The sequence below is a fragment of the Mesorhizobium sp. RCAM 06353 genome (assembly GCF_059683585.1).
This window is the reverse complement of the sequence record NZ_CM185031.1, coordinates 4561858-4674837: the sequence shown is the minus strand read 5'-3', so window position 1 is coordinate 4674837 and position 112980 is coordinate 4561858. Positions and strand designations below refer to the sequence as shown.

General features: G+C 61.4%; 105 protein-coding genes and 4 pseudogenes (2 of these 109 cut by a window edge). 45 read left to right on the top strand and 64 right to left on the bottom strand.

The genetic code is table 11. The features are described from left to right. The 5 genes from AC56QX_RS22480 to AC56QX_RS22460 form a co-directional block, all read right to left on the bottom strand. Positions 1–223, bottom strand: the 5' portion of a protein-coding gene (locus tag AC56QX_RS22480; RefSeq protein WP_497110696.1) for a transglutaminase family protein. The gene continues 572 nt to the left of window position 1, outside the view; the window shows 223 of its 795 coding nt (coding positions 1–223); its start codon is at positions 221–223; the stop codon falls past the left edge of the window. A 1-nt stretch (position 224) separates the two neighbouring features. Continuing rightward, positions 225–1166, bottom strand: coding sequence for an alpha-E domain-containing protein (locus tag AC56QX_RS22475; RefSeq protein ID WP_497110694.1), 942 nt, complete (start codon positions 1164–1166; stop codon positions 225–227). Positions 1167–1187: 21 nt separating this feature from the next. Next, entirely contained in the window at positions 1188–2600 is a 1413-nt protein-coding gene (locus tag AC56QX_RS22470) for a circularly permuted type 2 ATP-grasp protein (RefSeq protein WP_497110693.1), read from the bottom strand. 171 nt (positions 2601–2771) lie between these two features. After that, positions 2772–3008 carry an Lrp/AsnC family transcriptional regulator gene (locus AC56QX_RS22465; RefSeq protein ID WP_010909609.1) on the bottom strand — a complete coding sequence of 79 codons (237 nt, stop codon included), beginning with the start codon at positions 3006–3008 and terminating at the stop codon, positions 2772–2774. Between the two features lie 81 nt (positions 3009–3089). Then, complete coding sequence (locus tag AC56QX_RS22460) at positions 3090–3713, bottom strand: DsbA family protein (RefSeq protein WP_497110691.1); 624 nt, start codon at positions 3711–3713, stop codon at positions 3090–3092. Positions 3714–3904: 191 nt separating this feature from the next. On the opposite strand from AC56QX_RS22460, the gene AC56QX_RS22455 reads away from it, so the two are divergent. Then, complete coding sequence (locus AC56QX_RS22455) at positions 3905–4318, top strand: DUF4864 domain-containing protein (RefSeq protein ID WP_497110689.1); 414 nt, start codon at positions 3905–3907, stop codon at positions 4316–4318. Between the two features lie 4 nt (positions 4319–4322). Here AC56QX_RS22455 and tgt read toward each other — a convergent pair whose 3' ends face one another. From tgt to coaD, 7 genes are read right to left on the bottom strand one after another with little or no spacing between them, the layout of a single operon-like run. Next, positions 4323–5453 carry a tRNA guanosine(34) transglycosylase Tgt gene (tgt, locus tag AC56QX_RS22450; RefSeq protein ID WP_497110688.1) on the bottom strand — a complete coding sequence of 377 codons (1131 nt, stop codon included), beginning with the start codon at positions 5451–5453 and terminating at the stop codon, positions 4323–4325. Further along, positions 5446–5715, bottom strand: a complete 270-nt coding sequence (locus AC56QX_RS22445; RefSeq protein ID WP_497110687.1) for a hypothetical protein — start codon at positions 5713–5715, stop codon at positions 5446–5448. Before AC56QX_RS22445 ends, tgt begins: the two co-directional genes overlap by 8 nt. Continuing rightward, positions 5705–6793 (bottom strand): tRNA preQ1(34) S-adenosylmethionine ribosyltransferase-isomerase QueA, encoded by a 1089-nt coding sequence (queA, locus tag AC56QX_RS22440; RefSeq protein ID WP_497110686.1) that lies wholly within the window; start codon positions 6791–6793, stop codon positions 5705–5707. Before queA ends, AC56QX_RS22445 begins: the two co-directional genes overlap by 11 nt. After that, on the bottom strand, positions 6793–7242 hold the full coding sequence (locus tag AC56QX_RS22435) for a DMT family transporter (protein WP_497110685.1): 450 nt from the start codon (positions 7240–7242) through the stop codon (positions 6793–6795). The genes queA and AC56QX_RS22435 overlap by 1 nt, the downstream gene beginning before the upstream one ends. A 12-nt stretch (positions 7243–7254) precedes the next feature. Then, positions 7255–7767, bottom strand: coding sequence for a peptidylprolyl isomerase (locus tag AC56QX_RS22430; RefSeq protein WP_023696509.1), 513 nt, complete (start codon positions 7765–7767; stop codon positions 7255–7257). A 41-nt stretch (positions 7768–7808) separates the two neighbouring features. Continuing rightward, the gene (locus AC56QX_RS22425) at positions 7809–8396 is read right to left on the bottom strand and encodes a peptidylprolyl isomerase (RefSeq protein WP_497110684.1); all 588 of its coding nucleotides are present in this window, start codon (positions 8394–8396) and stop codon (positions 7809–7811) included. 17 nt (positions 8397–8413) lie between these two features. Continuing rightward, on the bottom strand, positions 8414–8914 hold the full coding sequence (gene coaD / locus AC56QX_RS22420) for a pantetheine-phosphate adenylyltransferase (RefSeq protein ID WP_497110683.1): 501 nt from the start codon (positions 8912–8914) through the stop codon (positions 8414–8416). A 194-nt stretch (positions 8915–9108) separates the two neighbouring features. On the opposite strand from coaD, the gene AC56QX_RS22415 reads away from it, so the two are divergent. Next, the gene (locus AC56QX_RS22415; protein ID WP_497110682.1) at positions 9109–9261 is read left to right on the top strand and encodes a hypothetical protein; all 153 of its coding nucleotides are present in this window, start codon (positions 9109–9111) and stop codon (positions 9259–9261) included. A gap of 72 nt (positions 9262–9333) precedes the next feature. On the opposite strand, the gene gyrA is transcribed toward AC56QX_RS22415, so the two are convergent. Together gyrA and AC56QX_RS22405 are read right to left on the bottom strand one after the other, a co-directional pair. Next, positions 9334–12135, bottom strand: a complete 2802-nt coding sequence (gyrA, locus tag AC56QX_RS22410; RefSeq protein ID WP_497110681.1) for a DNA gyrase subunit A — start codon at positions 12133–12135, stop codon at positions 9334–9336. A gap of 24 nt (positions 12136–12159) precedes the next feature. After that, on the bottom strand, positions 12160–12348 hold the full coding sequence (locus AC56QX_RS22405; protein ID WP_497110680.1) for a hypothetical protein: 189 nt from the start codon (positions 12346–12348) through the stop codon (positions 12160–12162). Here AC56QX_RS22405 and AC56QX_RS22400 point away from each other — a divergent pair. Beyond that, positions 12347–14047, top strand: a complete 1701-nt coding sequence (locus AC56QX_RS22400; protein ID WP_497110678.1) for a SulP family inorganic anion transporter — start codon at positions 12347–12349, stop codon at positions 14045–14047. The genes AC56QX_RS22405 and AC56QX_RS22400 overlap by 2 nt on opposite strands. Continuing rightward, positions 14044–14664 carry a ParB-like protein gene (locus tag AC56QX_RS22395; RefSeq protein ID WP_497110677.1) on the top strand — a complete coding sequence of 207 codons (621 nt, stop codon included), beginning with the start codon at positions 14044–14046 and terminating at the stop codon, positions 14662–14664. The genes AC56QX_RS22400 and AC56QX_RS22395 overlap by 4 nt, the downstream gene beginning before the upstream one ends. Here the strand turns inward: AC56QX_RS22395 and AC56QX_RS22390 are convergent. Further along, a complete protein-coding gene (locus AC56QX_RS22390) occupies positions 14628–15521 on the bottom strand; it encodes a helix-turn-helix transcriptional regulator (protein WP_497110675.1) in 894 nt (297 codons plus the stop codon). The genes AC56QX_RS22395 and AC56QX_RS22390 overlap by 37 nt on opposite strands. Positions 15522–15606: 85 nt before the next feature. Here AC56QX_RS22390 and AC56QX_RS22385 point away from each other — a divergent pair, with 85 nt between their 5' ends. The 3 genes from AC56QX_RS22385 to AC56QX_RS22375 all read left to right on the top strand — a co-directional run bounded on the left by AC56QX_RS22385 (position 15607) and on the right by AC56QX_RS22375 (position 17280). Continuing rightward, complete coding sequence (locus AC56QX_RS22385) at positions 15607–16137, top strand: hypothetical protein (RefSeq protein WP_497110673.1); 531 nt, start codon at positions 15607–15609, stop codon at positions 16135–16137. Between the two features lie 32 nt (positions 16138–16169). Continuing rightward, positions 16170–16547 (top strand): VOC family protein, encoded by a 378-nt coding sequence (locus AC56QX_RS22380; protein WP_497110671.1) that lies wholly within the window; start codon positions 16170–16172, stop codon positions 16545–16547. Between the two features lie 103 nt (positions 16548–16650). After that, positions 16651–17280 carry a MarC family protein gene (locus tag AC56QX_RS22375; RefSeq protein ID WP_023670949.1) on the top strand — a complete coding sequence of 210 codons (630 nt, stop codon included), beginning with the start codon at positions 16651–16653 and terminating at the stop codon, positions 17278–17280. An 18-nt stretch (positions 17281–17298) separates the two neighbouring features. Here the strand turns inward: AC56QX_RS22375 and AC56QX_RS22370 are convergent, their stop codons facing one another. Together AC56QX_RS22370 and AC56QX_RS22365 are read right to left on the bottom strand one after the other, a co-directional pair. Next, on the bottom strand, positions 17299–17724 hold the full coding sequence (locus AC56QX_RS22370; protein ID WP_497110669.1) for an OsmC family protein: 426 nt from the start codon (positions 17722–17724) through the stop codon (positions 17299–17301). 133 nt (positions 17725–17857) lie between these two features. Continuing rightward, the gene (locus tag AC56QX_RS22365; RefSeq protein WP_497110668.1) at positions 17858–18382 is read right to left on the bottom strand and encodes a single-stranded DNA-binding protein; all 525 of its coding nucleotides are present in this window, start codon (positions 18380–18382) and stop codon (positions 17858–17860) included. A 227-nt stretch (positions 18383–18609) separates the two neighbouring features. Here AC56QX_RS22365 and AC56QX_RS22360 point away from each other — a divergent pair, with 227 nt between their 5' ends. The 9 genes from AC56QX_RS22360 to AC56QX_RS22320 all read left to right on the top strand — a co-directional run bounded on the left by AC56QX_RS22360 (position 18610) and on the right by AC56QX_RS22320 (position 27368). Beyond that, a complete protein-coding gene (locus tag AC56QX_RS22360; protein WP_497110667.1) occupies positions 18610–18924 on the top strand; it encodes an ArsR/SmtB family transcription factor in 315 nt (104 codons plus the stop codon). Between the two features lie 14 nt (positions 18925–18938). Next, on the top strand, positions 18939–19415 hold the full coding sequence (locus AC56QX_RS22355) for an SRPBCC family protein (protein WP_497110665.1): 477 nt from the start codon (positions 18939–18941) through the stop codon (positions 19413–19415). Between the two features lie 22 nt (positions 19416–19437). Beyond that, positions 19438–20043, top strand: a complete 606-nt coding sequence (locus AC56QX_RS22350; protein WP_497110664.1) for an ATP-dependent Clp protease proteolytic subunit — start codon at positions 19438–19440, stop codon at positions 20041–20043. After that, positions 20040–20432: a hypothetical protein gene (locus AC56QX_RS22345; protein ID WP_497110662.1), complete on the top strand. Its 393-nt coding sequence runs from the start codon at positions 20040–20042 to the stop codon at positions 20430–20432. Before AC56QX_RS22350 ends, AC56QX_RS22345 begins: the two co-directional genes overlap by 4 nt. A gap of 700 nt (positions 20433–21132) precedes the next feature. Next, complete coding sequence (uvrA, locus tag AC56QX_RS22340; RefSeq protein ID WP_497110661.1) at positions 21133–24054, top strand: excinuclease ABC subunit UvrA; 2922 nt, start codon at positions 21133–21135, stop codon at positions 24052–24054. 34 nt (positions 24055–24088) lie between these two features. Continuing rightward, positions 24089–24541: a GNAT family N-acetyltransferase gene (locus AC56QX_RS22335; RefSeq protein ID WP_497110659.1), complete on the top strand. Its 453-nt coding sequence runs from the start codon at positions 24089–24091 to the stop codon at positions 24539–24541. A gap of 18 nt (positions 24542–24559) precedes the next feature. Then, positions 24560–25156, top strand: coding sequence for a hypothetical protein (locus tag AC56QX_RS22330; protein ID WP_497110658.1), 597 nt, complete (start codon positions 24560–24562; stop codon positions 25154–25156). Between the two features lie 73 nt (positions 25157–25229). Then, positions 25230–26036 (top strand): DUF72 domain-containing protein, encoded by an 807-nt coding sequence (locus AC56QX_RS22325; RefSeq protein WP_497110656.1) that lies wholly within the window; start codon positions 25230–25232, stop codon positions 26034–26036. 183 nt (positions 26037–26219) lie between these two features. Further along, complete coding sequence (locus tag AC56QX_RS22320) at positions 26220–27368, top strand: GGDEF domain-containing protein (RefSeq protein WP_497110654.1); 1149 nt, start codon at positions 26220–26222, stop codon at positions 27366–27368. Between the two features lie 155 nt (positions 27369–27523). Here the strand turns inward: AC56QX_RS22320 and AC56QX_RS22315 are convergent, their stop codons facing one another. From AC56QX_RS22315 to urtA, 6 genes are all read right to left on the bottom strand, one after another. Further along, positions 27524–27700 carry a hypothetical protein gene (locus AC56QX_RS22315; RefSeq protein WP_010909636.1) on the bottom strand — a complete coding sequence of 59 codons (177 nt, stop codon included), beginning with the start codon at positions 27698–27700 and terminating at the stop codon, positions 27524–27526. Positions 27701–27967: 267 nt separating this feature from the next. Next, entirely contained in the window at positions 27968–28663 is a 696-nt protein-coding gene (gene urtE, locus AC56QX_RS22310; RefSeq protein WP_497110653.1) for an urea ABC transporter ATP-binding subunit UrtE, read from the bottom strand. 71 nt (positions 28664–28734) lie between these two features. Next, positions 28735–29481 (bottom strand): urea ABC transporter ATP-binding protein UrtD, encoded by a 747-nt coding sequence (gene urtD, locus AC56QX_RS22305; RefSeq protein ID WP_095200084.1) that lies wholly within the window; start codon positions 29479–29481, stop codon positions 28735–28737. Positions 29482–29487: 6 nt separating this feature from the next. Continuing rightward, a complete protein-coding gene (gene urtC, locus AC56QX_RS22300; protein WP_497110651.1) occupies positions 29488–30723 on the bottom strand; it encodes an urea ABC transporter permease subunit UrtC in 1236 nt (411 codons plus the stop codon). Then, positions 30720–32336, bottom strand: coding sequence for an urea ABC transporter permease subunit UrtB (gene urtB / locus AC56QX_RS22295; protein ID WP_497110650.1), 1617 nt, complete (start codon positions 32334–32336; stop codon positions 30720–30722). Before urtB ends, urtC begins: the two co-directional genes overlap by 4 nt. Before the next feature lie 106 nt (positions 32337–32442). Then, entirely contained in the window at positions 32443–33723 is a 1281-nt protein-coding gene (gene urtA / locus AC56QX_RS22290) for an urea ABC transporter substrate-binding protein (protein WP_497110649.1), read from the bottom strand. A 343-nt stretch (positions 33724–34066) separates the two neighbouring features. Here urtA and AC56QX_RS22285 point away from each other — a divergent pair, with 343 nt between their 5' ends. Next, positions 34067–34474, top strand: a complete 408-nt coding sequence (locus AC56QX_RS22285) for a hypothetical protein (RefSeq protein WP_497110648.1) — start codon at positions 34067–34069, stop codon at positions 34472–34474. A 133-nt stretch (positions 34475–34607) separates the two neighbouring features. After that, positions 34608–36521 carry a PhoX family protein gene (locus AC56QX_RS22280; RefSeq protein ID WP_497110647.1) on the top strand — a complete coding sequence of 638 codons (1914 nt, stop codon included), beginning with the start codon at positions 34608–34610 and terminating at the stop codon, positions 36519–36521. Positions 36522–36585: 64 nt separating this feature from the next. On the opposite strand, the gene AC56QX_RS22275 is transcribed toward AC56QX_RS22280, so the two are convergent. From AC56QX_RS22275 to AC56QX_RS22265, 3 genes are all read right to left on the bottom strand, one after another. Further along, positions 36586–38157, bottom strand: coding sequence for a GMC family oxidoreductase (locus AC56QX_RS22275; RefSeq protein WP_497110646.1), 1572 nt, complete (start codon positions 38155–38157; stop codon positions 36586–36588). Between the two features lie 54 nt (positions 38158–38211). Beyond that, positions 38212–38736 carry a gluconate 2-dehydrogenase subunit 3 family protein gene (locus AC56QX_RS22270; RefSeq protein WP_497110645.1) on the bottom strand — a complete coding sequence of 175 codons (525 nt, stop codon included), beginning with the start codon at positions 38734–38736 and terminating at the stop codon, positions 38212–38214. A gap of 79 nt (positions 38737–38815) precedes the next feature. Continuing rightward, positions 38816–39211, bottom strand: a complete 396-nt coding sequence (locus AC56QX_RS22265) for a VOC family protein (RefSeq protein WP_497110643.1) — start codon at positions 39209–39211, stop codon at positions 38816–38818. Positions 39212–39439: 228 nt separating this feature from the next. On the opposite strand from AC56QX_RS22265, the gene AC56QX_RS22260 reads away from it, so the two are divergent. Continuing rightward, positions 39440–39745, top strand: a complete 306-nt coding sequence (locus AC56QX_RS22260; RefSeq protein WP_497110642.1) for a ribbon-helix-helix domain-containing protein — start codon at positions 39440–39442, stop codon at positions 39743–39745. Positions 39746–39829: 84 nt separating this feature from the next. On the opposite strand, the gene AC56QX_RS22255 is transcribed toward AC56QX_RS22260, so the two are convergent. Further along, entirely contained in the window at positions 39830–40543 is a 714-nt protein-coding gene (locus AC56QX_RS22255) for a purine-nucleoside phosphorylase (protein ID WP_497110641.1), read from the bottom strand. 192 nt (positions 40544–40735) lie between these two features. Next, positions 40736–43312 (bottom strand): cell cycle histidine kinase CckA, encoded by a 2577-nt coding sequence (cckA, locus tag AC56QX_RS22250; protein ID WP_497110640.1) that lies wholly within the window; start codon positions 43310–43312, stop codon positions 40736–40738. A 318-nt stretch (positions 43313–43630) separates the two neighbouring features. Between cckA and AC56QX_RS22245 the strand changes: the two genes are divergently transcribed. Next, complete coding sequence (locus AC56QX_RS22245) at positions 43631–44389, top strand: hypothetical protein (protein WP_497110639.1); 759 nt, start codon at positions 43631–43633, stop codon at positions 44387–44389. 161 nt (positions 44390–44550) lie between these two features. Here the strand turns inward: AC56QX_RS22245 and dksA are convergent, their stop codons facing one another. Beyond that, the gene (gene dksA / locus AC56QX_RS22240) at positions 44551–44967 is read right to left on the bottom strand and encodes an RNA polymerase-binding protein DksA (protein WP_006202025.1); all 417 of its coding nucleotides are present in this window, start codon (positions 44965–44967) and stop codon (positions 44551–44553) included. A gap of 276 nt (positions 44968–45243) precedes the next feature. Between dksA and AC56QX_RS22235 the strand changes: the two genes are divergently transcribed. The 4 genes and pseudogenes from AC56QX_RS22235 to AC56QX_RS22220 all read left to right on the top strand — a co-directional run bounded on the left by AC56QX_RS22235 (position 45244) and on the right by AC56QX_RS22220 (position 49069). Further along, a complete protein-coding gene (locus AC56QX_RS22235) occupies positions 45244–45747 on the top strand; it encodes a SixA phosphatase family protein (RefSeq protein ID WP_497110638.1) in 504 nt (167 codons plus the stop codon). A gap of 220 nt (positions 45748–45967) precedes the next feature. Then, positions 45968–47312 (top strand): annotated as a pseudogene (locus AC56QX_RS22230) (YcjX family GTP-binding protein). After that, the gene (locus AC56QX_RS22225; RefSeq protein WP_497110637.1) at positions 47309–48394 is read left to right on the top strand and encodes a YcjF family protein; all 1086 of its coding nucleotides are present in this window, start codon (positions 47309–47311) and stop codon (positions 48392–48394) included. Before AC56QX_RS22230 ends, AC56QX_RS22225 begins: the two are co-directional and overlap by 4 nt. Before the next feature lie 123 nt (positions 48395–48517). Further along, on the top strand, positions 48518–49069 hold the full coding sequence (locus tag AC56QX_RS22220; protein ID WP_497110636.1) for a hypothetical protein: 552 nt from the start codon (positions 48518–48520) through the stop codon (positions 49067–49069). A 94-nt stretch (positions 49070–49163) separates the two neighbouring features. On the opposite strand, the gene AC56QX_RS22215 is transcribed toward AC56QX_RS22220, so the two are convergent. Next, positions 49164–49430 (bottom strand): hypothetical protein, encoded by a 267-nt coding sequence (locus AC56QX_RS22215; RefSeq protein WP_095200069.1) that lies wholly within the window; start codon positions 49428–49430, stop codon positions 49164–49166. Between the two features lie 342 nt (positions 49431–49772). On the opposite strand from AC56QX_RS22215, the gene AC56QX_RS22210 reads away from it, so the two are divergent. Together AC56QX_RS22210 and AC56QX_RS22205 are read left to right on the top strand one after the other, a co-directional pair. Further along, positions 49773–51608 carry a monovalent cation:proton antiporter-2 (CPA2) family protein gene (locus AC56QX_RS22210; RefSeq protein WP_497110635.1) on the top strand — a complete coding sequence of 612 codons (1836 nt, stop codon included), beginning with the start codon at positions 49773–49775 and terminating at the stop codon, positions 51606–51608. 15 nt (positions 51609–51623) lie between these two features. Further along, positions 51624–52169: a DUF924 family protein gene (locus AC56QX_RS22205; protein ID WP_497110634.1), complete on the top strand. Its 546-nt coding sequence runs from the start codon at positions 51624–51626 to the stop codon at positions 52167–52169. Between the two features lie 26 nt (positions 52170–52195). Here AC56QX_RS22205 and folK read toward each other — a convergent pair whose 3' ends face one another. The 3 genes from folK to folP form a co-directional block, all read right to left on the bottom strand. Next, a complete protein-coding gene (gene folK, locus AC56QX_RS22200) occupies positions 52196–52708 on the bottom strand; it encodes a 2-amino-4-hydroxy-6-hydroxymethyldihydropteridine diphosphokinase (RefSeq protein ID WP_497110633.1) in 513 nt (170 codons plus the stop codon). Next, positions 52692–53051, bottom strand: a complete 360-nt coding sequence (gene folB, locus AC56QX_RS22195; RefSeq protein ID WP_172228641.1) for a dihydroneopterin aldolase — start codon at positions 53049–53051, stop codon at positions 52692–52694. Before folB ends, folK begins: the two co-directional genes overlap by 17 nt. Before the next feature lie 70 nt (positions 53052–53121). Further along, positions 53122–54006 carry a dihydropteroate synthase gene (gene folP / locus AC56QX_RS22190; protein WP_497110632.1) on the bottom strand — a complete coding sequence of 295 codons (885 nt, stop codon included), beginning with the start codon at positions 54004–54006 and terminating at the stop codon, positions 53122–53124. 102 nt (positions 54007–54108) lie between these two features. On the opposite strand from folP, the gene AC56QX_RS22185 reads away from it, so the two are divergent. Both AC56QX_RS22185 and AC56QX_RS22180 read left to right on the top strand, forming a co-directional pair. Then, positions 54109–54729 carry a DUF922 domain-containing Zn-dependent protease gene (locus AC56QX_RS22185; RefSeq protein WP_497110631.1) on the top strand — a complete coding sequence of 207 codons (621 nt, stop codon included), beginning with the start codon at positions 54109–54111 and terminating at the stop codon, positions 54727–54729. Positions 54730–54960: 231 nt separating this feature from the next. Further along, entirely contained in the window at positions 54961–56442 is a 1482-nt protein-coding gene (locus AC56QX_RS22180) for an MDR family MFS transporter (protein WP_497110630.1), read from the top strand. 83 nt (positions 56443–56525) lie between these two features. On the opposite strand, the gene AC56QX_RS22175 is transcribed toward AC56QX_RS22180, so the two are convergent. From AC56QX_RS22175 to AC56QX_RS22160, 4 genes are all read right to left on the bottom strand, one after another. Continuing rightward, positions 56526–57557, bottom strand: a complete 1032-nt coding sequence (locus AC56QX_RS22175) for an NAD(P)/FAD-dependent oxidoreductase (RefSeq protein ID WP_497110629.1) — start codon at positions 57555–57557, stop codon at positions 56526–56528. A gap of 99 nt (positions 57558–57656) precedes the next feature. Beyond that, a complete protein-coding gene (locus AC56QX_RS22170; protein WP_027044661.1) occupies positions 57657–57977 on the bottom strand; it encodes a 2Fe-2S iron-sulfur cluster-binding protein in 321 nt (106 codons plus the stop codon). A 100-nt stretch (positions 57978–58077) separates the two neighbouring features. After that, the gene (locus tag AC56QX_RS22165; RefSeq protein ID WP_172228633.1) at positions 58078–58446 is read right to left on the bottom strand and encodes an Hpt domain-containing protein; all 369 of its coding nucleotides are present in this window, start codon (positions 58444–58446) and stop codon (positions 58078–58080) included. 250 nt (positions 58447–58696) lie between these two features. Further along, complete coding sequence (locus AC56QX_RS22160) at positions 58697–59431, bottom strand: hypothetical protein (RefSeq protein ID WP_497110628.1); 735 nt, start codon at positions 59429–59431, stop codon at positions 58697–58699. On the opposite strand from AC56QX_RS22160, the gene AC56QX_RS22155 reads away from it, so the two are divergent. Continuing rightward, positions 59430–65315, top strand: coding sequence for a kinesin (locus AC56QX_RS22155; RefSeq protein WP_497110626.1), 5886 nt, complete (start codon positions 59430–59432; stop codon positions 65313–65315). The two genes, AC56QX_RS22160 and AC56QX_RS22155, sit on opposite strands and share 2 nt — an antisense overlap. Before the next feature lie 139 nt (positions 65316–65454). Here AC56QX_RS22155 and AC56QX_RS22150 read toward each other — a convergent pair whose 3' ends face one another. From AC56QX_RS22150 to AC56QX_RS22135, 4 genes are read right to left on the bottom strand one after another with little or no spacing between them, the layout of a single operon-like run. After that, positions 65455–66105: an ABC-type transport auxiliary lipoprotein family protein gene (locus AC56QX_RS22150; RefSeq protein ID WP_497110624.1), complete on the bottom strand. Its 651-nt coding sequence runs from the start codon at positions 66103–66105 to the stop codon at positions 65455–65457. Between the two features lie 37 nt (positions 66106–66142). Then, positions 66143–67516 carry an MlaD family protein gene (locus AC56QX_RS22145; protein WP_497110622.1) on the bottom strand — a complete coding sequence of 458 codons (1374 nt, stop codon included), beginning with the start codon at positions 67514–67516 and terminating at the stop codon, positions 66143–66145. Positions 67517–67530: 14 nt separating this feature from the next. After that, positions 67531–68340, bottom strand: coding sequence for an ABC transporter ATP-binding protein (locus AC56QX_RS22140; protein ID WP_497110621.1), 810 nt, complete (start codon positions 68338–68340; stop codon positions 67531–67533). Between the two features lie 3 nt (positions 68341–68343). Then, positions 68344–69531, bottom strand: a complete 1188-nt coding sequence (locus tag AC56QX_RS22135) for an ABC transporter permease (protein ID WP_497110620.1) — start codon at positions 69529–69531, stop codon at positions 68344–68346. 76 nt (positions 69532–69607) lie between these two features. On the opposite strand from AC56QX_RS22135, the gene dgcA reads away from it, so the two are divergent. Beyond that, positions 69608–70591, top strand: coding sequence for an N-acetyl-D-Glu racemase DgcA (gene dgcA, locus AC56QX_RS22130; RefSeq protein WP_497110619.1), 984 nt, complete (start codon positions 69608–69610; stop codon positions 70589–70591). On the opposite strand, the gene AC56QX_RS22125 is transcribed toward dgcA, so the two are convergent. Beyond that, a complete protein-coding gene (locus tag AC56QX_RS22125; RefSeq protein ID WP_497110618.1) occupies positions 70511–71776 on the bottom strand; it encodes an MFS transporter in 1266 nt (421 codons plus the stop codon). The two genes, dgcA and AC56QX_RS22125, sit on opposite strands and share 81 nt — an antisense overlap. A 125-nt stretch (positions 71777–71901) precedes the next feature. Next, positions 71902–72717 carry a UDP-2,3-diacylglucosamine diphosphatase gene (locus AC56QX_RS22120; protein ID WP_497110616.1) on the bottom strand — a complete coding sequence of 272 codons (816 nt, stop codon included), beginning with the start codon at positions 72715–72717 and terminating at the stop codon, positions 71902–71904. Positions 72718–72836: 119 nt separating this feature from the next. Between AC56QX_RS22120 and AC56QX_RS22115 the strand changes: the two genes are divergently transcribed. The 4 genes from AC56QX_RS22115 to AC56QX_RS22100 all read left to right on the top strand — a co-directional run bounded on the left by AC56QX_RS22115 (position 72837) and on the right by AC56QX_RS22100 (position 78269). After that, on the top strand, positions 72837–73616 hold the full coding sequence (locus AC56QX_RS22115) for an SDR family oxidoreductase (protein ID WP_497110615.1): 780 nt from the start codon (positions 72837–72839) through the stop codon (positions 73614–73616). 176 nt (positions 73617–73792) lie between these two features. Then, entirely contained in the window at positions 73793–76117 is a 2325-nt protein-coding gene (locus tag AC56QX_RS22110; protein ID WP_497110613.1) for an NADP-dependent malic enzyme, read from the top strand. A 192-nt stretch (positions 76118–76309) separates the two neighbouring features. Beyond that, on the top strand, positions 76310–76990 hold the full coding sequence (locus tag AC56QX_RS22105; protein WP_497110612.1) for an outer membrane protein: 681 nt from the start codon (positions 76310–76312) through the stop codon (positions 76988–76990). 73 nt (positions 76991–77063) lie between these two features. Further along, positions 77064–78269 (top strand): DUF2865 domain-containing protein, encoded by a 1206-nt coding sequence (locus AC56QX_RS22100; protein ID WP_497110611.1) that lies wholly within the window; start codon positions 77064–77066, stop codon positions 78267–78269. Here AC56QX_RS22100 and AC56QX_RS22095 read toward each other — a convergent pair. After that, on the bottom strand, positions 78187–79560 hold the full coding sequence (locus AC56QX_RS22095; RefSeq protein ID WP_497110610.1) for a glutamate--tRNA ligase: 1374 nt from the start codon (positions 79558–79560) through the stop codon (positions 78187–78189). The genes AC56QX_RS22100 and AC56QX_RS22095 overlap by 83 nt on opposite strands. A gap of 172 nt (positions 79561–79732) precedes the next feature. Between AC56QX_RS22095 and AC56QX_RS22090 the strand changes: the two genes are divergently transcribed. Continuing rightward, positions 79733–80492, top strand: a protein-coding gene (locus AC56QX_RS22090) for an IS5 family transposase (protein WP_497109867.1) whose coding sequence is annotated in 2 segments (ribosomal slippage) — positions 79733–80061 and positions 80060–80492 — 762 coding nt in all. Because the reading frame shifts where the segments join, the coding sequence is not laid out codon by codon here. 203 nt (positions 80493–80695) lie between these two features. Here the strand turns inward: AC56QX_RS22090 and AC56QX_RS22085 are convergent. The 4 genes and pseudogenes from AC56QX_RS22085 to AC56QX_RS22070 all read right to left on the bottom strand — a co-directional run. Further along, positions 80696–81877, bottom strand: a complete 1182-nt coding sequence (locus AC56QX_RS22085; RefSeq protein ID WP_497110609.1) for a hypothetical protein — start codon at positions 81875–81877, stop codon at positions 80696–80698. Positions 81878–82256: 379 nt separating this feature from the next. Then, entirely contained in the window at positions 82257–84062 is a 1806-nt protein-coding gene (locus AC56QX_RS22080; RefSeq protein ID WP_497110608.1) for an ABC transporter ATP-binding protein, read from the bottom strand. Positions 84063–84441: 379 nt separating this feature from the next. Beyond that, positions 84442–86118: an NAD+ synthase gene (locus tag AC56QX_RS22075; RefSeq protein WP_497110607.1), complete on the bottom strand. Its 1677-nt coding sequence runs from the start codon at positions 86116–86118 to the stop codon at positions 84442–84444. Positions 86119–86207: 89 nt separating this feature from the next. Continuing rightward, positions 86208–86753: pseudogene (locus AC56QX_RS22070) on the bottom strand (DNA-3-methyladenine glycosylase I); the annotation flags it as partial. A gap of 98 nt (positions 86754–86851) precedes the next feature. Between AC56QX_RS22070 and AC56QX_RS22065 the strand changes: the two are divergent. Then, on the top strand, positions 86852–87637 hold the full coding sequence (locus AC56QX_RS22065) for a hypothetical protein (protein WP_497110606.1): 786 nt from the start codon (positions 86852–86854) through the stop codon (positions 87635–87637). A 338-nt stretch (positions 87638–87975) separates the two neighbouring features. Here the strand turns inward: AC56QX_RS22065 and AC56QX_RS22060 are convergent, their stop codons facing one another. Together AC56QX_RS22060 and AC56QX_RS22055 are read right to left on the bottom strand one after the other, a co-directional pair. Then, positions 87976–89019 carry a hypothetical protein gene (locus AC56QX_RS22060; RefSeq protein ID WP_497110605.1) on the bottom strand — a complete coding sequence of 348 codons (1044 nt, stop codon included), beginning with the start codon at positions 89017–89019 and terminating at the stop codon, positions 87976–87978. Between the two features lie 290 nt (positions 89020–89309). Further along, complete coding sequence (locus tag AC56QX_RS22055) at positions 89310–90377, bottom strand: GTP pyrophosphokinase (protein ID WP_497110604.1); 1068 nt, start codon at positions 90375–90377, stop codon at positions 89310–89312. A gap of 209 nt (positions 90378–90586) precedes the next feature. Here AC56QX_RS22055 and AC56QX_RS22050 point away from each other — a divergent pair, with 209 nt between their 5' ends. Continuing rightward, positions 90587–91144 carry a recombinase family protein gene (locus AC56QX_RS22050; protein ID WP_497110602.1) on the top strand — a complete coding sequence of 186 codons (558 nt, stop codon included), beginning with the start codon at positions 90587–90589 and terminating at the stop codon, positions 91142–91144. Positions 91145–91779: 635 nt separating this feature from the next. On the opposite strand, the gene AC56QX_RS22045 is transcribed toward AC56QX_RS22050, so the two are convergent. Next, positions 91780–92241 carry a hypothetical protein gene (locus AC56QX_RS22045; protein WP_497110600.1) on the bottom strand — a complete coding sequence of 154 codons (462 nt, stop codon included), beginning with the start codon at positions 92239–92241 and terminating at the stop codon, positions 91780–91782. Here AC56QX_RS22045 and AC56QX_RS22040 point away from each other — a divergent pair. Then, positions 92219–93181 (top strand): MT-A70 family methyltransferase, encoded by a 963-nt coding sequence (locus tag AC56QX_RS22040; protein ID WP_497110598.1) that lies wholly within the window; start codon positions 92219–92221, stop codon positions 93179–93181. The two genes, AC56QX_RS22045 and AC56QX_RS22040, sit on opposite strands and share 23 nt — an antisense overlap. 230 nt (positions 93182–93411) lie before the next feature. On the opposite strand, the gene AC56QX_RS22035 is transcribed toward AC56QX_RS22040, so the two are convergent. Further along, entirely contained in the window at positions 93412–93597 is a 186-nt protein-coding gene (locus AC56QX_RS22035) for a hypothetical protein (RefSeq protein WP_497110596.1), read from the bottom strand. 202 nt (positions 93598–93799) lie between these two features. Between AC56QX_RS22035 and AC56QX_RS22030 the strand changes: the two genes are divergently transcribed. Together AC56QX_RS22030 and AC56QX_RS22025 are read left to right on the top strand one after the other, a co-directional pair. Then, on the top strand, positions 93800–94363 hold the full coding sequence (locus tag AC56QX_RS22030) for a hypothetical protein (protein ID WP_497110595.1): 564 nt from the start codon (positions 93800–93802) through the stop codon (positions 94361–94363). Between the two features lie 127 nt (positions 94364–94490). After that, entirely contained in the window at positions 94491–95225 is a 735-nt protein-coding gene (locus tag AC56QX_RS22025) for a topoisomerase DNA-binding C4 zinc finger domain-containing protein (protein ID WP_497110593.1), read from the top strand. Positions 95226–95250: 25 nt separating this feature from the next. Here the strand turns inward: AC56QX_RS22025 and AC56QX_RS22020 are convergent, their stop codons facing one another. Further along, the gene (locus AC56QX_RS22020) at positions 95251–97170 is read right to left on the bottom strand and encodes a recombinase family protein (RefSeq protein WP_497110592.1); all 1920 of its coding nucleotides are present in this window, start codon (positions 97168–97170) and stop codon (positions 95251–95253) included. An 82-nt stretch (positions 97171–97252) separates the two neighbouring features. Then, positions 97253–97429, bottom strand: a pseudogene (locus AC56QX_RS22015) (DNA-3-methyladenine glycosylase I); the annotation flags it as partial. Positions 97430–97524: 95 nt separating this feature from the next. On the opposite strand from AC56QX_RS22015, the gene AC56QX_RS22010 reads away from it, so the two are divergent. Both AC56QX_RS22010 and AC56QX_RS22005 read left to right on the top strand, forming a co-directional pair. Beyond that, the gene (locus AC56QX_RS22010) at positions 97525–98088 is read left to right on the top strand and encodes a DUF1003 domain-containing protein (RefSeq protein WP_497110591.1); all 564 of its coding nucleotides are present in this window, start codon (positions 97525–97527) and stop codon (positions 98086–98088) included. Further along, entirely contained in the window at positions 98085–98672 is a 588-nt protein-coding gene (locus AC56QX_RS22005; protein WP_497110590.1) for a DedA family protein, read from the top strand. Before AC56QX_RS22010 ends, AC56QX_RS22005 begins: the two co-directional genes overlap by 4 nt. A 4-nt stretch (positions 98673–98676) precedes the next feature. On the opposite strand, the gene AC56QX_RS22000 is transcribed toward AC56QX_RS22005, so the two are convergent. The 3 genes from AC56QX_RS22000 to AC56QX_RS21990 all read right to left on the bottom strand — a co-directional run bounded on the left by AC56QX_RS22000 (position 98677) and on the right by AC56QX_RS21990 (position 100159). Continuing rightward, entirely contained in the window at positions 98677–99264 is a 588-nt protein-coding gene (locus AC56QX_RS22000) for a hemerythrin domain-containing protein (protein ID WP_497110589.1), read from the bottom strand. Positions 99265–99304: 40 nt separating this feature from the next. Further along, positions 99305–99664 carry a diacylglycerol kinase gene (locus tag AC56QX_RS21995; protein ID WP_477220333.1) on the bottom strand — a complete coding sequence of 120 codons (360 nt, stop codon included), beginning with the start codon at positions 99662–99664 and terminating at the stop codon, positions 99305–99307. Between the two features lie 78 nt (positions 99665–99742). Beyond that, the gene (locus AC56QX_RS21990) at positions 99743–100159 is read right to left on the bottom strand and encodes a GFA family protein (RefSeq protein ID WP_497110588.1); all 417 of its coding nucleotides are present in this window, start codon (positions 100157–100159) and stop codon (positions 99743–99745) included. Positions 100160–100573: 414 nt separating this feature from the next. Here AC56QX_RS21990 and AC56QX_RS21985 point away from each other — a divergent pair, with 414 nt between their 5' ends. Then, positions 100574–101644 (top strand): diguanylate cyclase domain-containing protein, encoded by a 1071-nt coding sequence (locus tag AC56QX_RS21985; protein ID WP_497110587.1) that lies wholly within the window; start codon positions 100574–100576, stop codon positions 101642–101644. A 111-nt stretch (positions 101645–101755) separates the two neighbouring features. Here the strand turns inward: AC56QX_RS21985 and AC56QX_RS21980 are convergent, their stop codons facing one another. The 3 genes from AC56QX_RS21980 to AC56QX_RS21970 form a co-directional block, all read right to left on the bottom strand. Next, a complete protein-coding gene (locus AC56QX_RS21980; protein ID WP_497110586.1) occupies positions 101756–103129 on the bottom strand; it encodes a class II 3-deoxy-7-phosphoheptulonate synthase in 1374 nt (457 codons plus the stop codon). 135 nt (positions 103130–103264) lie between these two features. Continuing rightward, positions 103265–106762: a transcription-repair coupling factor gene (gene mfd, locus AC56QX_RS21975; protein WP_497110584.1), complete on the bottom strand. Its 3498-nt coding sequence runs from the start codon at positions 106760–106762 to the stop codon at positions 103265–103267. Between the two features lie 72 nt (positions 106763–106834). Continuing rightward, positions 106835–107122 (bottom strand): succinate dehydrogenase assembly factor 2, encoded by a 288-nt coding sequence (locus AC56QX_RS21970; protein ID WP_477220328.1) that lies wholly within the window; start codon positions 107120–107122, stop codon positions 106835–106837. A 92-nt stretch (positions 107123–107214) separates the two neighbouring features. Between AC56QX_RS21970 and recG the strand changes: the two genes are divergently transcribed. Then, entirely contained in the window at positions 107215–109323 is a 2109-nt protein-coding gene (gene recG / locus AC56QX_RS21965; RefSeq protein WP_497110583.1) for an ATP-dependent DNA helicase RecG, read from the top strand. Here the strand turns inward: recG and AC56QX_RS21960 are convergent. From AC56QX_RS21960 to glmS, 4 genes are all read right to left on the bottom strand, one after another. Further along, positions 109275–110027: a DUF502 domain-containing protein gene (locus AC56QX_RS21960; protein ID WP_497110582.1), complete on the bottom strand. Its 753-nt coding sequence runs from the start codon at positions 110025–110027 to the stop codon at positions 109275–109277. The genes recG and AC56QX_RS21960 overlap by 49 nt on opposite strands. An 80-nt stretch (positions 110028–110107) precedes the next feature. Continuing rightward, on the bottom strand, positions 110108–110407 hold the full coding sequence (locus tag AC56QX_RS21955; RefSeq protein WP_497110581.1) for a HigA family addiction module antitoxin: 300 nt from the start codon (positions 110405–110407) through the stop codon (positions 110108–110110). A 37-nt stretch (positions 110408–110444) separates the two neighbouring features. After that, on the bottom strand, positions 110445–110726 hold the full coding sequence (locus AC56QX_RS21950) for a type II toxin-antitoxin system RelE/ParE family toxin (RefSeq protein ID WP_497110580.1): 282 nt from the start codon (positions 110724–110726) through the stop codon (positions 110445–110447). 118 nt (positions 110727–110844) lie between these two features. Next, complete coding sequence (glmS, locus tag AC56QX_RS21945; protein WP_497110578.1) at positions 110845–112668, bottom strand: glutamine--fructose-6-phosphate transaminase (isomerizing); 1824 nt, start codon at positions 112666–112668, stop codon at positions 110845–110847. Positions 112669–112876: 208 nt separating this feature from the next. Here glmS and AC56QX_RS21940 point away from each other — a divergent pair. Continuing rightward, positions 112877–112980: pseudogene (locus tag AC56QX_RS21940) on the top strand (ADP-ribosylation/crystallin J1) (it continues 270 nt past the right edge of the window).

Here is a 112980-nt window from a genome sequence, read left to right as displayed (position 1 = left end):
CGACCGTGATGAAGTCACGCTCGCCCTCGACGCTCAAAAGCCGTGTATCATTGCCGAAATGGTCGACAAAGCGGACCTCTTCGCGCGCGCCTTCGATCGTCAGCGCCCAGGACAAGACGGTTTGCGTCGATCCACTGACCGGAAGCAGCCGCAGCCGCTGCAGCAGATACTGCACCGGCGCATCGTATCGATATTCGGTCCTATGGGTGATCTTCAGCCGCATATCAATTGAACCGATAATCTTGCGCGATCTCGTCGCCGAGCTTGGTGTTGTCGCGAATGAAGTTGGCCAGGAATTCGTGCAGCCCGGCGTCGAATATGTCCTTGATCGACCCTGCCCTCAGCATCGCCTGCGTTTTTTCCGCCGTTGCGTGGCAGGCATGACGTTCGCCGTAATCGTCGCTGAGGAATTTCAGGTGTTCGGACAGGAAGCGGTAGCAGAAGGTCAGTGAACGCGGCATGCGGACATTGAGGATCAGGTAGTCTGCAATGTTGGTCGGCTTGTAGTCGGCGTCATAGACCCAGCGGTAGGAGCGATGCGCCGACACCGAGCGCAGGATCGATTCCCACTGATAGTTGTCGAGTGTCGAGCCGACCCAGGAGATCGACGGCAACAGCACGTAATATTTCACATCCAGGATGCGCGCCGTGTTGTCGGCGCGCTCGACATAGGTGCCGAGCTGCGAAAAGTCGAAGATCTCGTTGCGTAGCATGGTGCCGTAGAACGAGCCGCGGATAAGCGCCGTCTCGCGCTTGATCGCGTCAAGCACGCTTGGCAGGTCGCGCTCGTCGATCGGCCTCGCCAGCATCCGCTTCAGTGACATCCAGGCTTCGTTGATGCTTTCCCAGGTCTCGCGCGTCAGCGCGGTGCGCACCATGCGTGCATTGTTGCGGGCCGTCTCGATCGACGACATCGTGCTCGACGGGTTCGAGGTGTCACGCAGCAGGAAATCGGCGACATCGGCCGCCGTATAGTCCGAATACTTCTGCTGGAAGGCGACGTCCGAGCCGGCGCTGAGCAGCACCGAGTTCCACTCTTCCGACGCACTCTGGGTGCGGGTCAGCGCCATGCGCAGTCCCGCATCGACCAAACGCGCCATGTTTTCAGCCCGCTCAATGTAGCGGTTCATCCAGTACAGTCCGTTGGCGGTCCGGCCTAAAAGCATCCAAAAACCTTCACATGAAAATCAATCATCCAGCACCCATGTGTCCTTGGTGCCGCCACCTTGCGAGGAGTTGACCACCAGCGAGCCTTCCTTCAGCGCAACGCGCGTCAGTCCGCCAGGCACGATCTGGATACGGTCAGACACCAGCACATAGGGTCGGAGGTCGACGTGGCGCGGCGCCAGTCCCTTTTCCGTCAAGATCGGACAGGTCGACAGCGCCAGCGTTGGTTGCGCGATATAGTTCGACGGTTTCGCCGCGAGCTTCTTGGCGAATGCCTCGCATTCCTTCTTGGTCGCCGCCGGCCCGACCAGCATGCCGTAGCCGCCCGAGCCATGCACTTCCTTGATTACCAGCTCATGGATGTGCTCGAGCACATATTTCAAACTGTCCGGCTCCGAGCAACGCCAGGTCGGGATGTTGCCGAGGATCGCCTTGCGGCCGGTGTAGAATTCGATGATCTCCGGCATGTAGGAATAGATCGCCTTGTCGTCAGCAATGCCGGTGCCTGGTGCGTTGGCGATGGTGATGTTGCCTGCACGGTAGACATCCATGATGCCGGGTATGCCAAGGGCCGAATCCGGCCTGAAGGTCAGTGGGTCGAGGAAGGAATCATCCACGCGGCGGTAAAGCACGTCGATCTGCTTGTAGCCTTCGGTCGTGCGCATCGCGACATGACCGTCGACGACCCGCAGATCCTGCCCCTCGACCAGTTGCACGCCCATCTGGTCGGCAAGGAAGGCGTGCTCGAAATAGGCGGAATTGAAACTGCCGGGCGTCAGCACCGCGATCGTCGGCGCGCCCTTGGTGCTCTGCGGCCGCACCGCCGCCAGCGACTGGCGCAGCAGCTGCGGGTAGTTCTCGACCGGCCGCACCTTGATCTTCTGGAACAGCTCGGGGAACAGTTGCATCATCGTCTCGCGGTTCTCCAGCATGTAGGAGACACCGGACGGCGTGCGCGCATTGTCCTCCAGGACATAGAACTCGTCTTCGCTGATGCGCACGATATCGACGCCGATTATGTGGGTATAGACGCCGGCCGGCGGACGCACGCCGATCATTTCCGGCAAAAAGGCCTCGTTCTTGGCGATCAACTCCTTGGGAACGCGGCCGGCGCGCAGGATTTCCTGACGATGGTAGATATCGTCGAGAAAAGCGTTCAGCGCTTGAACGCGCTGCTCGATGCCTTGCGTCAGGCGCCGCCACTCATTGCCTGAAATGATGCGTGGAACGATGTCGAACGGGATCAGCCGTTCGGACGCCTCCTGCTCGCCATAGACGGCGAAGGTGATGCCGGTCTTGCGGAAGACGCGTTCGGCGTCCTGCATCTTCTCGGTAAGCCTGGCTGGATCCTGCTCCTTCAGCCAGCGATCATAAGCCGAATACGGTCTTCTCAATCCGGAGACTTCCGGAAGCATTTCATCAAACGCTGCCAATCGCATACTCCCCTGTGACGCCATTTCACTGGCGTCGCCGGAGAAAATCAAGCGCAATCGGTGATTTGGGAGATCCGGACGATCAGTATGTTGCGTCTGCCTAAAATTGAGGCAGCCGGAATATGACCTTGATCAGGCTTTGCCTTGTGCCCGGGCAAGTGGGTTCAGCGGCTAAAAGGCGCGGAAGGTGACGACCGTGAAGGTGTCCTTGATTCCGGGGAGAATCTGTACCTTCTCGTTGACGAAATGGCCGACATCTTCCTCGTCATCGACATAGAATTTGGCGAGCAGGTCGTAATTGCCGGCGGTGGAGTAGATTTCCGAGGCAATCTCGGCGTCGGCAAGCGCGCTGGCAACCTCATAGGATTTGCCGAGCTCGCATTTGATCTGCACGAAAAACGCCTTCATGGCTTCGTCCCGCTAAACGTCCAAGTCCAAGCGGCCCTTCTGGCAGACTGGAGGCGGCCTTTCAAGCGCTGGAATCCGCACTTAGCCGGCGCGGGCCCTGGCCACGGCCTCGCGCAGCTCCGCAACCGGCATGCCGCGCTTGAACAGCCTGCCGCCGATCACCAGCGCCGGCGTGCCCTGCAGCCTGAAGGCCGTTGCCTGGGCATCGTTGCGCGACAGCAGCGCATCGATCTCCGGCTGACGGGCAGCAAGACCGGCGCGCGCACCGGCGACATCGACACCGATCGCGCCGAGAATATCGTTGGTGCGATGCTCGGAAAGCCCACGTTCGTTGGCCATCAGCGCATCGACGGCGGCTCCATAGTGCTCACCGGCCGACAATGCCATCCGCGCCGCGTCGCGCGAGACGTCACCGAAGATCGGCCAGTCCTTCATCACCAGCCGGATGCCATGGTCCTCGGCCAAAAGCTTCTTCAATTCGACAAAGACGAGCTTGCACACTGGACACTGGTAATCGACGAATTCGGCAATGGTCACGTCGCCCTTGGGATTGCCAAGTGCCGGTATCGCCCGATCGAAGGCCACTTCCGTGACCGTCGGTGCGATCCTTGCCCAGGCCGGCAACGGTGCCAGAGCGGCAAGGCCGGCGGCACCTCCGAGCAAAAGGCGCCGGCTGACAGGCTGCGCGAACATCATTCGTCCCATGGGTTGCTCGCTCTCTCCCCCGGGTTCACGATGAGCGCCCCGCCTTAAAGGAAGCTTAAGCGTAGGCAGCCGCCTCGGCGAGACGAATATTCTCGGCCGCTGAAACCGTGGAGCGCCGTCATGCGTATGTTAGAATGTGTCCTGGAACAGTCTTTCCGGAGACATCTTTCGCGGGACAGTGGAGACAGGTCATGCGCCGCGCCTTTTTCGCATTCGCGTTCGTCATGCTGGCGTCCTCGGCGTTTGCCGGCGATGCCGAGGTAAAGGCTGGCCAGGCTGTGATCGATGGTCAGTTGAAGGCCCTCCTCGCCGATGACGGCGCCAAGGCCTACAGCTTCGCCGCCCCGAACGTGAAGCAGATCTTCCCGACCGTCGACGCCTTCATGAACATGGTGACCAATGGTTACCCACCGGTGCGCAAGCCACAGTCCTATTCTTTCGGCAAGGTCGAGCAGACAGGCCCGGGTTCGATTGTCCAGCAAGTGCTGATCGTCGGCCCCGACGGCAAGGACTATGAGGCCGTCTACACGCTGCAGCAGCAGCCCGACGGCACGTTCCAGATCACCGGCTGCAGCCTGCGGGCGTCGAACTCGCTCAGCACCTGAGGTTTTACAGCACCGGGATGTCGCCCCTCGCCCAGCCTTCGGTGATCTCAGCCCCATGCGCCTCGAAGGTTTGGGTCTCGATCGCAGCGCGAATATCCTGCATAAGCTTTTGATAATACGAAAGATTGTTCCAGGTCAGCAGCATTGCGCCGAGCGCCTCTTGCGAGCGCACGAGGTGATGCAGATAGGCACGCGAATAATCCCGCGCCGCCGGGCAGTCGCTTTCCTCGTCGAGCGGGCGCGGATCGTCGGCGTGGCGGGCGTTGCGCAGATTGACCTTGCCGCGCCTTGTGTAGGCAAGGCCGTGGCGGCCGGCCCGCGTCGGCATCACGCAATCGAACATGTCGATGCCCCGCGCCACCGATTTCAGGATATCGTCGGGCGTGCCGACGCCCATGAGATAGCGCGGCTTGTCAGCAGGCAGTTCCGGACAGGTGATCTCGAGCATTTCCAGCATCACCGCTTGCGGTTCGCCGACAGCCAGGCCGCCAACAGCATAGCCCTTCAGCTCCATCGCGCTCAGCGCCTGCGCCGACAGCACCCTGAGCGCTGCATTGTCGCCGCCCTGTACGATGCCGAACATCGCCTTGCCCGGCTGGTCGCCGAACGCCGTCTTGCAGCGCTCGGCCCAGCGCAGCGACAGTTCCATGGCGCGCTCGATCTCATTCAGCTCGGCCGGCAAAGCCGTGCATTCGTCGAGCTGCATCTGGATGTCGGAATCAAGCAGGCCCTGGATCTCGATCGAGCGCTCCGGCGACATTTCGTAGGCGGCGCCGTCGATATGCGAGCGGAAGGTGACGCCCTTCTCGGTCAATTTCCTCAGCTTCGACAACGACATCACCTGAAAACCGCCACTGTCGGTCAGGATCGGATGCGGCCAGCGGGCGAATTCATGCAAACCGCCAAGTCGCGCCACGCGCTCGGCACCTGGCCGCAGCATCAGATGGTAGGTGTTGCCCAGGATGATGTCGGCACCGACGCCGCGCACCTGATCCATATACATCGTCTTGACGGTGCCGCCGGTGCCGACCGGCATGAAAGCGGGCGTGCGGATTTCGCCGCGCGGCATGTCGATCACACCGCGCCGCGCCTTGCCGTCAGTCGCCAGAACCTTAAAGCTGAACGGCTTAGTCATTGAATTCCTTGTCGTGGATCGGCGCGTCAGGCGCCTGTCTGTCGAGCGATTGGCGGTATTGCACGCAGCCGCGCATGAATTTGGGCCAGGGCGGCACGGCGATCGATGGTTTTGTCTTCTCCGGCAGCAGGTCCCACAGATCGGGATGATGCCAGCACAGATCATGGCCTGATGTGTCGCGATGCGCGCGAATACCGGCGCGCAGTTTTTTCACCTCGGCAATCAGGCTGTCGCGATCAAGGGTCTGCAGATCATCGTCCATCGCTCATCTCCGCTCGAAACAGCAGGCTTGCGTCTCCATAGGAGTAAAACCTGTAGCTGCTATCGATGGCATGCGCATAGGCCGCACGCATCGTGTCGAGCCCGCTGAAGGCGGAGACCAGCATGAACAGGGTCGAGCGCGGCAGGTGGAAATTGGTCATCAGCATGTCGGCGGTGCGGAAGCGGTAGCCGGGCGTGATGAAGATGTCGGTCGGACCCGACCAGGCAGGCACTGTACCGTCCTCGCGCGCGGCACTCTCGAGCAGCCGCAATGACGTCGTGCCGACGGCGATGATGCGCCCGCCCCTAGCCTTGGCCGCGTTGAGCGCGTCGGCTGTTTCCCGGCTGACCGAGCCGATTTCGGCATGCATCTTGTGGTCGGCGGTGTCGTCGGCCTTGACCGGCAGGAACGTGCCGGCGCCGACATGCAAGGTGACGAAGTGGCGTTCGACACCCTTGGCGTCGAGAGCCGCAAAAAGCTCCGGCGTGAAATGCAGGCCGGCAGTGGGTGCGGCAACGGCGCCCTCCTCCCGTGCATAGATGGTCTGGTAGTCAGCCCGGTCGCGCTCATCGTCATCCCGCTTCGACGCGATATAGGGCGGCAGCGGAATGTGACCGACAGCGTGCAGCGCCTCGTCGAGGAACGGCCCCGACAGGTCGAATCCAAGCAGCGCTTCGCCGCCCTCGCCCTTCTCGATCACGGTGGCGTCAAGCTGGCCGAGGAAGCAGGAATTGCCGTCATGGCCAAAGTGGATGCGGTCGCCGGCGGCGATGCGCTTGCCTGGCCGCATGAAGGCCAACCAGCGGTCCGGCGCCACACGCATGTGCAACGTCGCTTCGACCTGCGCCTGTGCTTCGCCGCGCCGCCTTACGCCTTTCAGCTGCGCCGGAATGACCTTGGTGTCGTTGAAGACCAGCACGTCGCCGGCTTTGAGCAGGGATGGCAGGTCGCCAACCCGGCGGTCGTCGAGCGCCTCGCCTGGTTTGACCACCAGCATCTTGGCGCTGTCGCGCGGCTCCGCCGGGCGAAGCGCGATGCGCTCCTCTGGCAGGTCGAAGTCGAAGAGATCGACGCGCATCAGTAGAGCCGGACGAGCAGCGCTCCGGCCAAGAGCAGCACCGCACCGGCAACGCGGCCGAGCGAGATTTCACGCACCGCGACGCCAAGGAAGCCGATGCGGTCGATGAGCATGCCGGCCAGCAACTGACCGGCCACCAGGAACGCCATCAGCGCGGCGGCACCGATACGCGGGGTCAGGATTGTGGAGAGCGTGACATAGAAGCCGCCGAGCATGCCGCCGGCGACGAACAGCCAGGGCGCCGGCGCCTTCCAATCGAGCGAAATGCCTTGCAGCTTCACCACCACAACGGAGATGATGCCGAGCACGACAGCACCAGACAGGAACGAAAACGCCGCCGCCGCGACCGGGAGTCCCAGGCCGCGCGCGAGCTGCGAATTGATCGGCGCCTGAATAGCAATGAAGGCGCCGGACAGGATGCCGAGAAGCGACCAGACGACGCCCATCATTGTCGTATTACCTTACTTGACGTCGGCCGCGACCTTCAGCGACACGATCTTGTCGGGATCGACCACCGGCTCGCCGCGCTTGATCTTGTCGACATTGTCCATGCCTTCGATGACCTGGCCCCAGACCGTGTACTGGCGGTTGAGGAAGGCGGCATCGTCGAAGCAAATGAAGAACTGCGAATTGGCCGAGTTCGGGTTCTGCGAACGGGCCATCGAGCAGGTGCCGCGGCCGTGGTTGGCATTGGAGAATTCAGCCTTCAGGTCAGGCTTTTCCGAGCCGCCCATGCCCGCGCGGGAAGGAGCAAAGGTCGGCTTGCTCGAATTGCCGAACTTCACGTCGCCGGTCTGCGCCATGAAGCCTTCGATGACGCGGTGGAAGACGACGCCGTCATAGGCGCCTTCCCTGGCCAGTTCCTTGATGCGGGCGACGTGGCCGGGGGCCAAATCAGGGAAAAGTTCGATGACCACCTTGCCCTTGGTCGTTTCCAGGATGAGCGCGTTCTCGCGGTCCTTGATCTCAGCCATGTCAGATATCCTTTTCTCTAAAACAGAATTGTTTGACAACTTTACTTGTCTGCGGCGATGCGCACTTTGATCATCCGGTCGGGGTCGGAGACCGTACCGTTGTCCGCCTCGTCGCCCTTCTTGATCTTGTCGACCAACTCCATGCCGCTGACGACATTGCCGACGATGGTGTACTGGCCATCGAGCGGCGGCGCCGGCGCGAACATGATGAAGAACTGCGAATTGGCGGAGTTCGGATCCTGCGAGCGGGCCATGCCGACCACGCCGCGCTTGTAATGCTCGGTCTGCGAGAATTCAGCAGGCAGGTCGGGCAGGTCGGAACCGCCGGTGCCAACTGCCTGGGCGTTGAAACCCTTCTTCATGTTGCCGAACTTGACGTCGCCGGTCTGCGCCATGAAGCCGTCGATGACGCGGTGGAACGCGACATTGTCATAGGCATGGTCACGCACCAGTTTCTTGATCTGCGCGACATGCTTGGGCGCCAGATCGGGCCGCAGAGCGATGATGACGTCACCGTCCTTCAACGTGATGATCATGGTGTTTTCCGGGTCGGCCGCATAGGCAGAAACGGACGCGGTCAAAAGACCGGCGAGCACAACAAAGAACGAGGCGAGCCTTTTGAGCTGCATGAAGATTTTCTCCGGACTTATTTCGCGAATTTGGCGGTGAGCGCGCCGGCAACAGCGGCCGGCACGAAGGGGCGGATGTCGCCTCCCATCGAAGCTATCTGGCGCACAAGTGTGGCGGTAATGGTGCGTACCGAAGGGCTGGCGGGCAGAAAAACCGTCTGCAACTCAGGCGCCATGGTCTCGTTCATGCCGGCCATCTGCATTTCGTAATCGAGATCGGTGCCGTCACGCAGGCCGCGGATCATGATCGAGGCGCCCTGTTTCCTGGCGGCATCGATCACCAGCCCGTCGAAGGCCACGACCCTGATACGGGCGCCATCGCGGCCGAATTCGGCTTTCGTGGCAGCTTCGATGAGTTGCACCCGCTCCTCGAAGGAGAACAGCGGCTTTTTGCCGGGATGCATGCCGATCGCGGCATAAACAATGTCGGCAACTGCCAGCGACGCCTTCAGCACATCGAGATGGCCGTTGGTCAGCGGGTCGAAGGAGCCGGCATAAAGGGCGGTGCGTTCAGTCATGGCAGGTGCTTCTAGCGAGCCTCTCTCGCAAAGGCAAATCCGATCGGCGCGAAGGCCGTGAACCTTTTCCCGCACATGAACGACAGATGAACACGCTGATCACGAAGCCTTCACGCAGCGTTCACTAGGTTGCCCCTTAATAAGATGAAACCAAAATCCCATCTATCCGTTGTTAGGCGCAGGAGAACACGCACATGCTGATCTACATGCTCGCCACCGCAATGACCGTCGCCATGCTGATCGCCACCGTATTTGGGCTGCATCAGGAGGCGCAACGCGTCCGTGTCAGGGCAACCACCAAGCGCTTCGAAGGCTTCGGCCCCCGCAAGCCGTATCGTCACAACTAAGACTAAGTTCGTCTGTACTTGCTGCCACGCCGGCCATGGGCCGGCGTTGCTATGTCAAATCCCGTCCACGGCTTATTCCGCGTTTCCCGGACCAGCATCGGTTTCGGGAGCGGACCCAGCGCCACCCTCGACGATCTCTTCGCTTTCCTCGTCAGCTTGCGGCTCCGAGATCCGCTCGACCGACACCACCTTCTCACCTTCAGCCGTATTGAAGATGGTCACGCCCTTGGTGGCGCGGCTGGCGAAACGGATGCCGTTGACCGGCACGCGAATGACGGTGCCGCCGTCCGAAACCAGCATGATCTGGTCGTCATTGCCAACCGGGAAGGTCGCGACCAGTTGGCCGATCTCCGCCACTTTCGACACGTCGGTGGCACGAATGCCCTTGCCACCGCGACCAGTCAGGCGGAAATCGTAGGACGACGAGCGCTTGCCGTAGCCATACTCCGTTACGGTCAGCACATACTGCTCATGCGCCTTGAGCTCTTCGTAACGGATGTCGGAAAGCTCCGTCTCCTCGCCGATCTCCTCATTGGTGAGCGCGATCTCTTCCTCTTCGCCGGCCGTCTCGGCGGCAAGCCGCCGCTCCGCCGCCGCGCGCTTCAGGTAAGCGGCGCGTTCCGCCGGTGAAGCATCGACATGTTCGATCACCGACATGGAGATGATGCGGTCGGTCTCAGCCATGGTTATGCCGCGCACGCCGACGGAGTTGCGGCTCTGGAAGACGCGCACGTCGCCGACGGAGAAGCGAATGCACTGACCCGAATTCGCCGTCAGCAGCACGTCGTCATTGTCTGTGCAGGTCTCGACGCCGAGGATCTCGTCGCCTTCCTCCTCCAGCTTCATGGCGATCTTGCCATTGCGGTTGACCTGGACGAAGTCGGACAGCTTGTTGCGGCGCACGGTGCCGCGCGTGGTGGCGAACATCACGTCGAGTTCGCCCCAGCTCGTCTCGTCCTCGGGCAGTGGCATGATGGTGGTGATGCGCTCGCCCTGCTCCAGCGGCAGCATGTTGATCAGCGCCTTGCCGCGCGACTGCGGATTGCCGATCGGCAGCCGCCAGACCTTTTCCTTGTAGACGATGCCGCGCGAGGAGAAGAACAGCACCGGCGTGTGCGTGTTGGCCACGAACAGCCGGGTCACGAAATCCTCTTCCTTGGTCGACATGCCGGAGCGGCCCTTGCCGCCGCGGCGTTGCGCCCGGTAGAGCGACAGCGGCACGCGCTTGATGTAGCCGGAATGGCTCACCGTCACGACCATGTCCTCGCGCTGGATCAGGTCCTCGTCTTCCATGTCCGCGCCACCGTCGGTGAGTTCGGTGCGGCGGGGCGTGCCGAACTCGTCGCGCACGGCGGCGAGCTCGTCCTTGACGATCTGCTGGACGCGCGCGCGCGAAGACAGGATGTCGAGGTAGTCCTTGATCTCGTCGCCGATCGTGTTCAGCTCGTCGGCGATTTCGTCGCGACCGAGCGCGGTCAGGCGCTGCAGGCGAAGTTCGAGGATGGCGCGCGCCTGTTCCTCGGACAGATTGTAGGTGCCGTCCTCGTTGATGCGGTGGCGCGGGTCGTCGATCAGAAGGATCAGCGATTCGACATCGCCGGACGGCCAGCGCCGCTCCATCAACTGCTCGCGCGCCGTCTGCGGATCCGGCGCGGTGCGGATCAGCTTGATGACCTCGTCGATATTGGCGACGGCGATGGCGAGGCCCACCAGCACATGGGCGCGGTCGCGCGCCTTGCGCAGCAGGAATTTCGTCCGCCTTGTAATGACCTCTTCGCGGAAGGAGACGAACGCCTTCAGCATGTCGGTCAGGTTCATCACTTCCGGCTTGCCGCCGTTCAGCGCCACCATATTGGCGCCAAACGAGGTCTGCAGCGGCGTGAAGCGGTAAAGCTGGTTGAGGATGACGTCGGCGACGGCGTCGCGCTTCAGCTCGATGACGACGCGGTAGCCCTGGCGATCGCTTTCGTCACGGATGTCGGAAATGCCCTCGATGCGCTTGTCGCGCACCAGTTCGGCCATCTTTTCGATCATCGACGACTTGTTCACCTGGTAGGGAACCTCGGTGATGATGATCGATTCACGGTCATTGCCGCGCTGTTCGATGTTGACCTTGCCGCGCATGACGATGGAGCCACGGCCGGTCGAATAGGCGCTGTAGATGCCGGAGCGGCCAAGCACGATGCCGCCGGTCGGGAAATCGGGACCCGGAATGATCTCCATCAGCGCCGGCAGGTCGATCGCCGGATTGTCGATGATGGCAATGGCGCCGTTGCAGACTTCGCCCAGATTGTGCGGCGGGATGTTGGTGGCCATGCCGACGGCGATGCCGCCGGAGCCATTGACCAGCAGATTGGGAAAGCGTGCCGGCAGAACCTTCGGTTCGGTGTCCGAGGCGTCATAAGTGTCCTGGAAATCGACCGTGTCCTTATCGATATCCTCCAGAAGCTCATGCGCGACTTTGGTCAGCCGCGATTCGGTGTAGCGCATCGCCGCCGGCGGATCGCCGTCGATCGAGCCGAAATTGCCCTGCCCGTCGATCAGCGGCACGCGCAGCGACCAGTCCTGCGCCATGCGCACCAAGGCGTCATAAATGGAGGCATCGCCATGCGGATGGTATTTACCCATCACGTCGGCGACCGGGCGAGCCGACTTCACATATTTGCGGTTCCAGTGGTAGCCGCTCTCATGCGCCGCATAGAGAATGCGGCGATGCACCGGCTTCAGGCCGTCGCGCACATCGGGCAGCGCACGGCTGACGATCACGCTCATGGCGTAAGAGAGATAGGAGCTCTGCATCTCCTCGATGATGGAGATCGGCTCGATGCCGGAGGGGCCGCCGTCGGCGCCGCGCGGTGTCTTTTGGTCGGTCAAATTGGATCACAATCTAATCAGGAATCACTGACCGCTTATATAGGAAGCGAGGGCGAAACTCCAACATTCGCGGCACTTTTCCAGTGTCATTTTTGATGGTAATTTCAAAAGGATACCGCTGATTGCGACGATATGGCCATCACGCTTTTCGCCGCCACCAAGGCAAAAGCCGGCAATGGACCAAATTCCCCAAGCAAAAGCCGCGAGCGCCATGAATTGGAGCCGTTGGCTGCCATTGCAGGCGCTGAGCGGCTGGCAGCCCCGGGATCTCAATGGCGATCTGATCGCGGGCCTGACACTGGCGGCGATCGCCATTCCCGAGCAGATGGCAACCGCCCGGCTCGGCGGCTTTGCTCCCGAGGTCGGCTTCTTCGCTTTTGTTGCCGGTTCGGTGGCGTTTGCGCTGTTCGGCGCCAATCGTCACCTCTCGGCCGGCGCGGATTCGACCATCACGCCGCTTTTCGCCGGCAGCCTGGCGTTGCTCGCCGTATCCGGCTCGCCGCATTATCTGGCGCTGGCGGCCATGCTGGCGCTGATGGTCGGGCTGATCGTGACGCTCAGCGGTGTCTTTCGCCTCGGCTGGATCGCCGATCTCCTATCGGTGCCGGTGACTACAGGATTTTTGGCCGGCATTGCTGTCCACATCATCGTTTCGCAAATGCCCGGACTGCTCGGCCTGCCTTCCGAGAGCGGTGAAACCTTGCGGCGTATCGGTGAGATCGCCGGCAGTCTCCACCTGACCAATCCTTGGAGCCTCGGGCTCGGCCTTGGCGTGTTCGCGATCGTGTTCTGCTCGGAACGGATCAGCGCCCGCATTCCCGGCGCCTTGATCGGCATGGTGCTTGCCACGCTTGCGGTCGTCGTCTTCGGCCTCAGGGATCGCGGCGTCGAAGTGCTCGGCGCGTTGCCCAATGGCCTGCCGCAGCCGGGCCTGCCGCTCGTCAGCCTCGACGACGTGCAGGCGCTGGTTCCGCTGGCGTTGCTGATTTCGATCGTCGTCATGGTGCAGACGGCGGCGACCTCGCGCTCCTTCGTGCCGCAACAGGGCGACCCCGACGTCAATCGCGATTTCGTCGGCGTCGGCGCCGGCAGCATCGCGTCCGGCCTGTTCGGCGCCTTTGCCGTCAATGCCAGCCCGCCTCGCACCGCAATCGTCTCCCAGTCGGGCGGCCGCTCGCAGCTGTCAGGTCTCATTGCCGCGGCCATCGTGCTGGCGCTCGGTGCCTTTGGCGGCGGTCTGCTCGCCAATGTTCCGCAGGCCGCCCTTGCCGGCGTTCTGATGTTTGTTGCCCAGCATATCCTGCGCTGGAAAGTGTTCGCCGATGTCTACCGGCAGGCGCCGGTCGAATTCGTGCTGATCCTGATCACCATGGCGGCCATCGTCGTGTTGCCCATTCAGAGCGGCGTGGCGGTCGGCATCGGCCTGTCGCTGCTGCACGGGATATGGAGCGCGACCCGCACGCTGCCGATCGAGCTTGAACAGGTGCCCGGAACCTCGGTGTGGTGGCCACCTGGCAAACCAAGCGCCGGGGAGCAGCTCTCGGGCGTGCTGGTCGCGGCCTTCCAGGCGCCGCTGTCCTTCGTCAATGCCGACCGCTTCAAGCGCGGCCTTTGCGATCTCATCGACGCCCGCAACGAAACCGTGAAACTGGTTGTTCTGGAGGCCAGCAACATCGTCGAAATCGACTACACCGCCGCGCAGGCGCTGATCGACACCATCAAGCACTGCCGCAAGGCCGGCGCGGTCTTTGCCGTCGCGCGGCTGGAATCCGTGCGTGCTCAGGCGGCACTGGCGCGGTTCGGCATCGCTGACATGGTCGGCACGCAGCGCATATTCCACAGCGTCGACGCGGCGATCAAATCACTTGGTCCGAGGAAACAGCAGCAGCAAGAACAGGATGGAGTGCCATGATCGACCCCCGAGAACCCATTGTCACGCCGGTTCCCGTCGAGGACCTTCGGCCGACGCAGATAACGGTCGGCATGAGAGAAGTTGCGTTGAAGCGACAGATGATCCGGGCGCAGGATGCCAAGAAGACCGGGGCTTTTCTCGGCAAACACATGGTGCCGGTCGTATTGGGTCCCAAAAATCGCAACTACGTCACCGATCACCATCACCTCGCTCGCGCCCTGCTCGAGGAAGGCGTCAAGGACGTGCTTGTGACCGTGATCAGCGACCTGTCCTCACTCGACAAGGACGCGTTTCTGTTCGTGCTCGATAACAGAGGCTGGATGCACCCGTTCGATGAGAACGGCCGGCGCCGCGATTACTCGGCAATTCCGAAGACAATCGGCGAGCTGATCGATGATCCCTACCGGAGCATGGCGGGCGAACTGCGCCGGCAAGGTGGCTTTGCCAAGGACACGACGCCGTTCAGCGAATTCATCTGGGCAGATTTTCTGCGCCGGCGCATCGACCGCGATGCGGTGGCGAAGAACTTCGACAAGGCGATGAAAGAGGCGTTGACGCTCGCCAAGGGCAAGGACGCGGACTATCTGCCTGGCTGGTGCGGACCGACCTCCGATTGAACCTGCCTCGGCCGAGGCGCGCGCATGCCGGGACCACTTGATCGGCGAGCGCGATAGTCACCCGGCGTCTCGCCCATGACGCGTCGAAACCGGCGGTTGAAGGTCGACAGATCGTTGAAGCCGGCGTCGAAGGCGATCGTCGAGATCGCATCGTCCGACAAACGCAGCCGCACCGCTGCTCGGTGCAAGCGGGTCTTGAGCAGGAACTGGTAGGGCGTCATGCCGGCGACCTGCCGGAAAATGCGCAGGAAATGATAGGGACTGGTCGCCGTCTCATCCGCCAGTGCCGATAGCGAAACCGGCCCCTCAGCATCCAGTTCGATCCGCCGCACGGCTTCCGACACCCTTCTCTGATCGCGGCGGCTTGGCGCGTGCCTTACAGGGGTGGCGCCGCAAACCGTAGCCACGGCGGCGGCAGCAATGCGCAGGGAAAGTTCTTCGAAGGAACCCTTGTCGGCCATCTCGCGCGCGGCTTCCGCCTCGGCCAGCAACGGCGCCAGGGCTGGTAACGGCGGCAGGCGCGGCGCCTCGAAGGTGAGCGTCCTGGCGCCCGGCACGCCGGCGACGATCAGCTCCATGTAAGCCGGTCCGAAATGGAACGAGAGGCAGCGGTCGCCGCTGCCATGCTCGTGCCCGCATTCATAGCAGGTGCCGGAATTGCCAAGCAGGAGCGCGCCCGGCGCCAGCATCGCCGTGCCTTGCTGCGTGCGATAACGGAACGTGCCGCTTGTCACTGCGGCGACGCAGAAATCCTGATGGGATTCCTCGAACGGCCGGTCGCCGACGCCGGCTGTGCAGATCACATCCGCCACGTGCCAGCCGGGTCCGGATGCGAGAGTGCGGGTCGTCGCTGTCATGGCCGAAATATAGCAATTTTTCCCAAGCCCAGAACCCCGTCAGTGCCTACTCCTCCCGATCTCCTGACAGAAAGAGACCGCAGCCATGTTCGATCCCTTTGCCGAAGCCCTGCACAGTCCCGGACCAATCGGCGGGCTTGCCGAAAAACTGAACCTTTACGGCCGCTTCGTCGGCGCCTGGACGTTTGACGCCTCCCGCCATCTCGAGGATGGCACCGTGCTGACCGGGCGTGGCGAGGTGCATTTCGGCTGGGTGCTGGAAGGCCGCGCCATCCAGGACGTGTGGATCCTGCCCGGGCGGAACACCGGTTCCCAGCGTTCCCTCGGCAAATGGACCTTCTACGGCACGACGCTGCGGGTCTATGATCCCGGCGCGGACGCCTGGCACATTTTCTGGAGCGATCCACGCAACCAGTACTTTAGCCGCCAACTCGGCCGCGCCGAGGGCGACACGATCGTGCAGGTCGGTGCAGACGGCACCGGCTCCTCGGTGCGTTGGAGTTTTTCGCGGATCACCGAAAATTCCTTCCGCTGGCTCGGCGAGCGCTCGCACGACAATGGCGGGACATGGCGGCTCGAAGTCGAATTCCTGGCGCAGCGCGTGACGGCAGCCTGACGCAGCAACTCATTGTAACAATGGAGAAAATCATGTTCGATCATATATCGGTCGGCGTCCGCGACGCCAACGCCTCGAAGCGTTTCTATGACGCCGCGTTGCAGCCGCTCGGCTATACTTGTCTCAGCCAGTCACCAGGCTCACTGGGTTACGGCGCGCAGAGCGTCGCGCTGTGGGTCAACGAGGCAGCGCGGCCGGTGCCGGCGGACGAGAAATCCGGCCTGCATTTCTGCTTTGCCGCGCCGACACGAGACAGCGTCGACGCCTTCCATGCCGATGCCCTGCGCGAAGGCGGCAGCGACAATGGCGCGCCGGGCCTGCGCGCCGACTACGGCGAGACCTATTACGCCGCCTTCGTCGTTGACCCGGACGGCTATCGTCTCGAGGCTTATTGCAGCACTACCGGCTGACCCTGTCGAGAGCTGTAGTTTCGCAGTCCCGACAGTTCCCACCGACCGGGCTTTGCTCTACCAATATCGGGGCGCGGGCTCGGCCCGGCGGGAGGGGTCAGCGATGCCGAGTTTCGACAGCCTGTTCAATGCCTTCGTCACCATACTCGTGACCATCGATCCGCCCGGCCTGGCGCCGTTGTTCCTCGCCGTGACACGCGGCATGAACCGCGAAGAGCGCCAGCAGGTTTCGGTGCGCGCTTCGATCATCGGCTTCCTGGTGATGGCGCTGTTCGCGGTGGCCGGTGCCTCGATCCTGTCGGTGTTCGGCATCACGCTGCCGGCCTTCCGCGTCGCCGGCGGGTTTCTGCTGTTCTTCATCGCCTTCGAGATGGTCTTCGAGCGCCGGCAGGACCGCAAGGAGAAGATCGGCGACGTCGCCATCACCAAGGACATGATCCACAACATCGCCGCTTTCCCGCTGGCGATCCCGCTGATCGCCGGCCCCGGCGCGATTTCGGCGACGGTGCTGCTTTCCGGCTCGTTTCAGGGTTTTGCCGCGCAGGCCGCACTCGTCGGCATCATCTTCGTCTGCCTCGCCATCACCTATCTGGTGTTCGTGCTGTCGGAACGCATCGACCGCATCCTCGGCCAGACCGGCCGCTCGATCCTGACCCGCCTGCTCGGCGTCATCCTGGCCGCACTGGCGGTGCAGTTCGTGGCGGATGGCATCAAGGCATTGATGGCCGGGTGAACGGCAGTTCCTGCTGCCCTACTTCGTCGTCGTATCGATGACCTCGAAATCGTGTGTGATCGTGGCCGTCTTGGCCATCATGGCGGAAGCAGAGCAGTATTTTTCGATCGACAGGTCGATCGCCCGCTTCACCTTGTCGGACGAGAGCGCCCTACCCCTGACGATGAAATGCATGTGGATGCGCGTGAAGACCTTTGGCTCGGTCTCGGCCCGGTCGGCATCGAGTTCGACCACGCAGTCCTCGACCGCCTCGCGGCCTTTTTCCAGGATATGCACGACATCATAGGCCGAGCAACCGCCAGTGCCAATCAGCACCAGTTCCATCGGACTTGGCCCCGGTGTCTTGCCTTCAGGCCCCACTGCGGTTCCCAGCACGACCTTATGACCACTTCCGGACTCGCCAACGAAGGTGCGTTCCTCGACCCATTTTACCCGTGCTTTCACCGTAGCAGTCCTTCCCGTATTCCTTGATCGCTAATCAGCCTTCAATTCGACAATGCAAAACCCCGAAAGTCCATGCGGGACTCTCGGGGCGTGTATCGATCGCGCGACATCAGCCGCCTGGTATTGCTTTCGATCAAAACGGGATTTCGTCGTCCAGTTCGCGCGACGAACCGCCGCCACCGCCGCCGCCCCTGGGAGCGCCGCCGCCACGGTTGAAGCTTTCGGTCGGGCTGGACTGACCGAAATCGGAACCGCGGCTGCTGCCGCCGCCGGAATAGCTGCCGACCTGGCCGCCCTCACCCTGGCCGCGCGCGTCGAGCATCTGCAGCTCGCCGCGGAATTTCTGTAGCACGACTTCCGTCGTGTACTTGTCGGCACCGGTCTGGTCCTGCCATTTGCGCGTCTGCAGCTGGCCCTCGACATAGACCTTCATGCCCTTCTTCAGATACTGCTCGGCCACCTTGGCGATGCCCTCATTGAAGATGACGACATTGTGCCACTCGGTCTTTTCCTTGCGCTCGCCCGAATTCTTGTCGCGCCAGCTTTCCGACGTGGCGATGCGGATGTTGACGACCGGCTCGCCCGAGTTCAGGCGACGGATCTCAGGGTCCGCGCCGAGATTGCCGACCAGAATGACCTTGTTGACGCTACCCGCCATGATTTTTCTCCGCGCTCATCCGAAAACAAAATTTTGTCGCAGCACCTTACAGGCTACCGGCGTCAGCCGCTTGCCAAGGCTGGCTTTTCCCACAACGTTTTTGTTCCCTTTTCGTTCCTATATGCACTGCCGCTGATTGTCAAGGAATGGCAGCAATACCCGAGCGAGATATATGGGTTTCAAAACAGCGCTTGCCAAATCGATAAGTATCGACTTATGCTTTTGCCATGATCGAAGCCGAGATTTTCCGCGCCCTGGCCGACCCGACGCGTCGCGCCGTCTTCGAGCGTCTCGCCACAGCTGAGATGAGCGTGTCGGAACTGCGCAATGGCCTGACGGTATCGCAGCCGGCCGTGTCGCAGCATCTGGCGGTGTTGCGCGGCGCCGGCCTCGTGGTCGAGCGGCGGGCCGGCCGCAACGCCTATTACCGCGCCGATCCGCAAGGGCTTGCCCCCTTGCTCTCCTGGATCGAGCGCTACCGGACCTTCTGGCCGGAGCGCATTGAAAGGCTGAAGACGGTTTTGAAGGACATGGATCAATGAAAGATTTGGGATCAATGAACGCCATGACCCAGGGCGAAGCCACCCCTGACGCGCTCGAGTTCGAATACGACCTTGCCGAACCGCCGGAAAAAGTGTGGCGGGCGCTGACCGTACCGGAACTGCTCGCCGCCTGGATGATGCCGAACGACATCAAACCGCAGACCGGCAGCCGTTTTGCCTTCGCGGGACCGGAGGCTCCGATCGAGTGCGAAATCCTCGACGCCGAGCCGGAGCGCCTGCTGCGCTATTCCTGGCGGGAGCAGCCGGCCGGTGTGGCGCGGCAGGATCCGCTCGACAGTATCGTCACCTTCACACTCGCCCGCACCGTTTCCGGCGGCACGCATCTGCGCATCGTCCATGCCGGTTTTGCTGGGAAAGCGATGCCCGCAGTCGCCATGGCGGGCACCGGCTGCCGGCTTTCGCTGGGATTGCGTGGGGCCGGAAAGCCCACCGCCGCCAACACACCGCGCCTTCTGCTGCGCGCGGCATAAATACGGAAATCGGAGACGAAAAATGAGCGGTATTGCCAGTCTGGTGCCGATGGTGATCGAGCAATCGAGCCGCGGCGAACGCGCCTTCGACATATTTTCGCGGCTGCTGCGCGAGCGCATCGTCTTCATCAACGGCGAGATCAACGACGACGTCTCGGCGCTGGTCTGCGCGCAACTCTTGTCGCTGGAGTCGGACAATCCCGACAAGGAGATCTCGCTCTACATCAACTCGCCCGGCGGCGTGGTGACCAGCGGTTTCGCCATCTACGACACGATGCAGTATATCAGCTGCCCGGTATCGACCGTGTGCATGGGCTTTGCCGCCTCGATGGGATCGTTCCTGCTGATGGCCGGCACAGCGGGGCGCCGCATCGCGCTGCCGAACGCCACCATCCTGCTGCATCAGCCGCTTGGCGGCTTCCAGGGCCAGGCCTCCGATATCCAGCGCCATGCCGAGCGGATCGGCAAGACCAAACGCCATATGGCCGAACTCTACGCGCAGCATTGCGGCCGAACCTATGAAGAGGTCGAGCGCACGCTCGACCGCGATCATTTCATGACCGCCCGCGAGGCGCAGGCATGGGGCATTGTCGACCACGTCTTCGACACGCGCAAAAAGGCGGCATGAAGCCAGCGTCGGATCGGAATCCTGCCTGCTGTCGAAGATTTGACGATGCCGGTCTGGCCGCGCTGGCGGCACGTCACTATAATCCCGGGATCACCGACACTCATTCGCCCAGGACATCGCGTCGCATCATCGCCGCTGCGGTGCTCGCCATCGCCAGCCTTTTGAGCAACATGGCACTCGCCGACGACAGTTCGGTGCAGGCACAGAAAGGCGCCCTGCCCGGCGTGAGCGGCGATTATCGCATTGCCAAGCCCGCCCCCGTGCCGGAGCCCGACGACGCATTCCCCAGCAACGGCAACGGCACGTTCAAGATTGGCGATACCGATGTCAGGATTTCCGGCAGCATCGCGGTCGATATCGCCACGGGCGGATTCAAGCCACGGAAGTAAGCTGCCGCCGCCGCGGACAGCTCAGCCATTTTCCAAAAAACAGCCCCGCCGTGCCCTTGGGCAAACGGACGGGGCTTTTCTGGATCTTAAATCCATATTTTGCCGGGAGTGTACTGCCGGCGTTTGATTTCGGATGCTACGCGGCGTCAGCCGACGATCCGACTAGCAGTCTCTAATTGTTGAGGGATACGGCAAGTCACGGTTTGTCGGGTGGCGCAAACGCTAAACCCTGGCACTTATGCCTGCCGCGGCTCCAACGAGATGTGGAGCCCTTGGGGACTATCCGGTGGCGTCATGCTCCGCTCCTGTGTCCGTTGCGACATTGTCGTCGTGAAGCACAGATCGCTAGTGCCTGCGGCGTCTCGCAGGCCGCCTTGGGGCGGCGAGGCCATCGAAGGACGGCCGGCTTCACTTGACTTTTGGAGACTGCTCCTGTGAGCCGGCCACGTCAACCATCAATAGCCGGTTACCGAAAATTGTGATCGCCGGGAGGTTACGTCCAGGTCAGTTTTTGCACAGCTTTGTCAGGAGCGTGTTCGGCCTTTGTTCTTTCCGCTTGCCCCTTCGCGCGAAAGACGGTTAAACGACTTTCGTCGAGAATTGTGGCGTCTCTCGACGTGGCGGCAATAATACCTACATAGGGGATGGTCGGGAAAACCCGCCAATCCCACGAATTCCAGATCTGAGGCGGCGACCGGCGATGGCCGACCATAAATTCCTTTCCATTCGCGGGGCGCGCGAACACAATCTGAAGAACGTCGATCTCGACCTGCCGCGTGACAGCCTGATCGTCATGACCGGCCTGTCGGGCTCCGGCAAATCGTCGCTCGCCTTCGACACTATCTACGCCGAAGGCCAGCGCCGCTATGTCGAGAGCTTGTCGGCTTACGCCCGGCAATTCCTCGAAATGATGCAGAAGCCGGATGTCGACCAGATCGACGGCCTGTCGCCTGCCATCTCCATCGAGCAGAAGACCACCTCGAAGAACCCGCGCTCGACGGTCGGCACCGTCACCGAGATTTACGACTACATGCGCCTGCTGTTCGCGCGTGTCGGCATCCCCTATTCGCCGGCCACCGGCCTGCCGATCGAGAGCCAGACGGTCAGCCAGATGGTCGACCGTGTGCTGGCGGTGGAGGAAGGCACCCGCCTGTTCCTGCTGGCGCCGATCGTGCGCGGCCGCAAGGGCGAGTACCGCAAGGAACTGCTGGAGCTGCAGAAGAAGGGGTTCCAGCGCGTCAAGGTCGACGGCGTCTTCTATGAAATCGCCGACGTTCCGGCGCTCGATAAAAAGTACAAGCATGACATCGACGTCGTCGTCGACCGCATCGTCGTGCGCGGCGATCTTGCCACCCGTCTTGCCGACTCCATCGAGACGGCGCTGAAGCTCGCCGAGGGCCTGGCGGTGGCCGAGTTCGCCGACAAGCCGCTCGATTCCAGCCAGACCGGCGAGGATTCAGTCAACAAGTCGAAGAACGAGACGCATGAGCGCATCCTGTTCTCGGAAAAATTCGCCTGTCCGGTGTCCGGCTTCACCATTCCGGAGATCGAGCCGCGGCTGTTTTCGTTCAACAATCCGTTCGGCGCCTGCCCGACCTGCGACGGTCTCGGCAGCCAGCGCGCCATCGACCCCAACCTCGTCGTGCCCGACGAAAACGCGTCGCTGCGCGACGGCGCCGTCAGCCCGTGGGCGAAGTCGACCTCGCCCTACTACGTGCAGACGCTCGAGGCATTGGGCAAGGCATACAACTTCAAGCTCGGCGACAAATTCAAGGATCTGAGCACCGAGGCTCAGGACGCGATCCTGCGTGGCACCGGCGAGCGCGAAGTCACCTTCCAGTACGACGACGGGCTGCGCTCCTACAAGACGACCAAGACCTTCGAAGGCGTCATCCCCAATCTCGAGCGGCGCTGGAAGGAAACCGAGTCCGCCTGGATGCGCGAGGAGATCGAGCGCTTCATGTCGGCGACACCTTGCCCGGTCTGCAAAGGCTATCGGCTGAAGCCTGAGGCGCTGGCAGTGAAAATCGCCGGCAAGCATATCGGCGAAGTCACCGAGCTTTCGATCCGCAAGGCCGACCAGTGGTTCACTGACCTGCCGCCGCATCTCAACGACCAGCAGAACGAGATTGCGGTGCGCGTGCTCAAGGAAATCCGCGAGCGCCTGCGCTTCCTCAACGATGTCGGTCTCGACTACCTGACCCTGTCGCGCAATTCCGGCACGCTGTCGGGCGGTGAAAGCCAGCGCATCCGGCTGGCCTCGCAGATCGGTTCGGGCCTCACCGGCGTGCTTTATGTCCTGGACGAGCCGTCGATCGGCCTGCACCAGCGCGACAATGCCCGCCTGCTCGACACGTTGAAGCACCTGCGCGACATCGGCAACACGGTGATCGTCGTCGAGCATGACGAGGATGCCATCCTGCATGCCGACTATGTCGTCGACATGGGTCCGGCCGCCGGCATCCATGGCGGCGAGATCATCGCCCAGGGCACACCGCAGCAGGTGATGGCCAACCCCAATTCGATCACCGGCAAATATTTGTCGGGCGCGCTCGAAGTGGCGACGCCCGGCGTGCGGCGTGAGGCGAAAAAGAATCGGCGCCTGAAAATCGTCGGCGCGCGCGGCAACAATCTGAAGAACGTCACCGCCGAAATCCCGCTCGGCACCTTCACCGCCGTCACCGGCGTGTCGGGCGGCGGCAAGTCGACCTTCCTGATCGAGACGCTGTTCAAGGCGGCCTCGCGCCGCATCATGGGTTCGCGCGAGCATCCGGCCGAGCATGACCGCATCGAGGGTCTCGAATTCCTCGACAAGGTCATCGACATCGACCAATCGCCGATTGGACGGACCCCCCGCAGCAACCCCGCCACCTATACCGGCGCCTTCACGCCGATCCGCGACTGGTTCGCGGGCCTGCCCGAAGCCAAGGCGCGCGGCTATCAGCCGGGCCGCTTCTCCTTCAACGTCAAGGGCGGCCGCTGCGAAGCCTGCCAGGGAGACGGCGTCATCAAGATCGAGATGCACTTCCTGCCCGACGTCTACGTCACCTGCGACGTCTGCCACGGCAAGCGCTACAACAGAGAGACGCTCGACGTGCAGTTCAAGGGCAAGTCGATCGCCGACGTGCTCGACATGACGGTCGAGGAAGGCGTCGACTTCTTCGCCGCCGTGCCCGGCGTGCGCGACAAGCTCGAGACGCTGAAGCAGGTCGGCCTCGGCTACATCCATATCGGCCAGCAGGCGACGACACTGTCCGGCGGCGAAGCGCAGCGCATCAAGCTGGCCAAGGAACTGTCGCGCAAGGCGACCGGCAAGACGCTCTACATCCTCGACGAGCCGACCACCGGGCTGCATTTCCACGATGTCGCCAAATTGTTGGAAGTGCTGCACGAACTGGTCGACCAGGGCAACACGGTGGTTGTGATCGAGCACAATCTCGAAGTCATCAAGACCGCCGACTGGGTGCTCGACCTCGGCCCCGAAGGTGGTGACGGTGGTGGAGAACTGGTCGCCCAGGGCACGCCGGAAGCCATCGTGCGCGAAAAGCGCAGCTACACAGGACAGTTCCTCAAGGAGCTGCTCGAGCGCCGCCCCGGAGGCAAGCGCGAAGCGGCGGAGTGATGGCCGAACCGGTTGGCGCCTGGGGAGACTTTGAATGACCATCCAAAGAGCGGTTGCCGGCGATCTGCAAACCGTTGTCTCGCTGACTGCGGCAGCCTATGCGCCTTACACTGCTTTGTTGGGCGCGCTGCCGATCCCGGTGACCGAGGACTATGCACCGCGCATCGCGCGCGGCGAGGTCTGGCTGCTGGAGAGCGGCGGAGAACTTGCCGGAGCGCTGACACTGGAGCGGCATGAGGATCACGCGATGATCTTCTCCGTCGCGGTGTCGCCCGCCTTCCAGGGCAAGGGTTTTGGCATAAAGCTGCTCAATCACGCGGATCAACAGACGCGCCAATGGGGCCTGCCGGAGACACGGCTCTACACCAATGCAAAAATGGAACGGAACATCGCGCTCTATCTCGCTTACGGCTATCGCGAAACGGGTCGCCGGCCCAATCCCTACCGGCCAGGATGGGTGCTCGTCGACATGGCGAAGGCGATGTGAATGCAGGCCGGAAGCGCCGTGGAAAACCAACTAACCTTGGGTGGCGTGGTCCGCTCGTCGCACGCTTACGGCACCGACTATTTGTCCGAATTCCAGCGCATCCTTGTGCAGTATGTGAAGCCTGGCACGCGCGCCTATCTGGAATGGGGCATGGGCCACACGACGCTGGCGATCCTTGAATTGAGGGACAGACTGGGCATCGACAATCTCTTTTCGATCGACGACAGCCAGCCGTTCCTCGATCAACTTCTGCCGCAGCTGCCGCAGTGGAGCGGTTTCCATCCGATCTGCCTGGACCTGAGGGGTCCGATGTTTGGCGACCGCGATCCGGAGCTCAACTATTCCACCTGGCCGCTGAGCCTGAAGCGCAAATTCGATTTCATCTTCATCGACGGCCGGCGCCGCATGGAATGCGCATTCATGGCGACGCTGCTTTGTCATGCCGAGACGATCGTGATGCTGCACGACTATCGCCGCGCACGCTATCAGCCGATCAAGGCTCTCTACGACATCGTAGAGGACGGAAATCAGTTTCGCGTCATGCGGCCGCGCAAGGACCTTTACCCCTCTGGGACACCGACAATCTTTTCCCCGGATTGGTCACCGCCCACCTGACCGAAATTGTCAGTTGCGGATCGATTTTACCAACGCAAGTCTCTCGTGACAAAACACATTGGAGGAAATGTCCATGAGCAAATCGGGAACAATCCGCTCCGGCATGGGCGGCTGGACCTTCGAGCCCTGGGACACGTCCTTCTATCCGGACAAACTGTCGAAGGCCAAGCAACTGCAATATGCCAGCCGGCAGGTGCCGAGCATCGAGGTCAACGGCACCTACTATTCCAGCTTCAAGGAGCCGACCTTCGTCAAATGGGCTGGTGAGGCGCCGAACGGTTTCGTCTATTCGCTGAAAGGCAACCGTTTCGTCACCAACCGGCGCGTGTTGGGCGAGGCCGGGGAATCGATTATGCGCTTCCTCGGCTCCGGCGTTGCGGCACTTGGCGAGAAGCTCGGGCCGATCCTGTGGCAGTTCGCGCCGACGAAAAAGTTCGACCCTGACGATTTCGAAGCCTTTTTGAAACTGCTGCCGGAGAAACAGGATGGGGTCGCGCTGCGCCATGCACTCGAAGTCCGCAACGACAGTTTCATCGTGCCGGAATTCGCAGCACTTGCCCGCAAATACAAGGCGGCGATCGTCTATGCCGACCATGCCAAATATCCTGATATCGCCGATGTCACCAGTGACTTCGTCTATGCACGGCTGCAGACGGGTTCGGACGACAATCCCGATTGCTACACGCCAAAGGGCCTCGACGAATGGGCGGCGCGTGTAAAAGCCTGGGCTGAGGGCAAGCAGCCGAGCGATTTGCGGCGCGCCGATCCCGCCACAGACGCACCGGTGCAACCACGCGACGTGTTCGTCTACTTCATCACCGAGGGCAAGGTGCGCGCGCCATTCGGGGCGATGGCACTGATGAAGCGGGTAACCGGCTGAGGAGAATCCGTCGCTATCCGGCTACATACTGTAAGCGCGTCATCTATGCTTTTTGCGCGTAGCAAAGCGCCTATTCGCGGCATCTTCGCCTTCATCGTAACCTTATCGACACTTCCTTGCTGCATGAATGCGACGACGCCAAGCCGCAGAGCTGGAGCCGCCGCCGGCAGGGAAAAGAGGGGCATGTCGCTCGACTACACTTCACTTCTGCTGGCTGTCGGTTTCTCCGCAGCTTGCCTGGGTCTGACATTGTTCGGCATGTGGCTGACAGCGCGCTCGGAAAAATTCCTGCTGACATGGGCGATCAGCCTGGTGTTCGTGGTCGGCGATATCTTTGTCTATGACGCCTATATCGACGTGCCCGGGCGCCTGCTCGGCATCGCCACCCTGGCCCTCCTGCTGCTCGGTTTCTCGACCATGCTGGGTGCTGCCTACCAGTTCAGAACCGGCGGCTCGCCGCTGCCGCGGGCACTGTTGGGCAGCGTTTCGCTGGCGACAGCGCTGCCTGCAATGGCTCTGGGCTATGACGGCCTCGGCTTCATGTTCGAGAACCTGTTCGCCGCCCTGCTCCTGTTCGCGACGGCCTTCGAATACTGGAGAGGCCGCGACGAGGCCCCTGCCCTGACGGTCGGCATCACCACGCTCTACTCGGCCACCGCCGTTTCCTTCATGCTGTGCGCGGCGGTTCTGGCATGGGACGGCAAGCTGGTTCTCGGCCATGCGCCCAGCAACTGGGCCGAGGAATTGAGCCTCATCGTCGTTATCGCCAGCATGACGGGTATTGGCGCCCTGTCGCTTGCGCTCAACCAGGGGCGTCTGGCCGGGCACCACCGCCGCAATGCCCTCACCGATCCCCTGACCGGCCTGCTCAACCGGCGCGCGCTGTTCGACCTGCATGGCAATGTCCCGGTTGGCGCCTTTACCGCCGTAGTCGTCTTCGACCTCGACAATTTCAAAGCCATCAACGACGAATTCGGCCACGCGGCGGGTGACGAGGTGCTGAAGGTGTTTGCTGGGGAACTCGCCGGCAATCTTCGCCAGACCGATGTCGCCGCGCGCATGGGCGGCGAAGAATTCGCACTGGTGTTGAAGCGCACCCTGCCGGAGACGGTCGAGGAAGCAGCGGAGCGCATCCGGACCGCCTTCGCGACGCGCCTGATAGAGACCGAGACGGGATCCCTAACCTGCACGGTCAGTGCCGGGTTCGCGTTCGGCAGCAAGGACGGCATCAGCTTCGACAAGGTGCTCAGCGCCGCCGACAGGGCGCTCTACGACGCCAAGCGCGGCGGCCGCAACCGCGTCACCGCTTCTCCATTCCGGCGCGCGAGCTGATCGCACGCGTCAAATGCCGAGCCTGTGATTGCTGGACAATGCATGTCGCCCAACAGTGACCTCGGTTTTGGGAGTACGACATGCATTAAATCAAAGACCTAAAGCGCGGCACCTGAATCCGTTTTCAGCGCGACGCGCTTTAGGCGAAAGCGGCTCTATGCCGCCATGACGATTTCATTGAAGGTGTCGAGGTCGACGTAGAACACCTTGGTGATCTCCTCGATCAGATCATCGTATTCGCAGCCCTGTGACCTCAGGATGTTGATGGCAGCGATGATGTCGACGCGTTCGGTAAGCCGCCGCTTCTGGTAGTCCTCGACGTAACGTTCCATGGCTGTCCCTTAGCCTGTGTGCCCAAACGCGTTGAACGACAGAGATCGCAGGAGGGAAGCTAGAAAGCCTTGCTTGCGTGGAACTTGCCCGGCCTTCGCCGCGCCCTCGATCTGCGATAACCAGACTGATACGGAAGCGGCCGACTCACAAAGCCAACAAAAGACTAGCATGCAGCCTCTGGCGCGCCAGAGATGCAGATCGCTGAATGGAAGAAATATTGGACTTGCCAGGGAATTTGGATCGTCAGTCGAAATCCAGAACCGATTCTAGACGGTAAGGAACTTCCGCACATCAGCGCGATCTAAATCTTCCGCCGGGCCGGTATGGACGATCTGGCCCCGGTCCATGATGTTGACCTCGTCAGCGAGTTCGCGGCAGAAGTCGAGGTACTGTTCGACCAGCAGCACTGCAATGCCGGCCTGATCGCGCAGGTAACGGATGGCGCGGCCGATGTCCTTGATGATCGATGGCTGAATGCCTTCCGTCGGCTCATCCAGCACCAGCAGCTTCGGCCGCATCACCAACGCCCTGCCGATCGCCAGTTGCTGCTGCTGACCGCCGGAAAGATCGCCGCCACGGCGGCCGAGCATCTGCTTCAGCACCGGAAACAGTTCGAAGACATGCGCCGGCACGTTGCGGTCGGCACGCTTTAACGGGGCAAAACCCGATTCCAGGTTTTCGCGCACCGTGAGCAGGGGAAATATCTCCCGGCCCTGCGGTACGAATGCGATGCCCGACCGGGCGCGGTCATACGCCGCGCTCCGGTCGAGCGCCTTCCCCTCGAAGGCAACGCTTCCGCTCGTCAGCCGGTGGTGGCCGACGATCGATCTCATCAAACTGGTCTTGCCGACGCCGTTGCGGCCGAGCACGCAAGTGATCTTGCCGGCGCTCGCCTTCAGCGAAACGCCGCGCAGCGCCTGGGCGGCGCCGTAGTGGAGCGTGGCGTTTGAAACTTCGAGCATGTCTCAGTGCCTTTTCCAGAATCGGAGAAACGACAGATCGAAGCGATGGAATTGAACTCGCCAAACCATGCTCATCTCCCCAGATAGACTTCGACGACGCGCTCGTCGGCCGAGACAAAATCGAGTGTGCCTTCCGACAGCACCGAGCCCTCGTGCAGGCAGGTCACCTTGACGCCAAGTTCGCGCACGAAATGCATGTCGTGCTCGACGACGATGACCGAATGGTCGCGCGCAATATCCTTGAGCAGCCGCGCGGTCTCCTCGGTCTCGGCATCGGTCATGCCGGCCACCGGCTCGTCCACCAAAAGCAGCTTTGGATCCTGTGCCAACAGCATGCCGATCTCCAGCCACTGTTTCTGGCCGTGGCTGAGATTGGCCGCCAGCTCATGGCGCTTGTCACCCAGCCGGATGATGCCGAGAATGTCGTCGATCTGCCGCGCCTCGGCCGCCGAGCGGCGATGAAAAAGCGCCGGGAAGATCGAACGCGGTCCCTTCAGCGCCAACATCAGGTTTTCTTCGATCGTGTGGCTTTCGAAGACCGTCGGCTTCTGGAATTTGCGGCCGATTCCCATCATGGCGATCTCGGCCTCGTCATGCCTGGTGAGATCGACCTGGCCGTCGAAGAACACTTCGCCCTCGTCGGGCCGCGTCTTGCCGGTGACGATGTCCATCATCGTCGTCTTGCCGGCGCCGTTGGGGCCGATGATGGCGCGCATCTCCCCCTTGTCGAGCACCAGCGACAGATTGTTGATGGCGCGAAAACCGTCGAAGGAGACCGAGACGCCGTCGAGATAGAGGATGGTGTTCGATTTGCTCATGGTCGCCTACTCCGCCGCCTGCGGTTCAGGGTCGGACAAGGACCATTCGCCTGGATTTCTCGCCGGCGAGCGAGCGGGCTTCGATGTCGCGGTCGCCACTGCAACCTCGGTGCCGGCTTCTTCAGCAACGGCGGCTGCGCGCAACGCCTTGGCATTGCCGCGCCAGCTATCCCACATGCCTATGATGCCCTTCGGCAAAAGCAGCGTGACGGCGACGAACAGGCCGCCGAGCGCGAACAGCCAGAGCTCCGGCAGCAGGCCGGTGAACCAGGATTTGCCGGCATTGACCAGCAGCGCGCCGATGATCGGCCCGACGATGGTGCCGCGCCCGCCGACCGCCGCCCAGATCACCACCTCGATCGAGTTGGATGGCTCGAACTCGCCGGGATTGATGATGCCGACCTGCGGCACATAAAGCGCACCGGCAATGCCGGCCATGACGGCCGACACGGTGAAGGCAAACAGTTTTACATTCTCCGCCCGCCAGCCGAGGAAGCGCGTGCGGCTCTCGGCGTCGCGCACGGCCATCAAGAGCTTGCCGTATTTGGAGCCGACGATCGCCCAGGTGACGAACACGGCGAGCGCCAGCATCACCGCGCTGGCGGCAAACAGCGCCGAACGGGTTGCGTCGGCCTGCACGTTGAAGCCCAGAATATCCTTGAAATCGGTCAGGCCGTTATTGCCGCCGAAACCCATGTCGTTGCGGAAGAAGGCGAGCAGCAGTGCATAGGTCATCGCCTGGGTGATGATCGAGAGATAGACGCCGGTGACGCGGCTGCGGAAGGCGAACCAGCCGAAGACGAAAGCGAGCAGGCCGGGCACGGCGAGCACCATGAGGCCGGCGAACCAGAAATGGTCGAAGCCGTACCAGAACCAGGGCAGTTCCTTGTAGTTCAGGAAGACCATGAAATCAGGCAGGATCGGATTACCATAGACGCCGCGCGAGCCGATCTGGCGCATCAGATACATGCCCATCGCATAGCCGCCGAGCGCGAAGAAGGCGCCGTGGCCAAGCGAAAGGATGCCGCAATAGCCCCAGACCAGGTCAAGCGCGAGCGCCAGCAGCGCATAGCAGAGATATTTGCCGGTCAGCGCCACGATATAGGACGGGATGTAGAACGCGCTGGTCGGCGACACAGCCAGATTGAGCAGCGGCACGATGATAGCCACCGCCAGCAGGATGAAGATGGTGATGGCGATGCGGCGGTCCGCGCCGGCGGCGAAGAAGCGTCCCGTGATCATGCTTCCACCGCCCTGCCCTTGAGCGCGAACAGGCCGCGCGGGCGTTTCTGGATGAACAGGATGATCAGCACCAGCACGACGATCTTGCCGAGCACGGCCCCGGCGTAGGGCTCGAGGAACTTGTTGACGATGCCGAGCGAGAAGGCGCCGACCAGCGTGCCCCAGAGATTGCCGACACCACCGAAGACCACGACCATGAAGCTGTCGATGATGTAGCCGCGGCCGAGATTGGGCGAGACATTGTCGATCTGGCTGAGCGCCACACCGGCAATACCGGCAATGCCGGATCCGAGCGCGAAGGTCAGCGCGTCGACCCACGGTGTCCTGATGCCCATGGACGCGGCCATGCGCCTGTTGGCGGTGACGGCACGCATCTGCAAGCCCCAGGGCGTGCGCTTCATGACGTAGAGCAGCAGGCCGAAGACGGTGAGCGCGAAGACCAGGATCCACAAACGGTTCCAGGTGATGGCGAGCTGACCAACGTTGAAAGACCCTGACATCCAGGAGGGGTTGCCGACCTCCTGGTTGGTCGGCCCGAAGATCGAGCGTACCGCCTGCTGCAGGATCAGCGACACGCCCCAGGTCGCCAGCAGTGTCTCCAGCGGCCGGCCGTAGAGGAAGCGGATGACGCCGCGCTCGATGATCAGGCCAACCAGAGCTGAGACAAGGAAGGCAAGCGGCAGCGCGATCACCAGTGACCAGTCGAACAGGCCGGGAAAGGACGTGCGGATCACCTGCTGGACAACGAAGGTGGTGTAGGCGCCGAGCATGACCATCTCGCCATGCGCCATGTTGATGACGCCCATGACGCCGAAGGTGATGGCGAGCCCGATCGCGGCGAGCAGCAGCACCGAGCCCAGCGAAATGCCGTACCAGATGTTCTGGCCGGCATCCCAGAAAGCCAGCGTCGAATTGATGTTGGCGATCGCGGCCGTCGCCGCTTCTTTGACTTCTCCCGAGGCATTGGCCTCGACGGAGGTGAGAAGCGAAACCGCGTCACGGTCGCCTCGCGCGCCAATCAGCGCAATGGCCGCCAGCTTGTCCGCATCGGGCTTGTCTGAAACCAGTATGGATGCGGCACGCGCCTGCTCCAGCAAAGCCTTGACGCTCGCCACGCTTTCACTGGCGATCGCCGCGTCGAGCGGCTCGATGTTGGCAGCATCGGGTGTCTTGAACATGGTGTCGGCTGCGGCGATGCGCACAGCCGGATCCTTGGAACCAAGCGTCAACGTGCCCAATGCATCACGGATGGCGCGGCGCAACGTGTTGTTGACGCTGATCTTGGTGATGTCGTCCGCGGAGGCCTCTCCTGCTGCCTCGCCGCTCAGCGGATCGAAAAGCTTGACGTTTTCGTCGCCTTCCTCGCCGACAAACACCATCGAGTCGGCCGTGCGAAAGTAAAGATTGCCGTCCGCCAATGCAGCAAGCGGGCGTTCGACAGCCGGGTCGCCCGTGGCTGTCAACTCTTGAACGACGGCTCCCGTCTCGGAAAAGTCGGTTACTGTCGCGAACTTGGCGATGATGGCACGCAGATCGGCTCCCGCAGCGCCCGAAGACGACAGCGTCGTCAACAGGAACAAAAGCGCCAGGCCCATCGCGTGGAAAATCTTCATCGGCTCTTGGTGACCCTTGAAGGTTGAGTGGGCGTCCGGACAGTGGAGGAAACCGTCCGGACGCGCGCGGTCGTGGGCATGGACCCGGAGGTCCAGCCCGGGAGGATCAGTTCGTGCCTTTGCCGCCGCACTTGCCGGTTTTGACGTTGAAGTTGCCGCAGTTGAGCGGCGCGCGCCAATCGGAAATCAGGTCCTTGGAGTCGGGCAGGTAGTCGGACCATTCGTCGCCCATGACCAGACCCGGTGTCTTCGAAACCGTTTCGAACTGGCCATTGGCCTGGATTTCGCCGATCAAAACCGGCTTGGTGATGTGATGGTTCGGCATCATCGTCGAATAGCCGCCGGTCAGGTTCGGCACCGAAACGCCGATCATGGCATCGATGACCTTGTCCGGATCGGTGGTGCCGGCCTTCTGGACCGCCTTCACCCACATGTTGAAGCCGATATAGTGGGCTTCCATCGGGTCGTTGGTGGTGCGCTTGTTGTTCTTGATGAACTTGTGCCAGTCGGCGATGAACTTCTTGTTCTCAGGCGTGCTGACGCTCTCGAAATAGTTCCAGGCGGCGAGATGGCCGACCAGCGGCTTGGTGTCGAGACCGGCAAGTTCTTCCTCGCCGACCGAGAATGCCATGACCGGGATGTCCTCGGCCTTGATGCCCTGGTTGCCGAGTTCCTTGTAGAACGGCACGTTGGCGTCGCCGTTGACGGTCGAGACAACGGCGGTCTTCTTGCCGGCCGAACCGAACTTCTTGATCGCCGAAACTTCGGTCTGCCAATCAGAAAAGCCGAACGGCGTGTAGTTGGTCATGATGTCTTCGGCCGCGACGCCCTTGGACTTCAGATAGGCTTCGAGGATCTTGTTGGTGGTGCGCGGATAGACGTAGTCGGTGCCTTCAAGCACCCAGCGCTTCACCGAGCCACCATCCGCGCTCATCAGATAATCAACGGCCGGAATGGCCTGCTGGTTCGGAGCCGCACCGGTATAGAACACGTTGCGCTCGCTTTCCTCGCCCTCATACTGGACGGGATAGAACAGGATGTTGTCGAGTTCGGAGAACACCGGCAGTACCGACTTACGCGACACCGAGGTCCAGCAGCCGAACACAGCCGCGACCTTGTCCTTCGAAATCAGCTCGCGTGCCTTTTCGGCGAACAGCGGCCAGTTGGAAGCCGGATCGACGACGACGGCTTCGAGCTTCTTGCCGAGCAGGCCGCCCTTGGCGTTCTGCTGCTCGATAAGCATCAGCATGGCGTCCTTCAGCGTCGTCTCCGAAATCGCCATGGTCCCCGACAGCGAATGCAGAATGCCAACCTTGATCGTGTCCTCAGCCGCCTTGGCGGGTGCCGACATCAACAGGCCGGCGGCGACCACGCTTGCCGAAAACATTTTTGTTATTGTAGAGAAACTACCCCTCATACCGAAGACTCCCAAGCTGGTTGATTGCACCGCAACACTTCAATGCAACCCCCATGCCAACTGCTGGGACGACGTTAGGAAAAGAAGAATATCCTAATGTTATCAGATGGTTGTAATATTAGTTTGGGCAAATGCAGGAAAGCCGGTTAACAATTGGTTGAGGCAAATTTGCGCAGCGTACAGGGCATCTGCCTAATTTTCGCCCAATTTCATCAAATGCCTAGATTTTGACCTGAATGCCCGGGTCGAGGACGACAAATGTTGCGACGCGGCGCAAAAATAGGGCAAGCTTGCTCCTCAACCGAGCAACGTCATGGCATCCCTGATTTCACGCATTTTTATCGGCATAGTGTTTCTGGCGACAGCGACCGGGGCAGCAAGGGCCGACTTCAGTGACGGCAAGATGCCCGATGGCACCTATCACTGCGAAGTCTACCTGCTCGGCATGTTCATCAACCTCGGCGACATCACCATCAAGGGAAATGTCTACACAGGCCCCGTCACCTTCGGCACCGTCCAACAGGGCTATAATTACCAGATGGACGCAAACGGCGTGATCTCCTGGCTGGGGCCGCTTGGCGGCTACACCGCCGGCGGCAATGCGCTGTCGATGACCCAGGCAACGCTGGATGGCCAGAGCCCGCCCTCCTTCGACATCATCATGAAGCAGCCCGACGGCGCCTTCACCGCCTCGACCTGCACCAAGGGAAGCAATCAGTAAGCCTTTCCTCGGCGACGGCGCCGGCCCCCGTACCGCCCGCAAGCCGTGTCCGCCTTCTCATGTCATCTGGATGTTGCCGAAGCTGGATAGGGCAGCGGTGCGCCGTCACCCATCCACATCGAGAGGCAGACACATGGCCGACTTCCCGTCTTCATCCTCCCCTGTCATTCGCGACATCATCGCCGAGCGCGTGTCGCGCCGGACCCTCCTGAAAGGCAGCCTTGCTTCCGGCGCCCTGATCGCCGGCGGCAGTTTTGTCGGCTCGCTGTTTGCCGGCGAGACACATGCGGCTGCAGCGCCTTCCACGCTCGGCTTTCCCGAACTGAAGCGCGTCTATGACAAGACTCACGCCGCCGCGGAAGGGTATGAAACAACTGTTGTCGCGCGCTGGGGCGATCCGCTTGTCGCCGGCCTGCCGGCCTTCGACGGCAACACGGTTCCAGCCGCCGAACAGGAAAAGCGCTTCGGCTACAACTGCGATTACATCGCCTTCCTGCCGCTGCCCAAGGGTTCGGTGAACTCGGACCACGGCCTGCTTTGCGTCAACAACGAATACATCTCGCCCAATGTGATGTTTCCCGGCATGACCGAGGACGACGCCGGCAAGACGATGAGCAAGGAACAGGTCGATCTCGGCCTGGCGGCGATGGGTCATTCGATCGTCGAAATCATGTTCAAGGACGGCAAGTGGCAAACGGTCGAGGACAGCCCGCTGAACCGCCGCATCACCGCCAACACCGAAATGACGGTTTCCGGACCGGTGGCCGGCCATGCGCTGCTCAAGACATCCACTGACGCGACCGGCGCAAATGTGCTCGGCACCAGCTACAATTGCAGCGGCGGTTTTACCCCATGGGGCACCGTGCTGACCTGCGAGGAAGGCGTTTCCGACCTGTTCGGCGGCGACCCGAAAAAGGCGCCGACCGTGGACATTCTCGACCGCTACGGCTTCGACGGCTCCGACATCTATGGCCGTGGCCGTTTCCATGACCGCTTCAACATCGACAAGGAGCCGAACGAGCCGAACCGCTTCGACTGGGTCGTCGAGATCGACCCTTATGATCCGCAATCCAAGCCGGTGAAGCGCACCGCCCTTGGCCGCATGTCGCATGAGGCCTCGACAGTCGTCCTCAACAAGGACGGCCGCATCGTCGTCTACATGGGCGACGACGACTATTTCGAATACATGTACCGCTACGTCTCGAACAAGGCCTACGACAAGGCGAATCCGGCTTCCAGTAATGGTCTCCTGGACGATGGCGTGCTCTCGGTCGCCCGTTACGACGCCGATGGCTCGATGACATGGCTGCCGCTGGTTCACGGCCAGGGCAAGCTCACCGCCGAGAACGGCTTTGCCGACCAGGCCGAAGTGCTGTTGAAGACGCGCCTTGCTGCGGATGCGCTTGGCGCGACCCCGATGGACCGGCCGGAGGACATCGAGACCAATCCGGTCACCGGCCGCGTCTACGCCGTCATGACCAAGAACAAGAAGCGCGACGAATCCAAGGTCAATCCCGCCAACACGCGGCCGGAAAACCTCTGGGGCCACATCGTCGAGCTGATCCCGCCCGGCGGCCGCGGCACCGACGCCGATCACACATCAGACAAATATGCCTGGGACCTGTTCGTGCTCTGCGGCAATCCCAAGGACGCGAAAGTCGGCGCCACCTTCCATCCCGATACGTCGGACAATGGCTGGTTCGTCTGCCCCGACAACATCACCTTCGACCCGGCCGGGCGGCTGTGGGTGGCGACCGACGGCGCCAATGATTTCGACCTGCCGGACGGCGTCTATGGCATCGACACGGAAGGCGCGGCGCGCGGCCTGCCAAAGTTGCTGTTTACCTGCCCGCATGGCGCGGAAGCGACCGGCCCTTGCTTCACCCCGGATGGCACGACGCTGTTCCTTTCGGTCCAGCACCCGTCCGAGGATGCCGAAACGCTCGATAAGGCCCAGTCGCTGTGGCCGGATTTCAAGGACGGCCAGCCGCCGCGGCCATCGGTCGTCGCCATCCGCCGCAAGGACGGCCAGCCGGTCGGGGCGTAACGTCCAACAGACAAAAAAGGCGCGGAACCATGTCAGGTTCCGCGCCAGCAGGCAGTCGGGGAGGTCAGATGGTTTTCGCCGACATCTGGGCCGCGATGTAGTCGGCCTGGCGGATTGCCAGCGACACGATGGTCAGGGTCGGGTTTTCGGCGGCACCTGTCGTGAACTGGCTGCCATCGGACACGAACAGGTTCTTGATGTCGTGCGCCTGGCCATGCTTGTTGACGACGCCGTCTTCCGCCTTCTCACTCATCCGGTTGGTGCCGAGATTGTGGGTCGAGGGATAGGGCGGCGTCGGGAAGGTGCGGGTGGCGCCGACCGCATCATAAAGTGCTGTGGCCTGCTTGTAGGCATGGTTGCGCATCGCCGTGTCGTTGGGATGATCGTCGAAATGCACATCGGCGATGGGCATGCCGTGCGCGTCCTTCTCGTCCTTGTGCAAGGTGATGCGGTTCTCCTCGCGCGGCATGTCCTCACCGACGATCCACAGGCCGGCCATGTGGTCGTAATGGTCGAGCGCCGTGGTGAAGGAACGTCCCCAGCCGCCGGGATTGAGGAAAGCGGCCATGAACGGCAGGCCGAGCGACAGCGTCTCGAACTCGTAGCCGCCGACGAAACCGCGCGACGGATCATGGCGCGCCTCGTCGCGGATGATGCCGGCCATGGTGGTGCCGCGATACATGTGCACAGGCTTGTCGAAGATGGCATAGACCGAGCCGGTGGTGTGGCGCATGTAGTTCTTGCCCACTTGCCCCGACGAATTGGCAAGCCCGTGCGGGAATTTGCTCGATTCGGAATTGAGCAGCAGGCGCGGACTCTCGATCGAATTGCCGGCTACCGCGACGATGCGGGCTTTCTGCTCCTGCAGCTTGCCATCCTTGTCGGCGTAGACGACGCCGGTCACCTTGCCCGAGGCATCATGGTTGATCTTGATCACCATGGCGTTCGGCCGGACTTCGAGATGGCCTGTCGCCTCGCCCTTCGGGATTTCGGTGTAGAGCGTCGACCATTTGGCGCCCCATTTGCAGCCCTGGAAACAGAAGCCGGTCTGCTGGCAGGAGTTGCGATCGTCGCGCTCGACCGAATTGATGGCCATGTTGCCGGTATGGCATTCCTTGTAGCCGAGCTTATCGGCGCCGGCCTTCAACACCTTGAAATTGTTGTTGCCCGGCAGGCGCGGCCAGTCATTGGTGCCGGTGACGCCCATCTTGGCTTCCGCCTTGGCGTAGTAAGGCTCCATCTCGGCCAGCGTGATCGGCCAGTCGAGCAGGTTGGCGCCTTCCACCTTGCCGTAGGTCGACGCCGTCTTGAACTCATGCTCCTGGAAGCGCAGCGAGGCGCCGGCCCAGTGCGTGGTCGAGCCGCCGACCGACTTGACGATCCATGCCGGCAGGTTGGGGAAATCCTTGGCCACGCGCCAGTCGCCGGACGTCGTGCGCTTGTCCGTCCAGGCAAGCTGGGCGAACGAACCCCACTCGTCGTTGATGAAGTCCTCATATTCGTGGCGGGCGCCCGCCTCGAGGATGACGACGTCTATGCCCTTCTGGGCGAGTTCATTACCGAGCGTGCCGCCGCCGGCGCCCGAACCGATGATGACGACAACGTCGTCGTTTTTCAGATCAAATTGTGTTGCCATGGTTTCCTCCCATGAGATCAGTCAAAAAGCGGTTGCGGACAGAGTGGTTCAGAGTCACTCGATGTCGTTGAAACCGCGTGCGATATAGCCGCCCTTGGAGTAGGACTCGCCCTCGTAGCCGAAGATCGGCCACACCTCTTTCTGGTTGTAGAGGCTGACGACGAGACCGCCGCGCACCGCCTGGAAGAAAGGCGTCTTCTCTATCTCGGTGAGCAGCGCCACACGCTGCTCTTCCCAACCGAGCCCGCGATAACCACCCTTGCCGGCCTTCTTGTCGAGTTCGGCAATGCCCTTCTCGATCAGTTCCTTGTGAGCAGGGTCCTTGGCGGCCGTCTCGTCATGGCCCTTGACCGCGACGGCATAGTATTTGTCCGGCACCTGGTCGTGCGGATAGATATCGCGCGCCACCTGGATCAGCGTCGCCATCGTCTCCGGCTTCAACGCCGAGGTTTCCAGCCCCCAGGCCTGTTCCGGGCTGATGACGGCGCTGCCGGAGATGACGAGCAACGCGCCGATGCTGCCGCGCTTGAGAAGTTCCCGACGTGAAAGTCCAGGTTTCCCGTCATAGATCGTGACCATTTGTTCCTCCCTGCTTGCTATTTGCACCCCTAGGAGTGCCGTTGGCTGGCACCGCACCTGTCGGTGCGGCTGATGTGTCCTATTGGAAGCGCCCCCCACGCTGCAGGACCTCGATCTTGTAGCCGTCGGGGTCCTCGATGAAGAAAAAGCGGGCGATCAGCGAACCGTCGCGGTTGAACTCGACGATCTTCTTCGGGTTGAGGCCAAGCGCGCCGAGGCGGTCGTGTTCGCTGTCGAGATCGGCAACCGAGACCGCGAGGTGGCCATAGCCGTCACCAAGCGCATAAGGCTCCTGCCGGCCCTTGTTGACGGTCAACTCGACCTCGAAAGGCGTATCGGCATTGCTGAGGTAGATCAGCGTGAAGGTCTCGAAATCCAGCCGTTGGGCGACCTCGAGGCCGAACGCCCTGGTGTAGAAATCGATGGACCGGGCCTCCTCGAGAACCCGGATCATGGTGTGGATCGCCTTCGCCAAATCAGACCCCGCAGCGTTCGTGCTTTCGAAGGTGATTATGCGCGCCGGTGGAGATAAGGTGGTGGCAGCCGATTACCACGCATAGGATCGGAAAACGGCTACATACATTAAGGACGAAAGTCCGATTGCCGTTGTCGACCGTCCGGTCGAAAATGCAATCGCAGGCAGTGATCAAAAGGCGCCGATGGCTCCGTCGACGCCCAAGACCAACAAAAATGGGAGGTAATGATGTGCAGAGTGTTTGCCGCACAGGATCCGGAAGGCTACCGCCAGATCAACCGGTCGATTCGTATCGATGGCCATTCGACCAGCATCCAGCTCGAGGCGACGTTCTGGGCCTTGCTCGACGAAATCGCTGAAAGCCAGAACCTGACGACGCCGAAATTCATCTCGAAGCTTTACGACGAAGCCATCGAGATCAATGGCGAAATCCCCAATTTCGCGTCCATGCTGCGCACCACCTGCGCGCTCTATCTGCGCGGCCATCGGCCTGACATCGACGAGAGAATGGCGTTGAAGCAGGAAGCGGCCTAATGCATGTCGCCCAAAAGTGACCCCGGTTTTGGGAGAACGACATGCACAAAAACAAAGACCTAAAGCGCGTCGTCGAGACGCGCTTTAGCGCCCTTCCCTAGCGATTTCGAACGCCAGCCGGCTCATATCGGTGAAAAGCGCCTGGCGTTCGGAATAGTCGGCCTGTTCGCCGGTAACCAGATTGTCGACCACGGTCAGCAGCGACAAGGCCCTGGCGCCGAAATGCGCCGAGATGCGGTAGAGCGCACTGGTTTCCATGTCCACGGCCAGCGCTCCGAGCGCCCTTGCTTCGGCATAGCGAGTGCGCGCGTCAGGATGATAGAATATGTCGGTGCAGGCTGTCAGGCCGGCGTGGTGATCGATGCCGAGTTCGGCCGCCTTGGCCAAGGCGCAAGCAAGCAGCGCCGGATCCGGGCCGGCATCAGCTCCGTAGAGGCCAAAGACCTGACCGCTCTCCGTGTTTTCCGGCCGTGCCATTTGCGAGATCACCAGGCTACGCAGCTTTACCTCGGCGCCGAGGCCGCCGCAGGTGCCGGTGCGGATCAGTGTTCGAGCGCCATAATAGTCAAGCAATTCATGGACATAGATCAGAAACGATGAAACGCCGATACCCGTCGACTGAATGCTGATGGGCCGGCCGCGAAAGAGGCCGGTAAAGCCGAGAGCACCCCGCCGGCGATTGACGCAGCGCGGCGCTTCGAGAAATGTCTGCGCCATCCATTCGGCACGCTGGGGATCACCCGGCAACAACACCGTTTCGGCGTAGTCGCCCTTGTCTGCCTCGATGTGTGGCGTCAATCGCTGCTCCCCCAAGCCCGCTTGCCGTTTCATCCACAATCATGGCGCTGTCACGGCGTTGTGCAAGACCGGAAATTGGGGGGTGCAAAATCAATGCATGTCGCCCAAAAGTGACGGCGGTTTTGGGACAACGACATGCATAAAAACAAGACCTAAAGCGCGGCGCATGAATCCGTTTCGACGCGAAGCGCTTTAGGACTCAAGCACGTCCTTGACGATCGTTGCCAGTTGCTTGAGCGAGAACGGCTTCGGCAGGAAGCCGAAATGCGCGTCGGCCGGCAGGTTCCTGGCGAATGCGTCCTCGGCATAGCCGGACACAAAGACGAACTTGATGTCGGGCTGACGCTTGCGCAATTCGCCAAGCAGGGTCGGCCCGTCCATTTCCGGCATCACCACGTCGGAAACGACGATATCGACCTTACCACCCAGGGCTTCGAACACTTCCAGCGCCTCGACGCCGGAGGATGCCTCGTGCACTGTATAGCCGCGCGAAATCAGGGCCCGCATGCCGCCCATGCGCACCGCATCCTCGTCCTCGACCAGCAGCACCGTGGCTGACCCGGACAGGTCCTTGGTGCTGTCGATTGGTTTGACTGGGGCTGCGCTCGGCGCTTCGCCGGGTTCGGCTGCCGTCTTCGCTTCCGCGATGTGTCGCGGCAGGAAGATGCGGAAGGTCGATCCCTTGCCAACCTCGGAATCGCAGAAAATGAAACCGCCGGTCTGCTTGATGATGCCGTAGACCATGGACAGGCCAAGACCCGTGCCCTTGCCGACCTCCTTGGTGGTGAAGAACGGCTCGAAGATCTTCTTCAGCACATCGGGCGCGATGCCGCTGCCGGTGTCCTCGGCTTCGACCACGACATAGTCGGCCGCGGTGAGTTCGCGATAGGGGAAGGTCTTGCACTCCTCGGCGGTGACGTTGCGGGTGCGCACGGTAAGATCGCCGCCGGCGGGCATCGCGTCGCGCGCATTGACCGCCAGATTGACCACCACCTGCTCGAACTGGCCAATATCGACCTTGACCGGCCACAGGTCGCGGCCGTGGTCGATCTTCAGCTTGATGTCGTTGCCGACCAGGCGGGCAAGCAGCATCCTGAGATCGGCGAGCACGTCGGTCAGGTTCAGCACTTCCGGCCGCAGCGTCTGCTTGCGCGAGAAGGCCAGCAACTGCCTGACCAGCGAGGCCGCCCGATTGGCATTCTGCTTGATGTTCATGATGTCGGGGAAAGACGGGTCCGACGGCCGGTGATTGGTCAACAGCAGGTCCGACGCCATGATGATGGCGGTCAGCACATTGTTGAAGTCATGGGCGATGCCGCCGGCGAGCTGGCCAACCGCCTGCATCTTCTGGCTTTGCGCCATCTGCCCTTCGAGCGCTTTCTGCTCGGTCGTGTCGACGGCGTAGACGATGGCCGATTCCTCGGCACCCTCGCCGCCGGTGCCGTCGGCGACGGCATTGACGTAGAATCGGATGTGTCGCTCTTCGTTACCGGGCAGCACGGTGTCGATCGGCTCGATGTCGGCCTGCCGCTGCCGGGCTTTCTCGAATGCGGCGGCAAAGGCCGGCCGCTCGCGTTCATGGATCACCGTATCGAGCCGCACGCGGCGATCCACGGCGTCCCGGTCGACGACAGAGGAAAACAGCGACAGGAACGGCGCGTTGGTGCGCAGGATGCGCCCGCTGGCATCGACACCCGCGATCGCCATCGGCGTCGAATTGAAGAAGCGGGTGAAGCGCACTTCCGAAGCGCGCAGATCGGCCGAAGCATCCTCGCCCTGGGTGCGGTTGAGCACGATCGTGCGCGTCGGGCCGCCGACACCTTCGCGGCTGGCCGAAACGCGATGCATGAAGCGCACCGGCAGCGCCTCTCCCGTCATCGTCGTCAGGTCGAGATCGATGACCGCGTTGCGCGTGGTGCCGGGATCGGCCTTGACCGAACGCACCAGCGCCATGCCGTCGCCGGCAACGATATCAGGCAGGGTTACGGCGCCGGGCGTGAAGCTGGCGAGATCGATACCGAGCCATTCCGCGAGCGTGGCGTTGATGTAGGTGACCCGACCGTCCTGGTCGGCGGAAAAGAAGCCGGCCGGGGCATGGTCGAGGTGATCGATGGCCTTCTGCAGGTCGAGGAAGAAACGCTCCTGCTCCGCCCGTTCCTGCGAAATGTCGGAGAGTTGCCAGGCCAGCATCGGCAATCGCTGACCCGGAACGCTGAACGTGCGGGCACGCGCCCTGTACCAGCGGGCGCCCGGTTCGGCGCCGGGCCGGATCGACTGCGCCAGCCGAAACTCGCCGTCGCCCGGCTGGCCGTCACGCAGGCCGGATGCCAGCCGGTAAATGGTCACCGAGGCCTCGGGAACATCGGAAAGCAGCCCTTCGACCGTCTTGAGGTCGGCGGCCGAGGAGGCTCCGGTCATCTCGGCATAGGCCCGGTTGGCGTAGACGACGCGGCCCTTGGTGTCCGTGACCAGCAGGCCCTGTGCCATCGAATCGACGAAAGCCTTGGACAGTTCATCGCCGGTCGAGCGCGGCGTCACCTGTACGAAGCCGATCGCGGTCGCGAACAGGAAGCCGACGCCGATCATCGCCAGCACGCCCAGCATGCCGAGCAGGAACGGGTCGCCGAGGCGCTCGCGGAACAGGCCGAAAATGATCGCGGCGCCCGTCAGAACGACGATGAAGATGATGAGCCGGGTGACCGCGCCCGGTCGCGTGTTCTGGTCGACGATCGGTACCGGATAGAAATCGCCGCGCGCTTCCTTGGCCATATGCCCCCTGCTCGTGAAGTCCGACGTTCCGACACCCGCCCCTAATGCATGCCGCCCAAAAGTGAGTTCGGTTTTGGGAAAACGACATGCATGAAAACAAGGACCTGAAGCGCGTCGCATGAATCGGCGTCAGCGCGACGCGCTTTAGCCGGTTGAATCACATTCTCCTAGTCCGGAAAAGGCCCGGGCGGCAAATGTCAGATAAAAATGATGCCGGCCGTGTTTCAAGCTGTTCACGATGCGTGAAAGGCAACTTGCGGTAGCCAGTCGCAACGGTCTAGTGTCGCGTCACTTTCCAAAACCGATCAGGGGAAACCAATGCAGTGGCTGGATAGCGTGGCGGGCCCTGGTTATGCGGCGGCACTCCTGTGGACTTTCGCGGCGCTGATCCTGCTGGTCATCGTGCTCGTCATCATCAGGCTCGTGCGCAACCTGACCTTCGGCACGTTTGTCGCGGGTGGCCGGAACCGCAAGACGCGGCTCGCCGTCATGGACGCCACCGCCGTCGACAGCCATCGCCGGCTGGTGTTGGTGCGCCGCGACGACATCGAACATCTGATTCTGATTGGCGGCCCGACCGACGTCGTCGTCGAGCGCGACATCCGTCTTGCCGCCCCGCGCCGTCCGGCGCTCACCGGAGATGGCGGCCTGCAACCTGTCCCGGCCACCGCGGCCCCGGCGGCCAAACCGCGGCCGCCCCAGCCGGTTCCCGCTCCGGCACGATCTGCACCGGTGCCGCAACCGGTGACCGCGGCCGCGCCGCCTGCCCGGCCGCGCCCGGCAGCGCCGCCACCGGCCCCGGCGTCCGCACCAAAACCGGTGACGCAGGCCTATCAATCGACCAATGTCACGCCGCTGCCTGCCTATGGCTCCGCCAACGCCAATGCCATCAGGCACGCACCACCACCGCCGCCAAGGCAGGAAAGCATCGACGAAACGTTGATGAAGGACCTCGAATTTTCGCTCGACCAACCCCGCTCCGGCGGCCCGGTTGGCAAACCGGCAGCCAAGGCGCCGCAGTCGCTCGACGATGAAATGACCAAGCTGCTGGGCGAGCTTTCAAGCCAGAAGAGATGATTGGCGCCTGAGGCACTCCGCCCTGCCGGCGATCTGGCCGAGGTTTGCTTCCGCTTGCTGCAACGGACCTGCCACGCACCAATAAAAACGGCCGGAAAACCCGGCCATTTTTATTGCAACTTCATTGAAACTGCCCTGACAGGCAGCTCAGAATCGGTACGTCAGTCGTCGCGATAGACTTTTTCGCGGCGCTCGTGCCGCTCCTGCGCTTCGATCGACAAGGTGGCGATCGGACGCGCGTCAAGCCGCTTCAGCGCGATCGGCTCGCCGGTTTCCTCGCAGTAGCCGTAAGTGCCCTCATCGATGCGCTGGAGCGCCGAATCGATCTTTGAAATGAGTTTCCGCTGACGGTCGCGGGCCCTGAGCTCAATGGCGCGGTCTGTTTCCGAAGAGGCGCGGTCGGCGAGGTCGGGGTGGTTGGCGTTTTCCTGCTGCAGGATTTCGAGAGTTTCGCGCGCTTCGCGCAATATGTCATTTTTCCAGGTGACGAGCTTCAGGCGGAAGTAGGATTTCTGCCGTTCGTTCATGAACGGCTCGTCTTCGGAGGGTACGTAATCGGCGGTAACGATGTCGTTCATTCGACTCACCCAAACTGCCCCAAATTTCGCGCCTATATATTCGCCGCCCGACGCCTGCACAAGCGCAATCGGCCACCGACTCACGCAATTGTTAAAGTGCCCCTGCGGCACGTGTCTGAGCGAGATGCCGCTGATTCGATGGCGAAAGTGCCGCAACCCGTTGCCACGTGGTGTTATGCGCAATTCCTAGCGCGCAAGAACACGGACCATTGTGCGCAACGCCCTTCTCGTGGCTAATCGCGATGCAGCTTCGGCATCGGCGTCATTGGAGGTTGGGTGAGCAGGCTCTATCTGTTGCGACACGCCAAGGCCGGCTGGGCGCTGCCCGGCATGCGCGATTTCGATCGTCCGCTCGACGCATCCGGCCGCGCCGACGCCGAGATCATGGGCGCTGCCATGCGCTCACGCGGCTATGTCCCCGACCTGACATTGTGCTCCAACGCCAGGCGCGCCAAGGAAACGCTCGAAGGCCTGGCCGGCCAGACCGACACCGGCAAGGTGCTGTTTCTCGACACGCTCTACAGCGAAGACGCGGCCGGCTATCTCCGCCTTATCCGGGAGCATGGCGGTCCGGGTTCGCTGCTGGTCATCGGCCACAACCCGATGACGGAGGATCTTGCCATGGCGGTCTCGGGCGACGGCGACGAGGCGGCGCGTGCACTGCTCAATCACGGTTTCCCGACCTCCGGCCTGGCGGTCGTTCGTTTTCTGGACGAATTGGCGAAAGCAAGCCAGGAAGCGGGCTATCTCGAAGCGTTTCTGACACCGGCCGATCTCTAGCATCGATTTGGATGTCAATTTCTGGCGCCATTTCAAAGCCGGGTTCCAACGCCTATATCGGACGGACCGAAGCCCGAGAGAACACATTTTGGCATCATCGCTGACCACCTTCACCGACGAGGCAAGGATTGCCCTCGATACGCTGTCGGGACGCGCCACCGGGCTTTTCTCGCCGTCGCTGCGATTGGGCGTCACGGGTCTTTCGCGCGCCGGCAAGACGGTGTTCATCTCCGCGCTGGTCCACAATCTGATCCATGGCGGACGCCTGCCGCTGTTCGAGGCGCAGAAATCCGGGCGCATCGCGCGCGCCTTCCTCGAAGAGCAGCCTGACGATGCCGTGCCGCGCTTCCAGTACGAGGACCACATCGCCGCATTGGTCAACGACCGCGTCTGGCCCGATCTCGACGCGCGCCATTTCAGAACTGCGGCTGACCATCGAATACGAATCAGCCTCCGGCTGGAGCCGCATGTTCTCCTCCGGCAAACTGTCGGTCGATATCGTCGATTATCCCGGCGAATGGCTGCTCGACCTGCCGCTGCTCGGCAAATCCTTCGCCGATTTTTCGCGTGAGGCCATCGAGATGGCCACTTTGCCGGTGCGCGAGGATCTTTCGCGGGCCTGGCGAGCGATTTCAGCCGAGATCGACCCGAATGCCGACGCCGACGAGATGACCGCACGCCGCCTGGCCGAAAGCTTCGCCGCCTATCTCAAGGCCTGCAAGCTCGACGAACGCGCGCTTTCGACCCTGCCGCCCGGCCGCTTCCTGATGCCAGGCGACCTCGAAGGTTCGCCCGCGCTGACCTTCGCGCCGCTGGCCGGCCTCGACAGGCGTCCGCGCCCGGGATCGCTGCACGCCATGATGGAGAGGCGCTACGAAGCCTACAAGACGCATGTCGTGAAGCCCTTCTTCCGCGAACACATCACGCGTCTGGACCGCCAGATCGTGCTGATCGATGCCATGCAGGCGCTGAACGCTGGCCCCGGCGCCATGGCTGACCTCGAGCGCGCCGTGACCGAGATTCTCAGCTGTTTCCGCCCTGGCCGGGGCAGCTTCCTCACCGATCTCTTTTCGCGGCGCATCGACCGCATCCTGGTCGCCGCCACCAAAGCCGATCACCTGCACCACGAAAGCCATGACCGGTTGCAGGCGATCGTGCGGCGACTGGCCGACCGTGCCGTGGCACGGGCGAACTTCACTGGCGCGGATGTCGACGTGGTCGCCATGGCGGCGGTGCGGGCGACCCGCGAGGGCATGGTCAAGCAGGGCCGCGAGACGTTGCCGGTCATCATCGGCACGCCGATCGCCGGCGAGCAGATCAACGGCGAAACGTTTGATGGAAAGACGGAAACGGCCATATTTCCCGGCGACTTACCGGAAAAGATTGATGCAGTGTTCGATACGTCGGGTCCCGACCACCGGCAGGACTCCACGGATCCGGCAATCCGCTTTGTCCGGTTCCGTCCGCCAAAACTCGAACGCACGGCCGAAGGCGTCACGTTATCTTTGCCGCATATCAGGCTCGACCGTGCCCTGCAGTTCCTGATCGGAGACCATCTGGCATGATCGCGCCCCGCAAGCCGGCGGCATTCCGCATCGAGCCGGAAGCCGCGCCAACGCAAGAGGCGTCAAAGACGCGCCAGGCCGACCCTTCGCGCAAACCCCGCGTGATGAAGACCGATGTCGCGCTGGTCATACCGGCCGAGGTCGACGTCTTCGACGAACCCGACATCATTGCCGCCGAACCGCCGCCGGCGGTAGCCCCCAGGAAGCGCTCGCTGTTCGGCAGCATCTTCGTTGGCGCCATCGGCGTGCTGGTGTCGCTGGCTGTCGGCCTGTGGACCGACCAGCTGATCCGCGATCTCTTCGCCCGCGCCGAATGGCTGGGCTGGCTGGCCGCCGGCATGGCCGTTATCGCGCTGCTGGCGCTTCTGGTGATCCTGATCCGCGAATTCCTGGCCATCGCCCGCCTCGCCGAAGTCGAAAAACTGCAAAAACGTGCGCTCGATGCCATCGCGCGCGACGACCCCAAGGCGGCCCGATCGGTGGTCGACGAGCTTTCGGCTTTCGTCGCGGCCAAGCCCGAGACCGCGGCCGGCCGGCGCGCACTGGCCGAACTGCGCGGCGAAATCATCGACGGCGGCAATCTGGTGCGCCTGGCCGAAGCGGAAATTCTCGGCCCCCTCGATGCCAGGGCAAAGGTGATGATTCACGAGGCCGCCAAACGCGTCTCACTGGTGACGGCGGTCAGCCCGCGCGCACTCGTCGATGTCGCCTATGTCGTGTTCGAGGCCGGACGCCTCATTCGCCGCCTCTCGGAACTCTATGGCGGACGGCCGGGAACGCTGGGTTTCTTCCGCCTGGCGCGCAGCGTGCTGGCGCATCTGGCGGTCACCGGTTCGATCGCCGTCGGCGACAGTTTCGTCCAGCAGATCGTCGGCCATGGGCTGGCTGCGCGGCTTTCGGCCAAGCTTGGCGAGGGCGTCGTCAACGGCATGATGACGGCGCGCATCGGCATCGCGGCGATGGAAACGGCGCGCCCCCTGCCCTTCAGTGCGGCGAAGCGCCCGGGGCTGGGCGATTTCCTCTCGGCACTGACATCGTTTGCCACGAAGAAGGACACCGAGACATCAGGCCCCGGCAAATAGCGTTTTACGCGTCGGGACGGTGAACGGATCGCGGTTTCGAGGCCCCGCAGTGACGAAGCATTAACCAATCTTCTTCATGGTCAAACCGGTTCCAAACAGCATCTTTGTTGCCGGGTGTCGTCGATGAAAAGCGTAATTCTGTCCAGCGTCTTGCCCCTGGCCGTCGCGATCACAGCAGTCGTCGGTGTCGCCTCGGGGGCTTCTGCCACAGAGCCGGACAAGCAGTTCTTCCAGTCGGCCGAAGGCAAATGGGTTGGCCCGGGCGAAATCGTCGCCGGCAAGTACAAGGGCACGAAATTCAACTGCAGCTTCACCGGCTCCACGCCGGACGGCAAGATGGGCATGACGCTGGACGGCGGCTGCCGGGTCGGCGTGTTCACCCAGCCGATGTCGGCCAAGATCGAGCGCAAGGGCCGCGATTACAAGGGTTCCTTCATGGGCGGCGCTGCCGGTTCCGGCCTCGATATCATCGGCGGCAACGTTGTCGATGCCCGCAAGGTGGTCTTCACCATCAACCGCAACCAGTTGCGCGGCGTCATGCAGGCCCGCATTCCCGACGACAATTCGATGACCGTGACGGTTGCCGTGCGTGTCCAGGACCAGCTGGTACCGGTCATCGGCATGAGCCTGAAGCGTGTCGATGCCGTCGAGGTCGGCTCCATCGCGCCGAACTGAGCGCGTAATCGCACCCTATCCCTGACACATCCCCCAAAAACAAAGAGGCGGCAGCCCATCGCCACCGCCCCCTTGAACCAGTCGAATCAGGCGCTTAGCCCTTGATGGCGGCCGTCACCTCGTCATACGCCTTACAGGCGTCGGCAAGGGTCGTGGCGCCCTGGTACTTGGTTGTCACCGCCTGGACCTTGGCGGTCAGGTCAGCCGCCTTGGACGGATCCTTGGTGATCGCTTCCTGCAGCGCGGCAGCCATGTCCTGCGCCTTCTTGGTCGCGATCTCGGCCGTGCATTCAGGCGCCTTCGAACAGGCCGAACCGGCGAGCACCGCCAGGCCGACGGCAACAAGCAAAAACTTCTTCATGTCAGTCATCTCCTCAAAGGGGCGCGACTTGATCGTCGCTCACCCTCCAATGGCCGAAGCCGAGCGTCCTTAGCCTTCGATTGTGGCAACAAGCAACGCGCGCATGGCGTAAACTTGTGTAACGCGCTTGCAATATTGTCCGGGCTGGATTCAGGCTGTTCGATCCGTGGCGAAGCCCCTATCCTTCCGGCCAGGCGCGCGACCTGAAAATCGGAATCGATTTTCGGATCGGATCATGCGCAAAATCAAACTGCTACGGCGTCCCAGCGCATCCCCAGATCCGCGCACCGCCATGGTTTTGACCGCACAGGCCGCGGTCCTCGAACGAACGGAACGGTGGGAATGGCGGTAGAAACATCGGGCAGCGATCTCATTCAGGTGGTGGCGCTGCTTGCCGCGGGCGTCGTCGCCGTTCCGATCTTCAAACGCATGGGACTCGGCTCGATCCTCGGCTATCTCGCCGCCGGCGTGGTGATCGGCCCGTTCGGCATCGGCGTTTTTTCCGAATCGGGGGCCATCCTCCATGTCGCCGAACTCGGCGTCGTCATGTTCCTGTTCATCATCGGACTGGAAATGCAGCCGTCGCGGCTCTGGGGCCTGCGCCGCGAAATCTTCGGGCTTGGTGCGCTGCAAGTAGGCGTCTGCGCGGTCTTGTTGACCGGTGTCGGAATGGCCGGCGGTTTTCCGATCTCGCAATCCTTCGTCGCCGGCGCTGGTTTCGTGCTGACTTCGACGGCGATCGTCATGCAGCTTCTCGAGGAACGCGGCGAAATCGCCTCGCCGAAAGGCCAGCGCATCGTCTCCATCCTGCTGCTGGAGGACCCGGCCATCGTGCCGCTGCTGGCTCTGATCGCGTTCCTGGCGCCAGGCGGCGCCGACACCAGCCTGTCGGAAAGGCTGACCGAGGTCGGCATCGGCCTTGCCGCGATCGTCGGACTGGTGCTGGCCGGCCGCTATCTGCTCAACCCCTTCTTCCGCATCCTGGCGGATGCCCGTGCCCGTGAGGTGATGACGGCCGCGGCCCTTCTGGTCGTGCTCGGCTCGGCGCTCGCCATGCAGCTCAGCGGCCTGTCGATGGCGATGGGCGCCTTCCTGGCCGGCGTTCTTCTGTCCGAATCCACTTTCCGCCATCAGCTCGAAGCAGACATCGAGCCGTTTCGCGGCATCCTGCTTGGCCTGTTCTTCCTGGCAGTCGGCATGTCGCTCGACCTGCATGTGGTGGCCGCGAACTGGAAGCTGATTGCCATCTATGTCGTCGCCTACATGGTGATGAAGGCGTTTGGCATCTACATCGTCGCCCGCATCCTCAAAACAGGCCATCGCGAAGCACTGGAACGCGCGGTCTTCATGGCGCAAGGCGGCGAATTCGCCTTCGTCCTTTACTCCGCCGCCGCTGCTGTCGGCATCATCGACAGCAACGCCAACGCGACGCTCACGGCGATCGTCATCATCTCCATGGTGCTGACGCCGCTGGCGATTATCGCCTTGCGCTATATCACCCCGCGCGACGAGCAGTCGCTCGACGGCGTCGATGTCGCCGACGGCCTGACCGGCAGCGTGCTGGTCATCGGCTTCGGCCGCTTCGGCCAGATCGCCAGCCAGCCACTGCTGCTGCGCGGCATCGACGTTTCGATCATCGACAATGATGTCGAGATGATCCAGGCGGCCGCCGATTTCGGCTTCAAGGTCTATTATGGCGATGGCACACGACTCGACATCCTGCGCGCCGCCGGCGCTGGTCAGGCGCGCGCCGTGCTGATCTGCGTCGACAAGGCTGATGCCGCCGTTCGCATCGCCGAACTCGTCAAGGCTGAATTTCCCTTGCTGACCGTGCTGGCGCGCGCCTTCGATCGCGGCACGGCGCTGCAGCTCATCCGCGCCGGCGTCGACTATCAGCTGCGCGAGACCTTCGAATCGGCGCTGGTTTTCGGCGGCTCGGCGCTGGAATCGCTTGGCGTTGACCCTGAAGACGTAGCTGAAACGATCGAAGACGTCAGGCGCCGCGACAACGACCGCTTTGAAACCCAGCTCGCCGAAGGCATCCGCGCCGGCCAACGCTTCTTGCGGGGCAATATCGGCACGCCGATTCCGACACCGCTCTCAACGCCGCGCCGCCCCGGTCAGGCCCTCAACGAGGAGACTGCCGGCGTTCTGCACAAATCCGAAACGGCCGATTGAACTAAGGAATCCTGCATGGAATTGGACAGCCGGGCCCTGTCGGTCACTAAATTCTGGCGTGACGCCGGCGAGGATGCATGGTTCGAAAAGAACGAGGCTTTCGACGCCGATTTCCGCGACCGCTTTCTCGACCTGCACTATGCCGCCGCGCGGCGCGAATGCGACGACTGGTCAGGCCATGCCGAAGGCTCGCTGGCGCTGATGATCCTGCTCGACCAGTTTCCGCGCAATTGCTTTCGCGGCACCGGCCATATGTACGCGACCGACCCGCTGGCGAAGCATTTCGCTCAAAAGGCGGTCAAGGCCGGGCATGATCTGGCGCTGGAACCGGAAGTCCGCGTGTTCCTGTATTTGCCGTTTGAACACGCGGAAGACCTTTCCGATCAGGACATTTCGGTCGAACTGCACACCGCCAAGGCCGAGTTCAACCTGAAATACGCGCTGGAGCATCGCGACATCATACAGCGCTTCGGCCGCTTTCCGCACCGCAACAAGATGCTCGGCCGTGAGACGACACCGCAGGAGCAGGCTTTTCTCGATGAAGGCGGCTTCTCCGGCTGATCGCTACGACGGCCGCAGCGAAGAGCTCAGGTCAGCCACCAATCCCGACCGGACGTCAGACGTTCGATGCCTGATGTCTCTACCGCAGCCAATCGCTCCGACACGCTTCGCCCGCCGACGGCAAGATCCGGCGCGATCTCGGCCAGCGGCGCCAGCACGAAAGCGCGCTCCAGCATGCGCGGATGCGGCACTTCCAGCCCCGTCTCGTGGATGACGCGCTCGCCGAACACCAGTATGTCGATATCGATCAGCCGCGGCCCCCAGCGCTCCTCGCGCACCCGCTTCAACTTGCGCTCGGCGTCGAGGCAGAGGTCGAGCAGCGCCCGTGGCGAGAGCCCCGTCGACAGTTCGGCGGCGGCGTTGAGGAAATCCGGCTGGTCGAGCTTGCCCCAGGGCGGCGTACGGTAGAGCGAGGAGACGGCGGTGACACGCGTATCCGCATCGGCGTCGAGAATGCGCAGCGCCGCCGCCATCGAGGCAGCCGGATCGCCCAGATTGCCGCCGAGGCTGAGGTAGACGGTGTTATTCGGGCCAGACAACGGTCACCTCGACATAATCGAGCACGCCGGGCACCGGCGCGTTCGGCTTGCGCACGGTGATTTCGGCCCTCCTGATCTGGGGAAATCGCTCCGTCAGCGCCTTTGCCACTTCCATTGCCAGGGCCTCGATCAGGAAGCGCCGCTCGCCGGTGATGATCTTCTCGATCACCGTGAAGGCAATGCCGTAGTTGACGGTCTCCCCGATGGCGTCGTCGACAAGCGCGCGGCCGGGTTCGACCGACAGCACCGCGTCGACATAGAAACGCTGGCCGAGCGCCTCCTCCTCGTCGAGTACGCCATGTCGAGCAAAGAAGGCACAGTTCTTCAAGCGGATGACATACATGGCTCAGCGTCCCGATCTAGAGCGACGTGCGTCCACTTGGACGCACAAAGTACGCTCTACACTTTTAAATCTACGCATCGTTCTTTCCGAAAATCGATTCCGATTTTCGGGCCGATGCGGCGTTTTCAAGAGCCAGCATAGCATCCGCCACGGCAAGCGCGTCCACGTTGATTGCGACATCGTGGACGCGAAACAGATGCGCCCCCTTGAGCCTGAGAATGACGCTGGTCGCCGCCGTCCCGGCAGCGCGGTCAGCCGCATCGCGGCCGGTGACGGCGCCGATGAAGCGTTTTCGCGAGGTGCCGGCCATCAGCGGAAAGCCAAGCGCATGGAGCTCGGAAAACCGCGCCATCAGGTCGAGATTTTCCTGCGCCGTCTCCTTGGCGAAGCCGAAGCCGGGATCGAGCACGATGCGATCGTCCGCAACGCCGTTGCGACGGGCGATCTCCAGCGATTTTTCCAGGAACACAAACTGGTCGGCGATCACGTCTGCCAGTTTCTCACGGTCCCGCCCGGTATGCATGATGATGAGCCCGGCGCCGGTTTCGGCGGCGATCCGCGCAATGTCGGGCTCGCGCTGCAGGCCCCAGACATCGTTGACGATATGCGCGCCGGCGGCCACCGCGAGCCGCGCTGTCTCGGTACGATAGGTGTCGACCGAGATCAGTGCCTCATTGGCGCTCGCCAGCGCCTCGATCACCGGCAGGATACGCGCCTGTTCCTCGCTGGCCGATATGGCGGCAGCACCCGGCCGGGTCGATTCGCCACCGACGTCGATAATCCCTGCCCCTTCCCCGACCATGCGACGCGCCTGGGTCAGTGCCGCTTCGGGCGCATCAAACAGGCCGCCGTCGGAAAAACTGTCGGGGGTGACGTTGAGGATGCCGACGACCACGGCCTTGCCGCCAAGGTCGACATGGCGTCCATGCGCCAGCTGCCATCGCCTCGCCGTCATTGCTCGTCTACCATGGGCTCATCAACGATGTGTGATCCGCAAAGGATCAATTCCGTTGCGTCGGCAACGGCCGTAAAGCAAGGTGGTGGAAGAGGCAATACGATGAAACGATCCCTGCTTTGCGCGCTGCTGCTTGCCGTGACCGCCGTCCCGGCGGGCGCGGCCAATCTGGTGAAAACATACAGCTATTTTTCCATTGGCGGCAGCACGCTCGAAGACATTGAGAAGCAGCTCTCCAAACATGGACCGCAGGTCAAAAGCACGGGCTCGCGCCACCCCGGCGCCACCCAGATGGCCTTCACCACCCGTATCAGCTACGCAAGGCAGGCTGGCTCTTGCCGGATCGCCGACGCCGCCGTGACCGTCAAGGTCAAGGTGATCCTTCCGGAATGGCGCCGCCCGCGCAAGGCAGACCCCGATGTGAAGCTGTTTTGGGATACGCTGGCTGCCGACATCAAGCGTCACGAAGAACGCCATGTCGAGATCGCCAAGAACTATGGCCGCCGGTTGGAAGACGCGCTGAAGGCGACCTATCCGCAGAAGGATTGCGGTGCGGCCAAGGCCAAGGCGGCCGAGATCACCGCCGCCATCCTCGCCAGGCACGACCGCGCCCAGGTGCAGTTCGATCGCGTCGAAAGCGTCAATTTCGAAAGCCGCATCCTGCGGCTCATGCGTTATCGCATCCAGCGCATCGAGAATGGCCAGTTGCCGCCACCGGCCTGAATTTCGGCGGCGAAGCTGATGGCGCCAACGCAGGCCAACCACGCCGAAGCGTAGTGCCAGCTTCGAAAAATTTTCGAGCAGAGGTCGAAATCGGCTTATACGGAACGACATATCACGGGGTTGGCAGGGCACAACCTTCGAGGCACGAGCACCACGACCGATCACGCGGCGGACACACCAGGCAAGCCCAACGGTGACCCGGATAGCGCGCAAAGCACATGGACAACGACTATGGACCAGGCTGCCGACAAGCAGACAATGGCGGCTGCCGCCACACCACTGACCGAGAGCGAGAAGAACGCCATCATCGGCGGCGTTCTGCTGTCGATGCTGCTGGCCGCACTTGACCAGACCATCGTCGCGCCGGCCATGCCGACCATCGGGCGCTCGCTCGGCCATGCCGAATACCTGCCATGGATCGTCACCGGCTACCTCCTGACGGCAACCGCCGTGGCGCCGCTCTACGGCAAGATTTCCGATGTCTATGGCCGTCGGCCGACCGTCTATGCGGCAATCCTTATCTTTCTCGCCGGATCGCTGGTCAGCGCAATGGCTCCCAACATGTTCGTCCTTGTCCTGGGACGCGCCATCCAGGGCGCCGGTGGCGGCGGCCTTTTTGCCCTGACGCAGACGGTGGTCGGAGACCTTGTGCCGCCGCGAGAGCGAGCGCGCTATGCGGCGTGGTTCTCCGGTACGTGGGCCGTCGCCAGCGTCGCCGGGCCGCTGCTGGGCGGCACCTTCGCCCAACATCTGCACTGGTCGCTCATCTTCTGGATCAATATCCCGCTGGGCTTCCTTGCGATGGCGATCATCAACAAGCCGCTCAAGAAGCTGCCGATCGCCGCCAAGAATCACAGCATCGATGGTCTTGGCGCGTTGCTTCTCATCGTGGCAACGGCCCTGCTGCTGCTGGCGCTGAACTGGGGCGGCAGCGCCTACCCCTGGTTATCGCGGGAAGTCATTGGCGTCCTGGCCTGCTCCGCCGTTTTCTGGGGCGCCTTTGCCCTGCGCTTGATGCGAGCCGCCGAACCGCTCATCTCGCTCGAGGTGCTGGGCAATCCGATCGTCCTGGCCGGCACTCTGTCGATGTTCCTGTTCCAGGCCTCCAGCGTCGGCCTTGCCGTCTACTTGCCTGTGTATCTGCAGTCGATACTTGGCCTGACGGCGAGCCAGTCGGGCATTGCGATGCTTGGCCTTCTGCTTGGAACCGTGGGCGGCGCCGCTTCCAGCGGCCGCCTGATACCGCGCTTCACCCATTACAAGCGCATCGCGATGACCGGCGTCATCTTCGCCTCGCTGTGCATGGGCCTCTTGGCCATTGTCGCCGGCCATGCATCGCTGCTTGTCGTCGAAGTGCTGACCATCTGCATCGGATTGGGAACCGGGACGACATTTCCCGTAACCACCGTCTCCGTGCAGAACGCCGTCGATCGCATGCACCTTGGCGTAGCAACGGGCGTGCTGACCTTCCTGCGTTCGCTGGGCAGTGCGTTGGGGGTCGCGATTCTTGGCGCCGTCGCTCTGGGCTTTGGGTTGCCACTGGCCGGCGAAGGCGTGCAGATGGCTGGACATGCCGTATCCGTCCAACCCTTCATGATGATCTTTCTCGTTGCGGCCGCCACTTTGGTCCTGGGGCTCATCACTCTGACGCTGATGCCCGAGAAAGAGCTTCGCGGTCATGTCGACAATCCGGCGCCGATCCTGGCGGAGTAAGCAGCAATTCCAGGAAAAGTGCAAAACGGTTTTCTGGGAAAAGCGCATGGCGCTTTCCCTTGGGAATTGCATCAGAAAAAGCTCTAGCCGGAGACGCCGAGCTTCTTCTGCAGGCTAGTTGATGATGTCGTGTACTGGAACACAATCCGTTCGCCGGGGCTGATGATGCGCTTGGCGGCCTGCGCCATCAGCGCCACTTCATGGAAGCCCGACAGGATCAGCTTCAGCTTGCCCGGATACCAGTTGATGTCGCCGACCGCGAAAATGCCGGGCACCGACGTCTGGAACTTCTCGGTGTCGACCGGGATCAGGTTTTCATGGAGATTGAGCCCCCATTCCGCGATCGGCCCGAGCTTCATGGTCAGACCAAAGAACGGCAGCATACGCGTGCATGGCACTTCGATATCGCCGTCCGGACCGCCCTTGATGGTGGCCGACGACAACTGGCCGTCGGCGCCGGTCAGCCCGGTCACCTGGCCGACCCTGAATTCCAGTTCCTTCATCTCGTGCATGGCATACATCTTGTTGACGCTGTCGGGCGCGGCGCGAAATTCGGGGCGCCGATGGACCAGCGTCACGCTCTTTGCCACCGGCTGCAGGTTCAGCGTCCAGTCGAGCGCCGAGTCTCCGCCGCCGACAATGACGAGATCGTGGCCGCGAAAATCCTCCATCCGGCGCACCGAATAGAAGACGCTCTTGCCTTCATAGGGCTCGATGCCCGGGATCGGCGGCCGCTTCGGCCGGAACGAGCCGCCGCCGGCGGCGATGACCACCACCTTGGCCTCGAACACCTCGTTCTCGTCGGTGGTGACGCGAAAGCTGCCATCCTCCAGCTTTTCGAGGCTGGAGACCATGCGATTGTAGGTGAAGTCGGGTTTGAACGGATGGATCTGCTCGAGCAGCTTGTCGACCAGCCCTTGCGCCGAGATCGAAGGCCAGCCGGGGATGTCGTAGATCGGCTTTTCCGGATAGAGTTCCGCGCATTGGCCGCCTGGCCGGTCGAGAATATCGATCAGGTGGCACTTCATGTCGAACAGGCCAAGCTCGAACACGGCGAACAGGCCGACAGGCCCTGCCCCGACAATGAGAACGTCCGTCTTGATTGTTTCGGTCATGCGATGTGTCCCCTTGGGAATGGGGCGAGACTGCATGAGCCGTGGCCTGCTGCCAAGCAGCAAGTGCCAAAGAAATTGGAACGTGGGCCGAAGGCGCCTTTAGCCCTGGCGCTCCGGCACCCGCACCACCAGGCCATCGAGCGCGTCGCGCACCTTGATCTGGCAGGACAGCCGCGAATTCGGCTGGACGTCATAGGCGAAGTCCAGCATGTCCTCTTCCATCGCTTCCGGTTCACCGACTTCCGCCGTCCACGCCTCATCGACATAGACGTGGCAAGTCGCGCAGGCGCAAGCACCGCCGCACTCCGCCTCGATCCCGGGCACGGCGTTGCGGATGGCGTTTTCCATGACCGTCGAGCCGTTTTCGGCATCCATGTCAAAATGTGTGCCGTCATGGGCGATGAAGGTCAGCTTGGTCATTTGTCACCTGAAGGGAGTTACCGCCGAGATAATCACTCCGGCAGACAAGTCAACTGCCGCGCGAAAGCGCCGCTCCTTGACGTTTTTCCACAAACCAGGATCAGCGATTGATGGCGGCGATGAAATCGCGCACTTCGTCGATCAGCTTGCCAAGCCGTTTGAGTGTCTGGTTGTCTTCCGGCCGCCGCTCGATCTCGGTGGCACAATCGGCGATGGCGAAGGCGCCGACGCCGCGAGCCGACCCTTTCAATCCATGCGCCAGCAAAAGCCTGTCCTTGATGTCGGCATCGACTATTTTGTCGCGCACGGACAGCGCCTGCTGTACAAACAGCGCCAGCACTTCCTGCTCAAGGGCGCGGTCGCCCATCGTTTGCCGGGCAAGGTGTGCCAAATCGACCGGTCGGGACTGCCTGGTTCCCGATACGTCGCCCCCGGGCATTGAGAAGGCAATGCCGCTTTCGCCACGCATGAACTCGAACTCCGTTTCTTCGGTCGCCTGGAAAACTAGGCGAATCCAATGGACAACGGGTTAATGAATGGCCGGGAAAAATGTTGCGAAAGCGGCGCCCAAATCACGCTTCCGTTAACCTTATATTTAAAGTTTTACGTATCTCGCGGAATGCATGTTTTCTTTACCCCCCTGTGTCATTACGATACGAGGGGTCCATTTTCAGCCTCCTGCGCGGGGTACGACAAAGACAATTATAAGCCCGCGGCAGCTAGTACAGGGTAGCGAAGGCATGGCAAAGAAACCAACGACGACGACGAGAAATCTCGACAGCGACGTGGCCAGGGAACTGGAAAAAGCGCTCGATCTCGACCTCAGCAGCGATGTCGGCAGCGGCGATCTCGATATCGCGGCTTCGATGGAAGATCTGGAAGCGCAGATATCTCAAGCCGCCGACGAACTGGCCCGCGAGGGACGCAGCCAGAAGCCGGCCCCCGCCGCCAATCAGGCCCCCATTGCCAATCAGGCTGCGCCAAAGGCCAAGCCCGCCGAACTGCGCCCCGTCGAGACACGCAATGGCAATGGCCCGCAGCCCACGGGCTTTGCGCCGGCCAATGACGATCGTCAGAAGGACTACAAGACTCTCCTGCACAGCCTGAACAGGCGTGCCTCCAACACCGTCTATTGGATCATTGCCTTTGTCTCGCTCGCCTGGATCGCGGGCGCCGGCGGGCTGGCCAACCTGCTGTTCGGACCGAGCATCTGGCGGATCCGCACACTCGACCAGTTCCTGGCCCGTCCCGAACTGATTGGCCTCGCCATCGCGGCGATCGTGCCGATCATCCTGTTCTGGGCCTTCGCGGCGATGATTCGCCGCGCCCAGGACATGCGCATTGCCGCACAGTCGATGACTGAGGTGGCCTTCCGCCTGACCGAGCCGGAAAACATGGCGCAGGACCGCGTCATGATGATCGGCCAGTGCCGTTCGCCGCGAGGTGGCGGCCATGGGCGAAGGCATCGAACGCACGCTTGCCCGCGCCGTGGAACTGGAAACGCTGGTCCACAGCGAAGTCAACCAGATCGAGCGCTCCTATTCGGAAAACGAAACCCGCATCCGTTCGCTCGTCGACGGGCTCGGCAGCGAGCGCGAGGCGGTCGTCACCCATGCGGAGCGCGTCCGCGCCTCGATTTCGGGTGCGCATGAGACGCTCAGGGACGAAATCGGCGCTGCCAGCGACATCATCCGCGACTCGATCCTCAACGCATCGACCAAGCTGTCGATGACGATCACCAATTCCGGTGACACGCTGATCGACCGCATCAACGAAAGCTCGATGTCGATCTTCGATTCCGTGGAAGGGCGGCTCGACAACATCACCGACAGGCTGTCGACCTCTGGCGAGGCCTTCGCCAGCCTGCTCGACACGCGCATTGCCAAGCTGACGGACACGACGGACGGCCTGACCCGGTCGCTGACCGATCTGCTCGACGATCGCACCACCGGCATGGTGTCGCTGCTTGGCGGCGCCGCGCGCACGCTCAATTCGGAATTCGAAGCCAGCCTCAACGGCATCGAGCGCACGCTGGCCGAACGCGGCCAGGCACTGATCAGCGAGTTCCAGACCCGCGCCGAGGCGCTGGACACCGGCACCCAGAAGCTCAACGCCGCGCTCGAGGCCCGTGCCCGCCAGATCAACGAGACGCTGGTCGAACGCGCCCGCGAAATCGCCCATACCTTCGCCGAGAGCAAGGATACGCTGTCGGCGATGATCGATCAGGGCAAGACCCAGATCGGCGCCGACATGGCCGACATCGTCACCTCGACGTCGAGCATGCTCGAAGCCCGCGCCAGCGACTTTGCCGGGCGCATGGAAGCGGCGCGTCATGTCGTCTCGCGTTCCTTCGACAGTGACATCCAGCGGCTTGCCGACGCCCGTGTCGGCATCGAGGAAGCCGTCGAAAACCACAGCCGCAAGCTGTCCGAAAGCCGCGAACGCATGGCCGACGCCATGCAGGCGGACCTGGCGAAATTCGCCGAGGGTCGCGCCGGCATCGATGCCGCGGTGACCAACCAGGTGCAGAAGCTGGCCGAAGGCCGCACCCTGATCGCGCGCGCCCTCGAAGAGGATCTGCGCAAGGTCAACGAATCGCGTGCTGCCATCGACGCGTCGCTCGGCAGCCATCTCGAAAGGCTGGAAGAAGGCCGCAACCGGCTCTCTCTGGCTCTCAACGAAGACTCCGGGAAACTTGTACAAGCCCGTACCATCATTGACGAAATGGTCGCCGGCCACGTTGGAAAACTCGCCGAAGGCCGCAACATCCTGTCGCGCGCCCTGGAAGCAGACCTCGGCAAACTGTCCGACAGCCGCGCCAGCATTGACGGTCTGGTCGCCGGCCAGGTCGAGAAGATCGCCGAGGGCCGTGCGGTGCTCGCCAAGGCCCTGGAAAACGATATTGCCGGCATCAAGAGCCTGATCGAGGCGCATTCGACAAAGCTGGTGGAAGACCGCGGCCACCTCGGCCGTTCGCTCGAGAACGACCTCTCGGGCATCAGGAGCCTGCTTGACGATCATTCGGTCAAGCTTGCCAACGACCGCAGCCTGCTGTCGCAGACGCTCGAAGCCGACCTTGCCAAGCTGGCCGAAAGCCGCTCGAGCATCGACGGCCTCGTCGCCGGTCAGGTCGAGAAGCTGGCCGAGGGCCGCGACATTCTCAAGCGCGCCCTGGAATCGGACCTCAACACCATCAAGGGCGTCATATCGAGCCAATCGGAAAGGCTGGCGGAGGACCGCGGACAGCTTTCGCGGGTCCTGGAAGCCGACCTGCAGAATGTGAACAGCGTCATCGCCGACCACATGAACAGGCTGGTTCAGGATCGTTCGACCCTGTCGAAGGCCCTAGAGGACGACCTCGCCAAGCTGGCCGACAGCCGTTCCAGCATCGACGGTCTGGTCGCCGGTCAGGTCGAGAAGCTGTCGGAAGGTCGCGACATCCTCAAGCGCGCCCTGGAAGCCGACCTCCACACGATCAAGAACACCGTTGCCGACCAGTCGCAGAGACTGGTCGACGATCGCGCCCAGTTCGCTCGGGCGCTCGAAGCCGATCTCGAAAGCGTCAACAGCCTCGTCAACAGCCATGGCGAAAAGTTGGTGCAGGACCGGTCGACGCTGTCCAAGGCGTTGGAAGACGATCTGGCTAAACTGGCTGAGAGCCGGTCGAGCATTGACGGGCTGGTTTCGGGCCAGGTCGAGAAGCTCGCCGAAGGCCGAGATATCCTCAAGCGGGCTTTGGAAACCGACCTCAACACAATCAGAGGTGCAGTTAACGACCAGGCGCAGAAGCTTGTCGATGACCGCGCGCAGTTCGCGCGAGCTCTGGAAGCCGACCTTGAGAGCGTCAGCGGCCTGGTCAACAGCCATGCAGAGAGGCTGGTCCAGGATCGTTCGACTCTGTCGAGAGCCCTCGAGGACGATCTTGCCAAGCTGGCCGAAAGCCGCTCCAGCATCGACGGCCCGGTTGCCGGCCAGGTCGAGAAGCTGGCCGAAGGCCGCGATGTACTCAAACGCGCCCTCGAAGCCGATCTCGCCAAGCTGGCCGACAGCCGCTCGAGCATCGACGGTCTGGTCGCCGGCCAGGTCGAGAAGCTCGCCGAAGGCCGCGACATTCTCAAGCGCGCGCTGGAATCGGACCTGAACACCATCAGGGGTGTCATATCCAGCCAGTCGGAAAAGCTGGTGGAGGATCGCGGGCAGCTTTCGCGGGTCCTGGAGGCCGACCTGCAGAAGCTGACCGAAAGCCGCGGTGAGATCGACGGTATCATCGCCGGCCATGTCGGCAAGCTGGCCGAAGGCCGCGACATGCTCACCCGCGCGCTGGAAGACGATCTCGGCAAGCTTGCCGAGACCCGCAAGGACGTCGACCGCTCGTTGTCCGGCCATATCGACCAGATCGCCGCCCGGAGCACCGACATTTCGGCCGCGATCGCCGCCGATGTCGACAAGATCGAGCAGGCGTTCAGCCGTCAGACCGGCATCATCGAGGAACGCGCCGGCACCATGGAGCGTGCGCTGTCGACCGGTGTCGACAACGTCCGCAGCGTGCTCGAGAAGAGCGCGGTCTTCGTCGCCGGTGCTTTGCGTGAAAAAGTCCTGGAAGTCACCAGCACGCTGCATGAGCAGGCCGGTGCGGCCTTCAGTGACGCCGATCGCAAGATCGCCGAGCGCGCCGAGCAGACGTCCGCCGCGCTCCTGGCGCGGGCCGAAGACATCGCCCGCACCTTCGAGGAGGCCGATCGTCGCCTCCACGCCCGTGCCGAAGATACATCGAACGCCTTGCTTGCCCGCGCCGACGACACGTCCAGCTCGCTGCTGGCCCGTGCCCATGAAACCGCCGATCAGCTGGCCGCCCGCGCCGGCGAGATCGCCGGCACCTTCGACCTTGCGGACCAGAAGCTCGCCGCACGCGCCCAGGCAACCACCGACCAGTTGGCCGCCCGGGCTCAGGACACCGCGGATCATCTGGCCGCCCGTGCAAACGAGATTGCCGGCGCCTTTGACGCGGCCGACCAGAAACTGGTTGCCCGCGCAGTCGAGACGGCACAATCGCTGGCCGCACGCGCCGGCGACATCCTGCGCAACTTCGAAAGCGCCGACCAGCGGCTCGGCGTGCGCATCGGCGAATCCGCCGAGGCACTCGCGGCCCGCGCGTCGGACCTCGGCCGCATCTTCGACGCCGCCGACCAGCAGCTGGTTTCACGCATCGCGGAAGGCTCGGACGCGCTGTCCAACCGTGCTTCGGAAATCGGCCGCATCTTCGACGATGCCGACCAGCGCCTGGTCTCGCGCATCGCCGACAGCACGTCGACGATCGGCGAGCATGCGCAGACCATCGTCGGTGCTTTCGCCAGCACCGAGCAAAGGGTTGCCGACCGTGCGCGCCAGACCGGCCAGGAGATGGCCGTGCACGCCCGCGAAATCGAGCAGGCACTTGCCGGCGCCGACGAGCGTCTTGCATCGAGCGCGGCGGCCGCGGCCGCCCGTGTCGAGGAGCAGATCGCCAGCGTCGAGAACCGGCTCGCCTACACCGCGGAGGCAATGGGCCAGAAGCTCAACGAGCAGGTATCGACAGCCGAGGCGCAGCTCGTTTCGCGTGCCAACGTGATCGCCGAGACCTTCACCGCGGTTGGCCAGCATATCGGCCAGAGCACCAACGATGCCGCCAAGACGATCGGCGCCAACACCCGCGAACTCAACACCATGCTCGCGGCGCGGTCGGCCGAGATGTCGAAAATCCTCGACGAGACTGCACGGCCTCTGGTCGAGCGCTTCGCCCAGGGTGGCTCGGAACTGCAGAAGAGCATGGAAGAGGTCACCGAACGCGCCACCGAGAAGCTGCGCAGCGAGAATGCTGCCCTGGTCAACGCGCTCGCCAGCCGCACCGCAGAGACCTTGTCGGCGGTGGAAGGCGCCCGCTCGTCGCTGTCCGACAGCGTTGCCGATCTCATCGGCCGCATGACCAAGTCCAGCTCGCAGCTCGGTCAGCTGATCGAGCAGGCCGCGGTCAACCTCGGCCAGGTCGACGAACGCCTGAGCGGCAGCACGCAGAGCTTCGCGGCGACCACCGAAAAGGCGGCTCAGACCTTCGCCAGCTCGGCGCGTCTGGTCGATTCGAACACCACAAGGCTGACGGAACTGTCATCGTCGACCTTGCGCGAAGTGGCCTCGATCGCCACCAAGTTCGATGAACACAGCCGTCTGCTGGCCAGCGCGTCGGACCTGTTGAGCTCCGCCCAGAGCAACCTCGAGCACACGCTGGAAAGGCAGTCGTCGCTCGAAGACCTCGCCGTTGGCCTGGTCAAGAAGTCGGAAGATCTCGAAAGGGTCATGCGCTCGTTCGAAAACCTCGTCGGCCAGACGCTGCAGAACGCCGAAGGCAAGACGATGGAGTCGGCCGACAAGATCCGCAACGCCATCACCGACGTCGTCGATTCGGCAACCAAGCGCTTCGCCGATGCGACCGATGAGATGCGGCGCACCGCGAGCTCGATCAAGAGCGAGCTCGACCTCACCCGCGCCGAGCTCAAGAAAGGCGTCATCGAGATGCCGGAAGAGGCAAAGGAATCGACCTCTGCCATCCGCCGCGCCGTTTCCGAGCAGATCAACGCCCTGAAGGAGCTTTCGGACATCGTTGCGAAGTCCGGCCGCGGCGGCGGCGATACTGCGGAGCCACGCAACCTGCGCCCGGCGCCGCAAGCACCGGCGGCACGTCCTGCCGAGCCGCCGCGTCGTGCGCCGGCGCCGCAGCCGGAGCTTCGCACGCCCCAGGCACCTCTGGGCGGCACCGCGCTGCGCGGTACGCTCGATCTCGAGCGTCCGGCCGAAGCGGCACCGCGCCAGCGTCCTGACGCCAACGCCCGCACGCCGCAAGGCGGCTGGGTGCGTGACCTCTTGACCGCGGCGTCGAACGATGCCGAGCTCAGGCCGGCAGCACCGCCCTCGGCGCCTGCTGAAGCGCCGCGCGCGGCCCCTGCCCAGCGTTCGCCGCTGCATGTCGTGGAATCGCTCAACTCGCTCTCCGTCGACATCGCGCGGGCCATCGACCACGATGCTTCGATCGAGTTGTGGAACCGCTATCGGCGCGGCGAGCGGGACGTGTTCACGCGCCGGCTCTACACGCTGAAGGGCCAGCAGACGTTCGACGAAATCCGCCGCAAGTATCAAGGCGAGGCCGAATTCCGCGCCGCCGTCGACCGGTACTGCGACGACTTCGAGAAGCTGCTCAAGGATGTCTCGCGCAACGACCGCGACAACATCATGGCGCAGACCTACCTGACCTCGGACACCGGCAAGGTCTACACCATGCTGGCTCACGCCAGCGGCCGCCTGCACTAAGACCGCGCCCGCGCAGAAAGACAAAAGGCGGGTCGCGGCCCGCCTTTCCATTTTATCCCAGGCAGCTGACTGGTGATGTAAGACGGATCAGATACCCGTCGGTTAGCACCAGCGTCTCAGCAGGTTTCTTTGATGCGGCTCAGATCACCGAATCGGTCCAGCGAACGATCTGCTTGGCGGCATCCCCAAACGCGCTGTCGAGCGCGCTGATATAGGCAGGGTTGCCACTGCCCGAAACAGGCGCGGAAGCCGTAAAGCTCTTGGATGCGCGCACCTCGCCGTTGCGGTCGTTGAGGATGCGCACGAACAGGTCGACCTCGGCGTGTTCGCCGCCTTCGACGCGCACCTCGAAGGACCGGATCTCGACGATCACCTGGTAATCGATCGCCAGGCCCTCGCCCGGCTTGCCGACACCGGCAAAGCTGCCAGAGCGCTGGAAGGTCTCGGCCAGCCGTGCCTGCACGATCAGCGGCAGACGGTCGGCCCATTGCGCGCCCTTCAGGTACTGGATCGAGCGGTCGGAAGGCTTGATGACGATGTTCTGGCTGTCCAGCGCCTTGAGCGCCGAAGGCTGGGCGATCAAGATTTGCTTGCGGCTGTGGCCATGGGCGTCAACTGACGGCGCCGAAAGCTCGAATGTGTCGAGCGGCGCAGGCTTGCCGCCCAGTACCGCACAGCCGCCAAGAGATAGCGCAAGCAGCGCCGCAGCCGGTGTCAATCCACCCGTTCTCACCCACACCGACTTCACGCGCGATCCCCGTTGTCCCCGGATCGTAAGATCAACCCGCATCCGCAGCTCATGTTCTTGGGGCGCGCCGATGCCGAAGTCAACGTCGCGCCCTGCCATCGAATTGACGAACCTCGCCGTCGCCACCCGAAAGAATGCGCTGCGGATTGCGGCTGAGATCCGTGACCGCCTCCTCGATGCGGCTGATCGAGCGGCGGCTGTCCTGTACGAGCGCCTCTACGTTCGACAGCCCCTGGCCCGAGAAGCGCGCCAGATTGTCGGTGATGACGCCAAGCCGCGCATTCAACGTATCGGCGACCTGCTTGAACGACTTCAGCGTATCCCTGGCGTCGGCCATCACGCCATCGGCCTGTCCCGACCCGAGCAAGGTATCGACCTTGGCGAGGATGCCGTCGACACGCACCGAGGCGTCGTTGAGCCGCTGCGCCAGTTGCTTGGCGTCCTTGATCGTCTGGTCGATGTCGTCGGCCCGGTTGGCGAACTTGTTGGTCACGACGGCGATGTCGGCGGCTGCCTTGTCGGCGCTTTCACTCGCCTTCTGGATGTTGGCGAGAGCTGTGCGCACCTGCGCCGGGTCGATGCCGTCGAGCACACCATCGACCTTGGCCAGAGTGCCTTGCGTCTGCTTGGCGAAATCATTGACGGATCCGACCGCGGTGTCGACATTCTTGATCACGCCGTCGAGCTGCTGCGATGTCTCCTTGAGATTCGCGGTCACCGTGTCGACATTGGCAACAATGCTCTTGATCTTGTCCTTGTCGACAGCATTGAGAATCCCCTCGGCGGCCTTCAGCGTGCCGTCCAGCTTGCCGGAAACGCCTTTCAGTTCATCGGATAGCGCACTGACGGCGGTCAGGAACTTGTCGATGCCGTCGGAATTCTTGGCCAGTGCGTCGGAGAATGTCTGCACGTTCTGGACAGTCTGCGTCAGCGGCCCGCGAACATCCTTGGTGAAGCCCTCGAGTTCGGTCAGCACCTTGTCAGCACGAGTGAAGATGTTCTGCGCCGTCTGCAGCAGGTTGGTCACGGCCGAAGGGTTGGCGACAATCTCGGCCACCTTGCCTTCTTTCTCTGCCTGGTCGAGAAGTTTGACTTCCTTGGGATCGGCACCCTTGAGCTCGATATTGGCCTGGCCGGTGAGGTTGGCAAGGCCGAGATCGGCCTGCGTCGACTTGGTGATTGGTGTCAGCCGGTCGACTTCGGTGTCGGCGATGGCGACCGTCGGATTGTCGAGGTCGAGATAGACGCGTTTGACCACACCGACCTTGACGCCGTTGAACAGCACCAGACTGCCTGGGCCAAGGCCGGAAGCCGAACCCGGAATGCGCACGCGCAGCAGCGTGGTCTCGCCCCTGTCGCCGATCGCGGCAGTCCAATAGACAAAAGCGAACGCCGCCAGGATCGCAACGAGCGTGAAAATGCCGACAATGACGTAGTTGGCTCTGGTTTCCATGGCTTCACTTATGGCTATGCACGTGCGGCAAGATCAAGTTGCCGGGCGCGTTTTCCGCGGAAATAGGATTTCACCCACGGTTCCTCGCTCTTCAGCATGTCGTCGATAGTGCCCTCGACCAATACTTTCTTCTTGCCGAGCACCGCCACGTGGTCGCAGGCGGTAAACAGCGTATCGAGGTCATGCGTGACCATATAGACGGTCAAATCCATGGTGTCGCGCAGCTTGACGACGAGTTCGTCGAATTCGGCCGCACTGATCGGATCGAGGCCGGACGTCGGTTCGTCGAGAAAGACGATGTCCGGATCGAGCGCCAAAGCGCGAGCCAGTGCCGCGCGCTTGATCATGCCGCCGGAAAGTTCGGAGGGAAACTTCTGCGCCGCGTCCGGCGGCAGCCCGACCAGTTCGATCTTCAGCAGCGCCAGCTCGTCCATCAGCTTTTTCGGCAAGTCGAGATATTCGCGCATCGGTACCTGCACATTTTCCTGCACGGTCAGAGCCGAAAACAGCGCGCCATGCTGGAACAGCACGCCAAGCCGCATGTCGACGCGCAGACGTTCCCTGTCGCTCGCTTTATCGACATCAACGCCGAACAACTTGATCGTTCCAGATTGTTTGCGCAGCAGGCCAAGGATGGTGCGCAAAAGCACCGATTTGCCAGCGCCCGAGGCGCCGACAAAGCCTAGGATTTCGCCCCGTCTGATATCGAGCGAAAGCTTGTCGAGGATCAGCTTTCCGTCGATAGCAACGGTGACGTCACGCACCGAAAGAACGATTTCGCTGTCGTCCACTTCCTTCATTTTGATGCCATTGCCCTCCGCCATCTGTCAGAACGCGATCGCTGCGTAGAAGATGGCGAAAAGCCCATCCAGGATGATGACGACGAAGATCGACTTCACCACCGAGGCGGTCACATGCTGGCCAAGTGATTCCGCGCTGCCGCCGACCTTCATGCCTTCGACCGAGGCGATCGTGCCGATGATCATGGCCATGAAAGGCGCCTTGATCAGCCCGGCAAAGATGGTGCTGAGGTCGATGGCGATGCGCAGCCGGTCAATAAACGCCGCGGGCGTAATGCCGGAATAAAGCCAGGCGGCGGCCATACCGCCGCCAAGCGCCGCGAAATTGGCGATGATGGTCAGACAAGGCAACGCAATGACAAGCGCGACCAGCCGCGGAAACACCAGAACGCCGATCGGGTTGAGGCCGATAACCTTCAGCGCGTCGACCTCCTCGCGCATCTTCATCGAGCCTATCTCGGCGGTGATCGCGCTGCCGGAGCGGCCGGCGATCATGATTGCCGTCATCAGCACGCCGAGTTCGCGCAGGATCAGTACGCCGACCAGATCGACGACAAGGAGGTCGGCACCGAAATAGCTGAGCTGGTAGGCGCCCTGCTGGGCAACGATAGCGCCGACAATCGCCGACATCAGCACCACCACAGGAATGGCGCCGACGCCCATGCGATCGATCTGGTTGAAGATCGCCGCCGGGTTGACGGCATGGCCGCGGCCGAGCTTCATCTGCGCGCCACGGATGGTGGCGCCCAAAATATTCATCGACGCGAGGAAATCATCGCGCATCTCGTAGACGCGCCGGCCAACCGCCTCCAGGGCGCGAATGACGATGTTGGGCGGCCGCGCCGGCGCGGATTCGGGCTCGCGCCGGACAGCCTCGCTCACCGCGTCGAGCAGGATGGAAGCGATCTCGCTTTGGCCTTGCAGCCGGACCTCGACGTTCTTCTTCTCGAAGGCGCTGACCAGCCGGTCGATCAGCCACGCACCGGCGGTATCGATCTTCTCGATTTTCGAAAGATCGAGCGCCAAGGTCTTGAAACCGCTTCGTTTCTCGATTTTGCGCATGTCGGCGTCGATCAGCGCCACGGTCCGTGTCGTCCAGATTCCGGAGAACGCGCAGCCGAGAACGCCGCCCTCCTCGCCGACCGCCACGTGTGGTTGGTGGTCAGGCTCCGAGGCGGCCGTACCGCTTGCGTCGCGCTTGCCGATGGTCAACATGGCGTCCTGTTTAGCCTGACGGGTCTGACCTGTCGATTTGCCGACCACGTTTGTCGCATAGCCGGAGCAGAAAAATATGGGGCGTGTCATTTCGGTTGAGGCCGAGCGTTTTCCCATCGCTGGCACCTTCACCATTTCGCGCGGCTCCAAGACCGAGGCCGAAATCATCACCTGCACGATCAGCGAAAACGGGCATGTCGGTCGCGGCGAGTGCGTTCCCTACAAGCGCTATGGCGAGACCATGGACGGCGTGCACGCCGCGATCGAGGCAATGCGTGACCAGATCGCCGGCGGCATCGACCGGATCGCCCTGCTCGACGCAATGCCGGCGGGAGCCGCCCGCAACGCCATAGACTGCGCCCTGTGGGACCTTGAGGCAAAGATTAGCGGAATACCGGTGGCGAACGCAATCTGGCCGGCCCCGCTGCGTCGGCTCGAAACCGCCTACACACTGTCGCTCGGTGAACCCGAGGCGATGGCGGCACAAGCCCGTGCCAATGCGGACCGGCCTCTGCTGAAGGTCAAGATCGGCGGCGACAACGACATCGCCCGGATCCAGGCGGTGAGGCGGGCTGCACCTCAGAGCCGAATCATCCTTGATGCCAATGAGGGCTGGACCGACGACAACATCGTTGCAAACCTCGCTTTCGCCGCGGAGCAAGGCATTGCGCTCGTCGAACAGCCGCTGCCGGCAGGCCACGACGAAATCCTGCGTCACATCGCGCATCCGGTGCCGATCTGCGCCGACGAAAGCGTCCATGAGGCGAAGAACCTGGAAACGCTGGTTGGTCTCTACGACGCCGTCAACATCAAGCTCGACAAGTCGGGGGGCCTCACGGCGGCGCTCGTGCTGCGTGACCGCGCCCGCGAGCTGGGTTTCGGCGTCATGGTCGGCTGCATGGTCGGCACATCGCTGGCGATGGCGCCTGCGGTCCTGCTCGCCCAGGACGCCGATTTCGTCGACCTTGACGGTCCGCTGTTACTTGCCCGCGACCGTGTGCCCGGCCTCATCTACCAGGGCTCGCTCGTCTCCCCTCCGGACCGGGCGCTTTGGGGCTGAGCGCGCGGCAAGCCCGATCAGCACGAGGCCAACGATCGCGATCGGGATCATCACCAGGAAACCATCGACGCCGAGACGGTCATAGAGCGGGCCGGAAGCCAGCGTAACGGCGGCCATGAAGAAGCCGTTGAAGAAATAGGCGATGCCTTGCGCGGCGCCCGTGCGCTCTTCAGAGACGGTCTCAGCGATCATTCTCTGCAGGCCTATGAGCACCATTGCGACAGACACCGAATGCAGCGACTGCACGGCGAAGAAGCCGGGGATGCCAAGGCCGAGCGGCCATACCAGTGGAAAGATAATCCAGCGCACGATCGACCCGATGCCGGCGATCACCATCACCCTGACGACAGATACGGAGGCGAAAATGCGATTGAAAAACAAGAACATGCAGACTTCTGACACGACGCCCCAGGCCCATAGAAGGCCAACGACGGAATCGCCGATGCCGATCGATTTCCAGTAGATGGAAACGAAGCCGTACAGAAAGGCGTGGCTGGCGGTGATGATGCCGACGCCAAAGGTGAAATAGAGAAAATAAGCGTTGAACAGGCTCGGCGCCGCGTGCTGGATTTCCGCCGCCGACAGCGGCGAAGCTTTTCGCGGCCTCCCCATGCGCGGCGCCAGCAGCCCTGCGACGAGTGCCGCGCCAAGGGCGAGGAATATGATCACCGGCACAGCCTGGGGACCGGTGGCCGCCAGGATGAAGCCGCCCGCCACATTGGCGCAGAGATAGCAGATCGACCCCCACTTGCGCATGCTTGCGTAGTTCGAGCCGAAGCGACGCACACCCGACAGCGCCAGCGAATCGGCAATCGGCGATTGTGGCGTCCAGACAATGGTCAGCGCCAGCGACACCGCCAGCACCATCGCGTAGGTCGGGGCGAGGAAATAACCCGCCGAGAGCAACAGCGAGGCTGCCACCAGCGCGACATAGACATTGGCGCGGTCCCTCGCCCGATCGGCGAGCGTCGTCAGCAGCGGTGTCGCCACCACGCGCAGGAACATGGGCGCTGCCAGGATGACGGCGATCTGCTCGGCGTGAAACCCCTTGGCCTGTAGCCAGAGCGGGAAATAGGGCAGATGCGTGCCGAGCGATATGAACAGCGTGCCGAAAATCAGGCTCATGCGCAGTTCGAAATGGCGCGGCTTGACGAGCTGTTCTGGCGAAAGCGGCGGCAGGGACATGAATCGATCCAATTACGCCGCGCTCGATCAACTGGCGGTGTAGGTCGATCCCTTAACATGGCGGAAAACCAGACGAAACCGGCTGGACCAATCGATTGACGCTTAAAGTCGTCGCGACCTTGGCGTCAGGCCGCCTGCCCGACCCGATCGTCAATGAGCATCGGGATGAAGGGCTCGTCGGGCGCTTCCGGCAGGACTTGCGCCCAGGTCAGGATTTCCATCCGGCCATCGAAGTGCTCGACCACGGCCGTGCAGCTTTCCACCCAGTCGCCGGTGTTGATGTACTGGACATCGCCGAAATTCTCGATGGCGGCATGGTGGATATGGCCGCAGATGATGCCGTCGACATGCGAGCGGCGCGCTTCTTCCGCAAGCATGGTCTGGAACGAGCCGATGAAGTTCACTGCTTTCTTGACGTTGACCTTGGCCCAGGACGAGAACGACCAGTAAGGCAGGCCGAGCAATTGGCGCAGCCGCGTCACCACGCGGTTGACGATCATCGCGGCGTCATAGGCGTGGTCGCCGAGATAGGCGAGCCAGCGCGCGTTGTGCACCACCGTGTCGAACTGGTCGCCATGGATGACGAGCAGGCGCTTGCCGTCGGCTGTTTCATGGATGGCGCGGTCAGCGACGACGATGCCGCCGAAATGCACGCCTTGGAACTGGCGGGCGAATTCGTCATGGTTGCCGGCGATGTAAGTGATGTTGGCGCCCTTGCGCGCCTTGCGCAGCAATTTCTGCACGACGTCATTGTGGCTTTGCGGCCAATGCCAGCTCCGCCGCAACCGCCAGCCATCGACGATGTCACCGACCAGATAGATGATGTCGGCATCGTGGTAGCGCAGGAAGTCGATCAGGAACTCGGCCTTCGCCGCCTTCGAGCCGAGATGGACATCGGAAATGAACATGCTGCGGAAAGTGCGGGGCTCTTGGCCTGACATCGCGATTTCACCCTTGCTTTCGCGCAGGCTATGCCCCGATTCATGCAACAACCGTATGACGGTTGCGATTGGTCCAGCCTAAGGACTAGCTTGCCGGCCAAATCACAGGAGAAATCGTCATGGATCTCGGTATCAGCGGAAAGAAGGCCATCGTCTGCGCTTCGAGCAAGGGTCTTGGAAAAGGCTGCGCAATGGCGCTGGCCGAGGCCGGTTGCGATATCGTCGTCAACGGCCGCAATGCCGAGCTGGTGGCCAAAACCGCCACGGAGCTGCGCGAGCGCTATGGCGTGACGGTGACGGAAGTCGTCGGCGACGTTTCGAAGCCCGAGGTGCAGAAGGCGCTGCTCGCCGCCTGTCCCGAACCGGACATCCTGGTCAACAACAATGGCGGCCCGCCGCTTCGGGATTTCCGCGAACTCGACCGTGCCAAGATCCTTGAAGGCGTCACCCAGAACATGGTGACGCCGATCGAACTGGTGCAGGCCATCATCGATGGCATGGCCAAGCGCGGCTTCGGCCGCATCGTCAACATCACCTCGCTGTCGGTCTACGTCCCCATCCCCGGCCTCGACCTGTCGTCGGGCGCGCGCGCCGGCCTGACCTCGTTCCTTGCCGGCGTGGCGCGAACGGTGATCGACCGCAACGTCACCATCAACAGTCTGTTGCCGGGCAAGCTCGACACCGACCGTCTGCGCGGCCCGCACGAGGCCGGCACCGTCGAGGACCCCACTGCAGCTGCGGTGCGCAAGACCCGTATCAGTGCCGATGTGCCGGCCAAGCGGCTCGGTACGCCGGAGGAATTCGGCCAGATCTGTGCCTTCCTCTGCTCGGTCCATGCCGGCTATCTGACCGGGCAGAACATACCGGTCGACGGCGGTCTCTACGTCAGTGCCTTCTGATCGAATGGTCGGCGAAATTGCCGGACTCATCTGGCATGAAACAGCCGTAAGCATCTGACATCTAGCGATTTTCGACGCGCCGCCGTTTAAAGCTGCCGGCGCGTCAATTAGCGTCGCGAAAAACCTTCGCCGCATGCTAAAAGGACCCTCGAAGCAGGTTTCGAGGGAGCAGCCGCATGGAAGGCGAGAACAAGAAAACGGCACGTTCGGACCTCGACGAAGCCGCCCTCTACTTCCACAAGCACCCGACGCCGGGAAAGCTCGAGATCCAGGCGACCAAGCCGCTCGGCAACCAGCGCGACCTGGCGCTCGCCTATTCGCCCGGCGTGGCCGCCCCTTGCCTCGAAATCCGCGACAATCCGGCAACCGCCGCCGACTATACGGCGCGCGCAAACCTGGTCGGCGTTGTCTCCAATGGCTCCGCCGTGCTCGGCCTCGGCAATATCGGCCCGCTGGCGTCCAAGCCGGTCATGGAAGGCAAGGCGGTGCTGTTCAAGAAGTTCGCCGGCATCGACGTCTTCGACATCGAGATCGATGCGCCCGGGATCGAGCGCATGGTCGAGACGATCTCGGCGCTGGAGCCGACCTTCGGCGGCATCAACCTCGAGGACATCAAGGCGCCTGAGTGTTTCGAGGTCGAGGAACAGCTCAAGGCGCGTATGAAGATACCGGTGTTCCACGACGACCAGCATGGCACCGCCATCATCGTCGCCGCCGCCGTGCTCAACGGGCTGGAATTCGCCGGCAAGACCATTTCGGATATCAAGGTCGTCACTTCCGGCGCCGGCGCCGCCGCCTTGGCTTGCCTCAACCTTTTGGTCTCGCTTGGCGTACGCGTCGAAAACATCTGGGTCACCGACCGTTTCGGCGTCGCCTACAAGGGCCGTGTCGACGAGATGGATCGCTGGAAGGACCCTTATGTGAAAGACACCGAGGCGCGCACGCTGGCCGATGTCATCGCCGGCGCAGACGTCTTCCTCGGCCTTTCGGCAGCGGGCGTGCTGAAGCCGGAACTGCTGCGGCACATGGCGCCAAAACCGCTGATCCTGGCACTGGCCAACCCCAATCCCGAGATCATGCCGGAAGAGGCGCGCGCGGCGCGTCCCGATGCCATGATCTGCACCGGCCGGTCCGATTTTCCCAATCAGGTCAACAATGTCCTGTGCTTCCCCTACATCTTCCGTGGCGCGCTCGATTGCGGCGCCAGTGCCATCAACGAAGAGATGAAGATGGCGGCCGTGCGGGCCATTGCGGCCCTCGCCCGCGAAGAGCCGTCGGACGTCGCCGCACGCGCCTATTCGGGCGAGACGCCGATCTTCGGACCCGAATTCCTGATCCCCTCGCCCTTCGATCCCAGGCTGATCCTGCGCATCGCGCCAGCCGTTGCCAAGGCAGCCTGCGACACCGGTGTGGCGACGCGGCCGATCACTGATTTCGCCGCCTATATCGACAAGCTCAACCGTTTTGTCTTCCGCTCCGGCCTGGTGATGAAGCCGGTGTTCTCGTCCGCCAAGGCATCGAGCGCCAAGCGCGTCATCTACGCCGATGGCGAGGACGAGCGCGTGCTGCGCGCCGCCCAGGTGGTGCTCGAGGAAGGCATCGCCGAGCCAATCCTGATCGGCCGTCCGCATGTCATCGAGGTCAGGCTGAAGCGCTACGGCCTGCGCATCAAGCCGGGCGTCGACTTCGGCCTGATCAACCCGGAGGACGATCCGCGCTACCGCCACTATGTCGACCTGCTGATCGAACTCGCCGGCCGGCGCGGCGTGACGACCGAGGCCGCGCGCACGATGGTGCGCACCGACAACACCGTGATCGCGGCACTTGCGCTGAAGCGCGGCGATGCCGACGCCATGGTTTGCGGCCTCGAAGGACGCTTCGAGCGGCATTTGCGCAATGTGACCCTGATCATTGGCCCTCGCGCGGGCATCAAGGACCATGACCTGTCGACGCTCTCCATGCTGATTTCGCAGCGCGGCATCATCTTCCTCACCGACACGCACGTCTCCGTCGATCCGACAGCCGAGGAGATCGCCGAGATGACGGTGCTGGCGGCCGAGGAAATCCAGCGCTTCGGCATCGAGCCGAAGGCTGCACTTCTATCGCATTCGGATTTCGGTTCGCGCGATTCACCAAGCGCGCTGAAGATGCGGCAGGCGGCGGCGATCCTGGCGCGCATCGCGCCGGAGCTGCAGTGCGACGGCGAAATGCATGCCGATTCCGCGCTGTCGGAGCATCTGCGGCAGCGCGTCTATCCGCATTCGCGGCTGAAGGGCGAAGCCAATTTGCTGGTGTTCCCGAACCTCGATTCGGCCAACATCACGCTGACGGCGTTGCGCGCCATGATGGATGCACTGCATGTCGGGCCAATCCTGCTCGGCACCGACATGCCGGCGCACATACTGACGCCCTCGGTCACCTCGCGCGGTGTCGTCAACATGACGGCGCTGGCCGTGGTCGAGGCAGCGCACAAGGCGCAGGCGATCGCCAATCTGGACTAGGCCGGCTCCTGCAGGTTCGGCTTGGCCTGCAGGGCAGCTTGCCTCATGCACCCGGCAATGATCTCGCTCCAAAACCGAGGTGTTGCCGGCCAGCAACTTGCGATTGCGGAAATCCGGCGTTGACCGAAAGCGGATTTCTCGGGGGAAGCCGACCTGATATGGTCGCGCATCTGATGTGACGGCGAGGACGTCGTGAAAGGCCTGTTGCTTGCATCCGCATTGCTGTCGCTGATCGGCGGACAAGCCCTGGCCGCCGACGCCATCAGTGCCGAGCCCGCAACCGTCTATGACTGGTCTGGCGTCTATGTCGGCGGGCAGATTGGCTACGGTTTCGGCAGGACCGATGCGACTTACAATTTGCCGAACACCCCGACAATCCGGGGTTCGCAGAACTATGATACCGATGGTTTCCTGGGTGGCGTTCAGCTCGGCTACAACTACCAGATCAACTCCACTGTTCTCGGCGTCGAGGCCGATTTTTCCGGAGCCGACATCAAGGGGCACTCCGACGAGATCAATGTCGGCGGAGGTGATGTCTACAACACCAAGGTGGACTGGTTTGGAACGCTTCGCGCCACGGCGGGCTATGCATTCGATCGCACCCTGATCTACGGCACCGGTGGCCTGGCGTTCGGAAGCGTCGAAAACCAGTATCTCGACGGTCCCCTCAACAGTTTCGCCGAGAAGAACACCAAGGTCGGCTGGACCATCGGCGCCGGACTGGAGCAAGCGATCACGGACCATTGGTCGGCAAAGTTCGAATATCAATATGTCGACCTGCGGGACCAGACCATCGACTATGCCCCGAACTCCAACACCACGTTCGACAACACGTTCAACGCGGTCAAGATCGGCATGAACTACAAGTTCTGACAGCCATCCGAAATAGACGATTAACCGCGAACGGGGTAGCTTGGAGCCCACAGGCAAGCGGGATTTGAGGCGGATGACAAGCGGAGGGTTGAAGCGGGCGCATGCTGCCATGCTGCTTGGCCTCCTGCTGTCCGGCGCCACCATCATCGAGTCCCAGGCTGCCTCGCGCGTCTGCCGTCAGCTGGAGGCCGATCTTGCCGCGGCTTCGCGCGGCGGCGGCGGTGGCCCGGCAATGATCCGGAAATACGATGCCGCGATCGACCGGCAACGCGAACAGATCTCGAAGGCCCGCGACCAGGCAAGCAACTCGGGTTGCGGGTTTTCGCTGTTTTCCCGCAACATCAATCGATGCGCCGGGCTCAACGCCACCATCGACCGCATGAACGCCAATCTCGATAGTCTGCAGGCCAAGCGCGCCCAGCTCGCCGGCGGCGGCTCGCGCCGCGACCGTGGCCGCATCCTGGCCGCGCTCGATGCCAATGGCTGCCGCGACGACACGATTGCGCCACGCCGCGCACCGTTGCAGGAAGCAGACCGTGGCGAAGAAGACGGCAACGCAAATCTGTTCGACCAGCTTTTCGGCAACGACAGCCAGCCGAGGGACACGCTTGACCAGCCGGAGGGTCCCGGTGAGGAACGCAATGTCCGCCGCGTCCTGAACCTGCCCGGCATTCCGGACTTTCCCAGCGCCGGTGGCGAATTCCACACCACCTGCGTGCGCACTTGCGACGGCTATTTCTTTCCGATGTCGAATGCAGCCTCGGTCGGCGACTTCGAGCGAGATCAGAAGAATTGCGAATCGAGCTGCCCCGGCACCGAGATGCAGGTCTTCTATTCGCGCGGCATGGACGACGATTCGGCGGCGATGACGTCATCGGTCACCGGCAAGCCTTACAGCGAATTGCCGACCGCCTACCTCTACAAGCAATCCAACATGCCGCGGCCGCCGGCTTGCGGCTGCAACGCCGCACAGAACTTCCAGATCATTGGCGGCAATCCGCCAAACCCGCAGCAGTCGCAGCCCGAAACGGATGCGGCACCCTTCGTTCCCGTGCCGGCCTCCAAGCCCGATCCCAGCGCCGACCCGGAAACGCTGGCCAACAGGGACGGCGGGCTCGACCGCGAGGCCATCAAGCGGCTTTCGGCCAAGCCGGTGACGTCGCCCGTGTCCGCCCTGCCGCCGGAACAGCGCAAGGTCAGGGTCGTCGGGCCAACGTTCCTTCCCGACCCATCAGCGGCAATAAATCTGCAAGCTCCGGCCCCGAAGGCAGTCCAGTAAGCGCGAGCCTCAGCGGCATGAACAGCGCCTTGCCCTTGCGCCCGGTCGCTTCCCTGATCTTGCCGGTCCAGTCCTTCCAGACCGTCCCGCTCCATGGCTCTTCAGGCAGCAGATCGAACGCCTGTCCGAGGAACTCACGATCACCGTCGGAGAACTCCGGTCTATCCCGCGGCCCCTCGCGCAGGATGCGCCACCAGCCCACCGCATCGGCAAGCCGGTCGAGATTGCCGCGCACCGCCAGCCAGAACGGCTCGGCCTGTTCGCCGGAGACGCCCAGCACCATTAGCCTGTCCCGCGCCTCGTCGAACGGCATATGGTGCAGCAGCACGCGGTTGAGCACGAACAGTTCGTCCGGATCGAACTTGGCCGATGATTTCGACGTCGCGGCGGGGTCGAAATGGCCGGCGAGTTCAGTCAGGTCATGCGCGGCAGCAACATTTTCCGAAGTGCCGACCAGCACGGCCAGCGAAGCGACGGCCATAGGCTCGATGCCATCCTCGCGCAGGCTTTCGATGGAGAGCGCGCCGGTACGCTTCGACAGCCCCTCACCCGAGACGGTGGTCAAAAGGTTGTGGTGGCCGAAGACCGGCGGCTCGGCACCCAACGCCTTGAACAGGGCGATCTGCACGCCGGTGTTGGTGACATGATCGTCGCCGCGGATGACGTGGCTGACGCCCATCTCGATATCGTCGACAACGGACGGCAGCGTATAGAGATAGGTGCCGTCCTCGCGCACCAGCACCGGATCCGAGAGCGAAGCGAGATCGACCGTTTCCTCGCCCCGCACCAGATCGGTCCAGTGGACCTCGGTGCGCTCCGGCTGCTGCACATCGCCAGTGAAATTGGGCAGCAGGAAGCGCCAGTGCGGCCGGCGGCCATCGGACTCGTATTCGGCGACCTGCTCTTGCGTCAGCGCCAGGGCCTCGCGGCCATAGACCGGCGGCAAGCCGCGCGTACGGCGCACTTTTCGCCGGAGATCGAGTTCCTCCGGGGTCTCGTAACAGGCATAGAGAACGCCCGCCGCCTTCAGCCGCTCGACTGCCGCGTCATAGACCTCGAAGCGCCGCGACTGATACTCGGTTGCATCGGGAAAAATGCCCAGCCAATGCAGGTCGTAGAGGATGGCGTCGGCGAATTCCTGCTTCGAGCGGGCGATGTCGGTGTCATCGAAGCGCTGGATGAAGCGGCCCTTGTTGTTGAGCGCAAACAGCCAGTTGAACAGAGCCGTGCGCGCATTGCCGATATGGATGCGGCCGGTCGGTGACGGGGCGAAACGAACGGTAACTGTCATGAGCGGGGCGTACCGGATGCTTTTGTGATTGACAAGACGCGCCCCCGCGCCGGTCGGCACACATAGAACATGACGCGGGCAATGAAAAGACTAGGCTGTAGTGACAAATTAACGGCTTGGGATTCCCATCGCGAGGCAAATCAGATTCAAGGCTGACTTTTGGAGGTCGGCTTTGGAAGGTGAGGTTCTACGCGACGATCAGTGGGAGCAGATCAAGCCTTTTGTGCCGGGTGGGCGCAAGGGCAAGCGGGGTCCGCGTAGCGATGGTCGGCGCTTCTTCGATGCGCTTTTATGGATCGCTCGGTCAGGCGCGCGCTGGCGCGACCTGCCGGAGCGGTTCGGCCCGTATCAGAGGGCAAAGCGACGTTACTACCGCTGGATCGAAGCGGGCGTGTTCGACCGGCTGTTCGAAGCCATCAGCAGGCATCCAGATATGGAATGGCTGATGATCGACGCGACCGTTATCCGCGCTCAGGCCCAGGCTGCTGGAGCCCGGCGTAAAAGGGGGATCTGAAGCCCAGGCTCTCGGCCGCTCGCGTGGTGGGTTCGGCACCAAGCTCCATGCCGTCGTAGATGCGCTCGGCCTACCGGTCCGCTTCGAGATCGGCCCCGGCCAGCAAAACGACATGGCAGCGGCCTGCGGTCTGATCGAGGGGATTGCAGCAGGCCAAGTGATCGCCGACCGCGCTTATGATGCCGATCGACTGCATGATGTGATCCTCGACCAAGGCGGTGAACCGGTCATCCCGCCGCGGCGCCATCGCAGATACCAACACAGCTATGACAAGATCGCCTACAAAAACCGCTGGGGCATCGAGGCCTTCTTTGCAAAGCTCAAGCAGTGGCGGCGCATCGCAACGCGCTACGACAAAATCGCCGCCAACTTCCTCGGCTTCGTCAAGCTCGCAGCCATCATGCTCTGGCTCAAATGATTAAATTGTCACTACAGCCTAGAGCAATTCCAGGAAAAGTGTGGAACGGTTTTCCCGGGAAAAGAGCGTAGCGCTTTCTCTTGGCAATTGCGTTAGAATAAAGAGTTATAGCGGTTCGCCGTTTCCGTGAAACGGCGAACCGGTCTAAAGGGCCAAGCGAGGCGCATGGCCCTTGTCCGATCAGATCAGGTTGTTGAAGGCGATCAGCGGCCGAAGTCGTCGGAACTGAGGCGGGTCCAGCGGTCGCCCATCAACCCACCGATGAAGATGTCGCCGGCGCGGACCGCTTGCGTTACCTCCGGAATGCGCGAGCGCACCATCGTCCCCCCGACATAGCGGAAGAACACATTCTTGTAGCTGAAGAGTTGCGGCATGAACCTGGTCTGCGTCTGCCCGATGATGGCTGCGCAGCCCATAGTCCACGCGTCCGCCATCAGGCTATCCAACGTTGCGCCCCAGTGAGATCCGGAGGCCTGGATTTGCAACAGGTTCGCGACGCCACCAGCTTGACCGTAGAAAGCGTAGCAACCGACCATTTTACCAGCTTCGTCGTAGGTTCCACTGAAATGAAGGGGGCCGTCGGCCCGCTTCTCGGCCGCCAGGGCAAGCAGCCGTGGCAGCTCGTCATCCTGCCAACGCGGCCGAAGCGAGAAATCGGACGCAAGCGTCGGCAACCGCTCCGCAAATTGCGCGGCGCCCATCGACTCTCTATGGACCCGGTGTGACGAGGAATGCTGGACGGGCGGCTCGAACCTTTTTCTCGTGAAGGGATCGAATACCTTGGCGCACGGATCGAATACGAAACGGGACAGGCCCGGCCATTTGCCGCGCATCACGGCGGAGGCCACCGCGGCCGGGCGGAAAACACGGGTCCATCCCAGACAGTGCGCCGGCAAGAGCTGGTATTTCATCGGGCGCGCGAAGGCCAGAGAGACCCGGTTGGCCGAATCGGTCAGGTGCAGATCGAATTCGCCTTGATGCACGGCGCGCAGCAATTGCGGTCCAGCCGAGCCGTGATCGGTGCCGGTGTCGGCCATGAGCGGACCGATGATCGCCGCGTTCAATACCGTTCCGTTGAGCTCGTAGCGGGCTTTCAGGACACCGAGGAAGCCGCCCAGATCGCCCTGCGGGTTGATCTGGACAAGAGCGTTGCTCGCGCCGGGCTGGCCGGCAGGATCAAGATAGATCCTTCTCATATACTCGGCCGTCTCTTCGATCGCGCGATCGCGGAGGTGACGCCGCCGCTGGCGAAACTTCGTCAGGAAGAGTGCGGCAACGCGCTCGAGATCCTCGGCAGCAAACGGCCGAACCGAGCCATGGTGAGAATCCAGCACCGCCGGCGCGGCCACCTTTTCCACACCGGCATTTTCGGAAACAGGATGCATCGTGAAACCTATGGAGGTCGTCTGCCGCAGGGCGAAATCCTGCGCTGATCAATCGGATCCCAGCATATGCGTCGACCGTCTCTGGGTTGCTTAGAGAAAACGTATATCAATCAATGGTTGAAACAACGTATCTCGATCGGCATCTTAAACAAAACATCTCAAAACTCAGCATATGGAAAAGAATTGGATACCCGCATCACGGATTTGTGCGGCCGGCATACGCTGAGTGAAAGCGACGTCGGACATCTCACGCCCGCCGATGCGCTCGCGGCGGTTCGGCTCCGCCTGCGATTGCGTGCCCTGCGCCACCCTCCGCCCGACCGGCTGATGGCGCGCCCGCCAGAGGTGGCCTCCGGCCAAAGCCGGAGGCCACTTGAGGTCAGATGACCAGCCCCTTGGTCAGCTCGAGCGCCTGGCGCTCGAACAGGCGGCGGTAAATGCCGCCCTTCAGCCGGATCAGCTCCTCATGCGAGCCCTCCTCGACGATCTTGCCGCGGTCGAAGACCAACAGCCTGTCGAGCGCCCGCACCGTCGACAGCCGGTGTGCGATGACCAGGGTGGTGCGGCCGACCATGAGCCGTTCCATCGCCTGCTGGATCAGCACCTCCGATTCCGAATCGAGGCTCGATGTCGCCTCGTCCAGGATCAGGATGCGCGCATCGGCCAGGAAAGCGCGCGCGATCGCCACGCGCTGACGCTCGCCGCCCGACAGTTTGACGCCGCGCTCGCCGACCAGCGTGCCGTAGCCCTTCGGCAGGCCGGTGATGAAATCATGCGCGCTTGCCAGCTTCGCGGCATGTTCGATCTCCTCCTGCGTCGCACTCGGCCTGGCATAGGCGATGTTCTCGGCCAGTGACCGGTGGAACAGGATCGGCTCTTGCTGGACGATGGCGATCTGCCCGCGCAGCGACGCTTGCGCGACCTGCGAGATATCCTGGCCGTCGATCAGGATCTTGCCCGCATTCACGTCATAGAGCCGCTGGATGAGCTTGACGAAAGTCGTCTTGCCCGAGCCGGAGTGACCGACGAGCCCCACACGTTCACCCGGCGCGATATCGACCGAAAACTCGCGATAGAGCGGAGAACGGTGATTGCCGTAATGGAAGGTGACGGTGTCGAAGCTGATGGCCCCTTGCGTGATCCGGATCGGCTTGGCGCCGGGCCGATCCTCGATGCCGAGCGGTTCGGACTGGAAATCGACCAGTTCCTCCATGTCGTTGATCGAACGCTGCAAATTGCGGATATGCGTGCCGATATCCCTGAGATAGCCCTGCAGCACGAAGAACGAGGTCAAGACGAAGGCGACGTCGCCGGCGCTCGCCTGGCCCCACGACCACAGCATCAGCGCCAGGCCGATGACCGCGGCGCGCATGACCAGCAGCAGCGCCCCTTGCGTGGTGCCGTTGATGGTGCCGCGCACCCAGGTGCGCCGCGTGCGCGCACGCCATTTGGCGACCACCCTGGCAAGGCGGCCCTCCTCGCGCTCCTCGGCGCCAAAGCCCTTGACCACGGCGTTGCAGCTCACCGCATCGGCAAGCGAACCGCCGAGGCGCGTGTCCCAGGTGTTGGCGAGCCTTGCCGCCGGCGCGACATAGCCAAGCGACAGCATCGCCGTCACCATGATGAACAGCACCGAACCGGCGGCAACGACCACCCCCATCAGCGGCCAGAACCAGCCAAGCAGCAGGGTCGAGCCGACGAGCATGACAACGGACGGCAAAAGCGCGATCAGGATGGTGTCGTTGAGCAGGTCGAGCGCCCACATGCCGCGCGTCACCTTGCGCACGGTCGAGCCGGCAAACGAGTTGGCATGCCAGTCGGTGGAAAAGCGCTGGACGCGATGGAAGGCATCGGCGGCGATGTCGGCCATCATCTTCAGCGTCAGCTCGACAATGCCCATGAACGCCAGATTGCGCAGCACGACGCCGGTCAGGGCCAGGGCGATAAGGATGAAGAACGCCGTCTCCGCGGCATTCCAGGCAATGGCGTCGGCGCCGGCGCTGCTGGCGACGGCATCGACCAGCCGGCCGGAATAGAGCGGTGTCAAAACGTCGGCCAGCGTCGACAGCAGGAAACCACCCATGATCAGCGAAAGCCGCCAGGGCTGGCGCCGCCAATGGGTGAGCGTGAAACCAAGAACGCTGCGAAAGGCGCCTGCGCGCAAATCGATCTTGAAACGAGCCATGATGTCATTCGGGCGCAAACGAGCCCGATCCCAGTAAGGTCGAAAATTGAAGAAGCCGCGCGAGGGGCGAACGGCTGCCCAGAAGCGGAGTGGCATATTTTGGTGTCACGCCCGTAGTCGGGCGGCGACCGGCATCGGCATAAGCCTGTGCTCAAACCGGCTCCGATGCGAAGGATCGACCTCCGCGGAGCGCCGGTAAAGACCTAAGCTTCGCGGCCTCGCATTACCATTTCAAATACTGCCATTCGGACCTCCCGCAAATGAATCGCGGAACGGTCCTTATAGAGACGGCCTGATGCGTCGCCAAGATCAGGGCCCGCCCAAAAGCCTATCTGGTCCAAGCACTGATGTTATTTTGCAACAAAGGGCGACCTGCGCTTTACCCGCGATCCCTGAAACGGTTGGTGATTGGATAGCGGCGGTCGCGGCCAAAGTTCTTCCGGGTGATCTTCACACCCGGCGCCGCCTGCCGGCGCTTGTATTCGGCGATGTAGAGCAGATGCTCGATGCGCGTCACCGTGGCCCGGTCATGGCCGCGTGCGACGATGTCGTCGACGCCCATCTCGTTTTCGACCAGGCATTCGAGGATGTCGTCCAGCACCGGATAGGGCGGCAGCGAATCCTGGTCGGTCTGGTTCTCCCGCAATTCGGCCGACGGCGCCTTGTCGATGATGTTCTTCGGGATGACCTCGCCCGAAGGCCCGAGCGCGCCCGGCGGCACATGGCTGTTGCGCCAGCGCGACAGCGCATAGACCTGCATCTTGTAGAGATCCTTGATCGGATTGAAGCCGCCATTCATGTCACCATAGAGCGTGGCATAGCCGACCGACATCTCGCTCTTGTTGCCTGTTGTGACCACCATCGAGCCGAACTTGTTGGAGATCGCCATCAGGATGGTGCCGCGCGCGCGGCTCTGCAAATTTTCCTCGGTGATGCCTTCCTTGGTGCCCTCGAAAAGCTGCGTCAGCGCGTGCAGGAAGCCTTCGACGGGCTCGAAGATCGGCACGATGTCATATCGGCAGCCGAGCGCGCGGGCGCAATCCTCGGCATCCTTCAGCGAATCCTTCGAGGTGTAGCGATAGGGCATCATGACAGCGCGCAGCCGCTCTTCGCCGAGCGCGTCGACGGCAAGGGCAGCACAGATCGCCGAATCGATACCGCCGGACAGGCCGAGCACGACGTTCTTGAAGCCATTCTTGTTGACGTAGTCGCGCAAGCCCAGCATGCAGGCGCGATAGTCGGCCTCCTCCCGCTCCGGGATTTTCGACATCGGCCCTTCCGAGCAGACCCAGCCGTCCTCCGAGCGTTTCCATATGGTGACGTCGACCGCGTCCTCGAACTGGCTCATCTGGAAAGCCAATGTCTTGTCAGCACCGATGGCGAAAGACGCGCCGTCGAAGATCAGCTCGTCCTGACCGCCAAGCTGATTGGCGTAGATCATCGGCAGGCCGCATTCGATGACCTGCTTGATGACGACCTGGTGGCGGACATCTATCTTGGCGCGATAATAGGGCGAGCCGTTCGGCACCAGCAGGATTTCGGCGCCGGTTTCGGCCAGCGATTCGCAAATGCCGACATCGCCCCAGATGTCCTCGCAAATCGGAATTCCGATGCGCACGCCGCGAAAATTGACGGGGCCCTGGATCTCGGGCCCGGCCTGGAAGACACGCTTTTCGTCGAACTCGCCATAGTTCGGCAGGTCGAGTTTGTAGCGCTCGGCGATGATCTTGCCGCCATCGGCGAAAATGATGGAATTGTGTGTACCGCTTTTGCGCTTCAACGGCGTGCCGATGATGACGCCAGGGCCGCCGTCTGATGTATCCGCGGCAAAGTCCTGCGCCGCCTTTTCGCAGGCTTTCAGGAAGGCCGGCTTCAGCACCAGATCCTCCGGCGGATAACCGGCAAGGAAAAGCTCGGTGTAAAGCACCAGATCTGCGCCCTGGCGCGCGGCATCCGCCCTCGCCTCGCGGGCTTTGGCGAGATTGCCGGCGACGTCGCCGACGGTCGGGTTGAGCTGGGCGATTGCGATGCGCAGGATGTCGAGCTTCTTGGTCATGCCTACCGGTTTAGCGCGGCAAAATTCGCCCGGCAATGGCGTTCGCTTGGACCAATTCGGACGATGTTATCCGTGAGTATGGTCGACTATCAGTCGTCGCCCATATACTCGCGCAACGATTGCGGCGAATGGTTCTCGCCGATCGACATCGCCAGGATGCGCGAAATGTGCCGGCGTGGCAGCCTGGTGTCCGCCACCCATTGATTGATCTGGGTCTGGATCTTGTCGAGGTCCTTCTTCGAGGTCGGGCTTTCGGCGATGTCGAGGCCTGCATCGCGAAGGGCTGCGGCCATATCCGCCGAAATCACGAAGGCGTCCCAGCCCAGCCAGCGCAGGAAATACTGGCCGGTGTTGCCGCCCAGCCGACTGCCATGCTTGCCGAGATAGGCCATGAGCCCGACCTGGTCGTCGGCTGGCCAGTTGGCGAGGAATTCGCCGAAGCCGCCATGCTCCTTGGACACGCGTTCGACGAAAGCAGCGTTGTCGCGCACGGATTTGATTTTCTGCGGGTTGCGCACGATGCGCTGGTCGGAAGCCAGATCGTGCCAGAAATCGTCAGGCTGGAACAACAGCCGCTTCGGCTCGAAGCGCAGAAACGCTTCCTCGAACCCGGGCCATTTCTGTTCGATGACCCGTCAACAGTCAATTGAACATCAACGGTTCCTTGGGTTTCGATGGTTTTGGAATGCTGTACAGTATGAAATTCTGACGGTGTGGTGGGAGACAATTGGAAATGCGCAAGTTCGTCTCTTTCACCTTGGCATTCCTGCCTTCGCTAGCGTTCGCAGACGATAAGCCACCGGGAACAGTTTACGTTCTGAATGCCGACGAAAAGACAGCCATGACCGCTGATTGTGATGTTCCCGTTGGCAGTGACATGACGTGCCATTTCAGGCAGATGACGGTTTCCAAACAGGACGAAGCAAGAGCGGAAGAACGCATTTCCAAAGCCGCTGGCGACTTGCTCAAAGCTTCCGATAAGGAATTTGAAGATTGCCCGAAATTCGCTGCGCTTGTCGATGCCATGGAATCTGGCAAGCCGCCACCGGAAGGCGATCCGGAGGCGTTCAAAGAGAAATGGGGTAAGGAACCGCCGCAATCAAAAACAGACACGCTAGCAGTCATGAGAGCGTTCGTAACCCTGTGCGCCAAACGTGATCATGCAAGCGCCGAAGCGGTCGCCAGAGCTTCCGAAAACGTGGAGGGTTCGACATGCTCGATCACAAACTGGACATTCGACAAAACCTTTAGGTTGAACTTCTCAACCGATAAGTGGCAATCGACGGTTCAAAACTCTGACCCTTGCGGAACCATCGACTATGCCGAGCTATCGAAGGCGACAGATACGAAGGGTGATTACAATTTCTGGAATTATACCGCCAAGACGCTGGTCACAAACCAGACCGGGAAAACGATGCTAGGCGCTAGCTGCACCACGGTAGACCAGCGGGAACACAAATTCATATGGCAGACCGGCAAATTTTACGTCAATTGCCGGTATGTCCAACTTTCTCCGTAGGCCCAGTATGAGCGCTCAAATCAAGGCGGCTTTGATCGTTGCCGCTGCCATTTTGGTTGCGATGGCCATGTACATCTATTTCAGCCCTTTCCATACGTGTCTTCGCTCACTCGAAAACAAGGACGGTAAAGCCGCTCTGTATTGCGCAAATGCGGCGGCTGGCGGGCGATAAAAGGAACCCGGTGCTACCGGTGGTTCTGAAATGTGTGGATTAGCTAGCTATTTTGCTGGGACGCAAGGAGTCGAATTAGGTCCGCTTCCTGCTCATCCACTATCTGGCGATGACTTCCGTTTACGCCAACAGCAGGTATCTCGAAATCACACGGTGATCAAGACGCTTAAACGTACCGTTCCGACGCAAACGTGCTGTAAAATTCATCGAAAAGGGGGGCACACTTTACGGACGCCAACTCTATATGACTTCGCCCGGCGACCCTGCAAAGTGATTCGATCTTCGCTCGTATAACCTCTTGGTCACTTTTTGAACGTCCCAACACAGTTCCAAAATACCGCTTGGAGCCAGCTTGAAACATTGGCGGCGGGCTCCCCGTGAATGTCAGCAAGGACATATTCAGGTGATGGTAGCCGAACCCCAAAAAGATAACCATATTGGCATCAAACACCGCCCGCCGAATGGCAGCATTCTCGTTGCTGCCGACCCCTTCGGTAAAGGTTTTGATTCTGGCTGCGACAGTCCATACGTTGGCTTCCCAGTTGCGTGGGTTGCCGAAATGGACTGGTGCTTGATAGTCCTGCCATGGGAGTAGTCCAACAGACCCATATGGATGATAGATGGTCAGCTTTCCTATAAAAGCGGCAGCATCCTGCTGAGTCACTCCGTAAGTAAATCTTATCATCCAAAACAGATAGTGCTCCAAGCATCGGTCATAGTTGAATATCACAAACGTGATGCGACTTAGCCGCTCTGCTAGTTCTTCTTTGGTACAACCTTCAAAAATTAAGCTAGACAGTTTAGAATACCAAGTTCCTCTCAACGATGCCAACTCCGGCTCACCGTTGATGTTTTCCTCGTGCATTTTGCTGGTGGCCTCTTCCGCCAAAATTGTTTTGGCAATGGCCAGCTTTCCAACTGTTTCTATGAACTTGTCGCCCCTATTCTCGTCTATGAAATTGTCGATAGAAAAAGAACCGTGCAGCCCTTTCGTAATCCGTTTAGCGGCGGCTTCCATCATCGTTGTGTTGAACCTTCGATCACCCTTCGATTCGTCCAACATGGGTGCAAAGCGAATATCTTCGCCTGCCTCACCCCGCAGATGACCAAGATATTCCGTGATCTTCGGGATCAAACCTTCGCCAGTCGGCAAACCGGCTTCAACGCTTGCGCCTGCCCCGACCACAAATACTGTCTGTTCAGCGAACATTTCGTGCCTTCCGCTCAGCTTGTCCTGAAAAAGTGACGATGGAAGCGGCTACTGCTCGCAGCCGATGCCATCACCATCCCGGTCCAGATCGTAAATATCGGTGCCAATGACTCGCACTGGACCTCGAACGTAAGCAGGGCCGTTTCCCGAACCACCGGCGCAATCCACATCGCTGGCAATCGGAACACACGGGTCATAGTTTGGATCACATCGATCTTGCGATAAGACGCTGCTTGTAGTGCTCCACCAAGATATGGCGACGGCTATTATCCGCAACCGAGCGGCATGACTTATGGAAATAGCAGATTTAGCCATACGTCATCCAGCTTTTCTTTGGTCTTACCCGTAAATCTTCCCGCTCTGTGCAACTTTTCCTGAATACCGTCTCTTTTGCTATAATAGAGAAGAATTCTTATCAGCGAATATCTCGTAAACGACTGCCCAATTCCCTTGTTGCGGAGTTCGTCAAAAATCTGATTCGGCGGCGCAATAAGGTTAAGAAGCTCCTTTTTGAGATTTTCGATAGTAACAATGCCAGCCGAACGCAGCGTGTCCTCAATAGGTTCTATCGCCTTTGCTTCAAGCTGGCTTGCCGACCGTTCCGAAAGGAGAATGCTTCTTTCTCTGGCACTATCAACTATACCCTGAAAGGTAGGGTCTTTGTTTACAAATGCAGCCAACGTCTCTCTGTCAAGAACGGCCTTGAAGTCACCCTTCTCTGCGGACATCTCGTACTTGTGCACCATTTCTTCATAGGCAGTCTCAAGCGCCACCAGATTTTTGTCTGCCACGTGTAGCGTGCTTAGTAATTGAAATAGCTCTTCCTCGACCTTCCTATCAAGCTTCATTTTGTTCCTGTAGCGGATACGTCGATCAAGGACTGCCCAAGCATGTTGAAGAACCGTTCTTATTTGTATCTCTGCCTTCATGCCTGTGAACTCTACGTTCTCTGGAAGAGCCAAGCGGTTTGTCGGATAGCTGGCAATGTAATTCATTGTTCTATATGAGATTTTATCTGGTGGCTCATCTTTTCCCTTATCAACGGTATTTTTCCAGTCTATTTCAAAATTATCTTCAATAAGTTTCTTGACCTTATCGAGATCTACTGTGTTGTGTACTATTATTCGAACTCCTGAGAGATCTGTTATATCTAACAGCTTTAGGTAATTCTTCGTGGGATCGTTCACTTTTTCATGAAAACTCTTCGATCCCTTTGTCCGAGATTCAACGGATATATAATCGATGTTTTTGTAGCGGAGAAGCGTCTCAATAAGTTGATGTAGATTTCCCGTGAGCTTTTCGTAAAGCGGTCGAGATAGCTCAAACGCAGCTTCCAGAACATCGGTCTTGTCAGGCATTTTCTCCTACCCCCCAGCGCCTTCCTATTGGCAGCCTGCCTCTGCCGCAAAAGAGGAACAGCGGACGCAAAGACATTCTTTAATCTGCGTCATTGAAGCCTGCCCCTGTGGGAATGAACTTATCCATGGAATAGCGTCCCACAAGAGCCAGCTTGACTTTTTGAGAGATTTGTCCCACAACGTTTAAGACTCATGTGGGACGATAATTGATGCTCATTGGATATGCCAGAACGAGCACTTTGGAGCAGCAGGCCGGTTACGATGCACAACTCCGAGACTTGCAATCTCACGGCTGCGAAAAAGTCTTCAGCGAACAAGTCTCTTCGATCAACGCACGCCGAACCGAACTTGAACGAGCTATCGAGTTCGTACGTGACGGCGACAGTCTTGTGGTCACTAAGCTCGACCGGCTTGCCCGTTCGGTTGCCGACTGGTGCCAGATTGTCGCCCGACTTGAGGCAAAGAAGGTCGGCCTGATTATTCTCGGCATGAACGTCGACACCGCCACGCCAACTGGTAGGCTGATGCTGAACATGCTTGGTTCAATCGCCCAATTCGAACGGGAATTGATGCTTGAGCGTCAGCGGGAAGGTATCGCTAAGGCCAAGGCTGAGCACAAATTCAAGGGACGTGCGCCCACCGCCCGCCGCAAGACATCCGAGGTCGTCTCGATGCATCGGGCAGGCAAGAAGCCATCTGAAATCGCCAAGGCAATCGGGGTGGGTCGCTCGTCCGTGTATCGGATTTTGGCTGATCAGGCCGCTTGATGGCTCAAACTGCGATTAGGTTACTTCTGGAGCGGTTGCCGGACGACGCCAGGGCGTGGATCGGCAACCTTTCCCTGCCCGCTCGTGCTGAGATCGACAGGCTGCTGAAAGAGACCGGAGTTGAGAACTTCAAAGCCCACTGGCGAGAGCACAAAGCGCACCTTGACGAACTTGAGAGCAGCTTCGCTACCAAGCCCTGACACCGCACAGCGCTGTTACCGTCAACGGTTCCGTACCGAAGGACTGCTATTCGAGTTCTCAGCGACACATGGCGGCCCAGTCACCTTTCGAGTAATCGGCGGGCAAACACGGCTAAAGGCCTTTGCCGGCGGCTCATGGTTGGCTTGGGATGACGAAATCGCCCAGTTTAGCGGTGGCTACTTCCGGAACGGAATTCCCGTTCTGCGGCACGTAGTGTCTCTGACAATCGAATGGGTGCTGCGGGAAAAGCCATACAGCTTCCATTTCGAAGCCGTGGATCGCAAAAGGCACCGCATATACCGCAACTTGTTGACACGATATGGCGGGGAAGCTGCGTCCCAATATGTGCAATATATGGAGAACTCGAGATTCTGGTTCGTTAGACTGAACGGTGCTGCGATTGTGAATCCTGATGTCAGCTTCCATCGCACCCGCTAATCCCATTTCTTTCGCATTGCGTTGTTGAAATGGGTGATCGATAGATTTGCCTTCGCAAAACCCTCCAAATCGACACGGATTTTGTCGCCTCTGAACGGATCGGTTGGCGGAGCCGAGAGGGCCGCCATCGCCCAAGTTTCGCACATGGCGGCCCCCAGCCAAAGAGGACTTTGGCGACTGTTGGCACCCCGGCGGAGGGCCTCATGTCGCATCTCTTTGTGATACACGAGCATGGCTTTGTAGGCTGCCAGCATGTCGGCGTCGGGCTGTGATTTGCGTGCTTCCGCAAATGAGATGGCGTCGGCCAATATGTGCGCCACCACTTCACGATCATCCCGTGGAAGTTTGTTCGCCGTATCCAAATTCTTCCAGTGTTCTCGTTGGTTGAACGGCTTCACCCAATACCTGAAGACCACCCAAACCACGGCGATAACTATGACAACGAAAACGGCCAGCATTGACCTTCCCTCAGAGTCGACCAAGCCCATAGCTAACATGCTTCTAGTCAAAACTTGGCAAGGCGTACGCACCAACGAGATGCATCCCAACTCAACGACTCCGCCGCATCGGCCTCCTTCGGATCATTTTGCAGACCCGCCGACAAAAGCCTTGCCAGCGAGGGCCAAAATCGGCTCATTTCGTCGAATCAGGCGAAAACAGCGGGGAACTCAATTGCACGACATAACTACCAAATACCCGGTAATTTTGGCCGATCCCGCATGGCATTTCAAAACGAATGTGACCAAGAATGGTCGCCATGTAACAAAGCACTACGATACGATGGGTTTCGAGGCGATCAAAAAACTACCTGTTGCTGACGTGTCAGCAAACGACGCAATACTTTTCCTGTGGATCACAAACCCACTGCTTGATAGGGCGCCTGAGATAATAGAATCTTGGGGATTTCAGTATAAGACTGTGGGATTCACGTGGATAAAGCAGAATAAGAACAGCGATGGTCTTTTCAAAGGTATGGGATATTACACTCGGGCTAACGCAGAGCACTGCCTGATTGGAACTCGTGGCAAGATATTGTCTCGAAAATCTAAATCTGTCGACCAGCTCATTTTTGCTCCGAGGCGGGAACATTCACGCAAGCCGGACGAGATTTACCATAGGATAGAGGCTCTGTATGACGGCCCCTATTTGGAGCTGTTTTCCCGCAGTTCGAAGCCCGGATGGACACTTTGGGGAAACGAGGTAGGCAAGTTCAAAACGGCGGCAAAGCGGCCTGCGGCTGACAAACCAACAAGGGGAAAGCTAACTGCCGCTGATGTCATCGAAATCCGGCGACAGTTCCACGAGGACGGAGCGTGGCAAGCTGCGATTGCGCAACGATTTGGCGTTTCAGTGCCCACCGTGTCGAGATGCATAAACCACAAAGTCTGCGGCGTCTGAATGGGTCTCCCACAATTAAAGGCGAGACTGACGGTGACACCCGATAGGTAGCTCTCGGTTGGAGCGGTTGGACCGGCAGTCAACAACCAGCGTTTTGACGGCTCTCTCGCAAAGCGGGCAGTTCAATTTCGCATACATACCTCAGATGCTTTTCAGCCGAATGCAGGAGGAACCGAGTTCGACTGATGCCCAGTTCATCAACTGCGTTGTCGATCTCCCGGAGAAGCCCTTCAGGAATTGCGAGAAGAATTGGCTTTCGCTGCATCTGCAATCTCCTTATCAATGGCATCTTGCTCATCGAGCCAAAGCAATGCTTCGATTAGCTCGCTCCTGCTATATACCTTAGCGTCCATAAGGCCATCCAGATGATCCATTCGGCGCTGAATTATTTGCAATTCGTATGTTTTATTGAACATTTAAAATCTCCTAATTTATATATACAGAGATATATATAATATGAAGAATTTTGGCATGAACGAAGGACTGCGGGGCTTTAAGCTCATTTAAACGCAACCTGAGGTGCAATTTCCAAATACCATCTTGATTGTACTGACGTATTCCATACGGCTGTAATTACGTTATTGTTTAAAAAAACACCAAAAACAAGGACCTGCTCGATTGCTTTCTAGGCCGCAACTGCAAAAATATTACAAGGAATTTGAGACTGATCGGATTATCGAAGATTTCGCAGGGCGCAAGCGCTGCGAACCACAATCTCACATCTATCATGTGACGGCTGTCTTTAAGCCACACTGGTTCAATGGCAGAGTCTGGAGCGGCAAGACCGGCATGGCTCGGCACGAACTGATCGGAAAATTTGCGCCCGACATGTTTGGCCTATTCCGCCAATGGTGGACTCACGGATTGGCCAACTATATGCCGAACTTCTACCGGCGTAATAAAATACCCCTACAGCCGGTCTGCCACGCCTTTCTGGACGATAAAGGCGACGGTGAGCCATACCCGCACATCCACGCCGTCTGTTGGGTCCCTACGGCCCTTGTAGAGGGCTTTGAGCGATGGTCCGATAGGCCATGGACCCACTTCGACAATCTCGATGTGCGACCGGCAGACGATACGCACGAACACCTTGCTAACACGGTCCGCTATGCATCCAAATATCATGCAAAATGGGTTCTGCACGACAGCTCATTCGAACTTCGCATGTCACTGCCGACCTAGGGCCAAGAACTTCCAAAGCGGGCCGAGGAGATGGGCGGACCGGTTTAGCGCATTCTTGCCAATGACGAGTTCGCTTCGCTAGAGTAGCTTCCCATGGTTACGTCTTTCGTGCTGCATCGCCGATGTCATGAGCCAAGAAAATTCGACAATTATTGTGCCCGAAAATCCGGAAGGGGACACCATTCGAGTCCCTGTTCTGAAAGTATTTGACGGCGACGGATTTCTAACAAAAATTAAGGCCAGCGAACTCACGGGCAGCTCAAGCGATCAGTCAGACCTTCACGTTGCAGTCCGATTTGCGTTCATCGACGCACCTGAATTGGAGCAGCCCGGAGGGCGTGAGGCCAAAGATTTTCTTGTAACTTTGATTGGGGACAAATGGGTTGAGCTTGAAGTTCGAATGAAGATGGATACGGGTCAGATAGTGGACAGACATAAGCGCATCGTCGGTGTGCCGTTTCTGACCGAGGAATACTCGGGTGCCGAATTCAGAACATCATCTAACCATACCCATAACGCCGCAATGTTCGGGGGGCCGCTGTTCGTCACGAGAAACATTGAGTTAGAGATGGTTGTAAATGGATGGGCATGGGTTCTCGAACGATACGGACCGGGCGAACGGTATTTGGAGGCGTTGAACGATGCGCAACGGCACAAAAGAGGGATATGGGCTGGTCTAGAAAACAACATTCCGCCATGGGAGTTCAAGAGACGGCAATACAGCGAAATGCGCCTTGCCAAAACAAGCACAAAATGTCCCGGATGTGGCGGCGATTTAATGAAACGTAATGGTAAGTTTGGATCGTTCTTTGGTTGTTCAAATTTTCCTGACTGCAAATACACATGCCGAGCTGCGGTCTGAAAGTTCGCCCCACCCGACCGCCAAGCTATAGTTTCCCCTGCCGAGCCATAGCGAATTCCTCTCGGGTTCTGGTGGCCTTGGGCAGCTTGCTTATGTCGGCCCCTTCAAACCCCAAGTTCAGCACAAAGAAGGCCTCCTTGCCCTCTTTGTCTCGATTGTCAGGGTAGATCGTGCGTGTGGCTCCGCCTTTGAATTTGATGATGTAGCGGGAATCGAAAGCCTCCTTCTTCGGTGCGCAACGCCTGGCTACATCCAACCACGTCTGCCTTGCAAGTTCGTTGTCGGCTTCCATGGCGGCTTTACGATACACTTTGCCCCAATGCTTCCTGTCCAGTTCGATGGACTCCACAATTGTCCTGATGTGGTCAGCCGCCTTTGCCCGTAGCTGGTACAGTTCATGAATGTTCACTTGCCCTTTGCCGGTTCCTACCTTGGGAAAGCGAAGCCTATGGCCGCCTAGGGCTGCCTCACGTTCTGACTGGACTTTGTTCCGCTCGATCTCCAATGCCCCGATCTGTTCGTTGATCGCCTTGATCCGAGTGGCGTTCTTGACCATGGCTTCTCTCAACGAGTCTCGAAGGATTTCATCGGCTTCAATCATTTTCAAATGGCCCTGTTGGGATTTGAACAGCCCTAGCCGCTCACCTTCCAACTGCTGAATTTTTTGGGTGATGGTCTCTTGGCGGGATGACGCTGTGCCGCCGTGGATGATTTCCTGTAGATCGAGTTCAGCGGCAAACGACAAAAACGACCCTTCGAAACGTTCATAGTTCCATGGAGCCGCTTCATGACATTTCCCGGTCAGTGAGCCTTTGCAATAAAACTGTATGGCCCTGCCCGGCTTAGGGTTCCTGATGGTCATGGGCTCTTTGCAGAACGAACACTTGGCGATGCCACCAAACAGGTTGGAATAGGTCTTTCCCTTCCTTCCTTTGCCGGTGCGCTGCCGTTGTGCCATGCCTGCCTGTGCCCGGTTGTACTCTTCTATCGTGATGGCCGGTGGGAAGATCATGCACGGGTCGGACTTCGGCGGGTGATAAAGCCCATAGGTAGCCTTTGATTTCAGGATGTAGTGGACGTTCGCAATCGTCCAATATTCTGCCCTGCCCTTCCTCCGCTTATCTATGGCGAATGGTCTGATACCATTCGCATTCAGGGTCTTGGCGATCATGGGCAAGCCACACCCGTTCAAGCACATGTCAAATATCCGTCTGACAATCTCCGCCTTGTCTTCGTTCAGCTTCGCTTTGCCTGTCTCTGGGTCTTTGTAGAGCCATCCCGGTAGGTTGCCCGACACCACTTCGCCTGTCTTTTGGGCACGGGCATTGCGCTTGATATAGCTGTCTTTGACTCGCTTGCCCTTCGTGGCCGACTCTTCCTTTGCCCGCATGGCCACCAACACGATTGTCAATGCGTCCATGTCGTTGCAGTCGGGATGGTAGGCCTTGCCGTCCGAGAGTGTGACGATGACGATTCCGGCCTTCCAAAGCCCTTGGACGATGGCGGCAGTGGCGAACATGCCTTGACGGGATAGCCGGTCAATCGACTCCACCAAAAGGTAAGAGCCCCGGTTGATTTTGCCTGCCTCTGCGGCTTTCAGGAACGCACCAAGGGCACCGCTTTCGATGTTCCTGCCCTTGAATGCAGACACCCCGGCATCCGTCATCACCCGGTCATCGGCGAGCGGGATGGCGTTTTCAATGCTCCACTTTTCAGCCAAGGAATATTGTCGCCTGTAGCTATCGCCTTGACCTTGAATAGCGGTGGACCAACGAATGTATGAGTACGCCACGGGTCCGGTGTAGGGCACCAGTGCCGTCTCGGTGGTCAACGCCTTCTCTAAACTTTCACCGCCTGCCTTTGTGGAATCAAAGTTCAGAGATTTGGCCACGATAGATTCAAAGTTTTGATCGGCGGCCACTATAGATTTGTCATTTGTTTTCATAGGGTTAGCTCCTTCTAGGCACCATATGGGGATGCCCAAAACGGTTACAAGAGCCTACCCAATGTCCAAACGTTTAGGACGTGACGCGCCAGACAAAACCGGCGGCGAACACGCGCTCGGCCATGGTCGACAGAATGCGGTCGTCCGGGATGTCAGCCACCGCTGCATTGTCGGGCGCCGGCCCCAGCAGCGTTGAAAGCTCCGCTTCCCCACCCTTGCGTTTGGCTGCACGGGCGCGGATTTTGGCGAAATCTGGCATTTTTGCTTCCATCTCCATGCCGCGCTTTTGAAGGTACGGCATCTTCCTATATGGAGACGAGACTGCCAAGCCGACGCTTTGGTGTGGAGACATCCATGAACAAGACAGTGCCCGAACTGGCCAATCGATGGCTGAGGCGAAACCCAGAGAATTTGAGCGAGCTTGAGAGGCGGGTGCTGCAAAGCACTGTCGACCGCAAACCCATATCACAGGACATCAACGACAATCTTGCCGGCCTTCAGGGCGCGGGCGATCGTATCGCCGATGCCATCGCGCGTGTCGGTGGTTCGTGGACGTTCATCCTGTCATTCATCGCCTTCCTGATCCTGTGGATCGGTGCCAACTGGTGGCTGCTGGGGCAAGAGTCGTTCGACCCCTACCCCTTCATTTTCCTCAACCTGGTGCTGTCGATGATCGCTGCGCTGCAGGCGCCGGTAATCATGATGTCGCAGAATCGCCAGGCGGCGCGCGACCGCATCGACGCTGCCCATGACTATGAGGTCAACCTCAAGGCCGAAATCGAGATCATGGCGTTGCACGAAAAGCTGGACGAATTGCGCCACAGCCAGATCATCGGCATGCGCGACGAGATCGCGCAGATAGCCGAACAGCTGAAGCGGATCGACGAACGGCTCGCTCCTCACACCCAGCCCTCATGACCGAAGCGATCCATCATTTCATCGAACAATATGGGCTGCTTGCCGTCTTCCTCGGCTGCGTGGCCGAGGGGGAAAGTGCCGCCATCCTCGGCGGCTTCTTCGCCCACCAGCATGTATTCGTGCTGTGGCATGCCTTTGTCGCGGCCGCGCTCGGCGCTTTCCTCGGCGATACGGGCTTCTTTATCCTGGGTAGAAGTTTCGCCGATCATCGCTATGTCGTCAGGTTGCGCAGGCGGCCCGGCTTCCGCCGCGCCTTTCGCCTGCTTAACACCCACCCCAATATCTTCGTGCTGTCGAACCGATACGTCTACGGCATGCGGCTGGTCGGCGGCATCGCCGCCGGCCTGTCGACCATAGCAGCGCCCCGCTTTATCATCCTCAACGCCATCTCATCGGTGATCTGGGCGGTGCTGTTCAGCTCAATCGGCTATGTTTTCGGGTTGGGCGCCGAGCACTTCGTCGGCCAGGCGTTGCTGCGCCACGAACGGCTGCTGATCGGGCTTGGCATCGGCCTGACCGTGGCCATCCTCGCCTGGCTCATCGCACGACATATCGCCAAGCGGGAGCGCGCCAGGGAGTTTTGACCCGTTAGTCGATACCGAGCGCCTGATCACCTCGATCGAGGATCAGCGGGATGATCAGGTCTTCCTCATCGGCAAGATGCCGGGTCAGCATGGCGATCAGCCGGCTGTTTTCGTCAGCATAGGCATCCGCCGCGAAGCGCTGTTTGTCCTCGCTCTCCTGAAGCGTCTTGATGAAGGCATTGGCCGCCTCGGCATTGCGCTCCAACCCTTCATGGATGGTGTGGTGGTCTGTGTCGAGAATCTCAAAACCGCGCTTCAGCCGCGCCTCCGCTTTGGCAAAGACCGGAAAATAATGATGATCCTCGACATTGTGGTGACCGTCGAGATTACCGAGAAAATGGTTGAGGCGTGGCGCGAACCAGCGCGCAAAGTCAGGCGCGGTGAGCCTGCCCTCGCGATAGTCGCCAATACCGTTGGTCAGCATGCCGCCGAGTTCGCGGAACATGTCGTGCCGCTGCAGCCACATGTTGGCGATACCGTGGATGTTGGCGTGGCCCTGCCAGTTTTCACGCGGGTATTTTTCGACCAGCCAGCGCAAATCGTCCGGCAGGCCTTTGCGTTCGAGAAGCAGAAGATTTAAGGCTTCAGACATGACGGTTTCCTTTAGTTACCGTCATATAAGAATGGCAACGCTAGATCGGTAGTCCGGTGATGCGCTCGATGAGTGCGATGCCCCAGACGCCGGCAACGATCACCACCGAGATCAGCACCGCCAGCGAACCGCAATCCTTGGCCAGTTGGATGTCCATATTAAACTCGCGGCTGAAGGCATCGCACGCCGCCTCGATACCGGTGTTCAGCACCTCGACCATGATCAGGAGCAGCACCGCGCCGATCAGCAGCGCATAGCCACGCCACGACACCGAAACGAACCACCCGGCCGGCAAAGCAAGCGCGAGCAGCATCAGTTCCTGCTGGAATGCCTTCTCGCTGGCAGCCAGCTTCCGGAACGCCCGCACCGAATTGATAAAAGCATCGATCAGCCGCTGCATGCCCAAACCTCTTTCCGAATTACCGGCACGAGATAAAGCAACGGCACGACCAAGGGAATAAGGCGTCTCGCCCAAAATTCATTCAGCGACCGCTATCGAAGGCGTCGACTTTTCAAACTGCGGCAGCCCGTCGTCGATCGAGTAGTAATCGCCCTTGTCGCCGACGAAGATATGGCAGTCGCCCTTGAGACCTGTCGGCCTGTCGAACGATCCCGCCATGACCGAAATGTAGCCTTGATCCCTTGGCTTCCAGAAGAGCACCGAGCCGCATGCCTTGCAGAAGCCGCGCCGGGCGAAAGCGGACGCTTCATACCAGGTGATGCTTTCCACGCCTTCGATCACGATGTCGGCGTCGGCAACATTGGTCGCGGCATAAAAATGCCCGCTTTGCTTCCTGCATTGCGAGCAGTGACAGTAGACCACCCCCCGCAGCGCTCCACTTGTCCGGAAGCGCACCGCTCCGCACAGGCATGATCCCTGGTGACTGTCGCTCATTTTGGCACCCCTTGAAGAAACCTCGTCCCGCATCGTGGTCAGGATTCCAGCTTTACGGTGGTTACGCGCAAGCAAATACGACATCGACTGGCGCTCGGATTTCGAAATTCAGTTTCATTTTCAGCAGCACGCCGCGCGGATTTCCAATTCAAAGCCGTCAAACTGGGTTTTGGCGGCGACGATGGTGCAAAAACTTATGCTTCTACAGCCACAGGTAGAGAAAAACCTGTGGAAGTCGTGCGAATTAAGGAAACTTTAGCGTCGCCGCATTTATGGTCTCCGCAAGCGAAGGTCGCGGGTGGGGACGCGCCTCTTTGCAAGACGTTCTGGACTATCGGGTCGCGCTCCCCAGGTCGGCGATCGATGGAACCCGCAAATTCTGCGCCGGGATCCGAGGGGAAGAGTGAACCAGACATGCAGCCGGCAGCCGCCCCAACCGACAAAAATACCGACATTGCATCGGCCGTCGTCGCCACCATGCGTCAACTGGGCGTGCTCGGCCTGCCGCGCAACTACGAGATCTTCTACGAGGCATTGAGCGGCACCAACCGCGAACTCAGTCTCGCCGTCCTTGCTCTGAGCAGTCGGCCGACACAGGACGAGTTGGATAAGATCGGGCGTGCTTTCTTCGCTCAGAACCATGGTCCCAGCATCGTCGAGCATGCCAGGGACATCATCGCCAGGGAACTCGAGGAGGTTGCCTCGCTGTTGCGTAGCGAGCGCAGCCACATCGAGAAATACGGCAGGATCCTGGATGAAACATCGAGCGGCTTGAGCAATCGCAGCCTGCTCTCGCAGGATCTTCTGCAGAAAATTGCCAACGCCATGGCGGTTGCCACCAACTCGACCATCGATCACGGCCGGCAGATCGCCTCGACGCTTAGCGACAAGACGGCCGAACTCGAGAGCGTCAAGTCGAAGCTCGAGGAATACAAGCGGCTGGCCGACACCGATCCCTTGACCCACATCTGGAACCGTCGCGCCTTCGACAAGCAAATCACCAGCATCTACACCAGCAACAAGGGCATCCTGTTCAATGCCTTGATCCTTGCCGACATCGATCGGTTCAAGGATATCAATGACCGCTACGGCCATCCTGTCGGCGACAAGATCATCCAGATCATCGCCGAGATTTTCCAGACCAGCATTCGCGGCGACATGTTCGTCGCCCGCACCGGCGGCGAGGAATTCGCTCTGATCATCGAGGGCGCCAGCGAAGACGCCACTTACGAGATCGCGGAGCGCATTCGCGCCCTGATCGAGCAGACGCCGTTCACCAGCAGCCAGACCGGCATGAATTACGGCACCGTGACGGTATCGATGGGCATCTGCATGGCATCCGAGGCCGAAGGCCCGGAGGACCTCTACACCAAGGCTGACCGGGCGCTCTACCGCTCGAAGGTCAGCGGCCGTAACCGCGTGACCAAGCACTCGACGATGGCCGGTCGCGCCGGCAAGAGCTGGCTGCTCTACAAGAAGGACTGACGTCTTTTGCCGATCGCGCCGGCTTGGGCGGGAGCGCAAAGGATAAGCTGAAAAAGGAAAGGCGCCGGGTTTCCCAGGCGCCTTTTTCGGTATCGGTCCAATTGGCCGGGATCAGCCGTTCACAGCCTGCTTGTGCTGCACCGGGTGGCTCTTCTTCAAGAGATCCGACACCAGGAAGGCCAGCTCGATTGCCTGGTCGGCATTGAGGCGCGGGTCGCAGTGGGTGTGGTAGCGGTCCTGCAATTCCTCTGCCGTGATGGCGCGGGCGCCGCCGGTGCATTCGGTGACGTTCTTGCCGGTCATCTCGACATGGATGCCGCCGGGATGCGTGCCTTCGGCGCGGTGCACCTCGAAGAAGGTCTGCACCTCCTTCAGGATGCGGTCGAACGGCCGCGTCTTGTAGCCGGCGGCCTCGATGGTGTTGCCATGCATCGGGTCCGACGACCAGACCACGCTGCGGCCTTCCTTCTGCACCGCGCGCACCAGCTTAGGCAGATGGTCGGCGACCTTGTCCGAACCGAAGCGGGCGATCAGCGTCAGCCGGCCCGGCTCGTTCTCGGGGTTGAGCAGGTCGATCAGTTCCAGCAGGCCGTCCGGCGTCAGAGACGGGCCGCATTTCAGGCCGAGCGGGTTCTTTATGCCGCGGCAATATTCGACATGGGCATGGTCGGGCTGGCGGGTGCGGTCGCCGATCCAGATCATGTGGCCTGAGGTGGCGTACCAGTCACCCGAGGTCGAATCGACGCGGGTCAGCGCCTCCTCGTAGCCGAGCAGCAGCGCCTCGTGGCTGGTGTAGAAATCGGTCTCGCGCAGCGCATAATTGGTTTCCGAGGTGATGCCGACGGCCTTCATGAAGTCCATCGTCTCGGTGATGCGGTTAGCGAGCGACTCGTATTTTTCGCCTTGCGGGCTGTCGGCGACGAAGCCGAGCATCCAGCGATGCACGTTCTCCAGGCTGGCGTAACCACCCTGCGCGAAGGCGCGCAGAAGGTTGAGCGTCGCTGCCGACTGGCGGTAGGCCATTTCCTGGCGGGCGGGATCGGGAATGCGCGACTTCTGGTCGAACTCGATGCCGTTGATGATGTCGCCGCGATAGCTCGGCAACGTCACATCACCCTTGGTCTCATTGTCGGACGAGCGCGGCTTGGCGAACTGGCCGGCAACGCGGCCAACCTTCACCACCGGCTGTGCGCCGGCAAAGGTCAGCACGACCGACATCTGCAGGAAAACGCGGAAAAAGTCGCGGATGTTGTCGGCGCCATGTTCGGCAAAGCTCTCGGCGCAATCGCCGCCCTGGAGCAGGAAGGCGTCGCCATTTGCCACAGCCGCGAGCTGCTTCTTCAGCTTGCGCGCTTCACCGGCAAAAACCAGTGGTGGGAAGGTGGCGAGCTGGGCTTCCGTGTTCTTGAGCGCAGCAAGGTCCGGATAGGCGGGAACCTGCTTGATCGGCTTTGCTCTCCACGAATTCGGCGACCATTTCGTCATCGCTGCACCCAACGCTCTTTCCGGCGAGCACCCTCGCCCGCCTTTCCCGCCCCTATATGGGGTGGCGGCTCCATACACGAAGCCGATTTCCTATTCTAGACCGGAATTTCAGCGCTGGCGAATGGGTCGGGTGGGCTACGCTGCCTTCTCGACCAGCCTTGCGAGCTGTGTCATGACCACCGCCGAGCCCGCCAAACGCTTCTCGGCGGTTGGCCAGTCACGGGTAAAGACGACGCTGTGATCCGGCCGGATCTTGGCCAGAGAGCCCTGCTCGCCGATGAACTTGACCAGTCCGACCGGGTTGGAGAATTCGCGCTTGCGGAAATGGATGACGACGCCCTTTGGCCCGGCATCGAGTTTTTCGACATTGGCCTTGCGGCACAGCGCCTTGATGAAGACGATCTTCAGGAGATGCTTGACCTCGTCCGGCAGCGGGCCGAAACGGTCGATCAGTTCGGCGCCGAAAGCGTCGATCTCCTCGGTGTTTTCGAGATCGCCGAGGCGGCGGTAGAGCGCCAGCCTGAGCTGCAGGTCGGGCACATAGCTTTCCGGGATCATCACCGCGGTGCCGACGGCGATCTGCGGCGACCAGCCGCCATCCTGGACCTCGCCGGAATCCTTCACTTCAGCCACCGCCTCCTCCAACATCTGCTGGTAGAGCTCGAAGCCGACCTCCTTGATATGGCCCGACTGCTCTTCGCCCAAAAGATTGCCGGCACCACGGATGTCGAGATCATGGCTGGCGAGCTGGAAGCCGGCGCCCAGCGTGTCGAGCGACTGCAACACCTTCAGCCGGCGCTCGGCCGTGTCGGTCAGCTTGCGGTTGGCCGGCAGCGTGAACAGCGCATAGGCGCGCACCTTCGAGCGGCCGACGCGGCCACGCAGCTGGTAGAGCTGTGACAGGCCGAACATGTCGGCACGATGGATGATCAGCGTGTTGGCGGTCGGGATATCGAGGCCGGATTCGACAATGGTGGTCGACAGAAGCACATCGTACTGGCCGTCGTAGAAGGCATTCATGATGTCGTCGAGTTCGCCCGGCGGCATCTGGCCGTGGGCAACCGCCACCTTTAGCTCCGGGACAGATTCTTTCAGGAAATCATGGATTTCCGAGAGATCACTGATGCGCGGAACGACATAGAAGGAATGCCCGCCGCGATAGCGTTCGCGCAGCAGCGTCTCGCGGATGACAAGCGGATCGAAGGGCGAGATGAAGGTGCGCACCGCCATACGGTCGACCGGCGGCGTGGCGATCAGCGACAGTTCGCGCACGCCGGTTAGCGCCAGTTGCAGCGTGCGCGGGATCGGCGTCGCCGACAGCGTCAGCACATGCACATCGGTCTTGAGGTCCTTCAGCCGTTCCTTGTGCTTGACGCCAAAGTGCTGCTCCTCGTCGATGATCAGCAGGCCGAGATTCTTGAACGAGATCGCGGAGCCGAGCAGCGCATGGGTGCCGATGACAATGTCGACCTGGCCCTCGGCAATGCCTTTCTTGGTTTCGGCGAGTTCCTTGGCACCGACTAGCCGCGAGGCCTGGGCTACGCGGATCGGCAGGCCGGAAAAGCGCTGCGAAAACGTCTTGAAATGCTGGCGCGACAACAGCGTCGTCGGCACCACCACGGCGACCTGGAACCCTTCCATCGCCGCGATGAACGCGGCGCGCAGCGCCACTTCGGTCTTGCCGAAGCCGACGTCGCCGCAGATCAGCCGGTCCATCGGCTTGCCGGCGCCAAGGTCATCACGCACCGAGTCGATGGCCGTCTGCTGGTCGTCGGTCTCCTCGTAGGGGAAACGAGCCGAGAATTCGTCATAGAGGCCTTCGGCCGGCACCAACGCCGGCGCCGCGCGCATCTGCCGTTCCGCGGCAATGCGGATCAACTGTCCGGCCATGTCGAGCAGGCGCTTCTTCAGTTTCGCCTTGCGTGACTGCCAGGCGCCGCCACCAAGCTTGTCCAGCGTCGCTTCGGCTGTGTCCGAGCCGTAACGCGACAGAAGCTCGATATTTTCCACCGGCAGGAACAGCCGGTCGTCGCCGGCATAGTGGATTTCAAGGCAATCATGCGGCGCACCAACCGCTTCAATGGTGCGCAGGCCGATGAACCGGCCAATGCCATGGTCGGCATGGACGACGATATCGCCGGCCGACAAGGCCGAGGCTTCGGCAATGAAGTCCGAGGCCCGCTTCTTGCGCTTCGAACGCCGGATCAGCCGGTCGCCCAAAATGTCCTGTTCGGCGACGACGACCAGCTTTTCGGTCTCGAAGCCGGATTCGAGCGGCAGCACGGCCAATGCCGCCTGCCCCGGCTCGAGCTGTTCGGCTTCCGCAAGTGTTTCGACCTGCTTGAGATTGCCGAGATGATGTTCGGCGAGGATCTGCCCAAGCCGGTCGAGCGAGCCTTCGGTCCAGCCGGCGATGACCACACGCCGGCGCGCAGCGCGCTCGTCGGCAATATGCCTGACGACGACATCGAAGACATTGATATTGGGATCGGCGCGCTCCTCGACGAAGCTGCGGCCATGGCGTGAGCCGGCGTGGTAGACTTTTTTCGCACCAGCATCGGGCGCATCAAAGGGCGTAAAGTCGATTGCTTCGCGCGGCCCGAGCGAAGCAATCAGGTTTTCCGGCGAGAGGTAGAGCAGGTCCGGCGCCACCGGCTTGTAGGGCACGGCATCCTTCAGTGCGGCGTCGGCCTGCTTTTTGCGCGCTTCATAGTGGTCGAGGATCAGCGTGTGGCGTTCGGCCAGCGCCTCGTGCGCCAGATGGTCGAAAATGACGGGCGTGTCCGGCAGATAGTCGAATACGGTCTCCAGCCGTTCATAGAAAAACGGCAGCCAGTGCTCCATGCCGGCAAAGCGCCGCCCTTCGCTGACCGCCGCATAAAGCCCGTCGTCGCGCTGGGGCGCGCCAAAGGCTTCGATATAGGAGCGGCGGAAGCGGCTGATGGTTTCGGGCGTCAACGCCACTTCGCTCATCGCCTGCAGCGCCATCGACTTGCGCTGGCCTGTCGTGCGCTGGGTGGCGGCGTCGAAGACGCGGATCGATTCCAGCGTGTCGCCGAAGAAGTCGAGCCTCAGCGCCTCGGTCCAGCCGGGCGCGAACAGGTCGAGAATGCCGCCGCGCACTGCGAATTCACCGACGCCGCGCACCGTGGGCACGCGCTCGAAGCCTGATGTTTCCAGCCGCGACACCAGCGCATTCATATCGATCTGGTTGCCGGGCCTGGCATGGAATGTCTGTGCTTCCACCAGGTCGGCCGGCGGAATGCGCTGCAGAAGCGCGTTGGCGGTGGTGAGGATGACGGCGCGGTGCGGCTTCTTCGCCAGCGCGATCATGGCGGTCAGCGCATCCAGGCGCTTGGCGGCGGCATCCGAGCCGGGCGAGACCCGGTCATAAGGCAGGCAATCCCAGGCCGGTAGCTCCAGCACCGGCAGGCTGGGCGCGGCGAAGGCCAGCGCCTCGATGATCGCCGGCAGGCGCTGGCCATCGCGCGCGACGAAAAGCACCGGCTTGTCGGGCGCGATTTCGAGTGCGGCCTGCACCAATGCAAAGGCTTCATAGCCATCGGCGACACCGTCGACGATGAACTGGCCGGCGCGGCCTTTCGGCAGGCCAATGGTAGGAATGAGGCTCATCAAATCACGGTCTTGTTTTGTCGCAATTCCAGTGGGAAAACCGCTTCGCACTTTTCCAGGAATTGCTTGTGTTCAGAATGTCATGGTCCGGCGGGACGCCAGGATCTTTTGCAGGACGGCACAATCGATATCCGCCGGCACTGGGCGTTCGCCCGTGATCAGCGGCAGGAATTCGGTGTCGGGAATATCGAGAAGCCCTTCATATTGGTCGATTTCCTCGGCGGTCAAGGCACCGATCTCGGCGTCAGCGAAGGTGCCGAGAATAAGGTCCATCTCGCGCATGCCGCGATGCCAGGAGCGGAACAGGAGCTTGCGGCGGCGGGCATCCAGCCCCTCGCTTGATCGTTTCGTTCCAGTCATTGTGGCGCATCCTCACTTGCTGCGGCGCATATAGCGTGGATAGAAGGGGCTGTCAGCCTTGCGCTGCAGCCGTCGCGACATAAGCTGACATCATGCGTCCTTCCATCCTCGATCCTTTGTTTGTCCCGATCACTTCGCTTGCCGGCGTCGGGCCGAAGGTCGGCGCACTGATCGAGAAAATTGTCACGGCTGATCTTGGTGATCGCGCGGCCCGCGCCGGCGATCTTCTGTTCGTCCTGCCGCACACCGTCATCGACCGCCGCAACCGGCCGGGCATCGCGCTCGCGGCCGAAGGCGCGATCGTCACGCTCGAGGTGCGCATAGATCGTCACCAGCCGCCACCGCGCGGCAACCGGTCGGTGCCCTACCGGGTCTACGCCCATGACGACACCGGCGAAATCGGTCTGACCTTCTTCCATGCGCATGCCGCCTATCTCGAAAAAGCAATGCCTGTGGGCGAGCATGTCGTGGTCTCGGGCCGCATGGAATGGTTCAACGGCCGCCCGACCATGGTCCACCCCGACCATATCGCGCTGGCGAGCGAAGCGGAGAACCTGCCGCTGGTCGAACCGGTCTATCCCCTCACCGCCGGGCTGTCCGGCAAGGTGCTGCGCCGGGCGATCGGCCAGGCGCTCGTCCGCGTGCCCGAATTCCCCGAATGGCAGGACGGCGCCTTCATGCGCCGGCATACCTTTCCCACCTTTGGCGATGCGCTCGCCCGCATCCATAATCCGGCCGACCCGATCGACGTCTCCATCGAGGGTGCCGCCTGGCGGCGCCTTGCCTATGACGAGTTGCTGGCGGGCCAGGTCTCGCTGGCGCTGGTGCGGTCAAAGATCCGCCGCCTGTCCGGGCGTCCCCTGGTCGGCGACGGCAGCATCGTCGAGAAACTGAGCGCCGCCCTTCCCTATTCGCTGACCGCAAGCCAGGAATTCGCGCTCGCCGAGATCAATGCCGACCTCGCCGATCCCGAACGCATGCTGCGGCTGCTGCAAGGCGATGTCGGTTCTGGCAAGACGGTTGTCGCGCTGCTTGCGATGGCGCGCGCTGTTGAGGCTGGCGGCCAAGCGGCATTGATGGCACCCACCGAAATCCTGGCGCGCCAGCATCTGTCGACAATTGCCCCGCTCGCTGCCAAGGTCGGGCTGCGCATCGCCATTCTGACCGGCCGTGAAAAAGGCCGAGAACGCACAGAAACGCTGGCTGGTCTCGCAAGCGGCGAGATCGACATCGTCGTCGGTACCCACGCGCTGTTCCAGGAGACGGTGACCTTCCACGATCTGGTCTTCGCCGTGATCGATGAGCAGCATCGCTTCGGTGTGCATCAGCGGCTGGCCATCACCGCCAAGGGCGACGCGCCCGACATGCTGGTGATGACCGCCACGCCGATCCCGCGCACGCTGGTGCTGACCGCCTTCGGCGACATGGATGTGTCGAAACTGACGGAAAAACCGGCCGGCCGCCAGCCGATCCGCACCGTCACGCTGCCCTTGGAGCGGCTCGACGAGCTGGTCGGCCGCATGGAGGACGCCGTCGCCGGCGGCCAGAAGATCTACTGGATCTGCCCGCTGGTCGAGGAATCCGAAGAGATCAAGCTGATGTCGGCCGAGGACCGCTTTGCTTCGCTGAGACCGCTATTCGGCGACCGTATCGGCCTTGTCCATGGCCGCATGAAAGGCGCCGAGAAAGACGAGGCGATGCGCGCCTTCAAGGAAGGCGAAACCCGCATCTTGATCGCCACCACGGTCATCGAGGTCGGCGTCGATGTGCCGGATGCCACCGTCATGGTCATCGAACATGCCGAACGCTTTGGCCTTGCGCAACTGCACCAGCTGCGCGGCCGGGTCGGGCGCGGCGACAAGCCATCCTCCTGCGTGCTGCTCTACAAGGATCCGCTGGGCGAGACGGCAAAACGCCGGCTGTCGGTGATGCGCGAGACCGAGGACGGTTTCCTGATCGCCGAGGAAGACCTTAAACTGCGCGGCGAAGGCGAATTGCTGGGCACCCGCCAGTCCGGCACGCCGGGTTTCCAGGTGGCGCGCATCGAGGCGCATGCCGATCTACTGGAAGCTGCCCGCGATGATGCGAGGCTTATCCTGTCACGCGACCCGGAACTGCAATCCGACCGCGGCGAGGCGCTGCGCCTGCTGCTCTATTTGTTCGGCCGCGACGAGGCCGTGCGGCTCTTGCGCGCCGGATGAAGCCCTAGCGGCGGATTGGCGACCGTTCCGTTGATCGGCTCGCCATTCAGCGTCACCATCTTGGTTTTCACCTCAGGCGCCACCAGCCCGGCCGACACGATCAGCTTGGCGCCGTCCTCGATCGTCATATCGAGTAGCACAATGTCCGACTTCAGCACATACATGAGAAAGCCGGTGGTCGGATTGGGCGTGCAAGGCATGAACACGGCGATCAGCGGATCGCCTTCCTGGTCGAGCTTCTCATTGATCTCGGTTTCCTTCTCGCTGGCGACGAACACCAGCGACCACACGCCCTTGCGCGGATATTCGACCAGCCCGACCTGTCGGAACATGTCGCCCTTGTTCGACAGCACGGTCTCGAAAATCTGCTTCAGCGAGCCATAGATGCCGCGCACCAGCGGCATGCGGCCAAGCAGGCGCTCGCCGAAACCGACAATGGCACGGCCGACGATGTTGGCGGTGAGAAAACCGATCAGCGTGATCAGGATCAGTGCGACGATCAGCCCGAACCCCGGAACCGGAAACGGCAGGTAGGTGTCGGGGCTGTAACGCGCTGGAATATAAGGCTTTACCCAGGAATCGACCCAGCCGATGAACGACCAGGCGATATAGGCGGTGATCGCCAGCGGCGCGCAGACGACGAAGCCCGTGAGGAAATAGTTCCTCAGCCGGGTCATGCCGGAAGTCTTGGGAGCATCGGACATGGTTCACCGGGGCGCGGGTTGCAGCGCAACATTAGTGAACCGCAGCCCGGTTTGGAACTGCGAAGTTTTTAAAGGGTCGATTATGCCGCCGCTTCCAGCGGTTCGATCTTCTCGAGTTCCGTCGCGAGCTTCTTCGCTTCGGTCTCAAGTTGGTAAGCCTGCTGAAAATTCATCCAAAACTCGGGCGTGGTATTGAAAAATTTGGCAAGGCGAAGCGCCGTATCAGGGGTCAAACCGATCTCTTCCTTGGCAATGCGTTCAATACGGGTGCGCGGCAGATTGAGCTTTTTCGCCAGCGCGCCTGCACTCATGCCAAGCGGAACGAGATATTCTTCCCGCAGGAATTCTCCAGGATGAACTGGACGTGCAAACTTGAGCATAATTCAGGATCCTCAAACGTTCAGGGCAAGTGCCCGCTTAATGGTAGTCGACGATCTCCACGTCTTCAGCGCCAGCAGCGGTCCACCTGAAGCAGATACGCCACTGGTCGTTGATGCGAATTGAATGCTGCCCGACGCGGCTCCCTTTCAGGGCTTCCAGATGATTTCCGGGTGGCGATCGAAGGTCATTCAATTGAGCGGCGTTGGCAATTGCGCGAAGGCGACGTTCACCACGGGCAACCAAATCCGGCGGGAAGCCTTTTGGCGCCTTCCCTTCGGCAACCACTTCGACCGCCTTGCCTTTGAACGAAACGATCAACGACGCGCCCTCTTGGATGTATCATACACTGATACAGTCCCTGCGCAAGAAAATGTATCACCGGTCGATACAAAATTTGCCGCCAGCTGATCGGCGTCAATGGAAGGGTTGCCGATAGCTACTCCACCGTCACCGATTTCGCCAGATTGCGCGGCTGGTCGACGTCGGTGCCCATGAACACGGCGGCGAAATAGGCCAGCATCTGGATCGGCAGCGCATAGATGATCGGCGAGATGATTTCCGGCACGTCCGGCAGGATGATCGTCTCCATCGTCTTCACGCTCACCTGTGCGGCCCCCTTGCTGTCGGTGATCAGGATGATCTTGCCGCCGCGCGCCGCCACTTCCTGCATGTTGGACACGGTTTTCTCGAAAATGCGGTCATGCGGCGCAATCACGATGACCGGCATGTTCTCATCGATCAGCGCGATCGGCCCATGCTTCAACTCGCCCGCCGCATAGCCTTCGGCGTGGATATAGGAGATTTCCTTGAGTTTCAGCGCGCCTTCCATGGCCAGCGGGAAATTCGTGTCGCGGCCGAGATAGAGCACGTCCTTGTAGCGCGACAGTTCGCGCGCGATGCGCTCGATCTGCTCTTCGAGCTTGAGCACCTGGTTGGCATAGCGCGGCGCTTCCGAAAGCGCACGCACCAAGGTCTTTTCCTGCTCGTTCGAAATCGTGCCGCGCGCCACGCCGGCGCGCACTGCGAGAGACGCCAGCACCGAGAGCTGACATGTAAAAGCCTTGGTCGAGGCGACGCCGATCTCGGGGCCGGCGAGCGTCGGCAGCACGACGTCGGATTCGCGCGCCATTGTCGATTCGCGCACATTGACGATGGCGCCGATCTTCATGCCGGCCTTGCGGCAGTAGCGCAGCGAGGCCAGCGTGTCGGCGGTCTCGCCCGACTGTGAGATGAAGAACGCCGCATCATCGGCCGACAGCGGCATCTCGCGGTAGCGGAACTCCGAGGCGACATCGATGTCGACCGGCAGCCGCGCATAGCGCTCGAACCAGTATTTGCCGATCAGGCCGGCGAGATAGGCTGTACCGCAAGCCGAGATCGCCAGCCGGCCGATCTTGGCGAAGTCGAACGGCAGATCGAGCGGCTTCGAGACGCCGGAGACGAAATCCACATAATGCGCCAGCGTGTGCGAGATCACCTCGGGCTGTTCATGGATTTCCTTCTCCATGAAATGGCGCCGGTTGCCCTTGTCGACCATGAAGCTGGTCGACAGCGACTGCTGCCGCTTGCGCTCGACCTTTTTGCCGTCGATGTCAAAAATGGTGACGCCATCGCGGCGCACCACCGCCCAGTCGCCGTCTTCCAGATAGGTGATCGAATTGGTGAACGGCGCGAGCGCGATGGCGTCGGAGCCCAGAAACATCTCGCCATCGCCATGGCCGACGGCGAGAGGCGGGCCATTGCGGGCGCCGACGATCAGGTCTTCGTCGCCCTTGAACATGATCGCCAGTGCAAAGGCGCCTTCCAGCCGCTTCAGTGCCTGGTGCGCAGCCTCGACCGGCTTCAGCCCCTTGGCGAGTTCGCGCGCCACCAGATGCGCCACGACCTCGGTGTCGGTCTGCGACGAGAAAGAGTAGCCGTCGCGGATCAGCTCGTCGCGAAGCTCGGCGAAATTCTCGATGATGCCGTTGTGGACGATGGCGACGCCATCGGAAAAATGCGGGTGCGCATTGGTCTCATTGGGCACGCCATGGGTCGCCCAGCGCGTGTGGCCGATGCCGATCGTGCCGTCGAGCGGCTCCTCCTTGAGCCGGCGCTCCAGGTTGATCAGCTTGCCTTCGGCGCGGCGGCGGCCAAGCTGTCCCTTTTCGATCGTGGCGACACCGGCCGAGTCATAGCCGCGATATTCGAGCCGTTTCAGCGCATCGACGATGAGCGGCGCAACCTGCGAGTGACCGACGATTCCAACGATACCGCACATGCAGACAGTCCCCGATTCCCCGTGCAAGACCAGCGCTATTTAGGGATGGCCGGCCGGCCACGAAAGTCACATTGCATTTCGTCCGGTGTAACGGACGGATGCGCACGCATGCACCATGCCAGACCGCTCTTGCAATCCCGTTACTGCAATTGCTCGGTTTTCAGCGATCCGGTTTTCGTTCCGGCAATATTTGGCTAAGCTTTCAGCCATGAATGAAGCCCAACCCACAATTACACTCTGGCGCCCAGTTGGCCCTCAGGAATTGAAACTGATCGAGGCGTCGGACATGCGGGCATTTCCGCCGCGCCTGCC

Coding starts and splice junctions, on each gene's coding strand:
- dksA (WP_006202025.1), bottom strand. CDS start 44,967: ATGAACGACATCGTTACCGCCGATTACGTACCCTCCGAAGACGAGCCG.
- AC56QX_RS22345 (WP_497110662.1), top strand. CDS start 20,040: ATGAAGCCAGCGTCGGATCGGAATCCTGCCTGCTGTCGAAGATTTGAC.
- AC56QX_RS22315 (WP_010909636.1), bottom strand. CDS start 27,700: ATGGAACGTTACGTCGAGGACTACCAGAAGCGGCGGCTTACCGAACGC.
- AC56QX_RS22210 (WP_497110635.1), top strand. CDS start 49,773: ATGGCGGTAGAAACATCGGGCAGCGATCTCATTCAGGTGGTGGCGCTG.
- AC56QX_RS22125 (WP_497110618.1), bottom strand. CDS start 71,776: ATGTCCCTGCCGCCGCTTTCGCCAGAACAGCTCGTCAAGCCGCGCCAT.
- AC56QX_RS21985 (WP_497110587.1), top strand. CDS start 100,574: ATGCAGCCGGCAGCCGCCCCAACCGACAAAAATACCGACATTGCATCG.
- AC56QX_RS22135 (WP_497110620.1), bottom strand. CDS start 69,531: ATGTTGACCATCGGCAAGCGCGACGCAAGCGGTACGGCCGCCTCGGAG.
- AC56QX_RS22435 (WP_497110685.1), bottom strand. CDS start 7,242: ATGATGGGCGTCGTCTGGTCGCTTCTCGGCATCCTGTCCGGCGCCTTC.
- AC56QX_RS22035 (WP_497110596.1), bottom strand. CDS start 93,597: ATGTTCAATAAAACATACGAATTGCAAATAATTCAGCGCCGAATGGAT.
- AC56QX_RS22270 (WP_497110645.1), bottom strand. CDS start 38,736: ATGGTCACGATCTATGACGGGAAACCTGGACTTTCACGTCGGGAACTT.
- AC56QX_RS22205 (WP_497110634.1), top strand. CDS start 51,624: ATGGAATTGGACAGCCGGGCCCTGTCGGTCACTAAATTCTGGCGTGAC.
- AC56QX_RS22360 (WP_497110667.1), top strand. CDS start 18,610: ATGATCGAAGCCGAGATTTTCCGCGCCCTGGCCGACCCGACGCGTCGC.
- urtE (WP_497110653.1), bottom strand. CDS start 28,663: ATGCTCGAAGTTTCAAACGCCACGCTCCACTACGGCGCCGCCCAGGCG.
- AC56QX_RS21955 (WP_497110581.1), bottom strand. CDS start 110,407: ATGCTCAAGTTTGCACGTCCAGTTCATCCTGGAGAATTCCTGCGGGAA.
- AC56QX_RS22185 (WP_497110631.1), top strand. CDS start 54,109: ATGAAACGATCCCTGCTTTGCGCGCTGCTGCTTGCCGTGACCGCCGTC.
- AC56QX_RS22140 (WP_497110621.1), bottom strand. CDS start 68,340: ATGGCGGAGGGCAATGGCATCAAAATGAAGGAAGTGGACGACAGCGAA.
- AC56QX_RS22455 (WP_497110689.1), top strand. CDS start 3,905: ATGCGCCGCGCCTTTTTCGCATTCGCGTTCGTCATGCTGGCGTCCTCG.
- AC56QX_RS22040 (WP_497110598.1), top strand. CDS start 92,219: ATGACAACGAAAACGGCCAGCATTGACCTTCCCTCAGAGTCGACCAAG.
- AC56QX_RS22320 (WP_497110654.1), top strand. CDS start 26,220: ATGTCGCTCGACTACACTTCACTTCTGCTGGCTGTCGGTTTCTCCGCA.
- AC56QX_RS22475 (WP_497110694.1), bottom strand. CDS start 1,166: ATGCTTTTAGGCCGGACCGCCAACGGACTGTACTGGATGAACCGCTAC.
- AC56QX_RS22280 (WP_497110647.1), top strand. CDS start 34,608: ATGGCCGACTTCCCGTCTTCATCCTCCCCTGTCATTCGCGACATCATC.
- AC56QX_RS22365 (WP_497110668.1), bottom strand. CDS start 18,382: ATGGCGGGTAGCGTCAACAAGGTCATTCTGGTCGGCAATCTCGGCGCG.
- AC56QX_RS22355 (WP_497110665.1), top strand. CDS start 18,939: ATGAACGCCATGACCCAGGGCGAAGCCACCCCTGACGCGCTCGAGTTC.
- AC56QX_RS22260 (WP_497110642.1), top strand. CDS start 39,440: ATGTGCAGAGTGTTTGCCGCACAGGATCCGGAAGGCTACCGCCAGATC.
- AC56QX_RS22065 (WP_497110606.1), top strand. CDS start 86,852: ATGCGCAAGTTCGTCTCTTTCACCTTGGCATTCCTGCCTTCGCTAGCG.
- AC56QX_RS22245 (WP_497110639.1), top strand. CDS start 43,631: ATGCAGTGGCTGGATAGCGTGGCGGGCCCTGGTTATGCGGCGGCACTC.
- AC56QX_RS22425 (WP_497110684.1), bottom strand. CDS start 8,396: ATGCAGCTCAAAAGGCTCGCCTCGTTCTTTGTTGTGCTCGCCGGTCTT.
- AC56QX_RS22120 (WP_497110616.1), bottom strand. CDS start 72,717: ATGTCAGGCCAAGAGCCCCGCACTTTCCGCAGCATGTTCATTTCCGAT.
- AC56QX_RS22050 (WP_497110602.1), top strand. CDS start 90,587: ATGCTCATTGGATATGCCAGAACGAGCACTTTGGAGCAGCAGGCCGGT.
- AC56QX_RS22045 (WP_497110600.1), bottom strand. CDS start 92,241: ATGCTGGCCGTTTTCGTTGTCATAGTTATCGCCGTGGTTTGGGTGGTC.
- AC56QX_RS22145 (WP_497110622.1), bottom strand. CDS start 67,516: ATGGAAACCAGAGCCAACTACGTCATTGTCGGCATTTTCACGCTCGTT.
- AC56QX_RS22115 (WP_497110615.1), top strand. CDS start 72,837: ATGGATCTCGGTATCAGCGGAAAGAAGGCCATCGTCTGCGCTTCGAGC.
- AC56QX_RS22400 (WP_497110678.1), top strand. CDS start 12,347: ATGAATTGGAGCCGTTGGCTGCCATTGCAGGCGCTGAGCGGCTGGCAG.
- AC56QX_RS22000 (WP_497110589.1), bottom strand. CDS start 99,264: ATGTCTGAAGCCTTAAATCTTCTGCTTCTCGAACGCAAAGGCCTGCCG.
- AC56QX_RS22175 (WP_497110629.1), bottom strand. CDS start 57,557: ATGACCGAAACAATCAAGACGGACGTTCTCATTGTCGGGGCAGGGCCT.
- AC56QX_RS22055 (WP_497110604.1), bottom strand. CDS start 90,377: ATGCCTGACAAGACCGATGTTCTGGAAGCTGCGTTTGAGCTATCTCGA.
- AC56QX_RS21995 (WP_477220333.1), bottom strand. CDS start 99,664: ATGCAGCGGCTGATCGATGCTTTTATCAATTCGGTGCGGGCGTTCCGG.
- AC56QX_RS22215 (WP_095200069.1), bottom strand. CDS start 49,430: ATGAAGAAGTTTTTGCTTGTTGCCGTCGGCCTGGCGGTGCTCGCCGGT.
- folB (WP_172228641.1), bottom strand. CDS start 53,051: ATGTATGTCATCCGCTTGAAGAACTGTGCCTTCTTTGCTCGACATGGC.
- urtC (WP_497110651.1), bottom strand. CDS start 30,723: ATGATCACGGGACGCTTCTTCGCCGCCGGCGCGGACCGCCGCATCGCC.
- AC56QX_RS22100 (WP_497110611.1), top strand. CDS start 77,064: ATGACAAGCGGAGGGTTGAAGCGGGCGCATGCTGCCATGCTGCTTGGC.
- AC56QX_RS22445 (WP_497110687.1), bottom strand. CDS start 5,715: ATGGACGATGATCTGCAGACCCTTGATCGCGACAGCCTGATTGCCGAG.
- AC56QX_RS22415 (WP_497110682.1), top strand. CDS start 9,109: ATGCTGATCTACATGCTCGCCACCGCAATGACCGTCGCCATGCTGATC.
- AC56QX_RS22275 (WP_497110646.1), bottom strand. CDS start 38,157: ATGGCAACACAATTTGATCTGAAAAACGACGACGTTGTCGTCATCATC.
- urtA (WP_497110649.1), bottom strand. CDS start 33,723: ATGTTTTCGGCAAGCGTGGTCGCCGCCGGCCTGTTGATGTCGGCACCC.
- recG (WP_497110583.1), top strand. CDS start 107,215: ATGCGTCCTTCCATCCTCGATCCTTTGTTTGTCCCGATCACTTCGCTT.
- AC56QX_RS21980 (WP_497110586.1), bottom strand. CDS start 103,129: ATGACGAAATGGTCGCCGAATTCGTGGAGAGCAAAGCCGATCAAGCAG.
- AC56QX_RS22155 (WP_497110626.1), top strand. CDS start 59,430: ATGGGCGAAGGCATCGAACGCACGCTTGCCCGCGCCGTGGAACTGGAA.
- AC56QX_RS21990 (WP_497110588.1), bottom strand. CDS start 100,159: ATGAGCGACAGTCACCAGGGATCATGCCTGTGCGGAGCGGTGCGCTTC.
- AC56QX_RS22080 (WP_497110608.1), bottom strand. CDS start 84,062: ATGGCTCGTTTCAAGATCGATTTGCGCGCAGGCGCCTTTCGCAGCGTT.
- AC56QX_RS22380 (WP_497110671.1), top strand. CDS start 16,170: ATGTTCGATCATATATCGGTCGGCGTCCGCGACGCCAACGCCTCGAAG.
- AC56QX_RS22110 (WP_497110613.1), top strand. CDS start 73,793: ATGGAAGGCGAGAACAAGAAAACGGCACGTTCGGACCTCGACGAAGCC.
- dgcA (WP_497110619.1), top strand. CDS start 69,608: ATGGGGCGTGTCATTTCGGTTGAGGCCGAGCGTTTTCCCATCGCTGGC.
- urtB (WP_497110650.1), bottom strand. CDS start 32,336: ATGAAGATTTTCCACGCGATGGGCCTGGCGCTTTTGTTCCTGTTGACG.
- AC56QX_RS21970 (WP_477220328.1), bottom strand. CDS start 107,122: ATGACTGGAACGAAACGATCAAGCGAGGGGCTGGATGCCCGCCGCCGC.
- AC56QX_RS22335 (WP_497110659.1), top strand. CDS start 24,089: ATGACCATCCAAAGAGCGGTTGCCGGCGATCTGCAAACCGTTGTCTCG.
- AC56QX_RS22180 (WP_497110630.1), top strand. CDS start 54,961: ATGGACCAGGCTGCCGACAAGCAGACAATGGCGGCTGCCGCCACACCA.
- cckA (WP_497110640.1), bottom strand. CDS start 43,312: ATGGCCAAGGAAGCGCGCGGCGATTTCTATCCGGTACCGATCGTCGAC.
- AC56QX_RS22395 (WP_497110677.1), top strand. CDS start 14,044: ATGATCGACCCCCGAGAACCCATTGTCACGCCGGTTCCCGTCGAGGAC.
- AC56QX_RS22075 (WP_497110607.1), bottom strand. CDS start 86,118: ATGACCAAGAAGCTCGACATCCTGCGCATCGCAATCGCCCAGCTCAAC.
- tgt (WP_497110688.1), bottom strand. CDS start 5,453: ATGACTAAGCCGTTCAGCTTTAAGGTTCTGGCGACTGACGGCAAGGCG.
- mfd (WP_497110584.1), bottom strand. CDS start 106,762: ATGAGCCTCATTCCTACCATTGGCCTGCCGAAAGGCCGCGCCGGCCAG.
- AC56QX_RS22350 (WP_497110664.1), top strand. CDS start 19,438: ATGAGCGGTATTGCCAGTCTGGTGCCGATGGTGATCGAGCAATCGAGC.
- AC56QX_RS22385 (WP_497110673.1), top strand. CDS start 15,607: ATGTTCGATCCCTTTGCCGAAGCCCTGCACAGTCCCGGACCAATCGGC.
- AC56QX_RS22165 (WP_172228633.1), bottom strand. CDS start 58,446: ATGCGTGGCGAAAGCGGCATTGCCTTCTCAATGCCCGGGGGCGACGTA.
- AC56QX_RS22430 (WP_023696509.1), bottom strand. CDS start 7,767: ATGGCTGAGATCAAGGACCGCGAGAACGCGCTCATCCTGGAAACGACC.
- coaD (WP_497110683.1), bottom strand. CDS start 8,914: ATGACTGAACGCACCGCCCTTTATGCCGGCTCCTTCGACCCGCTGACC.
- AC56QX_RS22285 (WP_497110648.1), top strand. CDS start 34,067: ATGGCATCCCTGATTTCACGCATTTTTATCGGCATAGTGTTTCTGGCG.
- AC56QX_RS22170 (WP_027044661.1), bottom strand. CDS start 57,977: ATGACCAAGCTGACCTTCATCGCCCATGACGGCACACATTTTGACATG.
- AC56QX_RS22025 (WP_497110593.1), top strand. CDS start 94,491: ATGAGCCAAGAAAATTCGACAATTATTGTGCCCGAAAATCCGGAAGGG.
- urtD (WP_095200084.1), bottom strand. CDS start 29,481: ATGAGCAAATCGAACACCATCCTCTATCTCGACGGCGTCTCGGTCTCC.
- AC56QX_RS22060 (WP_497110605.1), bottom strand. CDS start 89,019: ATGTTCGCTGAACAGACAGTATTTGTGGTCGGGGCAGGCGCAAGCGTT.
- AC56QX_RS22325 (WP_497110656.1), top strand. CDS start 25,230: ATGAGCAAATCGGGAACAATCCGCTCCGGCATGGGCGGCTGGACCTTC.
- AC56QX_RS22095 (WP_497110610.1), bottom strand. CDS start 79,560: ATGACAGTTACCGTTCGTTTCGCCCCGTCACCGACCGGCCGCATCCAT.
- AC56QX_RS22005 (WP_497110590.1), top strand. CDS start 98,085: ATGACCGAAGCGATCCATCATTTCATCGAACAATATGGGCTGCTTGCC.
- folP (WP_497110632.1), bottom strand. CDS start 54,006: ATGACGGCGAGGCGATGGCAGCTGGCGCATGGACGCCATGTCGACCTT.
- AC56QX_RS22375 (WP_023670949.1), top strand. CDS start 16,651: ATGCCGAGTTTCGACAGCCTGTTCAATGCCTTCGTCACCATACTCGTG.
- queA (WP_497110686.1), bottom strand. CDS start 6,793: ATGCGCGTCGATCTCTTCGACTTCGACCTGCCAGAGGAGCGCATCGCG.
- glmS (WP_497110578.1), bottom strand. CDS start 112,668: ATGTGCGGTATCGTTGGAATCGTCGGTCACTCGCAGGTTGCGCCGCTC.
- AC56QX_RS22465 (WP_010909609.1), bottom strand. CDS start 3,008: ATGAAGGCGTTTTTCGTGCAGATCAAATGCGAGCTCGGCAAATCCTAT.
- AC56QX_RS22220 (WP_497110636.1), top strand. CDS start 48,518: ATGAAAAGCGTAATTCTGTCCAGCGTCTTGCCCCTGGCCGTCGCGATC.
- AC56QX_RS22225 (WP_497110637.1), top strand. CDS start 47,309: ATGATCGCGCCCCGCAAGCCGGCGGCATTCCGCATCGAGCCGGAAGCC.
- AC56QX_RS22160 (WP_497110628.1), bottom strand. CDS start 59,431: ATGGCCGCCACCTCGCGGCGAACGGCACTGGCCGATCATCATGACGCG.
- AC56QX_RS22010 (WP_497110591.1), top strand. CDS start 97,525: ATGAACAAGACAGTGCCCGAACTGGCCAATCGATGGCTGAGGCGAAAC.
- AC56QX_RS22460 (WP_497110691.1), bottom strand. CDS start 3,713: ATGGGACGAATGATGTTCGCGCAGCCTGTCAGCCGGCGCCTTTTGCTC.
- AC56QX_RS22150 (WP_497110624.1), bottom strand. CDS start 66,105: ATGCGGGTTGATCTTACGATCCGGGGACAACGGGGATCGCGCGTGAAG.
- AC56QX_RS21960 (WP_497110582.1), bottom strand. CDS start 110,027: ATGTCCGATGCTCCCAAGACTTCCGGCATGACCCGGCTGAGGAACTAT.
- AC56QX_RS22390 (WP_497110675.1), bottom strand. CDS start 15,521: ATGACAGCGACGACCCGCACTCTCGCATCCGGACCCGGCTGGCACGTG.
- AC56QX_RS22020 (WP_497110592.1), bottom strand. CDS start 97,170: ATGAAAACAAATGACAAATCTATAGTGGCCGCCGATCAAAACTTTGAA.
- AC56QX_RS22405 (WP_497110680.1), bottom strand. CDS start 12,348: ATGGCGCTCGCGGCTTTTGCTTGGGGAATTTGGTCCATTGCCGGCTTT.
- uvrA (WP_497110661.1), top strand. CDS start 21,133: ATGGCCGACCATAAATTCCTTTCCATTCGCGGGGCGCGCGAACACAAT.
- AC56QX_RS22085 (WP_497110609.1), bottom strand. CDS start 81,877: ATGCATCCTGTTTCCGAAAATGCCGGTGTGGAAAAGGTGGCCGCGCCG.